Below are 88,953 nucleotides of genomic sequence, written 5' to 3'. Positions count from 1 at the left end.
GTGAGATCGCGGCCGCCAAGAACGGCGTCGGCATGACCGGCGTCGCACCCGGCGTGCAGGTCGCCGGTATCAAGGTGTCCAACCCGGACGGCTACGTCTACACCGAGGCCGTGGTCTGCGGCTTCGTCTGGGCGGCCGAGCACCACGTGGACGTCACCAACAACAGCTATTACACCGACCCGTGGAACTTCAGCTGCCTCGACGACGCCGACCAGAGGGCACTCGTCGATGCCACCATCCGGGCCTCGCGGTACGCGGAGCGCAAGGGCACGGTCAACGTCGCGGCCGCGGGCAACGAGAGTCGCGATCTGGACGCGGACTCCATCACCGACCACGCCTCCCCGAACGACGGCACTCCGGGTGACCGGGTGATCGACCCGCACAAGTGCTTCGACATACCGCCCCAGTTGCCCGGTGTGGTGACCGTGGCCGCGACCGGTGCCAAGGGCATCAAGTCGTCGTTCTCCAACTACGGCCTGAACGTCATCGACGTCGCCGCGCCCGGTGGCGACTCCACCGCCTACCAGCCTCCGGCCGCGCCGGCCACCAGCGGTCTGATCCTCGGCACGCTGCCCGGCGGCAAGTGGGGCTACGCGGCGGGCACGTCGATGGCCTCCCCGCACGTCGCGGGAGTGGCCGCCCTCATCAAGTCGACGCACCCGCACGCCACCCCCGGCCAGCTCAAGGCCCTGCTGTACGCCCAGGCCGACGCCACGCCGTGCACGGACCCGTACGACATCAACTCCGACGGCAAGATCGACGCCGTGTGCTTGGGGTCCAAGAACCACAACGGGTTCTACGGGGCGGGGATCGTGAACGCGTTGAAGGCCGTGACGAAGTACCTCCCCCAGCGCCATCCTCTGTTCGACGTGACGGAGGATCTCAACACCTAGGAGCTGAGCACCGTGGTCGATGCCCCGGAGTGGAGGTCGCCCTCCGGGGCGGACGAGAAGCGCGATGAGGCGTGGGCAGGCCAGCGCTGGGAATGCCGTCGATGGCGGGCATCGTGCCAGGCGCACCGCCAGACCGACACCACCGCCAGCTCACTGTGCTGCGGCGAGTCTACGTACCGCTTCCCTTCCCCGTTGGTGAAGTGCGCATGTGAGACCCCTGTCTCACGTGGCCCGGCAGCCGCGGTCACATCGGCGTGAGCCTGGACCGTGGCGCCGCCGCCGCTGTAACCGTTGATACCTGACCGGCCGCTCGGTCCGTCGGAACCCGCAGACGGTGTCAGAAGTCGTCCGCGCCGTTGCGGAGCTCGGGGGTCCAGTAGCCGGTGAGGGCCTTCGCCGGATCGACGGCGACGCCGCCGCTGCCGGGCGCGGTGACGGCGATGACCGTCGAATCGCCCTCAAGCATGACGGAGAACGCCGACACGGGCTCGTTGTCCTCGTCGACCCCGCCGTCCGACAGCTTCACCAGGGCGTAGGCCGGAGCTCCCGCCGAGAGCACGACCTGCGTGGCCGGCTTGCTCTTGGCGACGGCCGGCACGTCCTGCTTGTGGCTCTCCAGGAACTGGATGTGCGGAAATCCCGTCAGCCGACAGGAGTGGCGCGAGGTGTTCTTCGCCGTGAGGACGAGGTGGGTGTAGGGCGGACCGCCCTGCTTGGCGGCGGTGACGGTGATGTCCCGCGCGGCGCAGACCGGGGTGGAGGCGGTCACCTGCTTACCGGTCGAGCCGGTCGTCCCCGCGGAGCCGCCGTTGTCGGTGGAGCCCGCCGAGCCCTTCGATCCAGTCGAACCCGACGAGCCCGCCGAGTCGGTCGAGTCGGTCGAGTCGGTCGAGTCGGTCGATCCTGTCGGGTCGGACGTGCCGGCACCCTTACCGTCCGGCGCCTCCACACTCACCGAAGAGGTGGCCGTGGGCGCCGACTTGGTGTCCGCGTCGCTCTGGCAGGCGGTGAGGGACAGGACGAGGGCCGTGCCCGCGACAGCGAGCAGGGCGGAGCGGTGACGAAGCGTGTTCATGGAGAGTTCTTCCGTGAGTAGTACAGGGCCGCGGTCTGTGCCGCTCCCGGGCCCGCACAGGGTCCGTCCCCGGCGGATGCGTCCGCTGAGGGTTCGTCGCCTGACTTCGTATGCCTGGGGACGTGCCGCGCCTGCCTTGAGTTGACCATCTCCGGTCTCCGCGTCCCAGGCAGTTCTCCCGGCAGAAGTGTCGTCCGCCATACTTCTGCCGGGGGCTCGCATCCGGACGAGCCGGACGATCAGGGGACATCGACGGTGCACTGTGGCACGCCTTCCACGGGGGACTTCGGGCAGCGGCTGCGCCACCTGCGGGCACGTGCCGGACTGAGCCAGGAGGCTCTCTCTCACGCGGCCGGAGTGAGCATCAGAGCCCTGGCCGACATGGAACGCGGGCGTACCCGAGGGCCACAGCGCCGTACGGTTCAGGTTCTGGCCGAGGCACTGGGGCTGGACGACGACGAGGCGGCGAGCCTGGAGAGGTCCGCCGCCCTGGGCCGTCCGCGCCCCCGGACGGCCACCGGCCCGGCCGCCCCCACCACCTTGGCCCTGCCGCGCGACATCCAGGACTTCACCGCCCGCGTCCCGGCCCTCGCCCGGCTGCTGGACCTGGCGCAGGACACCGATCCGAGTCGGCCGGTGGTCACCGTCGTCGCCGGGCAGCCCGGACTGGGTAAGACCGCTTTCGCGGTGCACGCCGCGCATCGCCTCGCCCCGCACTTCCCGGACGGGCAGTTCGCCCTGGACCTGCACGGCATGGATCCCGAACCGACCACCCCCCGGGACGCGCTCGCCCGACTGCTGGGCGCGATGGGGACAGCCGACGCCGCGATTCCGGTCGGTACCGACGACCGTGCGGGCCTGTGGCGATCCATGGTCGGCGACCGACGCGTGCTCCTGCTGCTGGACAACGCCGCCGACGAGTCCCAGGTCAGTCCCCTGCTGCCCGGCACCGGCCCATCTCTGACCATCGTCACCAGCCGCCACTCCCTGGCGGGTCTGGAATCCGTCCACCGCAGCGATCTGGCCCTGCTACGGCGCGAGGAGGCGGTCGAACTCCTGACCCGCATCATCGGCCCGGAACGGGTCCAGGCTGAGGCACAGGCCGCACGCGACCTCGCCGACCTGTGCGGACATCTACCGTTGGCCGTCCGGATCGCCGGCCAACGGCTCCTCAGCCGCCCACACGAACGCCTGGGCAAGCTCGTCGCCCGCCTCGCCACCGAGGGCCGGCGGCTGGACGGCCTCCAGGCCGGGAGCCTGCAGGTGCGTGCCGCCTTCGCACTCTCGTACCGGCAACTGTCCCCGGAGTCCGGGACGTTTCTGCGCCGTGCCTCGCTGGCCGCCGGAGCGGACTTCAGCCCCGAGACCGGCGCGCTCCTGGCAGACCTGTCCTACGACGAGGCAGTCGCCTGCGCCGAGGAACTGACCGACGCCGGGCTGCTCCAGAGCGATGCCGCCACCGAGCGTTACCGCTTCCACGACCTGCTCAAGCTCTACGCGGCCGAACAGGTCACGGTCGAGGACGGCCCCGGGATCCGCGACGCCGCCCTCGACCGGGCCGCCCAATGGATGCTGCGCCGGGCCACCGCCGCCGCGCTGCACTTCGACGTCGAGCGCGACCGGACTGCCCCGCACGGCGACCCGGACCCGGACGGAGCGCCCACCGGCCGGGAGGAGGCGCGGGCCTGGCTGGAGGCCGAGCGAGCCCAGTGGCTCGCCGCGCTGCGCCGGGCCCACGACACCGGCCGCCACCGGCAGGTCCTGGACACGGCGGAAGCTATGCACTGGTTCTCCGACCTCAACCAGCACTGGGAGCAGTGGGTGGAGGTGTTCCAGCGCTCCGCCGACTCCGCCCGCTCGCTGGGCAGCAGCCGGGAGGAGGCGGTCCACCTCAACTACCTCGCCTGGGCCTACAACCTCTGCGTCCACGATCCCCACGCCGCCCTGACGACGGCCGACGCCGCGCTCGTAGCGGCCCGCGACTGCGGGGACGGGCTTCAGGAAGGCTGGGCACTCGGCTACGGCGCGGGCGCACTCCACCGGCTGGGCCGGACACAAGAGGCTCACGCGCGGCTGCGCGAGGCGGCCCGCTGCCTGGCCTCGCAGGACTCCCCGCAGGCCCGGCTGGCCGAGCTGACGATCCTCAACTCCCTCGGCAGCCTGCTCCGCCAGGCCGGCCAGGCGGCGGAAGCCCTGGACATCCACCGCCGTAGCGAGCAGATCTGCAACGCGGGGATCCCGGGCCGCCCGGACGAGCTGATCGCCTTGTACCACGCGGTCGCCCGGCAGCAGATCGGCAACGATCTGGCGGCCCTGGAACGCTGGAACGAGGCCGAACCGTCGCTCCGTCAGGCCCTCGCCACCTTCGAGACCGCGCAGATGCCGGCCTGGGCCGGACCGGCCCGGCTCGACCTGGGCCAGGTCCTCAGTGCTACGGGACACCCGGAGGCACAGGAGACATTGCTCGCCGCCCGCGACGCCCTCGCCGCGCTGAGAAACCCGCGACAGGCAGAGGCCGCCGCCGCGCTCGCTGCGCTCGACGAGGCCGCCGCCCCCATGTGAGGCCCGGCCGTTCCAGACTCTGGCGGTATGCGGCCGGAAGCGCGCGTGAGGGAGAGGTGTCCGGCGTCAACGCAGCCGGACCGGCAGGGTGAGCAGACCTCGGTGCCGTGGGTTGTCCTGCCATCCGGGGGCGCGGTCCGGGTCGGCCAGGCGCAGAGCTCCGCCCGGACCGCCGGTGGGCAGTCCGGCGTACCGGGCGAAAGCCTCGGTCGCGCCGTCATTGCTCAGCCGCGGGTCGGCGAGGGCCGCCCGGCAGGCCGCGTGCCCGGTGACGACCCAGCCGGCCAGAGGCACGGGACCGGGGAAGCAGACCTTGCGGACCTCGCCCGTCTCACGCCAGCGTCGATAGATCTCGTGCGGGTGGCAGGCGAAGGCCCCGTCCACCGTCTCGGTCCCGTCGGACGGCTCAGGCAGCGGCACGGCGCACCACCCTCGTCACCTGTACGTCCTCCACGCCGAGCAGCCCGACGAGGGGCACCTTGGCGGAGGTCTGGCCGGGGGCGACCCCCAGGCCCGATCCGCGGATGAGGTCCAGAAGCAGTTCGGCGAGCGGCATCACCATGTGCCGGCCCCAGCAGCGCTCGGAGGAGTGGCCGAAGGGGAGGTAGCCGGGAGCGGTGTCGGGGTCGAGGGTCTCCCAGCGCTCCGGGCGGAACTCGTCCGGATCCTCCCACAGCTTCGGGTCCCGGTGCGAGAGGAGAGGCAGCAGGAGGACGTCGTCGCCCGCCCCGATGCGCTCGTCGATGTCTGGGTATTCGGGGCAGGCGTTGCGCAGGATGTTCCAGGACGGCGGCAGCAGACGCATGGCCTCGTACAGGATGTGCCGGTTCGACGTCTCGGCGTCGAACGGCGAGCCGAGCCACAGCGCGTTCGCGACGAGGGTGGAGACCGTGAAGCACACGGGGGCCGCTGCGCGCCGGTACATGCCCATGGCGTAGCGGCGCGCGTGATAGCCGGTGGCGTCGGCCGTGAGACCCGCGATCGCGGTCAGTGGGGTGCCGCCCCGCCGGCCGACCCGCCCCGGGAGCGCGGCGCCCGCCGCAATCACCGTCCAGGTGAGTTTGGGGGTCAGTTCGAGGTTGCGGCTCATCAGGATCCGCAGTCGGTAAGGATCCTGGCCGAGGATCAGGTCACGCAGAAACAGATGTCCCCTGAGCGGCCAGACCCCGGACAGGTCGACGTCCTCGGGGCGGGGACGGGTCCTCTTCAGTGCCTCGCGCACATCGCCGCCGATGGTCCGCATCACCGAGGAGGCCTCGCTGCGTGGGATCGAACGCCCGTGCAGCGGCTTGAACGTGGGCCGTTCGGTCTCGGTGGCCCGGCGGGCGGCGAGGATCCGGTCGGCGACCTCGTGTCCGGCGACCCCTATGGTGTCGGGTTCGAGCCGGAAGACGTCCCGCCCGAGGTGGTCCCGGAACAGGGCGGCGAGTCGTGGATGGAACACCGTGGCGCGCATGGAAGTCTCCGGGAAGGCCGAGAGGGGCAGGCGGCGTCAGTCGGCGTCGTCCCCGCCTCGCGACGGGGACGACCACTCGGCCTAGTACCAGAAGTACCAAGCACTGGCCTTCAGGCTCTTCTGCGCGGACACCTTGTTGCGAATGGCGAAGAGAAGCTTCATCACTGCACCCCCTTTCCGGGTGGAGATGTCACGCACGTCCTCGTACGGAGGTCGTGCGCAGCCGGCTCGACAAGGCTGCGGCAGGGTGGTCAACGAATAATGAACGCCCAGGCCGGGCCGCCGGTCGTCGGGCCTTCGCCACGAGCGGCCGCGGCACCTGGACCAACAGGTCTGTTTTGCCCCGGCTGATGAGCGCAGCAGCACATCAAGGTCAGGCGCTGGTCGCCGCGGTGTAGCGGGCAGCGACGTCCGTCCAGTTGACCAGGTCCCACAGCTTGGTGACGTAGTCGGGGCGCACGTTCTTGTACTGCAGGTAGTAGGCGTGCTCCCAGGCATCGAAGACCAGCAGCGGAGTGGTGCCCTGGCCGACGTTGCCGTGGTGGTCGTAGACCTGCTCCACGATCAGCCGCTGCCCGACCGGCTCCCAGGCCAGCACGCCCCACCCGGAGCCCTGCACCGACGTGGTCGCCACGGTGAGCTGCTTCTTGAACGCCTCGAAGCCGCCCAGGTGTTCATCGATCGCGGTGGCCAGCTCGCCGTGGGGGCGGTCACCGCCGTCGGAGGACAGGTTCTGCCAGAAGATCGAGTGCAGAACGTGCCCGGACAGGTTGAACGCGAACGTCTTCTCCAGGCCTACGAGACCGGTCGGAGTGATCTGGTCCTTGTCGCGAGCCTCGGCGATCTGTTCCAGGGTGTCGTTGGCGCCCTTCACGTAGGCGGCGTGGTGCTTGGCGTGGTGCAGCTCCAGGATCTCCGGCGTGATGGCCGGAGCGAGAGCGGAGTAGTCGTACGGCAGATCAGGAAGCGTGTAGGCGCCCATCGGCACTGCTCTCCTTCGAGTAGGTGATCGCTCAAGAGCACCCTAAGCCTCTATTGCGAATAACTTGCAACAACTATGGCTATGCATCAGCATGGGAGCGCGGGGTCGGCCGTCAGCTTTCGGCGGGTGGGCGCTGAGCGCCATGTCCTTCCCGAGCGCTGATCGTCTCCTCGGCCGGCACCAGCCGGATCGGCCGGCCCCGCGCACCGATGACAGCGGCTCCCAGGGGGAACACGTAGTGCGTATCCGTTTGGCAGGCTTGAAGGACGTACCGGTGCTGGCGGCTCTGAACGAGCAGCTGATCGAGGATCAGGGCCACGAAAATCCGATGCGTGGCCAGCAACTCGCCGACCGGATGCACGGCTGGCTCGCCGGCGAATACACCGCGGCGCTCGGCACCGTGGACCACGCCCCCGCGTTCTACGCCCTGTGGCGCACTGACGAGGACGGCGGCATCCACCTGCGGCAGTTCTTCGTCGCCCGGGACTTCCGCCGACGCGGGCTGGGTCGCGCCGCGATCAAGACTCTGCGTGACGAGTACTGGCCGGCACGCCGAGTAGCACTTGACGTCCTCATCCACAATGAACGAGGCATCAGCTTCTGGCGCTCCCTGGGATTCGAGGATTACGCCATCGAGATGAGGCTGCCGAGCACCTCACTCCTCGAAGCCGACCCGAACTGACCACCGCCGCGCATCCTGTCAGCCACCCCGGGACGGTCCGGCCGGTGCGTCGGTGGGCGGCGAGCCCGAGTGAGGCACCGATCTGGCGTGAGCTGTTCGGCAGGCCTGAGGCGGTGCCGGTCTCGTGGGGCACGACGCCGGCGGTGGCGATGGAGACGACTGGCCCCGAGCAGAGCCCGAAGCCGACGTCGCAACGGGCATAGCCCACGTTCGTGGCTTCGCCTGGACCTCAGGCACGGCGGCGTCGATCCCCGGGCCCCTCTCCCCCGCGCGGCCCGGACCTCGGTCGGCCGGGGTACGGACTTCGAGCTCGGCGCGGAGCCGAGGTGCGGGCGGGGCGGTAGTGTTATTGATCTTCCCGAGCAACACAAATTGCGGTACGCGCACTCACTGAACGATCCACTGGACTGATTTTCCTACCTGCTGAGCATCAGCCATCCGTAAGTCCGCTCCACAGTCCAGCGCTTGGCTCGGCAGGGGGGGTGCACGTCGACCGCGGCCATCTGATCGAGACTGTCCGGGGTGGTGGCGTAGTTGAGCCGCCCACCTTTCAGGACGTCCAAGCCAGGCTGGAGGTTGTGAATGGTGTGCCGGGCCAAGGTAGGCCGACGCGCGGCCTTCTTCTGTTCCAGGATGCAGGGTCAGCCCGTCCGCCTGCCGCCACATCGTTCAGGCCGCCCGGGTGCGGTCCCGGGGCCCTGTTGCGCCTTCTGCTCGGATGCGTTCCGGGATTCACGCAGCCATGCCTGCTGTGCCCCACCACAAGAGCCGCGGCGGCACCCGCCATGCCGGCTGCCGCCGCCGCACTACCTGCGGGCGTGCTTGTCACCGTCCTCGAGCGCATCCGGGTCAAGCACCCGGAGTGCGGCCACCCGCACACTCGGCCGAACCACCTCGGCGGGGCCACGGCCTACTCTTTCAGGCCCACCGCCCCAACGGCGTGGCCCTGCTCCTGAGTGATGTTCGCGGAGCCGGAATCCGGGCGCCACTCCGCAGACCTGACCAGGCCCGGCTCGACCAGGCGCAGACCCTGGAGAAAGGTCCCGATGTGCTCGGGTGAGCGCAGGTGGTACGTATTGACCGACTGTAGGTTATACGCCTCGACGGCCGCCTTGAGCTCTTCACTGGTGGCCGTTCCGTCGCTCAACGCCACGTAGCTGCCCCGTGGCAGAGCATCGACCAACTCGGCCACGATGCGCTCGGGCTCCTCCTCGTCCGAGATCTGGCCCATGATGTTGAGCAGCATCAGACCGATGGGCTGGTCGAAGTCCAGCGTGTGCGCCGCCTGGGTGAGGATCTTCTGCGGGTCGCGCACATCGGCATCCAGGTAGGCGCACTTCCCGCCTGGAGTACTGGTCAACAACGCGTCGGCGTGGGCGAGGACAATAGGGTCGTTGTCCACATAGACGATCCTGCTTTCGGGCGCGATACCTTGGGCGACTTCGTGGGTGTTGTTGGCAGTGGGCAGTCCGGTACCGATGTCGAGAAACTGACGGATCCCAGCCTCGTGCGTCAGAAACCGCACTGCTCGTACCAGGAAGCCCCGTTGCAGGCGGGCGATGGCTGCGAACTCGGGAAATTTCTGGAGGATCAGGTCGCCGGCCTGGCTGTCCACCAGGTAGTTGTTCTTTCCGCCGAGCAGGTAGTCCCACACACGCGCCGAGTGGGGTCGATCGGTCTGCAGCCTGCTGTCCCAGTCGTCTCGGTCAGTCATGATCGAAGCATGACACACGACGGGCCTCAAGGGCTCAACTCCCTTGCGTTCATTGACTTTTACTCGCCTACACATCCCTTTTCCCGCGAGGCCGTTCGGGGCTCGTGGCCTCGCGGCGTCTCACCTATCAGCCCCGTACCCCGCAGACGGAGGGGTTCACATGGCCGCCACCACCGTCTTGGCCGACCTCGTCGACACCCCGCCCACTGCGCGCCAAGGAGACGGCCGCGCTGTACGGGCCCGTCGAGCTACCGCGGCAGCGCCGCGCCACCGGCCGTTGACGTACGAGGAGCGATCGGTCAGAGGCCCTAGCAGTGGGCCGCCGGGAGTGTGCCGTCATTGCCGACGATGACCACTTCCGCGCTGCCGTCGCCGTCCGCGAACGCGACCGTACACACCACCTGACGCACCGCGGTCGCCTCAAAGTGCCGCACCGCCAGGGGCAGGAGGACCGTCACATTGCTGGGGGTCGACTTTATGCCCATGGCCCCGTTCAGCTGGGGCAGCTCAGTATGGAGCCCGGCCGCGCGCTCGTTTGCCTGTGGGCCGGCGAACAGCATGGCGAGCACCTTCTGGCGGTCCACCGGCTCGACGCCTGCTGGAGCATACTGCTCCGACTTGACCGGTCGAACCACCGGAGTCAGGTGGCCCTGAGGGGAGAGGAAGAAGAGAAGCAATCGCTGCCCGGGGGCGGGGAAGACATTGACGGTGGCAGGTCCGCCGGCCTCGATGACATCGGTCTGCTGCACTCCGCAGCCGGTCAGCAGGCCGGCGGCGGTGACGCACGCGGCGGCACGGACCACGGCGGTACTCGGACGCTTCACCCGGTCGTCTCCCCTCCCGTGAGAGGTATTTCCACTGTGAAGACGGAGCCGCCCTGCGGGCCGTTCGCTGCCCGGACCGCGCCTCCGTGCAGTCGCACGTTCTCCAGCGTGATGGCGAGGCCGAGACCGCTGCCCGCCGAACGCGTGCGGGCCGAGTCCGCCTTGTAGAAGCGCTCGAAGATGTGCGGCAGCACGTCCGCAGGGATGCCGGGGCCGCTGTCCGCGACCTCGATGACAAGCCGGGCCGCCCCATCCACGCCGGCCGCCCGGCTCGTGCCGGGCGCGTGGTCACCGGACGTCTCGGTGCGCAGCCGTACGGAGACGGGCGCGCTTCCGTGCCGCAGCGCGTTGCCGACGAGGTTGGCGATGACGATGTCGAAGCGCCGAGGGTCCAACTGGGCACGGATGCCGTCGGGTAGGTCGGTGACGACCTGTGCGGGATCGGTCCAGTGACGGCTCGTCAGGGTCTTGCGGATGGTCTGTGCGACGTCGACCTCGTCGGAGTTCAGCTCGGCGGCCCGGGCGTCGAAGCGGGAAATCTCCATCAAGTCCTCGACGAGTACGGCCAGTTTACCCGTCTCTGCGCTGATCAGCCGGACGGCGGCGGCGGTGTCGGGAGCGAGCTGGGCGGCGTCCTCGTCCAGGACTTCCGTGACGGCGAGCATCCCGGCGAGCGGAGTGCGCAGTTCGTGGGAGACGTCGGAGGCGAAGCGGCGGGCGCGTGCCTCGGCCTCTCGGAGCTCACCGACAGTGCGTTCCAGCTCGACCGCGGACTCGTTGAACGTTTCGGCCAGGTCGGCGAGTTCGTCGCTGCCTTTGACCTGGATGCGGGTGTCAAGACGGCCGCTGCCCATGCTTCGCGCCGCCTTTCGCAGATCACGGACCGGGCGCAGCACACTGCCCGCCGACAGCAGCGCGGGGATCAGTGCCACCGCGAGGCCCGGGACAGCCCCGTCGCGGGCCGCGGTGACCATGGCCCGGACGTTGGCCGCCTCGTCGGTCAGCGGCATCACGGCGTACAACACCAGTCCGGTGGGCCGGGTGGCCTTCCCGTCGTGGAAAACGGTCGGAACGGCGATGGTCAGCCACGGGGCGCCGTCCCTGTCGACCCGCTGGAAACTACCGCGGGGCTTGGCGAGCGCGGCACGGCGCAGTTCGGGGGTGATCACGGTCGAAACGGGGCTGGCGCCGGAGGACACCCGGACCGATCCGTACTCGGCGAACACCACCCAGGGGTGTGGCTTGCCCTGCCGGGCGAGTTGAAGGAGCTGCTCCCGAAGGGACTTGGGCTCGACGGGCAGCGTCGTGCCCAGGTCCTGGACCCGGTCGCGGAACGAGGAGACGGCCGTGTCCTGGGCCTGTTGGAGGATCGTGGTGCGCGCCTTGCGGTAGGTGAGGGCCGCGGTGGTCCCGGCGCTGACGGCGGCGACCAGCAGAAAGGCAAGCACCAGTCGGGTACGCAGCCCGATGCGGGCTCTGCGGCGGCTCACCGCGAGCTCACAGCGGCCCGAAGCGGTAGCCGAAGCCCCGCAGGGTCTGGATGTAGCGGGGGCTGCCCGGCACGTCCTCGATCTTGTGGCGCAACCGCCGTACGCAGGCGTCGACCAGGCGCGCGTCGCCGTGGTAGCTGTGTTCCCAGACCTGCTCGAGCAGCTGTTGTCGGCTGAAGACCTGCTCCGGCGCGGCGGTCAGGTACAGCAGGAGCCTGAGTTCGGAAGGGGCGAGCACCAAGCGCTCCCCGGCCTTGGTGACACTCAGCCCCACACGGTCGATGGCGAGATCGCCGTGGAACTCCACGGCGGGGCGCCCGCCCGGCTCCTCGATGCGGCGCAGCACGGCCCGGATGCGGGCCTCGATCACCTCCGTGCGAGCGGGTTTGACGATGTAGTCGTCGGCCCCGGCCTCCAGCCCCACCACGACGTCGAAGTCGTCGCCGCGGGCGGTGAGCATGATGACCGGCAGTTGGCCTGCCTCGCGCACCTGGCGGCAGACCTGGACGCCGTTCATGCCGGGCAGCATGAGGTCGAGGAGCAGCAGATCGGGCCGGAATTCACCGATGACCGCCAACCCGGCCTCCCCGGTGGGGGCGGTGCGCACCTCGTGCCCGCGGCGGCGCAGGCCGAGCTCGATGCCTTCGCTGACGGAGGCATCGTCTTCTATGAGCAGGACGCGTGGCATATGCGGAGTATTCCATTTCACCAAATGGTGGGCACACCGGGTTGGTTGGGGTGCGGAAGGAGGTGACCATTGTCAGGCTCGGCGGCGGAGTGTGCGGAGCACTGCCCTGAGGGCGGCTTCCAGTTCTGTCAGGCGCAGGGGACGCACCAGCAGTGCGAAGGTCGCAAGGATGGTCGCCGCGCCCGCCGTCACCGCCTCGAACGGACCGGGACTGGACGCGTGAGCGGCTGCGAGGTGGCCGAGCGTGGCGGCCGGGACCGCGGCCAGCAGCAGCCGGCCCAACGCGTACGCGGACGGGGAGCGCCGCAGCGCGTGCCCGGAGCCCTTCGTCACCGAGAGCCTGCGGTCCAGTACATGGGCGGTGACCGCCCAGCCCGCGAAGAGTGCCACCGAGTACGCCCCGGCCATGCCGGTGACCGCCCAGCGTGCGGGCAGTAGCAGGCAAGCGGCCGCGGACAGACCCGCGTTGAGTCCGGCGATCACGAGGTTCAGCAGAAACGGTGTGCGGGTGTCGGACAGCGCGTAGAAGGCGCGAGAGAGGACGTACTGCCCGGAGAAGGCGATCAGTCCCGGCGCGAAGGCGGTGAGCGCTCCCGCCATGACGGTGATGTCGTCCGCGCCGGTCCCGCCGTACTGGAAGGCGACCGCCATGATCGGCCCGGAGAGCGCGAGAAGCGCGCAAGCGGCGGGCACGACGACGGCGGTGCTGCTGCGCAGGGCATACGAGACGTCCCGCCGCAAGGCCGCAGTGTCGCCGTCGGCCGCTGCCCTGCTCATCCGCGGCATCAGTGCGGTGACCAACGAGACGGTCACGATGCCGTGCGGCACGACCCACAGCAGATACGCGTTGCTGTACGCGCTGAACCCGGCCCCACCGTCGATCCCCTCGGCCGCCGCACGCTGCCCCGCCGCCGTCGCCAGCCAGGTCACCACCCAGTACGCGAGCTGGTTGGTGAACACGAGCAGCACCAACCAGCCGGCCGAGCGCAGCGGCCGCGACAGTCCACTGCCTCGCCAGTCGAACCTGGGCCGCCAGCTGAAGCGCGCCGCGCGCAGGGACGGCAGCAGTGCCAGCGCCTGGACGACGACCCCAGCCGTGGTGCCCCAGCCGAGCAGCGCGGTCTCACCGGGGGTGAGTGTGCCCCCGGTTCCGACCGTCGCCAGGTACAGACCGAAGACGGCGATGACGACCACGTTGTTGAGGACCGGGGTCCACATCATGGCGCCGAACCGGCCCCGTGCGTTCAACACCTGCCCGAGCAGGGTGAACAGACCGAGGAAGAAGATCTGCGGCAGGCAGTACCGCGCGAAAGCGACCGTCATCGCTGCCTGCGCGCCGGTGTAGTCGGTGTAGGCCGAGACGATCGCGGGCGCGGCGAACACCGCCCCGGCCGTGATCAGTAGCAGGGCCGCCATGCAGACGGTGAGCAACCGGTCCGTGTACGCGGCCCCGCCGTCCTCGTGTTCCTTGGCGGCCTTGACCAGCTCGGGCACGAAGACGGCGTTGAGGGCACCGCCCAGGAGCAGCGTGTAGACGATGTTGGGGACGGTGTTGCCGACCGCATAGCCGTCGGCGGTCAGCCCCACGCCGAGGGCGGCGGCGACCACGGCGGACCGTACGAATCCGGTGATGCGGGATACGAGGGACCCTGCGGCCATGGCCGCGCCGCTGCGCAGTACCGAGCCGGGCCGGTGGACCGGTTGCTCCGTCGTGGAGATGTCGGCGCTCTCGGGGGCAGCGGCCGCAGGTTGGGCTGCGGGGGCGCCGGAAGCGGCGGGCGTACCCGGGAAGTCTGGAACGGCCGGAGTCCTGGGGGCGCTCACCGGCGGGCCAGGTACATCTGGAAGGCGCGGTACAGCGTGTGGTTGGCGGTGCCGGCCAATGGTGTCTCCCATTCCCCCAGCGTCTCCACGACCTGACCCCCGGTGCCGAGTTTCCAGCGCAGCAGCCCGAACGAGCGGGCATCGGGGTCGAGTGTGGGCGGTACCCCACGCATGTCGTACACCTCCGCGCCCCGGGCGTGGGCGTCGAGCATCATCTGCCATTGCAGGGCGTTGGAAGGGCGGACCTCGCGCCGGTGGTCGGCGGAGGCCCCGGTCTGGTACCAAACCCTCCGACCCACCGTGATCATGGTGTGGGCGGCCAGTATCTCGCCCTGGTGGTGGGCGAGATAGAGCCGCATCCTGCCCGGCTCCTCGGCATTGAGGGCCGTGTACTGGCGCTCGTAGTACGCGAGTGAGCGGCCGAGCCTGAAGCCATCGCGCTCCTCGGTGATCCTCAGCAGCCGGTAGAACTCGGGAAGGTCGGCGGCCCCGCCCACCCTCACCTCCACGCCCGACTTGTGCGCCCGGCGGATGTTGCGCCGCCACTCCTGGTTGAGCCCGGACCACAGGTCGTCGGAGGTACGCCCGGCCAGCGGCACCCGGAAGACATAGCGGGGCTGTGCGTCCCCGTCCTCCCCGTCGCCGCCGCAGCGCACCCAGCCACGGGCCCGCAGTCGCTCGGCCACGGCGGCCCCCAAGGGATCGACCTCACAGGCGAGCACGTCGGTCAGGCGTCGCCCGAGGCCGGTCCCCGCCTTGAGCCTGGCGGCGTCCCACCGGCGGTAGTCGGGCGCGGGCCCGATGCGTACGGCGAACGCTCCCACGGCGCGCAGATGACGCAACAGCGGGTTGAGCCAGCCGTCGGGATCCGAGTCGGTCCAGTCGGCGACGGGCCCCTCGGGCAGATAGGCGAAGTACTTGCGGATACCGGGAAACCGACGCAGCAGCACCAGCGCCACTCCGCTCAGCTTCCCAGCTCCGGGGCCGACCTGCGGCCCCCAGCCGAGCAGCTGGGCCTGCCAGCCGTCCTTCACCACAGCCCAGGACGGGCACTGCAGAAAGCCGGGAGCCAGGGCTGAGCCTGTGCGGGATGCCAGGAACGCGCGGTACGCCTCGCCGGAGATGGGCCCCAGCCACGCATCCTGCCGACCACAGCTTGCTCTCGCGAGCAACGCTGACACTGCGCCTCCTCGGGTGCCGTTGTTGTCGAGTAAGGAACCGAGCCGTGAAGCACGGAACTCGAGGAAGATTCACAGGTGTCCGTGACCGTGCCACGCGACGAATGTGACCGGACCATGACCATTCCTGTGCAGCGGTTGTCACACCGTCGCGAGGCTTGGTGTCGGACGAGAGACGCTCCTTTGCCTCACGACACCCACAGCGCGGGGAGGATTCACGGCCCTCCATGACCGTCACGCGCGGCACATGTGACCGGACGATGACCGTTCCCCTGCAGTTGCTGTCACACGACCGACACGCCGATGTCGTGCGCTTTTCGCGACCTAGAGTCCCCCGCATCCCGACGTCATCCCCGACTTTCACGGAGGTATCCGTTGAGCCAGACACGTGTCGGACCGATACGCGTGGGCCCGGTGCGGGTTCGTGCCATCGCCGCTGCCACGGCGGCCGCCGTCCTGCTGACCGCCGCGCTCTCCGCCTGCTCCACCGACGGCTCGATGTCGGCCAAGGCGGACGCGAAAGCCGGCGGCGGAGACGCGGACAGCGGGGCGGCGACGGTCACCGTGACGCCCCACGGCGCGGGAGCGAAGGCCGGCGAGCCGGTCAAGGTCGCTACGAACCGCGGCACCCTCACCTCGGTCACCGTCACAGAGGCCCAGGGCGGCAGGCTCACCGGCACGCTGGCGCACGACGGCCGGACCTGGACCTCGGACCGCAACGCCGTGCCCGGCGCCACGTACACGGTCAAGGCGGCGACCCGTACAGAAGACGGCACGGTGGGTGAGGCGGACGAGTCCTTCACCACCGCCGCCGCCGACAAGGTCAACAAGGTGGACTGGCGGCCGAGTAGCGGCACCACGGTCGGCGTGGCCCAGCCGATCTCCCTGGTCTTCGACTCCCCGGTGCGGAACAAGGCCGCGGTCGAGAGGCAACTCAAGGTCACCACGTCGAACAACACAGAAGGCTCATGGGGATGGATGAAGGACTGGTCCGGCAAGGATCGGGTGGACTGGCGGCCCAAGGAGTACTGGCAGCCAGGCACCAAGGTGACCCTGGACGCCCGACTGAACGGCACCGACTCGGGTGCGGGCGGCGGCTGGTTCGTGCGTGACTACAAACTCGACCTCGTCATCGGCGCGCGGCAGGTCGTCAGGGTCGACCTCGACAGCAAGCAGCTCACCATGGAACGCGACGGCAAGACCGTGCGGACCTTTCGGATCTCCGGCGGCACTCCCGGCCCCGACACGGGCTCCTGGCGCGGCACAGAGGTGCTGATGGCGAAGGAGGGCACGATCCGGATGAAATCCGAGACCGTGGGCCTCGGCCACGCCTACGACGAGATGGTCGACTACTCGATGCGGCTGACCTGGTCGGGAACGTACGCACACGCCGCACCCTGGAACGCCGCCTACTTCGGCAGGGCCAACAAGAGCCACGGCTGCATCGGCATGAGCGACACCGACGCCAGATGGCTCTATGAACAGGCCCGGATCGGAGACCCGTTCGAGGTCAAGGGCGCGGAGACCAAGGGAGAGGTGGCCCTGAACAACGGCTTCGGCGACTGGAACGTCGACTGGGCCCAGTGGCGCACCAGGAGCGCTCTGCGGCCCAGCTGACGGTCATCCAGATCCACTCAGCACCGGGGGTGCCGCCCGGTCAGCGCCCACTGCCCCCACGACGCGAGCTTGGCTTCGCGCTCCTCGCACGAGGGCTCCGCCATGAGGTCGCGTGCGGCCGATGGTACGACGGCGGCGCAGGCTGGGGAATGGTACGACTTCTCGCTAAAGTGACGCTGGGCTCAGCACTGATAGCGAGGGGCGACCATCCATGGCGGACTCGGCCGGATTACATGTCAGCCCGGAATTTCCCGCGATGCTTGAGCGAATCGACGTGCTCGGCGGACTACTTGAGGCGAAACGCGGACACGGCCGAGGAACTCGGCAGACTCACCGAGGACACCGCACGGGCGTTGCTGGACGCTGGGGTCGTCCGGGCCGGAATGCCGGAGAACCTCGGCGGCTACGAGTTCTCCCCGCGCCAACTGATCGAGACGGCCGGGCCGTCCCGGTGGAGCGTGGGACGAGGGGAGCCGCGCCCCTGGACTCGTCGACCGTCGGATCGGTGAAGCCGTCGAGGACGAGGGTGCGCGGGGCGCCGTAGCTGCCGACGAGCAGGTCGGTCAGGTCCTGCGGGTTCAGGTCGCTGGGCAGGTACATGTAGCCGTCACCCGGGTCGAGTTGAGCCAGCAGGTCGTTGACGGTCGCTTGCGTGAGCTTCATGGCGGACAGTGAAGCTCACCGCACTGACAATGAATGTGAGAACGAATGCCGCCAGACATCAGGGCGGCCTCCACCGCCTCGCCAGGCGGACCCGCCTGCGACCATTCCCGCGGGCGCCGCTTCGAGGCAGCAGGCCCCCGTCAGCCCTCCCGGTCGCGGAGCGCCGCCCGCGCCGGGAGGGTGACGGCGAGCAGGGTGAGGCCCACCGCGGCCGCGGCGAAGGACCCGTACACGAGCGGGGGTACGTAAGGGTCCTCGCCGGTCAGACCGCGCATCATCGGGATCAGGGTGGCCGCGGCGATGGCCGTGCCAAGGACGATGCCGGCCACCGCCACCAGCAGGCCTTCCCAGCGCAGCATGTCCATCACCTGGCGCCTGGTGGCGCCGACGAGGCGGAGCATGCCGAGCTCGCGGCGACGGTCGAGGACGGTCATCACGAGGGTGTTGACGGCGGCGACGGCGGCGAAGCCGCCCAGGACTCCGGCCATCGTGTAGTTGGCCCAGGCGTTGAGCTCGCGGTCGGTGGTCTGCTCGAGGGCGTAGCCGGACGCGTCGGTGACCTTGCCCAGCGGGGCAAGGGCCTTGGCGTCTCCGCCACGCACCAGCAGCGTGCTGTCGAAACCCGAGGTGACATGGGCGGCCAGGGACGCGCGGTCCATGGTCACGGCCGCGAGGCCGAGCCCGCGGCCGTACACGGCGATGACCTCGGGGCTCGTCTTGGTGCCGTCCGGGAGGTACATCGGCAGCTTGTCACCGACCTTGACCTTCGCCGACGTGGCGAGCGTCTTGTCGATGGCGATACGGCCCTTGCCGATACGGTCCAGGCTGCCGCTGCGCACGTCGAGGTTCTGCACCTTCGCGAGTTGGGCGCCGGAGCCGGAGATGCCCTGGGTCGCCGAGCCCTGCAGCCACCTGTCGCCTCCGGAGCCGACGGGCACGAGTACCTGCGTGTCGAGCAGGCCCACGGCCGCGTCGACGCCGGGTGCACGGGCGGCCCGGTCGGCGGCGTCGGCAGGCAGCCCGGCGGGGTGCGTGACGACGTGGTCCGCGGTGACGCCGGCGCGCAGCTGCTTCGCGGCGACATGGCTCTCGCTCGTGTGCATGAAGGCGAGCGTCGAAGCGAAGGCCATGGCCAGCACGATCGGGGTGATCGCGGAGGCCAGTCGGCGAGCGTTCGTACGGGAGTTGGCGGCGGCGAGCGATGCCGCGGCGCCGCCGCCGCTCAGCGGGAGCCCGAACAGCGCCGCGCACGACCACGCCACCAGCGGGCCGAGCAGGCCGACGGCAAGCATGAACAGCATGACGACGCCGAGGGCGGCGTTGGCCGCGTCCTCCCCGGCCGAACGGGCGGCGAGGACGGTGAGGAATCCGCCGCCGACGAGGGCGCCCAGGCCCAGCACGGTACGGATCACGCCCGGCCGCAGCCGCTCCACCGACGCCTCGGTGAGCGCCTGCCCCGGCTTGATCTTCGCGGGCCGGCGCCCGGCCGCCCAACCGGCGGCGAGCGCGGTCAGCAGCCCGATGCCGACGGCGACGACGAGCGGGATCCAGGAGACGTGCAGGTCCACGGGCTCCGGGATGGCCCCGCGGTCCTTCAACTGCCCGAACCACCAGTGCGCGAGCCCGATCCCGGGTAGGCAACCGACCAGCCCGGCGAGCGGCGCGACGAGCAGCGCCTCGGCCGCGACCGCGCGGCGGATCTGCCGCGGAGTGGCGCCGACGGCCCGCAGCAGTGCGAACTCCTGGGCCCGCTGGGCGACGGACAGCGCGACCGTGCCGGACGCCGTGAAGATGGCGACCACGGCGGCGATCCCGCCGAAGGAGCCGCCGAGCCCGGTGAGCGTTTCCTTGGCGTATCCGAGCCCGCGGTCCTCGACGGCGCCGCGGTCGTCGCCGGTGTGCACCTTGGCGCCGGAGCCGGCGAGCGCCTTCTTCACATCGGCGGCGAGGGCGTCGGTGTCCGCACCGGCCCTCGCCAGTACCGCGATGGCGTCGGCCTTACCGGGATGCCCGGCGAGAGCGGGGGACTGCGCGTCGGCGAACCAGCCTGTGGCGCCCTTGGCCACGTCGACGGATCCGGCCTTCGCCAGCCCGGAGACACGGAAGTCGGCGCGTCCGGTGGCGGTTTCGAGCGCGACGGTGTCACCGACGCCGACCTTCGCGGCCCGTGCGACGGCGGCGTCGAGCACGACCTCGCCAGTACGGGGCGCGGCTCCGGAGGTGAGCGCGGCGCCGGTGAAAGCGTGCGATCCCCAGCCGTGGCCCGTCAGCGCGCTGTCGCCCTGGCGTACCGGGAACGTGAAGTCCGGCACTGCTGCCTTCGCGCCGGGCGCGCGGGCCGCCTTGCCGGCCAGCGCAACGTCCACGCGTGCTGTGTCCGGCAGCAGGTCCGCCGACTCGGAGCGGCTGTCGCCGCTGCCCGTGACGAGGCGGGCGTACTGGTCCGCCGCCGCGACGACCGGGGCCTTCGCGTACCGCTCCGCCGGCACCGACGCGCGGGCACCCGTCTCCAGGAGAATGCCACAGGCCGAGACGATCAGCGCCGCCATCATCAGCGCGACGAAGGTGCCGACGAACGACGCCGGTTTGAAGCGCACGGCCGCGCGGGCGAGGCCGTTGGGGGCGAAGATCCTCACGCGGCGGCCCTTGCCATGGCGCCCGTACGGGAGGTGAGGACGGCCATGCGCGCCGCGATCTGCTCCGCCGAGCCGCGGTCGAGGCCGCCGGCGAAGACACCGTCCGTAAGGAACAGTACGCGGTCGGCCCATGCGGCCGCGGTCGGGTCATGGGTGACCATGACGACGGTGGCGCCGAGGCTGTCCACCGCGTGCCGGAGCAGGCCGAGGATCTCGGCGGCGGTACCGGTGTCGAGGGCGCCGGTGGGCTCGTCGGCGAAGACCACGTCCGGGCTGGTGACCAGGGCGCGGGCGATGGCCACACGCTGCCGCTGGCCGCCGGAGAGCTCGCCGGGCCGGCGCTTCGCCTTGTCGGCGAGGCCGACCTGTGCGAGCATCGCGTCCGCCCTTCGGCGGTCCTGACGCTGCCCGGCGAGGCGCATCGGGAGCAGTACGTTCTGCTCCACGGTGAGGGAGGGCAGCAGGTTGAAGGCTTGGAAGACGAAGCCCAGGCGGCTGCGGCGTAACTCGGTGAGCTGGTTCTCACGCATGCCGGTGATCTCCGTACCGCCGAGGCGCACGGAGCCGGCCGATGGCCGGTCGAGACCGGCGGCGCACTGCAGGAACGTGGACTTGCCGGAGCCGGACGGGCCCATGACAGCGGTGAACGTGCCGCGCGGCAGGGCGAGATCGATGCCGGCGAGGGCGTGCACAGCGCTGGTGCCACGGCCGTACTGCCGTCGGACGCCGCGCAGTTCGACGGCGAGACCGGGTGTGCCCTGGGCCTCCGACCGGTCGTCCGTCTTCTGTTGTTTGCCGCCGCGCAGCCTCATGCCCGTCCTCTCCTGATCTTTCCGAGCCGATAACTCGAAGCTACGGATCACGGCCATTGCGGACTATGGCGGCTGCTGGCGGATCCGGGGTAGGGATAACCCCAGGGCGGGCGACGGGACATGAGGGTGCCGGGGCCCGGTGGGTGGGCGGAGCCCGTTCCGGTAGCCGTGTCGGCCCGTGGCTCGTACTCTGGGCGGGGCTGACGGGCTTTCTGGGGCCGAGTTGGCCATCGCACGCCTGCGCGCGGGTGGCCCAGTGCTGCCGGCGTGGGAGCCGCCCCCGCCCCCACTGCCGCCCGAAGGAGGGCGGCAATCCGACGCCAGCCCCTGTCAGCGAACTGGCAACACCGGCGCTGAAGACGGTCACGCATGGTGCTTCACGTGCGGCCGGGTCTGGGTATGCGCTGACGGGAAATCCGCATGCTTTGTTTCAGGTTGGACCACCATCGTTCGTGACATCGCCCGTCACAGCGATCTGCAGGGACTGGCCAAGCGTGAAGGGCTGCCCCTGATCTCGGTGGGCGATGTTGCCGCCTACCGGCATGCGTACGCCTCCACGCCGCAGCCTTCCTGAACCCTCCGGTGCCCCTGCGTCAGCCCGCCGCGGGGCTGACACAGGGCAAATGCGGTGCCAGTCAGAACAGGCCCTTGTTCACCAGATAAGTGACAATCTCCCTCCAAAGATCTTACTGAGGCACGCTCCTACAGGGTGCCGCCGGTGTTCCGAATCATCTGCTGAAGCACTTTCACTGTGGTGCCGTAGTCGGCGTCATCGATGCCTTGGTGAATGCGGGCTCGGATTGCCGGGGCGTGCTGCTTGAGACCGGCACGAGCCTCCTCGCCCGCTGCGGTGATCCACAGCCGTCCCTCGGCATCGAGGGTGAGCCATCCGCGCGCCAGCAGGACTTCGACCTCTGCCTTCAGGTCGTCTTCGGGCCTGATGTAAGAGCCCATGGCCGCCTGGAGTTCGGGGATAGTCATGCCGTGGCCGTCGGGTGAAATGTCGTCCTTCGACAGGTTGCGCAACAGCCAGTACTGGGGCTGGGTGAAACCAAGTTCGGCCTGCTGGGCTCGGGTGAACGAGATGAGGGCCTCGTAGGCGACACCGGTCCAGTACGCAGCCGGCTGAGCGGCAAGTTCGGCGTCGGAGGTGTGCTGGGTCGTCATGTGCGTGCCCCCTGGGAATGATCGCTGATACAAGAACCGTAGAATCTCAAGCAAGGTTGAGGTCAAGGTGGATATCAGCGTTGCCCTGTTGGCGGTTTCGGATACCCATGGAACGTCCGATCTCCCTTTCCCTCATCTCGGCTGGTGCTGGCCCGGGTTCGGGGCCCGCAGGAATGAGGGCTCGGAGGCATTGGCGGTGCTGGACGACGGCGCGTTCGGCGGCTTCGCCCAGGTTGTGCCACAGGTGTCACCGGTCCGCGACCTGGACCGCCTGCGGGGCGCCAGCTGCGGCGCCCTCTGCGAGGAAAGGCGCGCGGTCCCGGCAGACGACCTCGACACCCGGCCGCTGGGTGAGCCAGGCGGCCAGGCTCGATGCTTCCCGATCAGACAAGAGATCGATGGGACGGCGGGTTTCGACGTCCACCAGGACGGTGCCGTAGTGGCGGCCCTTGCGGGTGGCGTATTCATCGACACCGACCACCCGCGGCGCTGGCACCTCCGGCTCGGGCAACGAGTCGACCAGGCGCAAGACCGTACTCCGGACTGATGGACATGCCCGGTAGTCGTCGAGCACCCGTCGAACTGATGGACTGGGATTCAGGCCAGGCTGGTGATCGCGTCCCGGAAGGCATCCCTTTGGGACTCTCCAGCCGAGAGTGCCCGCGAAGACCTCAATGGTTGGAGATTCTGCCTTCCTGGACTCAGCCCCCCATGACCCGGCGCAGCGTTCAGTACTGCTCGGTCTCCATGAAACCGGTGCCCCCGTTGTCGTCCGCGTCGAAGGCAGCAGCGGTCGGGTCGAATCCGGGCGGGCTGTCCTTGAGTGCCAGGCCCAGGCCGGCCAGCTTCACCTTGACCTCGTCGATCGACTTCGCACCGAAGTTGCGGATGTCGAGCAGGTCGGCCTCGGAGCGCGCCAGGAGTTCACCCACCGAGTGGACGCCCTCACGCTTGAGGCAGTTGTAGGAGCGGACCGTGAGCTCCAGCTCCTCGATCGGCAGCGCGAGATCGGCGGCAAGGGCGGCGTCCGTCGGGGACGGGCCCATGTCGATGCCCTCGGCGTCGATGTTGAGCTCGCGAGCCAGACCGAACAGCTCCACCAGGGTCTTACCGGCGGACGCCATGGCGTCACGGGGACGCATGGCCTGCTTGGTCTCGACGTCGATGATCAGCTTGTCGAAGTCGGTGCGCTGCTCGACACGGGTCGCCTCGACCTTGTAGGTGACCTTGAGTACCGGGCTGTAGATGGAGTCGACCGGGATCCGGCCGATCTCCTGGCCCACCTGCTTGTTCTGCACGGCGGAGACGTAGCCGCGACCGCGCTCGACGGTCAGCTCCATCTCCAGCTTGCCCTTGCCGTTGAGCGTGGCGAGGACCAGGTCCGGGTTGTACACCTCGACACCGGCCGGGGGCGCGATGTCGGCGGCGGTGACCAGACCCGGACCCTGCTTGCGCAGGTACATCACGACCGGCTCGTCGTGCTCGGAGGAGACGACCAACTGCTTGATGTTGAGAATCAGGTCGGTGACGTCCTCCTTGACGCCCGGCACGGTGGTGAACTCGTGCAGAACACCGTCGACGCGGATGCTGGTGACAGCAGTGCCGGGGATCGACGACAGGAGGGTGCGACGGAGAGAGTTACCGAGGGTGTAGCCGAAGCCCGGCTCCAGCGGCTCGATCACGAAACGGGAGCGGAACTCGTCGACGACCTCTTCGGTCAGGGACGGACGCTGAGCAATCAGCACGGGGTATTGCCTCCAGTTTTTGGCGCCTGCTACGTGACGCCGTAGACACCACGAAGGGTACGGGCGGTTTGGTCTCACAGAAGGCCGAACCGCCCGACCCCGCCCGTCTACTGGCCGGTCAGCAGGTTTACTCTTGCCGAAGCGGAGGCCAACGATCAGCTACTCCTGCCCCTGGAAGTCGGCCACCAGCTCAGTTCGTAGGTGCATACTGGGGGCAATGACAAAGCCTGCTGCACCGAAGCGTCATCTGCCTACCAGCCCTTTCCAGGCCCCGGCCACGCCCGTTCCCAAGCACTTCGCCGTGGGCGACCAGGTCACACACGACGTGTACGGCCTCGGCAGGGTGATCGGCATCGAGGATGGAATCGCGGCGCTCGTGGATTTCGGCTCGACGCAAATGCGGATCTTGAGCCCGTACGCCAAGATGACCAAGCTGTAGGACCGCCGTGCCCGGTCAGGGCACGCCAGGCCCCTTCAGGGACCTGCGACGAAAGGGAGACTCTCATCGATCCGACATCACTGTTCTCCGCCCTGGAAGAGCAACCCCGCTGTGCCACTGCGGCATCGCCGCCTGCGACGACAAACCCCTTCCAGGCCCCGGACTTCGGGGAGGACGACACTCTCCTGCTCGAGGATGTACGGGGACCCGCCTCGGGCACGCGTGCCACGCCACCCAAGGCAGCTTAGTACTCCAGCCGCAGCTCGCGAGCTTGGTCGCCCGGTTGGCGCGCCTGGACGAACACCAGTTCCGCCGCTTCACCTCGTGGTCCCGTTGGGCGTCCCTCCCCCGCGCCGGGCAGCCGGCCTTGGGCTACAGCCAGCCTCGGCGGGCCGCCTGGATTCCCGCCTGGAAACGGTTGCTCGCGGACAGTTCGTCGAACAACCGACGGGTGCGGCGGCGCATGGTGCGGGTGGACAGACCCAGGCGGCGGGCGATCGCCGCGTCGGTCATTCCGCTGGCCAGTAGCGCGACCAGGGCGCGGTCCGCCTCGTCCGGGCCGTCAGGGTCCGGGGCGTCGGGGTCCGGGCCGCCTGCCGGGTGCGGCCCACCGGCCGTAGGCCGCCCACTGTGCACGAGGGGCAGCGCCCGATCCCAGTAGCACTCGAAGAGGTCGATCAGCGCGTCCAGCAGGGTCGACTCCCGAACGAGCAGGGCATGGGAGGTGTCCAGGTCCAGGCTGAGCGGCAGCAGCGCCACCTGGCGGTCGGCGATCGCCAGCTTCATCGGGAGGTCCGGCAGGACCCGGCTCTCCTCGCCGAACGCCGCCAGCCTCTCGATTTCCTCCAACGCGCCCGGAACCTCCAGTGCTTCCGGGGTGTAGATCCCCCGCCACCGCACCCCGCCGGCCAGGCTGGCCGGCTCGATCGGGTTGCTCTGCGCCAGCGCGTACGGCGGCCGGTCCAGTACGAGCATCTCCTCGTGGACCTGGTGCTGGAGCCGGACGAACCAGCGGCCCAGCGACTGGGGTCCCTCCAGCAGTTCCACAGCGCCGCCCCGGCCGTCCCCGCGTTGTACCGAGTGGAACAGCGACGACAGTTCCATCGCCGTGGTGCGCACCGCCTCCAACTGCGTGGTGCGGTGGCGTACCAGGGTCTCCACCGCCGCGTCCGGCTCGATGGCTGTGTAGCGCCGTCGCCGTCCGGACAGCCGGCTCACCAGTCCCTGGTGCCGCAACCGGGTGAGCGCGCGGTCCACCCGGTCGGTGGGGAAGCCCAACTCCCTGCCCAACTCAGCGGGAGTCGCGTCGCGATACCCGAGAAGCGTCCGGTAGACACCTTCGTCGAACCAGGGCACTCCGACAGCCCTCAGGCTGCCCCCATCGTCGGGTTCTTCCACGCCACCCTCCCGGACACCGGCGCGACCAAGTTTCAACGCCCGCCCCGACGCGGCTGGTTACGGCACCGGCCCGCGCGGCGGCCCGTCGACGGTCACGCACCTTCACTGGTCCCGGCGACAGGTGTGACCCCGGCAGAGCCGGGCTATCGGCGCTGCGTCGGGGTCACAAGCCCCCTTCTCCGCAGCTTCCTTGACTTGCCGAACGTGATCGTGGCCTATGAGTGCCAATGGCCGCAAGGGGACTTCCCCAGCGTTGCCGATCACACCGGTGGCTCGCTACGACTGGACCATGCGCCTCTCACGAAGACGAACTGCCGTTCTGACCATGGCCTTTGCCGTGGTCCTGAGCGGGCTTGCCACCGAAGGCATCCCACGAGCATCCGCCACCACCGAAAGCGCCACCGAGCGGGTCCTGGTACGACTCGACGGCGGCCCCGCCCTCCAGTCGGTGGACCGGGCACGGATCGACACCCGCGGTGAGGTCTCCGCCTCCGCGGTGCGAGAGGTACGGGAACGGCGTGCCGAACTGCGCACCGCTCAGAGCCGGTTCCTCACTGCCGTGCAGGATGCCGGGATCAAGGCCACCCCCCGGACCCGGCTCACGGGGCTGGTCAACGGCGTGGCTCTCACCGTGTCACCGGCCGACCGGAGCCGGCTGGCCGACCTGCCCAGGGTCTCCGCGGTACTCGACGACACCCGGATGCGGGCCAGCACCGACACCAGCGTCGACCTGATCGGCGCCTCGAAGGTCTGGCAGCGCAAGGACCCCAGCGGCACCGGAGCCCGTGGCACGGGCACCACCATCGCTGTGATCGACACCGGCGTCGACTACAGCCACCCCGACCTGGGCGGCGGCTTCGGCCCGGGCCACAAGGTGGTCGGCGGGCACGACTTCGTCAACGGGGATGACGATCCGACGGACGACAACGGCCACGGCACGCACGTCGCCGGCATCATCGCGGCCGACGGACAGCGACCGGACGGAGTGCTCGGTGTCGCCCCCGAGGCACAGCTCACCGCGTACAAAGTTCTGGACGCCGACGGCTCCGGCTACACCTCGGACATCATCGCCGGCCTGGAGGCGGCGGTGGACCCCGCCAATCCGCACCGTGCCGACGTGGTCAACATGAGCCTGGGCGGTCCGGGCGACGGCACCGACCCGCTGGGCCTGGCCGCAACTGCTGCCAGCAAGCTGGGTGTTGTGGTCGTCGCCGCAGCCGGGAACGAAGGCCCCGGTGCCGGCACCGTGGGCACCCCGGCCCTCGCCGACGGCGTGCTCTCGGTCGGTGCCTCCACCAGCGGGCTCACTCTGCCCACCGCCCACATGGTCACCCCGCGCCGGGAACTGCTCCAGACCTACCGCGCGCCGTACTCGGCCAACCCGCCCCAGAAGCCGGTGACCGGCGAGTTGGTCGACGTCGGTGACGGCACCGAGGAGGATTACGACCGGGTCGGCGATGTGACCGGCAAGGTTGTCGCCTACCGCGCGTATCTGCCGCCGATCCTCCAGTACGTCTCGTCACACATGCTGGAGCAGGCGCGGCTGGCCGAGGAGCGCGGCGCGATCGCCCTGCTCGGGTACACCGAGTCCAGCGGCGGCCCGGTGCTGGCTCCTCAGGGCGGCCAGGCGGGCAGCGGGGATCTGGACACCCGCGGCACCGTACGGGTCGACCTGGGTGCCCGGCAGTCCGGGGACAGCTTCCGGATGGACAAGATCGTGGTCCTGGGCGTGGCCGAGATGCAGTGGCCCGAGCTGAGCGCCGCCCTGGCCAAGGGAACGGTGAAGATATCCGTTTCCGGCCAGGATGTCACCGACCGAATAGCCTCGTTCAGTTCGCGCGGCCCGGGCCCCGACTTCCAGCTGGAGCCCGACCTGGTGGCGCCCGGGGTGGAGATCCGCTCCACTTGGCCGAAGGAGCAGTGGGAGCCCGGAAGTTACCGGCTCTCCGGCACCAGCATGGCGGCCCCGCACGCCGCTGCCTCCGCCGCCCTGCTGCGCCAACTGGACCCCGAGGCCTCCGCGGAGGAGATCCGTGCCCGGCTGATCGGCTCGGCCACCCCGGTCGAGGACACCCCGACGACCGCGCAGGGTGCCGGCCGGCTGGACGTCGCGAACGCCGCCGACGCCACCGTCACCGCCTCCCCGACCTCACTCTCGCTGGGTCTGGCGGACCTCTCCCATGACCGGGTCAGCCGCAGTGGCGAGGTCACCCTGCACAACACCTCCGACCGGTCGACGACGCTGCGGCTGAGCACCCGAGTGGCCGGGAAGGACGCGGGCGACGCCGGCGTCAGCCCGGCCCGGGTGACCATCCCGGCCGGCGGCACCCGATCCGTCACCGTGCGGGTCGCCGGCAACGTCGACACCAGCACCAACCGCGACCTCGCCGGCTGGCTGGTCGCCAACCCGGAGCGGACCGGCGAGCCAAGCGTGCGGGTGCCCTACCTGCTGGCGGTCCGGCCGCTGGTGGTGCAGACCACGCCTGATCCCAGTGATGGTGACTCCACCGCGTTCATCTTCAGCCCCACCCCCCTCGCCGGGCCCCCGACCGTGACCGTCACACCCCCGCAGGGCCGCCCTGTTGAGAGCGTGGCCAAGCACGACCACGGCAACTGGTACCGGGCACGGCTCGATGGCGACCGCGCGGGCACGTACACCGTCTCCGTTCGCGCCGAGGCCAAGAGCGGCGAGCGGCTGCGCGGCGGTTCCGCCTTCGAGGCGGTGCCGGAGGACAACCGGCCCGGCGGCCGGCGGTGGGAGCCCATCGGGCCCAACGGCGCCGCCGGCACCATCGCCACCACGGAGGCCGACCCGTCCACTGCGGTCCTGACGCAGTACGTCAACCGGGGCCCCTGGAAGACCGACGACGCCGGAGCGACCTGGCAGCAGCTCTCCCGGCTGCCGGTGGCGAACGGCACCGGCTCCGCACTCGTCGACACCCGGGATCCGAAAACCCTCTGGTACGCCGTCAACGCGCGCACCGGAAGCGGGGGCGTACTGAGCAGCGTGCTCGACTACACCTACCAGGGGCAGCTCCTCCGCAGCCGCGACGGCGGACGGAACTGGCAGCGCCTTGACGTTCCCGACACCCACCTCTACGCCCTGGTCAACGACCCCAGGTCCCGCGTACTCGCGCTGGTCACAGCGGACGCGGTGTTGCTCAGCCATGACGGCGGCGACACCTGGACCGAGCGGCCCAACCCGCTCGGCACGGAGGTCCTGGGCGCCGCGATCAGCGGTGACTCGCTCTACCTGGGCGGCTCCACCTCGGTGTGGAAGTTGCGCGGCGTGCTCGACAACCGCGAGGCACCGGCGGCGGAACGGGTGTACGACGCACCCGCCGGGGAACGCCTGCGTGCGCTGACCGCCGACGCGGACCTGGTCGCGGTGATCACCGAAGACCGGGTCGTGGGCTCCCGGGACGGCGGCGGTCGCTGGCAGGAGCTGCACCGGGTGGAGGACGGGAGATTCCAGTCGATCACCCTGAGCAGGGGCACCCTCGCCGTCTTCACCATCGGGGCCCAGCAGCACCTCAGCCGGGACCACGGCGCGTCCTGGACGGTGGTGAACAAGCCCATCAGCGGCTCGGTGATGTCCGGCCTCTCGCCCTGGACCGACGGCTCCCTGCTGTGGTCCGCTCCGGGAGCCGGGATGTTCACCACCGGCAAGGACGGCAGCGCCCCGCGGCGCGTGGGGGTCCAGGGGGTCAACGTCTACGACCTGGCCGTACTCGACACCGACCAGCCCCAACTGCTGGCCGGTACCGACTCCGACATCTACCGCACCGCCCTGCCGACCGGGCCGGTCACCCCACAGACCGCCGAGTGGGGACTGAGCGGGTCGGAGTCCTACTTCGGACGGAAGATCGGCCAGATCGCCGCCTCGCTGAAGAACCCGGACACGGTCTGGAAGATCCGCAAGGACGCCCTCTCCAGTTTCTACGTCTACCGCAGTGGCGACGCAGGAAAAACCTGGAAGGAGCGCGGCCGGACCAACGAGATACCGCTGAACATGGCGGTGGGCCCGGTCGACGACGACCGGGTGGCCGTCACCTTCTCGAGCCTCGCCGGCCCCGGGGTCTACCGGACCCTGGACGGCGGTGAGACCTGGAAGAAGCTCTACCACGACCGGACGTTCCGGGCGGTCGCCACCGACCCCCGCGACCCCGACCGGTTGTGGCTGGGCGCGGCGGACGGGCTGTACCGTTCAGACGATTTCGGTACCACCGTCACCAAGGTCGCCGACGGTGCGGTCAACGCCATCACCCTCTCGAAGGACGGGAAACGCCTCGTGATCGGCGGCTCCACGCTCCGGCTCAGCGACGACGGCGGCGCGCACTTCCGCACCGCGGACACCGGGCCGCTGCCACTCCAGGTCTCGGAGATCGCCCTCTCCCCGAAGGATCCGGACACGATCTACGCCGGCACCTCGTCGTTCAGCGCGAACGACCTGGTCAAGGGCGGTCGTGGAGTGCTGCGCAGCACCAACGGCGGGCGCAGTTGGACCAACGTCTCCGGTGGGCTCCAGAACCTGGACGTGATCTCGATGGCCATCAGCCCGGACGGTGACTGGCTCTACGCCGGCACCAGGATGGGAGGGGTGCACCGACTGCGGACCGGATGAGCAACCCAGGTTCCGTGATGCGGGCGCGCCGGTCACTGAGACCGTCGCGCCCGCACCACTGTGCGTCGGGAACGAGATCCGACGCAGCAGGGTCATCCCGCACCGCAGGCTGGGCCGCAGGCGCAGGGCGGGTGGTCGGTCTATGGCTGGCCGTGGGTGCGCCGCAGGCGCGTTGTGCTCTTACCGAGGCCCCGATGAGCTGTCTTCTCCTGTGGCCGCACCGAGCATCCGGGCACGCTGGTGCGAAGCACCTGGTCCGCCTCCCCGCTCGACATCCGGCCGGCCTCCTGTTCCTCACTTGCGCTGTGGGCGAGCTTGACGATGACGTCGACCAGCCAGTCAGGTGGGAGTTGATCATCAAACTCCCCGGTTTGCCGGCCACGCTGAATCACCAGTCCGATCCGGTCGGCAACAGCTGTGTGCCGGTCTTGGTCGACCTGCCGACTGACCGGCAGTGTGCTGATCTTCTGCAGCAGTACGGGGTAGCGGCGGGCCGCCTGTGTGCCTGCATCGAGCAGCCGTAGCAGAGCGTCAGCGGCCGGTCCGGCATGGAGGTCGGCGGCATCCATCGCGGCAACGACCTCCTCGGTGATCCGGTCGACGACCGCCGACAGCAACTGCTCCCGCGAGCGGAAGTGGGCGTAGACGGTCTGGCGGGTCACACCCGCGGCGGCGGCAATTGCTTCCATGCCGACGTCGGGCTAGGAACTCGACACCGCGGACGTACGTGCCGCGGTCGAAGAGGCAGGCTATGAGCTGCCCGTCGCGGCCGGGTAGCGCGAGGTCACCGTCCACACGCTGCATCCGATCAGCCGTGTCGAGTCAGCGGCCCCTGACCGAGTAAGCGCCACGTGACCAAATGACTCACTGCCACGACGTGGTCAGCCCTTGAAGGTGCCCTTGGTGCTCTCCTTCGCGCCCCGCACATTGCCCCGCGCTTCGAGTGCGGCACCCTTTGCTGCGAGGGTTTCTTGGTGCACCGCGTGGGCCACCTTTCGCAGGGTCTTCCCTGCAATCTGCTCTGCCTTTGCTTTGGCTTTTTCTCCGGTACTCATTTCAGTGCCTCCGTGCTCACTGGCCGAGTGCCCTTGAGTCAGGAGAGAAAACCCTGAGTAGGGGCACTCTCGTGCTCGCGGTTGCTGGGGTTGCCGCGACGAGCGACTGGGCGATGTCTGTCCGGGACGCCTGAGCGTTTACCTTTCGGCTGGTTCTCGTACTGCCGCGCGACACCCGCTGTCACTACCGTCCCCGCCGAACCAGTCAATGGGTCGAGAAGACCCTTACGTTCGGAGGTCCCGTGTCACCGTCCTCGTCTCCGGAACTGTCGCGCAGGCGCCTCATGGCCATCGGCGGGGGCGCACTCGGCACCGCCGCCGTCGCGTCCTTCCTGCCGCCGTCGCTACAGCAGGCACTCGCCGCGCAGGCCGAGAAAGGGGCGCCGCCGAGTGGCGGGCTCGCCGCCATCGAACACGTCGTGATCCTGATGCAGGAGAACCGGTCCTTCGACCACTACTTCGGCACCCTGCGGGGCGTGCGCGGCTTCGGCGACCGCAATGCGATCCGGCTGCCCAGCGGTAACAGCGTCTTCGAACAGCCGGGAGTGCTGCGCACCGTCATGCCGTTCCCGGTACGCGAGGCCGCCGAGACGCAGAAGAAGGACCTCCAGTACATCGGTGCCCTCGACCACTCCTGGTCCGGCGGCGCCAAGGCCTGGCACAACGGCTGGCACGACGGGTGGATCACCGCCAAGACCGCGGCCACCATGGCGTACTACACGCGGGAGGACATCCCGCTGCACTACGAGCTCGCCGACACGTTCACCGTGTGCGACGCCTATCACTCCTCCATCCACTCCTCGACCAGCCCTAACCGCAACCACCTCTGGAGCGGTAAGACCGGCTACGAGGCGAACGGCAACCGGGCCGTCGGCAACGACGCGTACGACGAGGGCATACACCCCGGCTACGACTGGGGCACGTACCCCGAGCGCCTGGAGAAGGCGGGCGTGAGCTGGCGGACCTACACCGAATGGGAGAACTTCACCGACAACCAGATCGAGTTCTTCACCACGTTCAAGGTCATCGCCAAGAAGGTACTCGCCGAAGCCGGAACCGGCCTGACCTACATGGAGGCCTTCTACGCCAAGGTGCGTGACGCCGGCAGCGAGGGCGAACGGGCCGAACTGCTCGCCGCTTTGGAGAAGGGCGTCGCGACGCTGAGCAAGAGCGAGCGGTCGCTGTTCGAGCGGGCGCTGCGGCGCGTGCCCACCGGCACGCTCGCCGAGACGTTCGCGAAGGACGTCGCCGCCGGGAAGCTGCCGCGGGTGTCCTACCTCGTGCCGTCCGCCGTCGACTCCGAGCATCCGTCGGTCTCCTCGCCGATCCACAGCGCGACCATCGTGTACAAGGTGCTCGACGCACTTGCCTCGCACCCCGAGGTGTGGAAGAAGACCGCCGTCTTTATCAACTACGACGAGAACGACGGGTTTTTCGACCACGTGCCTCCGCCGGTGCCGGGCACGAACAACACCGACGAGCGGTGGAAGGGCCAGCCCACCGGGCTCGGCGTGCGGGTGCCGATGCTCGTCGTCTCGCCGTGGACCGTCGGCGGGTACGTCTGCTCGGAGGTCTTCGATCACACCTCCGTGATCCAGTTCCTGGAGCAGTGGACCGGTGTACGCGAGCCCAACATCAGCGCCTGGCGCCGCCAGGTCACCGGCGATCTGACCGGCGCCTTCGACTTCCAGCACTCCGCACGGCAGCCCGAGGTGGAACAGCCCGGCGTCATACCGCAGTTCAGTGGCCGTTGGGCACCTCAGCCGCCCCTGAACCAGTCGATGCCCGAGCAGGAGAGCGGCACCCGGCCCGCGCGCCCGCTGCCCTACCAGCCCGACGCCCACGCGTTCGTGCGCGACGGAAAGCTGACGCTCAGCCTCGCCAACACCGGTCGCTCCAGTGTGCATTTCGCTCTCTACCCGTACGCGGGGGAATACGCGATACCCCAGCACTACGATGTCGTCAGCGACGCCGCCGTGACCGTGCCGGTACGCGACGGGGCGTACGACTTCGTGGTCACCGGGCCCAACGGGTTCCGGCGCGAGTTCCAGGGACGTACCGACTTCGGCTTCGACGTCACCACGACGGTGGACGCCCGTACGCGGCTGCTGCGGATCGGGCTGCACAACACCGGGAACACGACACGGACGCTCACCGTGGGCAGGCGCACGGTCGTCGTACGGCCCGGCAGGACCGTGACCGTGGTGCACGACACGAACGAGGCGCACGGCTGGTACGACATCGAGGTCACCTGCGACGGCTTCCGCAGGCGCCTCCTGGGGCACGTGGAGAACGGGCGGCCCAGCGTATCCGGGTGACCGGTACCGGCTGACGCGTCGGTGTCCCGCCCGCACCCGTCGGTGGACGCGGGCGGGCCGCCACGTCGGTCGACCATCGAACGGGTCGGGGCGAGCTCACGTACACCACCCAATGCCCGACCTCCGGACGGTCACGCGGCGCCGATCAGGCGCACATTGGCCGGATGCGTATGCCAAACGCCATGGATCAGCACGTCAGTTGTGGGAGTTGGCTGACGGCTTTCTGCCTGACTCGGTCGGTAAGGTCGACACATCCTCGCCTCAGGAATTCCGCATTCCACGGGCGAATCGTTTTTTCTACTACCTCCGCCTTCCCTGCCGACCCTCAAGGATCTTCCGTCTTCTTGCCGAAAGCCGAGCAAGTCGAAAACGCGTCACCCAGCCTCTCGGAAGTTTTCGGTCATTAATCCCAGGACGGACAGAGGAACCGTTTCGGCATATCTACGATCGTAGGCTATGACCGACGCTCCATGGGGCAACTCCGCCATTCGTACCCGCTGGCAGACCTGTCTCAGACTCGCCCGTGAACTCCCCCTCGTCGGCCCGACGGCAAGAACCTCAAGCTCGAATATCCGCACACCGTGATGGACACGGACTGCCTCGGGCCCACCCGTCACCCGCGCAAGAAGATCCTCGTCAAAGGCGCCGGCGTCACCGGCCCCGTCGACGGCCTGCCGCTCAAGGACGCCGGGCACGACGTCACCATCCTCGAAGGGGGTTACTCATGAGCGCGATCAACCCCACTGGCACGGTCGCCCGCTACCTCGCGCTCCGACTGGCCGAGTTGGGCATCACCCATCTGTTCGGCGTCCCCGGTAATCACCTCGGCCCGTTCCTCACCACCCTGCGGGCCGAAGGTGACATCGAGTGGGTCGGCACTCCCACCGAGGGCGGCGCGGGCCAGGCCGCCGACGCGTACGCCCGCATCCACGGCGTGGGCGCGGCGGCGGTGACGTACAGCGTGGGCGCGTTCAATCTGCTCAACGCCTGCGGCGGCGCATACGTCGAGCATGTCCCACTTGTCGCCGTGAACGCGTGCCCGCCGTACGAGCAGTGGCAGAACTTCCGCGCCGTCGGCCTGCTCACCTCACACCTGAGCCCCCGCGCGGAGAGCAACCTGGACGTCTACCGGCAGGTCACCGTGGACGCGCAGGTCATCTCCCACCCGGGCCTGGCGCCCGCCCAGATCGACGCCGCGCTCACCGCGTGCATTTCCGAGCGCAGGCCGGTCTACCTGGAGGTCATGGAAGACCTGTGGGACGAGCCCTGCCCCGACCCGGCGGAGCCGATCGTCCGCCGCGTACGGCCGTTCAGTGAGCGCAACCAGGCCATGCTGGAGGACGCCGTGCACGCGATCCTCACCCTGCTCGAGGAGCACCCCGGCCCGGACGGCAGGCCCCGCCCGATCGTGTGGGCCGGCGAGGAGATCGACCGGTACCGGCTCGGCGGGAAGCTCATCGACCTGGTGGAGGCCACCGGCGTACCGTTCTGCACGACCGTCGGCGCCAAGGCCGTCGTTGACGAGGACCTGCCGCAGTTCCACGGCGTCTACAACGGCAAGGCCAGCCACCCGGACGTGCACGCGATCTTCAAGGACTGGGCCACCTGCCGGATCGGGCTCGGGGCCTGGTCCACCTCAAAGAACCTCGACGGCGAGCAGAGCGTCGGCACCGACTGGGTGATGGCCGCGCACGGCGGTGTCAGCGTCGGCACCTCCTACTTTCCCGACGTCCAGCTCGCCCATCTGCTGCCCGCCCTCCAGGACGCGCTTGTGAAGGACTACGGCTGTGGGGGCCTGTCCGCCGACTACTACGCCGAGTCCTACAGCTACCAGGGAGCGCGGGACGACCGCCCAGCCGGCCTGGCGCAGTACCGCGCCTCACTGAGCGTCAACGGCGCGTGCTCCCGGCATGCCGAACGGCTCACGTACGACGGCATGTTCGACCGGATCAACCACTTCCTGGGCCAGGAGACCACGGAGAACTGGACGGTCCTCTCCGACGCCGCGTTCTCCCTCGTCAGCTCGATGAACCTGTCCCTGTCCGCGGGCGGCTTCCTGTCCCAGATCAGCTGGCTGTCCATCGGCTGGTCGGTCGGCGCGGCCACCGGCGCCGCGCTCGCCCCCGAACGCGAAGGCGCCCGCCCGATGGTGTTCGTCGGCGACGGCGCCTTCCAGGAGACCTGCCAGGAGATCTCCACCCACACTCGGCTCGGGCTGCGCTCGGTGGTGTTCGTCCTGGACAACGAGCACTTCTACGGCATCGAGCAGATGCTGGTGCGCCCGGCATACTACGCCGGACAGGATCCCGCCGAGCCGGACCCCTACAACGTCCTGCACCCATGGCACTACGACCGTCTCGCAGCCGTCTTCACCAGCAGGGACACCCCCGCGAGCGGCCTCAGCATCGCCCACCCCACGGAGCTGGACGACCTGCTGGCCCGCCTCACCGACCCGCACGACCCGGTCAACACCGGACCCCTCCTGGTCCGCGTCCGCCTGCAACGGCACGACTATCCGCGGGCAATGGCCCACAAGGTACCGAAATCCTCGTAGCCGAAATTCTCGAACTCCAAGGGGGCAAGAAATGGCTGATCTGAACGTACTGATCGCGTTCGACGCGGCCACGATCGTCGAGCAGAATCCCAACGCGTCGCGGAATCCCGACGCACCTACCTACGTCGATCAGAACCTGATCTACATGACGACGCGGCACGACCACATCGTCGGCACATCGGGCGCCGAACTGAACCTGCGGGCCGAGCCCGGGGACAGCATCCGGTGGCGGGAGACGACACTGTCGCTGGGCAGCGACTACAAGGCACTGCTGTACCGGTACGTGAGCAGCGACCGCGACCACACGCTCATCAGGACGCCGGAGATCGAGGTGGTCGACGGCGTCTATCCGCTGCCGAAGGAGGGGAGCGAGGGAAGTCCGGATTTCGTGACGCAGAAGTACGAGGACCACTACTGGCGCACAACGGTGAAAAGCACCGGCAAGGTCGTGTACCACTTCTACTTCCAGATCCTGGACCGGCACAGGCAGTTGAAGGGGTACTTCCAGTGGGACCCCTTCATCACCATCGAGGACTCCTGACGGCCCGGCCGTGACGGGCGGCGGCGGTCACCACGGCCGCCGCCCCTCGTGGTGCCCGCAGACCGCTCCTCTGTCGGACCTCACCGGCACCGTGGGGGTATCGCTCACCAGGCGGGGAAGCACACTGCAAAGAACACGAAGGCCTCCGGCCGCCCCTCGTACTGCGGGGCGGCCGGAGGCCTCAAGCTGGTGGCGAGGAAAGCGAAAAGGCTAGATTCAAGGAGTAGTTGAGAAGGAAGCCCCTTCATGGCCTCGCCACGGTCACGTTACCAGTCAGGCGGGGATCAGGTCGCGCAGATTTTCGGGGGTGACGATACGCGACTGCGGGTGCAGCCCGTCGGGCCTGTCCAGGCCGATGTAGGTGACGGGACCCGCCGGGACCGTCCTCCCGTCCCAAACGGTGACGGTCGACGCGCTGTCGGTCATCAGGTCGGTGAGATAGCGGACCGTGAGATGGTCGCGCTCGACGATGCCACGCAGCAGCGTCGCGACCGTCACCCGGTTGCCCTCGACCCGGTTGGACGCCGGAGCCCCCTTCAGGTAGAGATGCAGCCACTTGGCACGCCACCGGCCGTCGGACCCGCGCAGGAACGCCAGCGGCAGCGCGACTCGGCCAGGACCGCGCAGCTCCGACTTCATGCGCACCGTGCGCGGCTCGAACGGGCGTCCCTTCTGCTCGGTCTCGCGCAGCATGAACCCGAAGAACGACTCCTCGACCTCCTCGAAGCCCTCCCCGGAGAAGATGTTGACCTGCGGGACGATGCAGGTGCCCCGCACAGCGCCCAGTCGTAGGTTGATGAACTCCGAGGCCCCGTCGGGCGCGTCCGTGATGTCACCGGAGTGCTCGCCCTCCGCGATACGGAGGTTGGTGTACGACAGCCAGGAGACGGTCGCGTAGTCAGCGTTCAGCTGCAGCGCCGACAGGTCGTAGTCGGTGGTGCGCTCGCTCTGCTTCCAGTAGACGAAGAAGCGCAGCAGCTCCCCGTCGACCGGGGACATCGAGCCGCGCGGCAGCACACCGAGCCCGGACGCGGTCGCCTTGCCGCTGAGCGGCAGCGCCACGTCCAGGACGTCCGGGTCGATCAGCAGGTGGCCCGCGGCAGGCAGCCTGCGGCGCAACTCTGCGTCCAGGGCGGCGATCAGGCGCTTGCGCTCGGGCGCGGGCACCGGCGGGCGGGCGTCGTCGGTGACCCAGGCCCGGCCGAGGCGGTTGACGAACACGCGGCGCTCGCCGGTCTCCCGCGCACGGTTGTGCAGATGCTCACGCACCGAGAGCACGACCCGCCCGGAGACGTTGGGGACGACCTGCTCGGCGGCAGCCGCGACGGCCTCGCGCTCTTCCTGGGTGAGGGCGGCACGCAGCAGCCGGTCAAGGGAGCGGAACAGCTTGCCGGGCGCGGCCTTCAGCAGTTCGACCGCGCCAGTGATGTCGCCCATGGCGAGCAGCTCCTCCACCCGGGCGTCCAAGGAGCGCGCCGCCTTCTCACCGCGGGCGACGGCGAACACGTCAGCCGCATGCGGCCACTGCGGGTACTCATGCGGGTGCAGCCGCTCGCCGAGCCGTTTCCACATCTCGCGGTGCGCGTGCACGTCGGCGAGCTTGGCCGGCGCCGCGGCAACGACCGTGTCAAGGCCGGCCAGCAGCGCCCGGCGCACCGCACGGGGCAGCGTCCGCAGCCGTGTCGGCTCTTGCAGGGTCACGTCACCGCCCGCAAGCGCGCAGGCCAGCCGAAGCACATCGGTGACCGTGTCCAGCAGCAGGCCCACACCGGCCATCAGCCGGGCCTGGTTGACCACGGCCCGGTGCTCCCGCACCGGAATCTCCTCAGGCTGTGGTCCCTGCGCGCAGTGACCAGCAAGTTCCCGTAGATGCCGTAGGCCGTCCTCGCTCAGAGGCGTGCTGCTGCCTGCCAACGCCAGGTACACGGCGGTGAGTTCGTGGTCCAGGGCGCCGCCCAGGTGCAGGACCGTCACACGGTCGCCCGCCGCAGCGATCAGCTCGTCGTGGTGGGCGAGCATCTCGGCGTACGTGTGCCGGTAGTTGCCGTACGACGGGAGGGTAAGCAGGTTCACCACACCGGCGCTCAGCTGCTCGAGCGTACTCGCGCGCGTCCTGTCGTCTGCGAGCGCCTCGGCAATGCACCGCATCCAGAAGTCGAAGGTGTCCGGCACGTTGGCCGGAAAGTCGATGAAGTACACGTTGTGCCGGACGTGGTCGCCGACCATCTCACGGACGGTGCCCAGCGTCCGTACGGCGGTGTCGACGACCGTGTCTTCGGACAGCCCCGACAGATGCTCGAGCAGCTCCGCCGAGAGCTTGAAGCCCACGGACATCAACGCAGCATCGAACTGCAGCGCCGCGATATTCCCATCCCCGACGGGGCCCGTGGGGAAGGGGATACGGTGGGTGTGTCGGATGACCAGAGGGTCGAGTCGGTGGACCATTCCGGAATGGTCCCAAGACTGAGCGAGCGGCCGCACCCGGTTTTCACGAGGCACGGCGGGCTCAAGACGCCTTGACCTGGCTGCGGCATCGACCAGGTGGTCAAGGCCGGTGTTTCGGCGTGATCAGGCCTGCTGATCACCTTCTCCCTCAACCGGCCTGCGCTTCTACGGGTTGCCGCAGAATAGTCCTGAGCTTGGCGGGGTCAGTCCTGCGTGGGTCGCTGAGGTAGATCTCGTGGTGCAACCCCGTCTCCCGCAAGTTGTTGGCGGGGAGGTAGTCGTGGTGCAGCCTGGTCAGGATCGGTGTCTCGTCGTCGTAAGGGCCGATGTGGAGGACCTGGGCGCTGGTGCCCTCGCGCAGTGTCTCTGACCGGACGTCCGGGACGGCCGGAAGGCTCTTCTTGGTCATGGCGGTGTGCTTGGCGTCTTCGATCATGCCGTCAGTGATCCAGTCGGGGACGTTGATGAGCAGTCTCCATCGCCAGTTGTCCTTGAGCCTGGCCAGGAAGTCGTCCATGTCGTCCGCCCACCACAGTCCCTCGAGTGGGCCCACGACGAAGTCCTTCCCGAGGTCGCCTTTGCTCGCGAACTTGGCGGTATAGGCAACCGCGTAGAGCGCCTCGACCGCGTGGCGGTACGCGGCGGTGGTGTTCGGGTCACCGTGCCCGTCGATGGCGAGGAAACGGAGCTCGGGGATGTCGACGAGCTCCCAGTCAGTGTTCTTGGGCGAGTAGCACTTCTTGAGCTCGCGCTTGACGTCGTACTTGGTAGTCATGCCGAGGAACCTTCCGGTGAGTGATTGTCGTTTCGCGGCTGCTTGCCCCTCACCAGTCGTGCATGGTGCCGTCAGCGAGCCTGTTGTACGGCAGGTATGCCTGCTGGTACGGGTGGGCGGCGGCTGCCTCTTCGTCCAGCTCGACGCCGAGACCTGGCGTGTCGCCCGGGTGCAGCAGGCCGTCCTTGAAGGTCAGGGACTGCCGGAACACGGCGTTGGTGGCCTCGCTGTGGCCCATGTACTCCTGGATGCCGAAATTGTGGAGGGAGAGTCCCAGATGGGTCTGGGCGGCCAGGCCTACCGGGGAGATGTCGGTGGGGCCGTGGAAGCCCGACCTGATCTGGTATTCGGCTGCCGTGCCCATGATCTTGCGGAGCGGGGTGATGCCGCCGAAGTGGGTCGCGGAGGCCCGGACGTAGTCGATGAGCCGCTCGGTGAGCAGGGTCTGGAAGTCGGCGGCGTGGTTGAACACCTCGCCGACCGCCAGCGGTGTGGTGGTGTGGTGGCGGAGCAGCCGGAACGCCTCCTGGTGTTCGGCGGGCGTGCTGTCTTCCAGCCAGAACAGGTCATACGGCTCGAGGGCCTTGCCCAGCTTCGCGGCCTGGATCGGTGTCATCCGGTGGTGGCCGTCGTGCAGTAACGGCAGTTGGGGGCCGAATTCGTTGCGTACGGCCTCGAAGACCGTGGGCAGATGGCGCAGGTAAGCACGGGTGTCCCAGTCCTCCTCCGTCGGCCTGCGGCCGCGTCCGGCCGGTTCGTGATCGTAGCGCTCCCCGCTGGCCTGAGGCTGTGTGGCCACCCCGTACAGCGTCGTGATGCCAGGGATGGAGCTCTGGATACGGACGGCCTGGTGGCCCTCCTCCAGATGGCGGCGCACCGAGTCGAAGAGCTCGGGCAGATCGCGCCCGGAGGCGTGGCCGTATGTCACCAGGCCGGTGCGGGAGGCGCCGCCGAGGAGTTGGTAGACGGGCAGACCCGCGACCTTGCCCTTGATGTCCCACAGCGCCATGTCGACTGCCGCGATCGCCGCCATGGTGACCGGGCCGCGCCGCCAGTAGGCCCCGCGGTAGAGGAATTGCCAGGTGTCCTCGATGCGGTGCGGGTCGCGTCCGATGAGGAGCTGGGCCACGTGGTCCTTCAGGTAGCTGGCGACGGCCAGTTCCCGGCCGTTGAGTGTCGCGTCGCCGAGACCGGTGACGGCCTCGTCGGTGGTGATCTTGAGGGTGACGAAGTTGCGGGTGGGGCTGGTGACGATGACGTCGGCCGAGGTTATCTGCATGTCTACTTTCTTGGTTTCAGGGATCGGCGGAGTTGCCGCACGGTGGTCAGGACCGCCCGGTTCTCTCCCCAGGCGGGAGTGATCACGGACAGCAGCGCTGCGAGGCGCCGGGTTTCTCCGGGCAGTGAGCAGGCGTGGGCGAGGGCGGGTGCGGCGCTGTCCGGCAGTGCGGTCGGGTCGGGGGCTGAGAGCACGTGATCGGACCAGGCAGCCACGCAGCGCAGGGCGGGGCCCAGATCACGGCCGGCGGCTTGTTCAGCCTCGACGACGGGCAGGATGCGGGCCCGTAGTTTGGTGCTGCCTTCCATGGCGATCTGGGTGAGGTGGTGGGCGATGCGGGGGTTGTGAAAGCGCATCAGCAACTGCCGACGGTATTCGGGGACGGCGAGCCGTTGATCGGTCAGATGTCGGGCGGCGGCGTCCCAGAGGTTCTCCACCGCCGTCCGGCAGGCGGGGTCGCGGATCGCGTCCGCCACCGTGTCGTGGCCGCGGGCGAGTCCGGTGTAGGCAAGCAGTGAATGCGCCCCGTTCAGCAGCCACAGCTTTCGCCGCTCGTAGGGCTCCACATCGTCGACGAACACGGCACCGGCCCGTTCCCAGGACGGACGGCCGGACGGGAAGCGGCCACTGAGCACCCAGCTGTGGAACGGCTCGGCGACCACCGCCGCGGTGTCCCGTAGACCGAGCTGCGCCGACGCCAACCCGATGTCGGCCGCAGTGGTGCGTGGTGTGATGCGGTCCACCGAGGTGCTGACGAATCCGACGTGGGCGTCCAGCCACTCGACCAACTCGCCGTCGATCTCGGCGGCGAGCCGACGGACCACGCGCCGGGTCACCGTGCCATTGCCAGGCAGGTTGTCGCAGGAGATGACCGCGACGCCGCCGCCTCCCGTGCGACGGCGCGCGTCCAACATGTCGACCAGGCGTGCGACCGCGGTGACCAGCCGGTCGCCACCTCTGCGCAGCACCTGCAGATCCTGCTGCACCTGGGGCGCGGCCATATCCAGCTCACCCTGCGCGGTAAGCCAGTAGCCCGCCTCCGTGACGGTCAGCGTCACCACGGCCGTCTCCTGTGCCGTGCCGAGTGCACGCAACCGTGGCTGGTCCGCGCCGTCGTGGGCCGCCGCGATGGATCCGACCACCTCGACCAGGTCGCCGGTGCTGGAACGTTCGATCACCGAGTACAGGCCGTCCTGCGCGGCCAGCAGGCGCGCTGCGTCCGGCCGACGGCCGGTGAACGCCGCGATGCCCCATTGGCCTTCGGGGTCGGCCCGATGGGTGTACCAGGCTTGGTGTGCCCGGTGGAACGCGCCGAGCCCGAGGTGGATGATCCGCACCGGGGCCCGTGGGAGGGCCCCGGCCGTCGCCCGGTTGAGTCGTCGCATCAGCAGCACCTCTAGTCCTGCGGATACGTGATTCCGCCGCCGCCTTGCACCGAAGGGAAGATGAGCAGGTTCTGGTAATGGTGCATGGCGATGCCGGCGAAGTAGGTCTCGTCCGGGGCGTAGGCGGCGTAGACCTTGTCGAGTTCGGCTTCCATGTAGGTGCGGCCCTCCTGCCAGAAGGTGACGCTCTGCGGATCGCCGGTGCCGGTGAGGTCCTTGGTCTCGACGCCGATAACCACGGACTTCGGCTTGCGGATCTGCCGGGCGTACGCCACCTCGTGGGCGGCCCGGGCGATGATGCCGCCGGTGCCGTCGGCGTGGTCGACATAGTCCATCAGCGCGACGTAGTCGCTGAGGTCCTGCACGTGATCGCTGAGCGGGGCGGTCTTGCCGTGCCAGGTGACGGAGGTGCAGCAGGGTGTCGAGGAGTCGAACCAGCTCGGGATGGCCGGGCCGAACAACAGCGGCTGGCCGGAGGCGTCGCGCAGTTGCACGAGCTTCTCGAGCAGGTCGAGCCAGACGACCGGGATGTTGTTTGCCGGCTCCTTCCACTGGGTGAGGATGTACGGCTCGATGTCGACGTTCACGCCGTCGAAGCGGGCATCGGATGGGGCGGCCAAGTTGTAGTCGAGGACCTTGGTGAACTCGCGGATGGCGTAGTGCTGGTACTGGGGCAGGGTGCCCAGATACGGCGGGGTGGTACCGCCGGCGATGACCGCCTGGACGTGGTAGCCACGGCCGCGCGCCCAGCGGACGAAGGAGGCCACCTGGGGACGTGAGTCGCGCAGCATGTCCTTGCCCTGGTAGCGATCGACGCCGAGGTAGATGGTTCTGACGGGGTCGGAGCCGGGGAAGGTGGTGGTGTCGTCCATCATCCGGCCGAGCCGGTCGCGGGCAGCGGTGTCGAACACAGCCTGGTAGGAACTCTGCTCCCACACCCACATGGCGCGGTCCTGGTCGTAGGTGCGGGGCGGCGCGGGCTTGGCGCCGCCGAGCGAGACGTAGGTGGAGGTCGAGGTGCCGACGTGACCGAGGCGGTCGGTGGCGCGGGCCTCGATGCCGGCGAAACCGGGCGTGAGGGAGCGCACGTCGAGTCGGGCCGCATAGCCGTTCGGAGTGCCGGGGATGCGGCGTGCCTGCTGCCAGGTGCCGCCGTTGGTCCTCACCTCGACGCTGGACACTTTGTTCTTCGACGTCACTGCGAGGGAGGTCCTGAGGGTCGTGCCGGAGACCTTGTCGGACATTCCGGGGGAGGTGATCCGAACCTGAGGCGTCGCTGCCGCGGGGTTGTTGACATCCACGGAGATGAAGTTGGACCACTGCGTGTACAGCGTCTGGATGTTCTTGCCGTAGACGGCCAGTCCGAGCCGCCCGTCCTTGTCGCCGACGTCCACGGTCGCCGACCAGGTGCCGCTGTCGGCGTCGGTGGTGACCGCCACGCTCTGCTGGGCGTCGACGATCAGCTTCAGATCACGGGTCTCGGCGAAATGACCGCGCACGGTGAGCGTGCGTCCGTCGACCGTGGATCCGTCGCCCGGGGAGTCGATGGTGATCACCGGGGTGGTGGCGGCGTATCCGGTACCGGTCGGCGCCAGCCAGGCCACAGCAGAGCACAGCAAGGCCAGCCCCAGGCACCACAGTTGTCTGCTTCGTCGCACTTTGCTGCTCCTCATCTTGTGGAGGGAGTGCTGGTTTTGAAGCTGTTGGGGTTCGTTGCGCGGTATACGGTCGTGCCGGCCACCACCGTTTGCAGAACGCGGAATTCATCGTCGAGCAGCACCGCGTCTGCCCACTTGCCGAGCGTCAGCGTTCCACGGTCCGCCAGCCCGGCGATCCTCGCCGGGCTGGATGTCGCGAGCGCCAACACGTCCTCGTCACCGAACGGTGTGTGCCTGCGCGCCCAGCGGACGCAGTCCGCCAAGCAGGCCGCCGACCCTGCGAGCAGCCTGCTGCCGGTGAGGACGAGACCGCCGTCTTCGGTGACGGTGACCTGACCGCCGACTGCCGTTGTGTACTGGCCGGGTGGAGAGCCGGCGAGTGCCGCCGCATCACTGACCAGGAATGAGCCTTGCATGCCCTTGGCGCGGATCATCGACGTGAGGGTGTCGGCGGGGAGGTGGTGCCCGTCCGCGATGAAGCCCGCGGAGAGCCGGTCGTCGGCGAGCTGCGCCCAGATCGCATTGGGGTGGCGGGGCAGCAGCGGCTGGATGCCGTTGCCCAGGTGGGTGGACAGGGAGGCGCCGGCCGCTGCGGCCTGGTGGATCTGCTCGGGCTCGGCAGCGCTGTGCCCGATCGCGACCAGGATTCGGGCCCGTACCGCCGCTTCGATGTACGCGGCGGCTCCCGCTCGTTCCGGCGCCAGCGTCACCATCCGCAGCAGCCCGTCCGATGCCGCGATCCAGCGGGCCAGTTCGGCGGTGTCCGGATCCCTCAGGTGGGCAGCGTCGTGCGCCCCCCGTGCGCCGTCCAGCGCAGACAGATACGGCCCTTCGACGTGGATACCCGCGATCGAGTGGGCGAGGAGGGCGTCGGTGCGGACCGCTGCCGCGATGGTCTCCAGAGCATGCACGATCTTGTCGTCGCCGGCGGTGACGACCGTCGGGAAGAAGGTCGTTGTACCCGCCGCCCACAGTGAGCGGGCCAGTGCGTGCACCGTGTCGATGCTCAGGTCGTCGGCGTTGACGTCGTGGCCGTCGTAGCCGTTGACCTGGAGATCCACCAAGCCGGGGATCAGCAATGGGCCGGTGGCGCTGCTGGTGGATTCGCGGAATTCAAGGGACCGGACATGCCCGTCCCGGTCCGCATGCACGCGTGCGTCACGCCCGTCCGGCAGCCGTCCCTCCATCAGCCCTTGACCGCCCCCGCCGCCAGGCCGGAGCTCATCCGGGAGTTCACCGTCATGAACAGGGCGATCACCGGCACGGCAATCAGGGTGGAGCCGGCCATCACGCCGCCCCAGTCGGTAGCGGCGGTCTCGCTGCTGAAGCCGCGCAACCACAGGGGCAGAGTCGCGTGGTCGGTCTTGGTCATGACGACCAGTGCCAGGTTGTACTCGTTCCAGGTGTGCAGGAAGGAGAAGACCGACGAGGTGACGAGCCCGGGCCCCAGCAGCGGCAGGGTGATGCGGAAGAACGCGCCCACTCGGCTGCAGCCGTCCACCATGGCGGCCTCCTCCAGTTCCACGGGGATGCCGTCGATGAAGCCGCGCAGCAGCCACACCGTGAACGGCACGACCCCGCCAAGACACAGCAGCGACAAGCCGGCCACGGAGCTGAGCAGGTTCCAGTCGTCGAGCATCCGGAACTGCGAGATGAACAATGCCTCCGCCGGCAGCATCTGCACTACGACGACCAGCATGATCAGGGCGCTGCGGCCGCGGAACCGGAACCGGCTGGCGGCCACCGCCGCCAGGAACCCGAAGAGTACGGCCAGGACCACCACCACGCTGGTGACGGCGGCGCTCATCCGCATCGCCGACCAGAACTTCTCATCCTGCAGCACCCCGGTGAAGTGCTCGAAGGTGAGCGGGAACGGTACGAACTGTGGTGTGAGCTTGAACAGTTCCGACGTCGGCACCAGTGCGGTGTTGACCATCCAGTAGACCGGGAAGATCCACACGAGGGCGGCCAGGACCGCGATCGCGTTGAGCAGCGACCGGCTGCGGCGGCGCCGCGACCGTGCGCTCGCTGTCTGCTGCCCGCCCGACGGGGGTTGGGCGCTGGTCGTCGGCGGGTGGGCCGCGGTACGGGAAAAGGTGGACGTGCTCATCCGGCCGCCGCCTCCTTTTGCTGTTTGACCAGCGTGCTGATGTATTTCCAGGTCAGCAGCAGGGTGAGGATCAGTACCACCGTCGCCAGCGCGGAGGCCATGCCGTAGTCGCCCTGGCCGATGCCCAGTCGGTAGACGGCGGTGCCCAGCAGGTTGGTGTCCTCGGTGGATCCGCCGTTTTGCTGCAGCACGTAGACCTGGGTGAAGACCCGCAAGTCCCAGACGATCTGCAGGAGTCCAACGATCATGATGACGGGAAGGACCAGTGGGAACATGACGCTGCGGAAGCGGCGCCACGGGGAAGCACCGTCGAGCGACGCGGCCTCCATGACCTCCACCGGGATCTGACTGAGGCCGGCATAGCTCATGAAGGCCACCAAAGGCACACTCATCCAGATCACGATCAGCGCGGCCACCGTGAACAAGCCCATCGGGTCTGCCGTCCAGGCGTGTTGCTCCATCCCGGTGAACCCAAGGTGGGACAGCAGCCAATTGACAACACCGTAGCGGCTGTCGAACAGCCACTGCCACACCGTCATGGTGACCATGACCGGCATGGCCCAGACGAACAGCAGCGCGACCTGCAGTGTGAGGCGGGCCCACCGGCTCACCGCGGTCATCAGGACGGCCAGCGCCACCCCGGCCAGCATGGTCAGCCCCATGCAGACGAGGCAGAAGGCGATCGAGCGGACGAGCACCTTCAGCATCGCCGGGTCGCTGAGCACACTCTGGTAGTTGTGCAAGCCCACCCACTCGGGCGCCTGCCCGAACTGCTGCCGCAACCCGAACTTCTGGAAGGACATCACGAGTTGGCGGATCAGTGGATAGCCAAGGGCCACCACGACGGCCACGAACACCGGCGTCACGAGAAGGTAGGGCGTGAGCTGCGTGGTGCGGTGCCGACGGCGGGCGGACGGCGGAGGCGTGTGCCTCGGTTCGCTGGTCATTTCTTGTTGAGGACTTCCTCGATCTTCCGATCCGTGTCCTTGGCCAGCTTGTCGACGTCGCCGCCGCGGGCGAGCTGGGCCCAGAAGTCGGCCGGGATGTTGTTGCCCTGAACCACCGCCCAGTTCTCGGCGGCAGGGGTGAGCACGGAGGTGGCGGCGATCTGCTGCTGCAGTTGCCCGCTGGCCAGGCCCTTGGGGACGTCACTGGCGTACGAGGTGTTGCCGGGTATCCAGCCCTGAGCGGCGACCCTGGTCTGGAACTCCTTGCTGTAAATCAGCTTCAGAGCGTCCCGCGACAGCGACTTGACCTGTGACTTCGCAGAGATGCCAATGCTGGAGCCGCCGGAGAACGAGTGGCCCATCCCGCCCGCCTCGACCGGCGGGATCGCCATCACGGTGGTGTTCTTCTTCATCTTCGGCGAGATGTTCGGCTCCGCGAAGGTGCGGCCGGAGATGATCGCCACCTCGCCGTTGTTGTACGGCACCCAAGGGGCCGCGCCTTGCTCGGAGGAGTCCTGCGCACCCAGCGCGGCGGTCTTCCACAGCTCCTGCAGCATGGTGATGCCGGCCTTGGCCTGCGTGGTGGCAAGCGTGCCCTTCCAGGTGCCGTCGGAGTTCTGCTTGGCGTAGTTGGCGCCCTGCGAGAAGATCCACGCCTCCATGAAGTGGTTGTCGGCGGCCGGCAGGTAGATGCCCTGGAAGTTCCTGTGCTTGTCGGGGTTGGCGGCCTTGACCTTCTGGGCTGCCGTGACCAGCTCGCTCAGCGTCTTGGGCTCGGAGATGTTCGCCTTCTTGAACAGGTCCTTGCGGTAATAGATGACGCTTGCTCCGCCATAGAGCGGCAGCGCGTACTTCTTGCCGTCGGCGGTGCCGGCCTTGACGAAGCTGGGGATCAGCTTGTTGCCGCCCAGTTCCTGGTACATGGGGCTGAGGTCGGCGAAGGCGCCGACGCTGGCGAAGGTCGACGCCGAGGTGTTGCCGATCTCGACGACGTCCGGCGTCTCCTTCTCACTGGCCATCGCGGTCTGCAGCTTTGCGACGATGTCGTCCCACTGCTGAACCTCGATCTTGAGGGTGGAGCCGGGGTGCTCCTTCTCGAACTGGGTCTTCAGGTAGTCCTGCGCGGGCTGCGGGATCGAGTCCTTCATGAACCACACGCGCACGGTCCCTTTGTCCGGGCCGCCGGAGAGGGATTCGCCGCCATGGTCGGAGCTCGAGGAACAGCCGGCGGACAGCAGCCCGGCGGCCAGGGCCGCCGCGGTGAACTTGGCGATTCTTGCGTCCATTGCTCTTCTCCATCGATGAAAGGTGGTGCGGCGGGACGCACCCACTACAGGGAAGCGCTGACCTGCTCCAGGACGGTGATCGGTGCCAGCAGGGTGTCGGCTGCGAGCGGCGGCGTGCCGGTGTCGAGCATCCGCAGGAAGACCTTCAACCCCGGCTCCACGTAGTCGGCATCCAGTTCGATGTCGTGGCTGACCAATCCGTGCCGGCCGACGATCTGGGCGTGGAAGGGCACCCGGCCGACCTCGGTGGGGGTGACGAGTTGCAGCGTGACCAGCACACCGCCCGAGCGGTAACGAGCCACGACGGTGGCGCCCACCCGCTCGACGTGCACCTGTCCCGGCTCCCCCGGGGCCAGACGCTGAGCGAGGTCGGCTGCGTGGATGCCGTAGAAGAAGATGCCGCTGTGCTCGCTGTCCGGATCGGCGGGGCCGGTGACGGTGACCGCCTGGATCTCACCGATGCCGGTGGCCGCGGTCTCGAGGCGTTCGGCGTCGGGGACCCACCGGACCGCCGAGTACGAGGTCATCGGCGCGCCACTGCGCCCGGCCGCTTCGATGATCGCCTTCGCGTCCTCGGTGCTCGCGGCGAGCGGCTTGTCCACCCAGACCGGCTTGCCGGCCTGGAGGAACGGCACCGCCTCCGCCCGGTGCGCGGCGCCGTCGCGGTTGGTGACGATCAGGGCGTCGACGGAGTGGATCAGCTCGGCCGAGGTCGGCACCACCGGGAGGTCTCCTCCCATCGCGGCCAGTTCCCGGTTGCGCTCGTCGTGGTCGCCGACGAGGGCGACTACCTGGACACGCTGAGAGAGCCGCTTGACGTTGAGGTGGCGCAGGATCTCCTCGGCATGGCTGTTTTCGGTGCCGACGATGGCGATGCGCACAGCGTCGCTCATGACTCAGACCTCCTTGAGGTCGACGGGGCGGCCCTGGCGGGCGGATCGGTAGACGGCCAGGACGACCGCGAGCGAGCGGTGTCCCGCTGCGAGCGTCACGGCCGGCTCACGGCCGGTGCGGATCGCGGTGACAAAGTCCTCGTACTGGGCGAGGTGTGCGTTGTCGACGAGGCTCCAGCCGTCGCGGAGCGGTGCTTCAGGCCCCGGCTGGGCAGGGCCGTCGAGGTCCGCGGCCGAGTGGAAGTACTCCAACCGGTCGTCGGCCATCACGGCGGACCCTCGGTCGCCGTGGACGGAAAGCCGCACGGGCAGACCGGGGTAGGCGGCGGTGCTGGCCAGCAGCAGCCCCACGGCGCCGCTCTCGAAGCGGATGGTGGCCGCGGCCAGGTCCTCCACCTCGATGTCCTCGTGGGCGAGACAACCGGTCTGTGCACTGACCTGGACCGGGCGCCCGAGGATCCACAGCAGCAGGTCCAGGGCGTGTATGCCTTGGTTCATCAGCGCGCCGCCGCCGTCGACGGCCGCCGTGCCGCGCCAGTCACCGGAGTCGTAGTACGCCTGCGGACGGAAGAACGCCGACTCGGCGATCCCGGAGGTGATACGACCCAGCCGGCCGGCGTCCACGCAGTTCTTGATGAATGCCGCGGGCGGCTGGAAGCGACGCTGGCTGATCACGGAGACGGTGAGCCCGGAGTCGCGCTGCGCCTCGGTGATCCGGTTGGCCGCGGCGAGCGTGATGTCCACGGGCTTCTCGACGAGCACATGTTTGCCCGCCCTCAGGGCCTCGACGGCCGCGTCTGCGTGCCGGGCGCTCGGCAGGCAGACGGCGACCGCGTCTATGCGTTCGGCACCGTACGCGTCGGCGGCCCTGCTGTAGGGGCGTCCGCCGTGCTGCTCGGCCAAGGCCTTGGCTTTGTCGAGGTCCTGGTCGATGACCGCGGCGAGTTCGACGTTCTTGCCGCTTTCGCTGAGCATGCTGATCAAACGGGCGTGCACGGCGCCGATGACACCGGCGCCCACCAGGGCGAATCGCATTGCTGCTCCATCGCTTTCGGGCGGTTCCGGGGGGGGGTTCGCGCAGGTCAGGGAGTGGTGGGCCAAAAGGTCGGGGCGGTGTCCGCCGCCCATGGAACACTCATGCCGCCGGCGTCGGCGGACTGTTGGGCCAGCAGCGCCAACCGGGTGGCCAGCAGGCTGTGGTGGGTGGAGATATCGGGGTGTTGGCCTTGTGCGAGGGCGCGCAGCGGGAGTTCGGCGGGTCGGAAGCCGTCGGGAAGGGCTACGTCGTGGGTTTGGGCCTCTTCGGTGGTGACAACGAGGCGGCGCTGGGCCCACAGCAGTTCGGCGGTGCCGCGGGTGCCGATCAGCCGCATCCGGTAGTCGCCGTGCACCGTCGAGGCGGCCGGAGTCATCCAGCTGACCTCGGCCGTGACGAGCACCTCGGCGGAGGCGAGTGTCGCCACGCCGTACGGGGCGAAGTCCGAGGTGCCGGGCACCGTGCCGGCGACGTTGCCGCGCACAGTGCCCGCGGTGAGCCCGGTGAAGCACAGCGCGGCGTCGATGTCGTGGACGGCCAGGTCGGCCAGGATGCCGCCGTAGCGAGGTCGTTCGAAGAACCAGCCGGGCCGCGTCGGCCGGTTGAGCTTGTGCGGACCGGAGGACAGCACACCGGTGATGTCCCCGAGCTTGCCCGCTTGCACCAACTCCAAGACGGCGAGCGTCTCCGGGTAGTACCGCTTCTCCAGCATCAGCACGACGTGCCGTCCGCCGTGCTGCGCTGCGGCAGCGATCGCCTCAAGGTCCTCGAGCGTGGTGCACAGCGGCTTGTCCGCCAGCACATGGCAGCCGGCGCGGAGGGCGTCGACGACCACCCGGCCCCTGTCGCCGTAGATGCCGGCCGTGACGACAACGTCGGCCCGCACCGCATCGAGCATCCGGCGGTGATCAGTGAAGACCCGGGCGCCGTGCGGAGCGGCCCACTTCTCGGCCGTCTCGCGCGTCGGATCTGCGACGGCAACCAGCTGAAGCTCCTGGGTCCGGCCGATCTCGTCGAGCACGTAGTCGACATGAGGATGGGCTGCTCCCGCAACGGCAATCCGTGTCATGAGCGGAACACAAGCATGCAACCGGTTGCACGTCAATGGGATGCGCAGACGAAGTTACGCCCGCTGCCTGCTCGTCAGTCGGGGGCAGGTCCCGTGGTCGCACGGATCACCAAGTGAGTTGCGATGGTCAGGCGTTCCGGCTCGGGGGCACCGGCCTGCAACAGGCGAACCAGCAGATCTGCGGCCGCAGTACCGGCAGCGGCGGACGCGGCGGACACGCTGGTCATGGCAGGGGTGGTGAGGGCCGCCAGGGTGTCGTCGCAGCCCATGAGGCTGAAGTCGTCGGGGACGGCGATGCCGCGCAACTCCAGGCCGGCGAGCACCCCCTGGGACACCACGTCGTCGAATGCGACCGCAGCCGTCGCGCCGGACTCCACCAGGGCGGACACCGCGTCGCGGCCCGCGGTGTAGCTGGGCCGGCCCACCTCGATGATGGAAACAGTCATGCCCGCCTTGTCGGCGGCCTGCGTGATGGCCACCCGGCGCTGCTGGTCCGACCAGGAGTCGCGAGGGCCGGCGAGGTAGGAGATGTGCCGGTGCCCCAGCCGCTTCAGGTGCACGACGCCCTCGATCATCCCCCCGGACGAGTCGATGAGCACCCGGGGGATTCCCTCGATGTCCCGGTTCACCAGAACCACCGGGCGGGCAGCGGCCAACTCCCGCACCACCTCGGCCGAGAGCCGGGAGGAAGCCAGGATGAACCCCTCGACCTGCGGACTGAACCGGGCCGTGAGCTTGGCCTCCCGCGCGGCGGATTCGTCGGCGTCGCCGAGGAAGACGGCCAGATCCGCCTCCTCGGCCCGGGATTGAACCCTGCGCACCATGGGCGGGAAGAAGGGGTTCGCCACGTCGGGCACGACCATCGCAATGGTGCCGAACCGACCGGTCGACAGCGCCCGCGCCGCCTGGTTGCCGATGTAGCCGAGGCGTTCGGCAACCGCCCGCACATGGTCGACGGTTTCGCGGCTCAGCAGTTCGGGCCGGGTGAACGCGCGGGAGACCGTGGACCGCGAGACGTCGGCTGCGGTGGCGACGTCGCCGATGGTGACACCGGAGTAGGAGCGGGAGCGAGTCGACATGCGCCTACCTTACTGACAACGACCACTTGACGTGCAACCGGTTGCACACCACACTCCAGCCATGCCAGCAAACGACCTCGACGCCAGGCTGAGGGTGCTACCGAACCGGCAGGTGCTGGGCGAGACAGCAGCTCACGAGATAGCGCACCGGCTGCGCCAGACGCTGACCGACCAGGGCCATGCCCGCATGATCTTCGCTGCGGCGCCCAGCCAGTCCGAGACCCTGGCCGCCCTGATCCGGCAGCCGGGCATCGACTGGAGACAGGTCACGGCCTTCCACATGGACGAGTACCTCGATCTGCCGCCCGAGGCGCCCGAACGCTTCGGCAACTGGCTGCGGGAGGCACTGTTCGACAAACTCCCCTTCGCTGCCGTCCACTACATCGACACGACCACGCCCGACTCCCCCGAAGCATCCGCCGCCGGCTATGCGAAGCTCCTGCTGGAGCGGCCCATCGACATCGCCTGCCTGGGCATCGGCATGAACGGCCATCTGGCCTTCAACGACCCGCCGGTGGCGGACTTCAACGACCCCGAATCGGTCAAGCCGGTCCACCTGGACCATGCCTGCCGCGAGCAGCAGGTGGCCGACGGCTGCTTCGACACCCTGACCGAGGTCCCCACGTCCGCCATCACGGTCACGATCCCGACGCTGATGAACGCCGCCCATCTGTTCTGTATGGTCCCCGGCCGACTGAAGGCGGAGGCGGTGCGGGCGACGATCGAGGCCCCGCTGAGCACCGAGTGGCCCAGCACCATCCTGCGCACCCATCGGTCGTGCGCCATCTATGCCGATCCTCACTCGGCGGCGCTGCTCGACGGACGCACCCGGTCCTCCTGAGATGGTCCGGGTGCCGGGCAGGCAGCCGAACCATCAGTCCTCGCGTCCCTGCGGGCCGACGTCGCCGTACGAACGTCGACCCGCCCGGTGCCTTCCGCCGTAAGCGTCCTCGCCGCCATGTGCCTCCCTGCTGACGCCGGCAAGTTGCTCCGGCCCAAGGAAAAACGACGGAACGTTTTGGCTCGGTCCTGCCTCCTGGCGTACCGAAGCGGATCCTCAAGGAGACCCGCCGAAGGCGAGAGGCGTTTCCCATGACATCGAGCACAACCTCGGTCAAGGCAGCCGTCGACAGGCCACTTCCGAACGCCGAAGGTGCGAAGCACAGTTGGGTGGAGGTGCGCGGTGTTCGGCTGCATGTCGCCGAGTACGGGACCGGGTCGCCGGTCCTGCTGCTGCACGGTTTCCCGCAGCACTGGTACGCCTGGCACCGGGTCGCCGTCCTGTCGGGCGCGGAGCGACGGCTGATCTGCCCGGATCTGCGGGGCTTCGGCTGGTCGGAGCAGACCCGGCGAGGCTACGACATCGATGGCTTGTCCGACGACATGCTCGCACTGCTGGACGCACTCGGGCTTGATCGTGTGGATCTGGTCGGACACGACTGGGGTGCCCACGTCGGATTCCGACTGTGTCTGCGGGCACCGGAGCGGTTCCGTGGTTACCTGGCGCTCAACATGGCGCACCCGTGGGCCCGGCAACGGGCCATCCTCCCGAACCTGTGGCGGCAGTGGTACACCGCCTTCGTCGAGTATCCGGTGATCGGCCGAGCCGTGCTGCGCCGCTGGCCGGCGTTCTGCCGCTTCCTGCTGCGTCACCAGGTCGCCGACCGGTCGGTCTGGCAAGCCGACGAGCTCGCGGAGTTCAGCGCCGCGGCCCAGGCAAGCGCACATGCCGGGCAGGCCATGTTCTGGCAGTACGTGGTCCACGAGGTCCCGGCGCTGCTGCACGGCATGTGGCGAGGGCAGCGGCTGACCGTCCCGACCATGCTGCTGGGTGGTGAGCGGGACAACGTGATCCCTCCGTCCATGCTGGCCGGGGGCGAGAGCCACGCGGACGATCTCACCGTACGGATCGTGCCAGGCGTCGGTCACTTCCTGCCTCGGGAGAGCCCTCACATGGTCGCCGGGGCGATGAGGGAACTGTTCGCGACCGGTCGTTGAACGACTACGGGCGCAAGGCCACCCGTAGCGCGACCTTCCGGATGAAGGCCTGGCTGCGGCGGGACCCGAGAGCGTACGCCCGCTGAACCGGCCGCAGGGCGGCGGGACGCGCCGCGCCGAGCATGGCGAAGCGCGTGCCGTCGCCCTCAGGCACGGCGGCCATACCCCCCACCACGAGTCGCGACTGCATCAGACACCAGCCGGGAGCCAGCCGCACGTCGAAAGCGCTGCGGCAGCCCAACGGGCCCACCGCCAAGGCGCGCTTGCGATCAGCGTCACCGGGCGGGACGCGGAACTCACGCAACAGAGGCACAAGGTGGGGCAGCTCGCCCGTCAGATCCGAGGCGACCGCCCATACCTTGTCGTACGGCAGCTCCAGGCGCTCCTCCGCGTACAACGTGGTGTGCAGACCCGCAGCCAGCAGCCGCAGCCGGGTCACGGCATCAACGCTCATTGCCCCCACGCCTTCCGGAACACCGAACGGGCGCGGTGCAGCCGGGACTTGACCGTGCCCGGTGCGATACGCAGCATTTCGGCCGCACTTCGTTCATCAAGCCCCTCAAGCTCGCGCAGTACGAGCACGGCGCGATGATGCACAGGCATCCGCGCAAGCACGTCCCGTACCTGTGCCGACAACTGACCGTCACCGACGACGAGACCGCGCAGGCGGGCGATTCCGTCGGGATCGACGGCCCGCTCGACGGCGGTTCGCCGCGCCACCCGCACCGCCTCCCGCACGGTGACGGTGCGCACCCACCCGTAGAACGCCTGCGGATCGCGCAGTCCCCGCATTCCGACGAAGACCGCGGTCAACGCCTCCTGGACGGCATCCTCCCAATCCGACAGCGCGATCGGCCGGCACAACCGGGTCACATATGGCGTCACCCCGGTCAGCACCTCGTCCATCGCCAGCACATCGCCTGACCGCGCCGCCCGCACCAGCGCAGCCATGGCATCCCACGGCGGCTGAGGTTCTGCTGCCCGTCCGTCCATCATCACGGACACTACAGCCCCCAGTCGTAGTGGAGTTGGCGATTGCCGTGTGGACGAGCCAGGCGACAGCGCATTCGACCGGTGGTCTGCAGCGGCGGTATTCGTCCTGGCAGCCCCGGGGGCCTGCACATCCACAACGGGCCGGTCTTCGGCCGCATCCAGACAGGCTCGGCGCGGTCTACCAGATCGAGGGCGAGCCCGAGACCGTACTCAGGCCCGGCGACGTGTTCTACGAGCCCGAGGGCGTGCGCATCGCACGCTTCGACGCGCAGGAGGAGGACGTGACCTTCTTCGGGTACTTCCTGCTCGCCGACGGTGTGAACCCCGAGCTCGTCTTCCCTGAAGTCTGACCACAGCCGCCGGGAAGGCTCAGGAGCCTTCCGAAGCAGTCCGCGATCCTTTCGAGCTGTTGGCGCCGGGAGCGCAGGCGCAGGGCCCTGAGACCCGTGACGATGTGCCGAGCGCCAGCGGTGACGTACCGTCCCAAACGCTCGGGCACCTCGTCGGCCAAGCCGACTACGACTGCCTGGACCTTCTCCAACTCCTCCAGAGGCATGCCAGAGGTGGCCCGCGCCTCGTCGTCCAGGGCCCGAGGCGTATGCCGTGTCAATGGATCAAGTCCTATGTTCAGCAGCTATGGGGGAACGTGAACTTCCAGGGAAGACGGGCAGCACCGTCCTGCGCGCCAAGTGGCTCCGGGTAACTGCCGCACTGGGAACGGCCGCGCTGATCATCGCTGCCTGGGCCACGGTGAACGACAAGTGGCCCTGGAGCGGCCTGCCGGACCGCACGTGCTGGGGCTCCATCGACCGGTCGCTGCTGACGAGGGCCGCTCGGTCTGGCGACGAAGCCTGGGAGGTCACGGAGGACAAGGACGGTTGGGGCGACCCGGAATGCACGGTGCGGAAGGGCGACTGGCAGCTCAGCGCCACCGTGATGAAGACACCTCTGAAGTCGCGTCTGTGGTGGAACCTCGGCAGGTTCTCACTGCCCCATGCTCTGCCCGGGATGATCAAAGTGAACGGTGACCGCGTGGACGGCTGGCTCCATCTGCCGCAGTGCCGGAACAAGCTGGTGACCGTCATCGTGCCCGGCGCGAAAGCGGACCGGCGCGCTGCTGCGGACCTCGCCACCAGGACTCTGCTCGCCGTCGGAAATTCCCAGGTCGAGAAATGCGGCGGCAAGCCCTTTCCCGTGCCGGACAGTTTCGACTGGCCCGCGCTGAAGCCGGTACGTCTCTCTCGCGAAGAGTCGCCCTGCGGCGTGACAGACGCCAGGACTGTTCGGGGGTGGGCCCGCGGGGAGGTGTCCCAACTCGGTGCTTTCGGTGACGCTCCGGTCAGCAGGTGCTCGGTGCTTCAAGACGGCGAGGGCGAGCTCGACCTGGGACTCTTCTCGGCAGTTGTCCTGCGTGACAAAGCGACCCTGGACGCGTTCTCGCCGACCGGCGTGCGGGCCGAAGTGCTGGTGTCGCCCGGTGAGCCCCTGAAGCTGACGGATGAGGATCTCCGCTACGACCGCGACGCCGCCACTGCTCTGCTGTGCGCCGAGCGCCGCGGGAGCAGGTATGTGCACGTATTCGCCTCGGGCACGGATGCTCAGTACGCGGCGATCAAGCGCGCTGTTCTGAACAAGGTCGCCGCCACTATGGGTTGCCACTGACACGGCAGCCGCTCGCAGCGGATCCCCCAGGTCGGCAACTCAACTCCTTGTGGCGCTCTGACCGTCCACCAACGCGGCCACCAGGCGCGCCATAGTGGGCCGTGGATCAAGTGTGCCCGGCCGACCGGTCATCAGGAGGTGGTGGGCGGTGCCGACTATGGCGAGGGCCACGGAGCACGGATCGACGGTCTCCGCCACCCGGCCAAGCCCCCGCTCTGCCTTCAGATAGCCGGTGATGGCCTCCTGGATCGCGGTAAAGCCGGGCGCCCCGCGTTCCAGGGCCTCGCGAATGCGCAGCGTGGCGGCGGGACGGGTCACGGCGAGGCCCGATATGGCGGGGCCGCCGGAGTCGAACAGTGCGAGGGCGACGGCATCGAGGTTCCGCGCCACCGTGCCCTGCCCAGTGAGCCCCGACAGTGCCTGCGCCTTCGCCGCCGTCCGCGCGAACCGGTCAAGGCAGAGCTCGGCCACGAACTCATCGAACCCCGCGAAATGCGCATGCAGCAATCCCTTGGCGCAGCCCGCTTCAGTCGTGACGGACCGGCTGGTGAGTGCGCCGGGGCCGTCTCTTTCCACGACGCGCTCGGCTGCCGCGAACAGCCGCTCGCGTACGTCCGGTGTCGCCACTCCGCGCGGTGACATGGGGCCCTCTTCCACTTCGCCTACGTCGCCCTCAAGGCGCACAACACCCCGGATATTAGCGGTGATTGCGAGTTTGGGCATGCGCCCATACTGTTTGGGCACAGGCCCATTTCCCGTCAGTCGCCACAGGAGGCACCCGTGCCAGACATGGTCAACACCGAGCAGGCACAGGCATGGAACGGCCCCGAAGGCGTCCACTGGGCCCGCAACCAGGACCGCTGGAACGCCGTGAACGAAGGCTTCAACGAGCCGCTCCTCGACGCCGCCGGAGTCACCGAGGACCACCGGACCCTCGACCTCGGTTGCGGCTCCGGGCAGACGACGCGCCTCGCCGCGCTCCGGACACCTCGAGGGCGCGCACTGGGCCTCGACCTCTCCGGGCCGATGCTGGCCGAGGCCCGGGCGCGCGCGGAGCAGGAGGGCATCGCCAACGTCTCCTTCACGCAAGGCGACGCGCAGACACACCCCTTCGAGGTGGGCGCGTTCGACGCGGCGATCAGCCGCTACGGGGTGATGTTCTTCGCCGACCCTGTAGCGGCCTTCGACAACGTCCGCCAGGCGTTGCGACTCGGCGGGCGCCTGGCGTTCGTCTGCCCGGCAGACGCCACGCTCAACGACTGGGTGGCGGCGGTGGCATCACTGCGCGGCTTCCTTCCGGTCGGCGACTTCGGGCAGCCGGGGCTGCCCGGCATGTTCTCACTGGCCGCCCCGGACCGCATCCGTGACGTCCTCACCGCGGCTGGATTCACCGACATCACCATCAACCATGCGCAGGCGTACGGCGTATGGGGGCACGGAGCCGAAGACGCGGCGGACTTCCTGCTGAACACGGGCCCCGGTCGCCACCTGATGGAGCGGGCCGACGGGCCTGCCCAGGCCCGCGCCCGCCGCACCCTGACGGATCATCTGCGCGGCCACGAGGCGGCGGACGGGACGGTCCGGCTGCGCAGCACGTCGTGGCTGGTCACGGCGGACCGCCCGGACGACCCGTCGGACAAGTTCCAGTGATCTGAGTCCGAGGGCGGCCTCCAGGACGGCGAGCAGGGTGGTGCGGGTTCTGCCGACGGCAGAAGCTCTTGGTGTGATCGGGCCGTGCTGACTGAGTTCCGCCATGCAGCGCATGGAGATCCTGATCCTCGGCGGTACGGCTTGGCTGGGGCGTGAAGTCTCCCGTCAGGCCCTCGACCGCGGCCACCGGGTGACATGCCTGGCGCGTGGCGACAGCGGGCCCGTGGCAGAAGGGGCGCGCCTGGTGGCCGCGGACCGGCGCAACCCTGCCGCGTACGCGTCCCTGCCCGGCCGGGAATGGGATGCTGTGCTTGAGGTGTCCTGGCAACCCGGCTTCGTACGGAGAGCTGTTGCCGCCCTGGGTGCGCGGGCACATCACTGGGTCTATGTCTCCTCGGTCAGCGCGTACGCCTCCCATGGCGAGCCCGGCGCGGACGAGTCCGCCGCCCTGTTGCCCGCCACAGAGCAAGAAGGGGTCGAGCGTGAGTTGTACGGCGAGGCCAAGTCTGCCTGCGAAACGCTCGCCCGGACGGCTCTGGCCGATCGACTCCTGGTCGCACGTGCAGGACTTATCGGCGGGCCCGGTGACCACAGCGGCCGCTCCGGCTACTGGGTCGCCCGCGCCGCCCGTGCCCCAACACCAGCGGATCCAGGAGATCCTGCGCTGCCAGGTGAGGGAGCGGTCCAGACGATTAGAAGACCCGTCCCTGGTGATCACCGATCGAGCAGTTCACCACCGCCCTGGCCGAGGCCCGTCTGGCCGAACGGGCCGCCACCCGCAAGGTCATCGACGATCTCGTCCCTTCCGGCCATGAACCGGCCCTTGCGGAGAGCGCTACCGTCTACCAGCGCATCGTGACCGCGTTCAACGAGTACCCGCAGAAGGTGTTCCGCGTCCGCGATCTGCACGAACACCTTGGCCTGCCCACCTCCTCACCGAATTCGTGCAGCCGATCCCTTGGACCGATAATTCTCTTGATCTCAACCATGCTTGAGGTTGCATCATGGTCCACATGACCACGGAATCCAAGGCGTACGCCGCAGACATCGAAGCCGTCAAGCAGGTCGTTGCCACCGTCGAGCACTCCCAGCAGCACAAGGACCCCGATGAATTTCTCGCTCTCTTCCACCCCGAAGCGGTCTGGACGACAGCCCACGGCAAGGTTCTCATCGGACTCGACGCGATATCGGAGTTCACCCGAGAGGTGCTCCCTGCAGCCAACTGGGACGGCAAGGTCAGCTACGAGGTGGTCCACGTGCTCTTCATCCGCCCCGATGTCGCGGCGGTCAAGGTTCGTCAGCGCTACCTGAGCCCGGATGACGAGAGCGAGGGTGCCCCGCTGTATGTGATGACCAAGCAGGACGACGGCCGCTGGCTGCTGACCGCCTGCCAGAACACGGGGGTCGCCGCCGACTGATCGATTCGGACGGATTGACTGTGCGCACGCGGCGAGCACGTCCAACGTCAGTGTGCAAAGGCAGAGTTGGACACCCTCGCGATCGCACTCCCCGTGTCCGTCCTACGCTCGCTGACCGCCTACGATTCGCTGACTCCTTGGAATCGATCATTTAGGCACGAGCGGCGTCCGATTCGAGGAAGGCGAGCATGAGCGAGACCACCTGGTCGGGGAACTGGTCGTGGGGATAGTGCCCGGCGCCCTCGATCATCTCGAGGTGCCCGAGGCCGGACGGCAGGGCATCTACGATCGCCGAGCCCTCGGCGTGCGGGTCGGCCCAGTCGGGGTCGAGCGTGCCCATCACGACCAGGACCGGGCAGCGTACGTTGCCGAGCTGGGCGCCGGCGTCGGTCGGGGCGATGCGGCCCATGCTCTGCATGGCCTTCATCCGGCCCGGCTCGCGTAGCAGGGAGTCGATGCGGCTGAGCCGCTCGTTCCAGTCGGCCGGCTTCACGCCGGGGTAGGCCACGTCGAGGTACGAGCGCCAGAGCGGCACACTGCCGAGCATGCCCGAGCCGAGCAGCCGCAGCATGCCCTGCCGGAAGCGCTTCACTCGCAGGTCGCCGAGGCGGATCGACTGCTTGCGGGTGAACGGCGCCAACTCGACGACCGCGATGATCAGCGAGGGGTCCTGTGCCGCGGCGATGGTGGCGGCGCCGCCGGAGACCGAGTGGCCGACGAGCACGGCAGGGCCGCCCAGGTGGCGGATGACGGCGAGCAGGTCGCCGGCGATGGCGGTGCGGCTCCAGGCCGTCCACTCGACGCCGGACTCGCCGCAGCCGCGCAGATCGACCGCGGCAACCCGATAGCCCGCCGCCACCAGCTGCGGGATCACAGCACGGTATGCGGCGCGACTGTCGCCCATGCCGTGCGCGAGAACGACCAGCGGGCCGGAGCCCGCCACCTCGTAAGCGATCGTGCCACCGTCGACGACAAGGTACTCGGTCATGACATCCTCAGTTCTGGCTAACAGCGTTAGCTAGAAGCTAACGTCGTTAACCAGACCTGTCAACAACGAGCTCCCCGGCATGGCCAGGAGGAGGTATCCAGGCGTCCCGCCCCTCAGCTCACCGGCACAAGAGTCAGGTAGGCCATGCCCATGACGTCGCGATAACCGCGCAACCACATGCTTCGGTGGCGGTCGACGCGGTCGCGGGTCTCCTTCGCCAGGGGGTGATCGGGGTGGGCGGCGAGCCATTCCTCGACGTCGGACTGGTAGCCGGACTCGAAGTCCTCCCACTCGTCCCGGCTCGCGGTCTCGATCCAGGCGGGGCGGAAACCAGCGTCGATCGCGCGGTCGACGAGGCCGGCGAGGTCGTGGAACTCGGAGGACGAGGCTTCCGGCCACATGTCCGACAACTCACCCGCAGTGGGTGGACGTTGCCAGATTCCCTCGCCGAGAAGGACACGGCCGCCCGGGGCGACCAGGCGACGCAGAGCACGCAGGGCGGCAGTGGTGTGCTCGGGCGGCTCGGCGTCACTGAGGGCGTGGCTGGCGCCGAAGCAGAGCACGAGGTCAGCGGGGCCCTGGCCCGTGTCGACGGCGGACTCCTGGACGAAGCGGACGCGCTCGGCCAGCCCGCGGGCCTCGGCGTTGGCGCGCCCGCGGGCGAGGTCGTCCTCATTGAGATCGACGCCGACGCCGGTCGCGCCGGGCGTCGCCTCGAGGAGACGGAGCATGAACTCGCCCCAGCCACAGCCGATGTCGAGCACGGTGGTCGGGGCCGTCGGGACGGCTCGGTCGGTGAGCCGGCGCATCATCCTGGTGGCCCGGTCCTCGGAAAGGGGACCGTGGAAGGTGAGTCGGGTCAGCCGCGGCGGGGCGGTGGTGATGGTGTCATCCATGGAACCGAACAGTAGGGCTGCGCAGTTGTCGACGACACTGGATATCCGTCCCCTCAGCTGTCTTTGGAGAGAAGGGAATCGACCCAGCACCTGACCATGAAGACCTGCTGCGCGAAGCCAGGCAGCTGACCCCGGCTCTCTACGCCCTCGCCCGTGTCTTGCGGCTGCGCGGCGCAACCGAGGCCGATCTGCACCCCTTGCCCCATCGGACCTGGAAGTCCTGCGCTATGTGCTGGATTCACCCGGCGCGGGAACGAGCGCCCTCGCTCGCGAACTCGGGCTCCACACAAGCAACGTCAGCACCACCGTGCGCGGCCTGATCGCCCAGTAACTGATCCGCGCCGAGAACCCGATCCGCACGACCGCCGAGCCGTGCAACTGCACCCGACAGTCGACGCCGTCCATGGAATGGCACCGATCGAAGACGCCTGGGCGCAGTTCTTCGCCGATGCCCTCGCCACCCTGCCTGCCGGCCACCGTGCCGCTCTCGTCGACGCCATGCCCGCGCTGCACGCACTCGGCCTCACTCTGCGAAATCGGCGGAACGCCACCGCCGACTGACCGGTCATCTCAGAACCGGGTCGACGGAGGCCTCAGGTCGGCTCGGCGGTGAACTCCGCCTCGCCACCAAAAGCCTCGCGATCCGAGAACTCCCGTGCACCGTGATCGAGTTCACGCGGCCATATCCCGTCGGGGGAGCGCAGCAGGCGGACGAAGGCCCGCTCGGCCGGGGACAGCAGCCGGTGACGGCGCCGTACCAGCGAGACCGGGCGAGGTGTCCGTTCCGGTCGTACGGGCAGCACCGTCAGGGCCCGGGAGCGTTCGACGTCGTCCACGACCGCGTGCTCGGAGATCAGATCAGCGCGAGGCCGAGCCCCGCCGCCACGCACTGCTTGACCGCTTCCGGGCCCCACACATCCGATCGTGACGCCGTCTCCGCGAGGCCCCACTCGTCCAGGACCCGTTCCTGCTCGGTGCGGGTGTGTGAACCCGGCTCCCGCATCAGGAAGCGCTCGCCCGCCAGCAGGTGCGGCTCCAGCGGTCCCGCGTATGTGGCCAGCGGATGCCCGGCACGTGCCACCAGGACCAGCCGCTCCTCGAGGACCGGCTCCACCAGCAGCTGTGTGGTGGTCGGCCTGCCCGCCAGGAAGGTGTACGCGAAGGTCCGCTCCTCCTCCGCGGGGGCCGTCACACCGCCGAGGCGACGCGCCTGCCCGGCTGTGAACTCCAGTACAGCCTTCGCCCGTTGAACCTCACCAGCCGCTTCTTTCAGCAGCTTGCCCTGCTCACGGGTGATCGCGTACGCCAGCTCCTCGGAACGCCCTCCAGGATGCGCAGTGCCCTGGTGAGGAAGGCGGCCCGCTCGATCGGCCCGATGCCACGCCAGTGGTCGAGCGCCCTGTGAGCCTCCTCGACCGCCAGATCCACATCGACGCCCCCTGATTCCACGAACTCGCCCAGTACGTCGGAGAGGTCGGCCGGGTTCAGGTCGGCACGCCGCTGCCCGGACTGCGCCGCGACCCACTGCCCGCCGATGAAGTTCTCCGTCAGGTGTCCCGCCACCTCGAACCGCGTGTCTCCCGGTGCCACAGCCATACCCTGCTCCTTCGCAGCCGGTGGGATCGTCCCCGCCACCCTCGCCCGCGAACACCGCCGGAACAACGGGCGATCTACCAATGCCGGGTATAGGGGGTGGCTATGCCGGACGTCCCCGCAGCGCTATGCGTAGGTCCGCGCAAGTGCCGTCACGGTAGCGGCGATACGTGCGCGCAGCTCGGGCGGCTCCAACACCTCGATCGCGGTACCGAGGCGCAGGAACTCGTCGTGGGCACGGTCCACGGACTCGATGGGGACGGTGGTGACGATCCAACCATCCGGGTCCGTACGGCCGTTGACCTCCGCCGCTCGTGCCGCCGGGCCGGTCAGGCGGGTGCCCGGTGCGAGTCGGACGACCGCGTCACCTCGGTGCAGCCGCTCGTGGAAGTCTCTTTGGTACGCGGCCCAGAAGTCCCCCAGGTCGAAGTCGCCGGGGCGGGAGAACTCCTCTTCGTCGGTGACGAGTTCAAGGATTTGGTCAACACGGAAGGTGCGCGGGCCGGTTCCGGTTCCGGTTCCGGTTCCAGCAACGACGTACCAGCGGCCCGCCTTCAGTACGAGCCCGTACGGCTCCAGGCGCCGCTCGACATCCGTGGGTTCGCGCCAACGGCGGTACCGGACGTACAGGACACGGCTGTTCCACACCGCTTCGGCGACGGCCGACAGATACGGAACATCGTCGGCGTCCGCGTACCAGCCGGGGGCGTCCAGGTGGAAGCGACCACTGATGCGGTCGGCGTGGGCGCGCAGCTCGGCCGGGAGCGCGGCACGGACCTTGAGCTGGGCGGCGGCCAGCACCGGGCCGAGGCCGAGTTCGGCGGCCGGGCCGGGGGCACCGGACAGGAAGAGCGCCTCGGCCTCGCCCAGGGTCAGGCCGGTCAGGCGAGTGCGATAGCCGTCGAGCAGTCGGTAGCCGCCCGAGTGCCCTGCGTCGCCGTACAGCGGGACGCCGGCCGTGTGCAGCGCCTCGATGTCCCGGTAGACCGTGCGCACCGAGACCTCCAGTTCCTCGGCGAGCTGCGCGGCGGTCATCCGACCGCGGGTCTGCAGGAGCAGCAGGATGGAGACGAGTCGGCTGGACTTCACTGCCACAGGATGTCAGGGAAGCGGGCCTAGCGTCCTGTCATGGCCTTCATGGAGAAACTGCTCACCGTGCCACCGCCGATCGAGGTGGCGGGCCGGTGGATCAAGCGCTACCACGTCACCGCCGACCCGGCCGGTATCGCACCCGACGTGCAGAAGGCGGCGTACGCGATCCTGCCCGAGCTGCTGCCGGAGCCGGACGGCACACCGCCCGCGACGTTCGTCGTGCTGCACCGGGGAGGGGACGACGGCGCCTATCTGAACGCCTACAGCTGGGTGTGGGACAACGTTCTGCACTTCAGGGGCGCGGCGGCGGGCCAGCCGGCGCTCGACTGCCCGGACCGCGACCCGGCGCACTTCGTCCTCCCCGACCGGCCGTGGATCGGATGTGTCTGGGAGCTGCCGCCGATCCTGCACGAAAGGGACGCCTGGGTGCGGCACATACTGTCCCCTGAAGTCCCCGATCTCCAGGCTTACATGAGCGATTCCCTCCCCGAGGGCACGACAGGAGACCGTCGATGAGCAGCCCGCACGACTTCGATTTCTTCCACGGCGAGTGGCACGTCCTCCACCGCCGCCGCACCGACTACCTCGATCCGGACAGCGCCTGGGAGGAGTTCGGGGGCACGGCGCACTGCCGGCCGCTCTTCGACGGGGCCGCCAACATCGACGAGATCGACATGCCCTCCGGGCTCGACGGCCCGGGCTGCACGAGATCGCCGCCTGGATCAGGACGGTCGCGCTGCTGGCCGGGAGCAGCCTCATCGTCTTGAGGCTGGCACCGCCGGCGGCATCGCGGGCGGTGCCCTCAAGAGCCTGTCGGCCACCCCGGCCCCTGTCGCCCGAAGGGCCCAGCAGCAGTTGCATCACCCGTACGGCGGTGCTGACGGGCAGCTTGTTGACGCACTCAGAAGCCTAGGATCCGTCACCGGACAACGGGACGACGTCCGCCATTCCGGGGAGTGAGCGGACCCACCTCGGACCCACGGCACGACCGAAGGAGACGCGATGTCACACCGCGCCAGCCGACCTGCCGGCGGTGCCTCGCGGCGATCCTCGTATCCGGCATGACAGCATGCGCAGCCCTCGGTATCGCCATGGTGCAGGAGGTACTGGCCACTTTGTTCCTCATCTCTGGCCAAAGGTGAAATCCGGACCGTCCCTCAAGACCGAGATCACCGAGTGGCCATCAATACACCACTCCAGACTCCAACGGACGTGACCACGATACGGAGCGCTGACGCCATCAGCCCGGATCCCTACACAGAGCGGCATCGCCACAGATAAGACAGAATGAGACAATATTTGCAAAAATACCCGAAATTGAACGGAGTGGGTAATGGGGCGTCCCTGGCTGAACGTGCTGGCACAGGTGATGCCCGTTCCGCTCGGGTTGCTGGTCAGCGGTGCTCTGGTCTGGAGTGCCACCAACGCCGACTGGAGTGGGACCACCAGCAACAGCGGCAACGTGTGGGGCTCCGGCTCTGCGGGGCTGGCCAACGACAGCAGGGTGCCCATGTTCCGCATCGACAACATGCACCCCGGCGACAGAGGCTCCAACTGCATCAGGATCGTGTCGAACGCCGACTTCCCCACCGCACTCAAGCTGTACAGCAACTCACCGAACTGGCCCCAAAATTTCCAATCCTTCATCAACCTCACAATCGAGGTAGGCAGCGGCGGCACCTTCGGCGACTGCAAAGGCTTCAGTCCGCAGAAGACTGCGTTCGACGGCACCCTGGACCAGTTCGTCGCCCTGCACACCGACTTCCGCACCGGCGTGGGCCCCTGGACCCTGCCCGGCAAGCCACCAAACTCACTGAGCTTCCGCTTCGTGTGGAAGTTCAGCCGGAGCGCACCCAACACCTCGCAAAGCGTGACCACAAACGAGGTGACCTTCACCTGGGAAGCACGGGAACACAAGTGACTCTCCGAGGTGACCTGGCCGCCGGCGCGCCCCTCCGACCCACGGCCAAGAAGGGCGCCCCGCACCCGATCCGCGTGGTCACCACGGCAATCTCACGTACCGTGCTCAGCTCGATGGTCGGGCTGCTGTTGTGGGCGCAATTGCCCATGGTGGCGTTGGGCTGGACAGCGGGCGTGGTGCAGTCCGGCTCCATGCGTCCCGCCCTCATGCCGGGCGACGTCGTTCTCTACCAGCCACCACCGCGCAACCACACACCGGCGGTGGGCCAGATCGTGCTGGCCCAGGACCCCACCCGACCTGGCCATCTGCTCACCCATCGGGTTTACCACGTACTTCCCAACAACGACCTGATCACCAAAGGTGACGACAACTTCGCACCCGACTCCGTCCCGATCCGTCCCACGGCGCTCCAAGGCGTAGCGCGTTTGCGCGTGCCCTGGATCGGGCTGTCAGTCCAGCTCTGGCGCGCCAGGCAGCCCGTGCCCGAGGCGATCGTGCTGCTCGGACTTGCCATTCTGCTTACGCTTGCCGCTCTGCCACTGCACAGCCGCCAACCCAAGTAGCCCCGGCGGCTTGCCGAACAGAGCTCACTGGATGACAGTCTCCCCTTGGCCGACCCGATCCGCCGGCACGCGGGCCCTGTGTTAGCCGTTGTTAACGCCCTCTGAGCCGCGAGGTAGCCGATCCAGTTGTCCTGGGTCCGCACCGCGGACGCGCTTGCCCCCTCCCCCCGGCCCGCCGCTGCGGCGACCCCGCCGGAGCCGACGTGACCTGAGGAAACACCAAGTCGGTGGCCAGGTATACGAGTTCGGATCCGTATGTGCACCAGGCCCGGCAAGTGACCGCGTCCGCCGTTCCAGCGGACCGCGACAGGAAACGGAATTGATCCCACCCCTTGTCCCGCCGCCCTTCGGCACCGAAGAATGCGCACGGCAACCATCGGCTACAGACGTCACACCCGGCGTCGGCAAGGGGGCTCCACCCAATGTCACCTGAGGCACCGATGACACACACGACACGGCGCTCACCGAAGATCGGCAAGGCGCTCACCGGCGCGGCGTTCGCGCTCGCCCTGGTCGGCGCGGGCGCTGCACCCGCCATCGCCGGGACCGCGGGCGGGGACTCCGGCACCCGCGCGAGACCGAACGACGCGCCCGTCACGTTCGCCGGCACCGTCGCGCTCAGCAACTGTTCCGGCTCCGTCGTGCGCACCCCGCAGTCACAGCCCGACGACCCCGCCCTCGTGATGTCCAACGGGCACTGCATCGAAGGCGGCTTCCCGAAGGCCGGGCAGGTCATCGTGGACCGGCCGTCCACCCGCACGTTCAAGCTCCTCGACGAGGACGCCGGGGTGCTCGGCACACTCCAAGCCGACCAGATCTCGTACGCGACGATGACCGACACCGACGTCTCGCTGTACCGGACGACCACCACCTACGCCGAGATCGAGAGCAAGTACCACGTACGGCCACTGCTGCTCGACCCGCGCCACCCGCGCAAGAACACCGAGATCACCGTGGTGTCGGGGTACTGGAAGAAGCAGTACAAGTGCTCCGTCGACGGCTTCGTGGACCAGGTCAAGGAGTACTGGTGGACCTGGAAGGACTCGGTGCGCTACACGCCCGGGTGCGAGACCATCGGTGGTACCTCCGGCTCCCCGGTGATCGACGACCACACCGGACGCGTGATCGCCGTCAACAACACCCATAACGAGGACGGCGAGCAGTGCACGCTCAACAACCCCTGCGAGGTCGACCGCAAGGGGCTCATCACCGTCCGCTACAACGCGCGCTACGCGCAGGAGACCTACGGGATCGTGCCGTGCGTCGTCGACGGCAGCAAGCTCGACCTGAGCCGCAAGGGATGTGAACTCCCGGAGCCCCAGGCCTAGTCAGCAGAGGGCATACACCGCACGGACCGGCCCGCGAGCACGTCTGTGCGGTGGCCGTCCTCGATGACGAACCGCCCGTCGATCAGCACGTGCGGGATGTCCACCGGCAGGGTGCGCGGCGCCTCGAACGTCGAGCCCGCCGCCACCGTGTCCGGGTCGGAGAGCACCATGTCGGCGCGGTGGCCCTCGCGGACGAGCCCGCGGTCCGGCAGGCGCTTGATCGGCGCCTTCAGCGGGCGGCTGCTGCTCAGACCGTGAACCAGCGTTGGACGGCCGCCCGCAGGTCAGCCAGCTCAGCCGGGTCGGGGTGGGTTGTGCCGCAGGCCCAGGCCACGTAGCCGTCGGGGCGGATCAGCAGGCCGGTGAGGCCTGCCGGGCCGTGCTGCGCGATGACGAGGTCGATGACGTCCCGCGCGTCCGTCAGTGCTGTTGCCAGTGACTGGTCCTCGGTCAGGTCGATGAGCAACGGCCTGGCGTTCCTGGCGATTTCGGCGAGCCGAAGCTTCTCCGTCCCGGTGACCAGCTCCAGATCGGGTGCGAAGTAGCCGACTGCGGGGTGGGGGTCGGTGATGCCCATGTCGTAGCGCACGTCGGTGCCCGCGGTGAGGTCGGCGAGGTGCTGGACGACCTGCTTTTGGGCGAGCAGTTCCGTGAAGAGTTCACGCAGGGCGGTGGTATCGCTCCCCGGCGCGGTGAGCGCGGACTGTGCCTCGGCATTGAGCACCATGCGGCGGGCGGCCTGACGGCGCTCGGTGTCGTAGGTGTCGAGCAGGCCCGACGGGGCGGTGCCGCGCAGTGTCGCGGCGAGCTTCCAGCCGAGATTGACGGCGTCCTGCATGCCGAGGTTCAACCCGGGGCCACCGCCGGAGGTGTAGACGTGGGCGGCGTCGCCGACCAGGAAGACGCGGCGGTCGCGGAACCGGTCGGCGACCCGGGTGTTGCCGCCGTCCAGCCGCCGCAGCACGTGAGGCCCCTGTCCGTCGGGCGGGCCGAGCGGCAGGTCGACGCCGAGGACCCGGCGGATACTTGACTGCATTTCGGCCAGGGTCATCGGCTCGTTGGTGGCGGGCTGGTCCCACTCGGTGGTGCTGACCAGCGGTGGCTGGCCGGGGAAGGGCGCGTAGGTGAAGCCACCCTGGTCGGTGCGGTGGGGCAGGAAGGGCAGGACCGGCCCATGGCCGGGAATGGTGAGGGCGCCGTTGACCGGGTCGACCCAGTCGGCCGGGACGGTGGCGTGGGCGGTGCGGTTGGTGCGGCGATCGTAGCTGACGCCTGGGAAGGCGATCCCGGAGAGCTTGCGGATCACGCTGTGCGCGCCGTCCGCACCGACCACGTAGCGGGCGCGAAGCTGCTGGTCGCCGTCGGGGCCGGTGACGTCGAGGGTGACGCCGCCCTTGTCCTGGGTGACGGCGCTGACCCGGTGTCCACGCCGTAAGTCGACGCCGAGGGTATGGGCGCGCTCCTCCAGAACTTGGACGATGCGGTGCTGTGGGACAGCCAGGCCGAAGACCGGGCTGGCGTCCAGCAGGCCGAGGTCGAGGCCCATGGCCGCGAACATGAAGTAGGCGGAGTTCGGCCGCGGGGACTCCTGGCTGCCGCTGAGCGGCTCGTACAGGCCGCGGTGGTCGGCCAGACGCACCACTTGGCCCAGCAGGCCGTTGGCCTTGGGTTCAGTGCTGGGCTGGAGGAGCTGCTCCAGCACGATCGGACGGATGCCGGTCAGGCTCAGTTCACAAGCCAGCATGAGCCCGTTCGGGCCGCCTCCCACAATGATCACATCTGCTGTCACGGTCAGGTCTCCTTGGTACGAACGGGAAGGGGCGGCACCGGAAGCAAGTGGGTCGCTGCTCTTGCTACGGGACGGGCAGGCCAGCAGCGAGCTGCTCGAAGACCTGGGCCAGGACCGCGCCGAGCGGAGCGGTCTCGCCGGCACGCAGGCTGTGCTCGACCGCCACTGCGCTGCCGGCCGAGACCACGGCCGCGACCGTCTTCGGGTAGACGTCGCGTTCGGCGTCGGTGCCCGTGCGCCGCGCGACGGCCTTGGCCAGCTCCTGCTGGGCGGCTGCGTTGGCCTTGACGATCTCACCGGCCAGCGCGGGTTCGGCCAGCATCAGCCGCACCCCCTCGTGCCAACGCTCGTTCTGCGGCGCGGAGTCCTCCGGCGGTACGAACTGGCCAAGGACGGCGTGGAGCAGCGAGTCCCACAGCGGTTCTCCGGCCGGACGGGCGAGCAGGTCGTCTGCCACCCGGTGCATCCGCTCCAGGTGGCTGGCGGCGATCGCCTCGGCCTTGCCGGCGAAGTAGTTGCGGAAGGTGCGGACTGAGACGTTGGCCTCGGCGGCGATCTGCTCGATGGTCACGTCGGCCCAACCGTGCAGGACGCACAGCCGGATCGCCGCCTGACTCAGCGCGACCCGAGTCTGCCGCTTCTTGCGCTCGCGGAGTCCGGGCTGCCCGGTGGTGCGGGCCTCTTCTGCAGGTGCCATGCGAACACCATAGAGAAAATATTGCCGAAAATGCAAGATTGCCGAACTGGCAAGTTTTTGCGCTGCCGGGGCCGGGACCTCCAACGCCGTGACCCGACGAGGGCTCGCCCCGGGCTCAGCGCGCCGGGAAGCCGAAGGAGTAGCCCTGCTCCTTGAGCCAGGGGAGAATCCGGCGCAGGGCCTCGAGGGTCTGGGAGCGGTCACCGCCCGCGTCGTGGAAGAGGAGCGTTGGCCCGTTGGGCAGCTCCCGCTCGACGGTGGCGACGATGGCGTCCGTGCCCGGCCGCTCGAAGTCCTTGGAGTCCACGTTCCATCCCAACGGGCGCATGCCCCGAGAGGCGGCAAGCTTGCGGCTGTAAGGGGTGAAGGCCCCGCCGGGTGCCCGGTAGTACATCGGCCTGACACCCCCGGACGCCTCGGTGATCAGGCGTTCGGCGTCGAGTATCTGCTGCGACTGGTAGGCCTGGGACTTGGTGTCCATGGTGGTGTCGTGCGACACCGTGTGGTCGCACAGCCGATGCCCGGCCGCGACCACCTTCTTCACGAGGTCCGGGTGGGCCTGCGCCTGCGTCCCCACCATGCAGAACGTGGCTTTCACCCCGTACTCCCGCAGCACGTCGAGCACCTGAGGGGTCCACACAGGGTCGGGGCCGTCGTCAATGGTGATGTTGACGCCGTGCGCCCCCTTGTCCGAGGCGTGCGCGATGGTCACCGCCACAGGCTTGACGTCACTGCCCGGCGTGGCCGACGCGGCCGGCTTGGGCGACGAGCCGCCCACGGCACCGGCCTGCGCGGTCCACACCGAGGCACCGGCGGCCAGCACCGTCACCCCGAGCGCCGCCCCGACCACCTTGCCGTACCAGACCCGCCCGCCGCCGTGCCGTGCCATGTCCGCCCCACTTCCCCGCAGTTCCTCGCCGATCCTTGGTCGCCGTCCGACCACCTGGCAGGACGAGGGGCGGCGGCCACTGGATGCGTCCGTTACCGATCACGGACAATTCCGGGGGAATTCGCGGACAACTCGGCGCGCAGCGGGCCGGAACCGGGTCGTGTCCCCGGACCGGTCCGCGACAATCCGCGCATCCCGGGCACGTCCGCGTAGCCTGGGACCCGGAGCCGTAGGTCGTGACGGTGCGCCACATATTCCGCCCCGAGGACAGACCTTCGACCAACGGCTACAGCCACGCCGTGGCGGCTCGGGTGCGCTGATCGCGATCGCCGGCCAGGTTCCGGATATGGCTTTGGCCCAGCCAGCTCACTGCTTCAACACAGTGTGCGGGCATCCGGGTCGGGATCGAGGTTGACGCCTGGCCGTGCTCGCGGAGCCGTAGACCGCTCCACCAGCCGACGGAAGCCGCGCAGCCAGGCAGTTGGGGCGGCCGCGCGGCGAGATTCAGCGGCGGCCGCATGGACCACAGGTCACCGGTCACCATCACCCGGCGGCCAAACCCTTAGTGCCCACGCCCACTAAACGGACGGCTTCTGCGCGGTGCAGGCCCTTCGCTCTGCTTCCGGGGCAAGTGCCGGCAGATGTTCTTTGATCCCGCACCTGACGCTTTCGTGGTCGTTGCCCCACCAGGTCGTGACGGTCCCGCAGACCGTGCCACCCGTGCAGGTGAACCGTGGCGGCCTTGCGTTTGAGAGAGCGCGGAGGTTCCGAAACCCGCGACGGACACGGGCCGGGGTGAGCCGGGGAGGCTACTCAGCGCCGGACCGGGCGGACCGGGAGCGCTTCGACGCTGTTGCCGATGAAGCTGCGCTGGCGGGGCAGTTCGGCCTCGGGGACGGCGAGGTCGAGGTCCGGGAAGCGGGTGAAGAGCCGTTCCAGGGCGATCGTGGCCTCGAGGCGGGCGAGCGGCGCGCCCACGCAGTAGTGCACGCCCTGGCCGAAGGAGAGGTGACGGGCCGCGCCGGGACGGGTGACGTCGAAGCAGTCGGCGTCCGGGCCGTGGAAGGCTTCGTCACGCCCGGCGGCGGTGTAGCCGGCGAGGACCGGGGTGCCCTGCGGGATCACAGTGCCGCCGAGGGCCAGGTCACGGGTGGGGTAGCGGAAGGGGAACCAGCTGACCGGGCCGTCCCAGCGCAGCGTCTCGTCCACCACGTCCGACCAGGTGGCCTTGCCCTCCAGGACCAGCGCCAGCTGGTCACGGTGGGCGCACATTGCCCGTACGGCATTGCTGATCAGATTGAGAGTGGTCTCGTGGCCGGCCACCAGCATCAGGCGCATCATGCCGATGAGTTCGGCCTCGCTGAGCCGGTCGCCGCCGTCGTCGCGGACGGCTATCAGGGCGCTGGTCAGGTCATCGCCGGGGGCGGTCCGGCGGGCCGCCGCGATCGTGCCGAGCAGCTCGACGAGCTCGCGTACGGCGGCCATCACCTCCGCCGGGGTGATGTCGGTGGCGACGACCACCGTGTAGGTGAGGTCGTGCAGCCGGTCACGGTGCTCGGGGTCCACGCCGAGCAGTTCGCAGATGACGCTCATCGGGAGCGGGAGCGCGAAGTGGGTGCGCAGGTCCGCGATGCCGTCCGGGTCCGCGGCGGCGGCCCGGCAGAGGTCGTCGAGGAGGCCGGCGGTCAGCTCCTCGATACGCGGCCGAAGCCGCTCCACCTGGCGGGCGTTGAAGGCGTTGCCGACGAGGGAGCGCAGCCGGCGGTGGTCGGCGCCGTCGGCGGTGTGCATGCCCTGGGCGTTGGCGAAGACCCGCAGCGGCCAGTCCTCGGGGATCGTGCCGTCGTTCAGAGCCGGGCAGTGGCGGGCGTCCTTGGCCACGTCGGGGTGGGAGAGGAACTCCTTGAGCGCGTCGTGTCCCAGGACGACCGCTGCGGGCACCCCGCCGGGCAGGACGATGTCCGCAACGGGCCCCCGGGCCCGCAGGTCTGCGTTCACAGCGTGCGGGCAGCCGCCGACGGGGTCGACGACGTGGGCAGGCGTGGGAGCGGGGGTGTGGGAGGACAAGCCGGGACTCCTGACCGTATGAACGAATACCGGCCAACAGTGCGGTGTCAAAGGGCGGTTGCACAAGTCCGTTCCACCGACTGTTTCTGCCGGGTCACATGAGGCCCTTCGGACTACGTCCCTGACAGGCGTGGTCTGTAGGGCCCGGCCCTTTGGGTTCGGCCTCCGGGTAACCGCTGGTGAACTCACCATTCCGCCTACGAGGAAAAGAGTTGTCGGGCAGCGTGGTGCGGCTGATAGTCAGAGGCATGGACAACGAGATGATCGCCCCGGTCGACCGGATGCTTGCGGAACGCGCCTGCGAGCGAATCATCGTGGACTTCGTCCACCGTCTCGACCTCGGCGAGCCGAGCTCAGTGTCTGAGCTGTTCACGCCTGATGGCGTCTGGCACTGGCCCGACGGCGACCGCCGTATCGAGGGCCGTGAGGCCCTGCGTACCTACTTCGCCTCCCGCCCGGCGGACAGGCTCTCACGCCGTCTGATGACGAACATCCTTGTCACGGTGGAGTCCACGATGACGGCCCGCTCCATTTCGTATCTGACGACGTACCGGGTCGACGGCTATACCGGTGGGATGATCGAGCCCCGCCTCCCGACCCAACTGGGCCACTACGAGGACAGGTTCCGCAACGTCGACGGTATCTGGCTCCTCGCGACCCGCACCGTCTTCCTGCCCTTCGGCCGCGGCGCCGGTACGGAGCGACTCCCGACCGCCGACGCGCCCCGCGCATGAACGCGCTCCGCCAAGAGCCTCCTTCAGGATCGGATCCGCCCGCAGGACGCCGGCTACAACAAACGCCAGCGGGCCGCGAAACCCGGCAGCTTGTCAGGAGACCGTCGCCGGGGTGTCCCGCAGGGTGACGTTGGCGTGGCTCTCCTGGAAGCTCTGGTCTGAAACGAGGGTCAGCCGGGCCGTGGACTGGAACTCCGGCAGGGTTTTGGAGCCGCACGAGACCATCGTGGTCTTGAGCTTGGCGATGGTCAGGGCGAGCCCTTCGTTGAGGTCGCCTGCGTAGGGGACGTAACCGTCCACGCCTTCCTCGAAGACCAACCCCTGGCCTCCCTGGCCGTAGCGCTGCCAGTTGCGGGCCCGGTTCGAGCCCTCACCCCAGTACTCCTTCACGAAGCCGTCGCGAGTGGGCAGCTTCGCGCCGGCCGCCTGGTCGAAGCGTGCGAAGTAACGCCCCATCATGACGAAGTCGGCCCCCATCGCCAGCGCCAGGGCCACGTGGTAGTCGTGTACCAGCCCGCCATCGGAGCAGATCGGCACGTACTCGCCGGTGCGTTCGCGGAAGGCATCCCGGGCCGCCGCGACGTCCAGCACGGCGCTGGCCTGGCCGCGGCCGATGCCTTTCTGGTCCCGCGTGATGCAGATGGAGCCGCCGCCGACCCCGACCTTGACGAAGTCCGCCCCCGCCTCGGCGAGAAAGGTGAACGCTTCGCCGTCGACCACGTTGCCGCCACCGACCGGGACCTCCGGATATTGCTTCTTCACCCAGGTCAGAGCCTGCGCCTGCCAGTCGCTGTAGCCGTCGGACGAATCGAAGCACAGCGCGTCCACGCCCGCTTCCAGCAGGGCCGGGACACGCTCCTGATAGTCGTGGGTGTTGATACCCGCACCCACGCGCAGGCGCTTGGCAGCGTCAACGAGCTGGTTCGGGAAGCGCTTGTTGTCCGTGTAGTCGGAACGGAACACCAGATGCTGCAGGTGACCCTCGGTATCCAGTACCGGGAGGCAGTCCAGCCGTTCGTCCCACAGCCGCGCGTTGGCCTCGGAAAGCGTGATATCGAGCCCGGCATGGGCCAGATCGGCGATGGCGGTCATCCGCCCACTGACCGGTCCGTTGAGGTCATGGCGCTGAGGGTGGAAGTCCCGGGAGGTCACCAGGCCGAGCAGACGGCCACTGGCGGTCCCGTCGTGAGTGACCGCGACGGTGCTGTGACCGGTACGGCGCATGACGTCGACCAGAAGGCTCAGGCTGTCGTCGGGGCGGACGTTGGTGTCGCTGGTGACGAATCCGGCCTTGAAGTTCTTCACCTGGCGAACCGCTGCAGCCTGGTCATGGATCGGCTGGTTGTGGTGCAGGAAGCTGAGACCACCGTCGCGCGCGAGCGCGATCGCGAGATCGGGTGTGCTGACGGCCTGCATGATCGCCGACGTGAACGGGGACTGCAGCTCGATCGCCGGCACCTCTCCCGCGATGTGCCGCATCAAGGGCGTGCGCAGGTCAACTGTCGCAGCCGAGCAATCGGTCCGAGTCCGGTTGGGCAAGAGCAGAAACTCGTTGAACGTCCGTGAGAGCTCGGCGATGACCTGTGCCACTCGTTCCTCCTGACCCGGCGGTCGGGGCCCGACTGCCCCGCCGTGAGGATCGCCCCCGTATTCCAGGGCCCGGGCAGGCAGGGATCAGTACGGCAGCCGTGGAGGTGCCACCGACTGCGGCAGAGCCCTGACCGGCCCGTGGATCGAACGGGTGCGGTCGTGACCTGGCACCCTATCGAGTAACTCAGCCGCTGCACGAATCGTGATCCTCACCGGACGCCGCCACTGGTGGCTGCTTCAGGTCCTCGGCCCGGGCCGCGAGATACCCACTGCCTCAGTCGCCGAATCAAATTCCCTCATACCGGCACTCTTCGCAATTCCATGTGAACGAGGAAAGAGCATGATGGAGCGTGAACATGCCGCGGTTTGAGGCAGTTTGACGACCTACAGGTCCTCCAACAGGGCGTTATTGAAACGTCGCCTGCTTCACACAGCCCTGGTTAAACGGTGTCAATCATCACGTCCTCTTTGGCCTGGTTACCTAATCCACCCGGTTGGTACCGTGTTCTTCAATGCCCGATCAACATAGGAATGCCTACAGCGACATCGCATGCCTGTCGCAATCGGTAACCAACCAGTTAAGCGCACCCCGGAGAACGCGGGTGGGCCGGGGCGAGAGGACCAAGCAGCTTGTCCGCAAGAACGGAACGGAACGGAACGCATCCTCTCCCGTATCGCCATCTGCACGGCGCTACTTACCGCGGCTCCATTCGCCATGGTGAGCGGGGCCGCCGCACTGGACGCCACGACGAGCTCCTCAGTCGCGCCGCTGAAATCTGAGGCAGCTACCGCATCAGATGCAGCTTTCACCCCCAACCCTGGCCCGAACGACGCACTGTCGACGAGGCCCGCGGCTGGCCCGGAGAAGGCCATCCTGGCGGCGGCCAGTCGCCCGGTGCCGGGCGCTGGTCCCACGGCCGCGCCGTCGGAGAGGAAAGACACTGCCGGCTTCCAGCAGGTCATCTCACGAAAGGTCCGAGGCGAAGTCCGCCGGCTAAGGGCTGTCCCGTAATCCCTGGCGGGCGCGCGGCGTCAGCTACGGCACCTCGCCGCGTTGTTCACTTCCGCTCGGCCGGGGGCACCTCGCCGCGACGCAGTCCGTTCTCGGAGGTCATGCGGTGGTGCGGCCCATGGACGACGCGCGTCGGTCGCTGTCCCCTGACCCCGCCCTCCACTGCGACGTTTCCTCCCCCTCCCCTTCTCAGCGTTTTCTCCCGAGAGGTCCCACTGATGACGTCCACCATCACCGAACCCGCGTCCTCCGAGAGCCCCCACCGTGAACTCCGAGTCACGCGGCGCAGAGCGCTCCAGACCGCCGCGGGTGCCCTCGGCGCGCTTGCCGTCGGCTCCATCGCCAACGTTGCCGGCGCCACGGACGCGCGTGCCGCCGACTACGTCCTGCCAGAGGATTTCAACGGCGACATGTCCGACCTGAAGCACGTGGTGGTCCTGATGCAGGAAAACCGCTCCTTCGACCACTACCTCGGCCAACTGCCGGGCGCGCGAGGGCACAGCGACAAGCAGGTGCTGAAGTTCCAGGACGGCACCAACGTCTTCCAGCAGCGCGACGCCAACGGCAACATCGTGACGCCGGCCGTCTCAACCGCCACCTGGGGTGACAACCACAGCTTCTACGGCGCCAACGGCGGCCGCTGGAACACCTGGGTGAAGGACAAGGGCGATCACTGCATGTGGTACTACACACCCGACCACATGCCGTGGATGTACTCGCTCGCCTCCCAGTACACCGTCTGCGACATGAACTTCTGCTCGCTGCACGGGCCGACCATCCCGAACCGGTACTACCTGATGTCCGGCACGGCAGGCGGCGAGACCTCCAACGCCGGGCAGAACAACTACACCCGGACCTGGCGGACGGTGCCCGAGCAACTGGAGCAGGCCGGCATCAACTGGCGTGTCTACTCCGACAACAGCGGCAACGGTGTCGGCCGCAGCCTGCAGAGCGGCTTCGTCGGCGAGTACGGCTGCAACGTGACGAACAGCTTCCAGGCGTTCGACCCGCGGATCGCGAGCGAGGAGGACCTCGCGCCGGGCACCGGCAAGATCTGGAAGGCCAACTCCTTCGTCTACTCGGGCGCGACAACGCCCAACGACGACTCCGAGGAGAACCTCGACGCGGTGCTCAGGGACCTCATCGCGGCCTGCAAGCCGGGCGCCGAGCACCCGCTTCCGGAGGTCTCGTGGGTCGTTATGCCAGCGGCGTGGAGCGAGCACCCCAACTTCGACACCGTCCACGGCGAGCGCTACATGAACAAGGTGCTCCAGACGCTGCAGAGCAACCCGGACATCTGGAACCACACCCTGGTGATCATCACCTACGACGAGAACGACGGGAAGTTCGACCACGTGCTGCCGCCGCGCCCCGAGCCGGGCACGGCGGGCGAGTTCTCCGGCACCACCCCCTACGGCTTCGGCCCGCGGGTGCCGATGCTGTTGGTCTCGCCCTGGACGCGCGGCGGCCATGTCGCCTCGGAGGTGTTCGACCACACGTCAGTCGTCAGGTTCCTCGAGACCTGGGCCGAGCACCTGGGTAAGCCGTTCACCTGCCCGAACATCACCGACTGGCGCCGCTCGATCGCCGGTGACCTGACCAGCGCGCTCGACTTCGCCCATCCCCGGCCGGGCCCCGTGGAGATCGCCGATCCGGTCAACGGAACGCCGCCGTCGTTCCCGGAGGGCGGGATGAAGCCACGCGGCCTCTCCTTCCACCCGCACGCCACGCTCACCGAGGACCGCGCCGCCGGCACGGTGACCGCGTCGATGACGCTGGCCGGTGGTCCGGACGGCAAGGCCGTGAGCCTTCAGGTCTTCCCGGACAAGTACCTCGACTTCTCGAACACGCCGTTCACCGTCTCCGCCTCCAACCCGCGCCAGTACGCCTGGGACGCGAACGAGTCCGGCGGGAAGTACGCCTTCTCCGTCTACGGGCCGGACGGTTTCCTGCGATCCTTCGCCGGACAGGTCGTTCCCGTCGGCCGGACCAACGTCGCGATCCCGAGCGTGGACGCTGAACTCGTCACCGGCCCGGACGCCAAGGTACGGCTGACCCTGCGCAACGACGGCAGGCGGGCGATCCAATACACCCTGACAGCGAACGACTACGCCGGCGGGACTCGGCACTACAACGTGGCCGGCGGGAAGTCGATGGTCGTCAACTGGCCGACGAGGCAGGGCTATTACGACGTGGTGATCACCGACAGCGCCGGAACGGGCTGGATGCAGCGGTACGCCGGCCGAGTAGCGACGGTCTGAGGAACCGTTCGAGTGGCGGCCCTTGGTGGGCTGCCGACCTGCCCAGACTGCCGTACGTTGCCCGTTGGTACGCCGGACCTTGGCTGGAAGTTCCGGGGGGATCGCGTGACCGCGGGCGCACAAGGAGACCCTCCCGGCCGGTGGCGGACCGGCCGGGAGAGGTGGTTTCTGCTGTCCGGTGGCGCCGGACGGTTGTTTCGAGGTGCGCTGGGTGAATTCCAAGTGGGAGGAGATGTGCGGGGTGGTGTCAGCAACCGGGCGATGGCGGAGGGAGCCGCGAGCGACGGCGGTCGCCTATGTGAGTGGGCTGCCGACGGACGTGTCGCGCAAGGAAGTCCGGGGATCCGTCCGTGCCACTTCTCTGGCCACCTCGCGTGCGGTTCTGGCGAAGGCCCGCACCGCGCCGGTGGCGTGTCCGGTCCGCCACACCAGGCCGTAGCCGGTCGGCTCCGCGTCTGCGAAGGGTACGTAGGTGACACCGGGGCGGGCGTAGTACGTCTCCGTGTGCGCGGGCGCGAGCAGCGCGCCCTTGCTGCCGGCGACCAGTACCAACGCCTCCTGCATGTTGGTCATGCTGGGGCCGCGGGCGATGGGCTGACCGCTCGGTGTGTGTGCGGGGGCGTGGTGCTCGAGCCAGTAGTCGGGTACGTTGCCGACGATCGTGAGCAGTGGTACGTCGGCCAGGTCCTCCAGGGACACCGAGTCTCGGGCGGCGAGCGGATGGGCCGAGTGGATCGCGAGGATGCGCTCCTCTGCGAGCAGCGTCGGGCCCTTACCCAGATCCTCATCACGCACCGGGAGTTCTGCGATCTGGATGTCGAACTCTCCCTTGCGGAGCTGACCGTACGGATCGGCGAGGGGCACCTCACAGATCTCCACGGCGAGCCTGGGGTGGCTGACGCGCAGTGCCTCCGCCGTCTTCATGACGATCTCGCCGGTCAGCGGGTTCGAGAAGCCGACATGCAGAACGGTGTCGATGCCGCGCGCGGTGGTGGCGGCCCGCTCCAGGGCAGCCTCGTGTCGTACGCCCTGTTCCTGCCGGTCGGTGCCGACTGGACCTACCCGGCGATGTTTCCCAGCCTGCTCACCCTCGGTCTCGCCTTCTCCCTCGCCTACGGCCCGGCCCTCTCACCATCGTCGCCACCGAGGGCGTCAAGGAGGAGGAACAGGGCTTGGCCGGCGGACTGCTCTACACCTCCTTCCAGTTCGGCGCTGCGATCGGCCTTTCCACGGTCACCGCCGTCAATGTCTCAGCCACCGCATCAACGTCACCGGCCGCCCTGCTCGACGGCTACCAGGCGGCCCTGTGGGTCCCCCTCGCCGCGGCCCTGCTCGCCGCGTTGATCAGCGCCCTCGAGCTGCGCACCCAGCCGACGCCCACGGTGGCCGCGGCGGGCGAACCCGTCGGCCAAACCACCGGCGAACTTCCCGTCTCTCACTGATTCCTGCGTCGGCAAGGAGACCTCATGCTCACCACCAGAACGACTACGGGGGCAACTGAGCTCGGGCCGACCTGGACCGGGGGCTCAGCCCGGAGGGTGATCAGCAGGCCGTCGTGGGCACGGCCACGAGTCCGAGGAGGCTCACTCAGCGGGTTGGCGGAGTCGAGCGGGCGTAGCGGTACGCGAGCCGGCGGAGGTGGGTGACCAGTCCCCGCCGGGCAGGTCGCGCGGGGCGAAGCGCGGTCCGGTCGGGGTGCGGGGCTGGATCCGGTCGACCCTGAAGGTCCGCCAGTCCTCGCGCTCGACGTCCCACGCCACCAGGTACCAGCGCCGCCCCCAGTTCACCGCCCGGTGCGGCTCCACGACGCGCCGGGTGGAGGAGCCGCGACCACCCTCCGGGACGAGTGCCGTGACCTTCCACACACCACGAGTCGCACACGCCCTACGCACAACTCCCCCACACCCACGTATGGTTACTGCGGTTTGCGTGAACGTGCCTGTAAGCAGCCAGACTTGGGGGGGGTCAGGTGTCCGATCACCTGCGCACGATCAACCGTATCCGGAGTATCCGGAGTATCCGGAGCACCCGCCGTACCGCCGCCGCCTTCGCCGCCGTGCTCACCGCCACGCTGACAACCGCGGTGTCGACGACGGCTCACGCGGCTGAAACGACCGAGGTGCTCATACCCGCGCCCGACGCCTACCGGGACGGCCCCGAGACGGTGCTGGCGACCGGCGGCCAGGGCGTACTGCACCGCGAGGGCGGCGGTTACCTCTGGACGACGACGTACAACCGCAGCACCAGGCCTGTCCCGGCCCTTGACGGCGTACCGCAGGACGCCATCGTGCCCACCCATGACGAAAACAACCGTGTCAACTACCTCAAGCCGCGCGAGGACGGCGGCACGGACGTCGTACGCGTCGGCGTCGAGGATCCCAGATTCACCAGCACCATCAGCCTGCCGTCCGACTACCTCAACCCGCGTGTGGCCAACGGCTGGGTACTGGTCACCGTCGACCAGGGCGACGGAACGTACCAGTTGCGTGTGGCGCGCGGTGGGGACCCGGGCAGCGACCCCGTCGTCAAGCTACCCGCCGGCGCCACCACCGGCGCCGAGCCCGAACTGCTCGGCGCCTACTACAACCAGCTCGTCATCGGCTACCGCGCCGCCGACGGCACTCCGGGCTACGGCATCCTCACCGCGTACAACGGCACGGTCACCCCGCTGCCCGTGACCGGCGAGGCAAGCAGCTTCCGCATCACGCAGACCACCGTCAGCTGGTTCTCGCGCAGCGGGGAGCCGGGCGTGCGGGTCATGCCGCTGGGCAGCAAGGACGCCCCGCGTTTCGTGCCACTCACCACGCAGTCCCCCGACAGCAAGGTGACGTCCTTCGTGGTGGGCGACAACGTGCTCTGGTACGAGGGCGACGGCGACCCACTGCACCTGACGCCGTTCGGCGGGCCGGACAAGGAGCGGAACCTGCTGAGCGATGTCGAGCAGGTGTACCTGCGCAGCGAGGGCACAGGTTCGCTGGTCGCGCTCGGCAAGAACGCCGACGGCAAGCGCGCCGTGCACCTGTTCAGCATCGACGGCCTTGGCCTCGTCGACGACCTGTCCCTGCGTCAAGTGCCCCGGATCAAGACGGCGGACGGTGCGATCGACGCGCTGAGCCTGGACCGGGGCAAGCTGCGGTACGTCAGCTCCCTTGCCGGGACACCCACGTTGCACGGCAAGGACATCGGCACCGGGCTCGAGCCGGCCGACGGCCCGGCGCTCACCGACTTCCCGGGCCTGAAGGCCGGCCGCTTCGCCGACGGCACCGACGAGGGCCTGGCCCGGCTGGTCGCCGACCCGGACACGGGCAAGGACGTGCTGGTGACCGGCGACGACCCCAAGCACCCCACGGACAGCTTCCCGCTGCCGGCCGCGAACGGCCGGATCCTCGGCACGGCGCCGGAGTTCGTGCTGTACGAGGCGGGCGGAACGCAGTACGTCGTGGACACCGCCCGTGACCTCATCACCCGTGAACAGCCGACGCAAGCCGCTGTGTTGAACCAGAAGCGGCTGTTCAAGTCGGCGCCGAAGAAGCCCGGCATCGTGAACGTGGTCAACGCCCGCACCGGCTCCCTGACCGACACCATCGACTTCGGCACCGCCTGTGTCCCGAACGAACTGCAGAGCAGCGGCACCCTGCTGTACTGGAGTTGCGCTACGCAGAACACGGCGGGCGTACGCGACCTGGCGACCGGGCAGACCTTCCCCGCACCGGCGTCCGAGGTCCTGCTCGGCGACCACTTCCTGGCCCACCGCGAGGCATCCGGCGAGCTGCGCCTCACGGGTCTGCAGACGGACGGCTCCACGGCCGACCTGGGCACCGTCACCGGCCTGAAGCAGCCTGCGGACGGCGACGGGCGCGGCACCACCTGGACCCTTGACGCGGCCGCGGGCAAGCTCTCCTGGGTCGACGCGGACGACACCGTCCACGTCACCGCGCCGCAGCACAACGTCTCCGCGCTGAGTGTCGCCCGCACCGCCGCACCCGCCACGGCGTCCGGTGAGTGGGCCGCCGCATGGTGGCTCTCCAAGCCCGCGAAGTCCTGGCAGATGACGCTCACCAGTCGCGCGACCGGCGAGGTCGTCCGCACCTGGACCGGCAAGGACACCCGCAGCGCGGTACGGGTCAACTGGGACGGTGCGTCCGAGTCGGGCACCCCGGTGGCGACCGGCGGCTACACCTGGCGGCTGACCGCCACCCCGGCAGACGGCACGGGCGCAGACGTGACGGTTACGGGCGTCGTGAAAGTCACCGGCTGAGCACCACAGCACCTGACTCCGGTCCCTTCCTCGAGCCACCCCGGGGAAGGGACCGGAACCTTGTGCGGACTCCATTCGGGTGAACAACACCCCGTGCTGTGAGTCTCGACCAGTGCATGGCTGTTGACTGGCCGTGGACCTCGGGCTTACCAGGAGGATCGCCATGCTTGGCAGGGCCATGCTTGCCGCCACCGCGCTCGCTGCGACCGCGCTGACCGCTCCGGCAGCGCTTCCCGACGCGCATGCAATGCCACAGGGCACCCTGACACTGTCGAACATCGACAACGGGAAGGTTTTCGGCATCCCAACCCGCAGTCGGATCACAGTTCACCTCCGCGGCGCAAAGGCAAGCAGCGGTCAAAGGTGGGTGTGGTCTGAGCCCGACACCTCGAACCGCAATGCGCTGAAGCGGATTGACGCCCGCACCACGCCGGATGGCGACGCCATCGCCCATTTCACGGCCGTCGCTCCCGGGCGGAGCGACATCACCGCGGTCCAACGATGCCGACCCACAGCTCCGGGACAGCTCTGCCCGTTCATCGAGAAGTTGTTCAGGGTTACCATCAACCTCCACTGACTCGCCCTGCGCGGGCGCCGGGACCGCACCGACCACCTGCGGTCCGGCCGCGGTGCCTGCCCCAAGGCCGCTATGGGAGGGGCCGGTCAGGACCTGCCGCGGCCGGTGACGAAGTCGCGGGCCCTGTCGACCAGGCCGGCGCCCGGTGCGAGGAGCTTGTTCGCGGGCGGAGTGTCCGGGGCGGCGGGGTGCGGGCGGGTGGGGGCCATGGCCTTGGCCCGCCGGATCTTTTCGCCGAGATCGTCGAGCGTCTCGGATGAGCAGGCCTGACGCAGCAGCGGGAAGAGGTTGTTCTCCTCGTCCTCGACGTGGGTGGTCACCTCCTCCATGAGCTGCTGCAGCAGCGGTCTCATCTGGGGGTCGTCGGTCTTCGTCTTCTCCAGTTGCTTGAGGAGCTTCTCGACACGGCTGTGATCCTCGACCTCCTTGTCCGCCATCCGGTCGCCGCCCACGACATGCTCGCGAACCGCCGGGTACAGGTACTGCTCCTCGGCGACCGAGTGCCGAACCAGCTCGATGGTGACCTCGTCGACGAGATCACGCAGCTCCTGGCCTTGGCTGGTCGTGGTGCGGATCCTGCCGAAGATCTCTTCGACCTCCCGGTGGTCGGCCATCAATTCTTCGATCACATTGTCCTCTTGCCCCATCGTGCACCTGCCTCTCATGGTCCTGTCAGGGCCGGGTCCGGCCCACCCTGTAGACACTGAATCCCCCGTCGGCAGCCCATGCCGGGGTCGGCCTGACAGGGCTCACCCGATCGGCTGCCAGCCTGAGATCGCGCAGGCCTTCGAGGCATCCTGCGCAGTAGACCCCCTCGATCTGCTTCTTACAGGAACACTCGGCGATGACCAGTCCGCATCGGCGCCACGGACCGCAGGCAGCAGTGCCTGCTCGCCGCAGTCCATGGAGATCTTGTACTTGCCCGACTCGGCGACCGGCCGATCCCCGGTGTGTTCGCCTGCCTGGATCGAACGTTGGTCGCAGTCGTCGTCCGGGCCGTTCCTCAGCGGGGATACCGGGAGCCGGCCCGGAATCCCACCATCCGCCAGATCCTGACCTCGCGCATTAGTCCGGGCATCTCTCGCGCCATCAGCACCACTGCCAGGCCGCCCACGATCAGTGCCTGCGCGATCAGTACACGTTTCGCTGTGATCCGCACACGTCTCGCCATGTTCCGTGCTCCTTCGGTCGTCTCCAGTGCGCGCCCGGTGCGGGCGCGCATTCCTGGTCGATGTGTCAGCCCGGGGGAAGGCTCGGCATGATCTTCATGATCGCGTTGTGCTTCTTCCAGTGAATCCCGGTGGAACGCCGGGCGTCGGCGGTCCCGTCCCTGTGGTGTCCGGGCTGACGGTGGTAGGGGCCTCTGTTGCCCTGGTGCACTCCGGCCACGGTTCTCGACATGTCCGGTTTCGCCTGCGGTTTACCTACTCGGATTCGGCCCATGTCCTCTCCTCACGGTCCTGACGGACGGTTCCTACGGTCGTTCGGTCAACCCTCCGAAGAACTCCTCGATCGCGGGCCACACCCGGTCCCCGCCGGACAGGCCCCGCCACTCCCCCCGAACGACCGCTACCAGGCGGAAGCAGTCGTCAATCGGGACGATCCAGTGGTGCTTCGCGGCGTGGGTGGTGTTGACGAGCAGCGCCTCCACATCGGGTTCGAGGGTCGCGAGCGTCGGGCAGCCGGAGACGGCGTCACGCCAGGCCGACGGATCCGCCTCCCAGCGCGTGGCCCCGGCGGGGCTCGGGTAGTGCGCGCTCACGGTGCCGTCCGCGTGTGCCACGAAGAAGGCGAGCCCGACCGGTACACCGAGCGCCCGGGTCGCGACCGGAGGAAGCCGCACCCGCCGCGTCGGCACCAGCCGGTACCGCCCCTCCGCGGCTTCGTCCCTGACGAACAGCAGGGAGCAGGCCTGGCAGGCACACAGCACCGCCTCCCGTTCCGCCTCCAACAGGTGCCGGTGTCCGGGTGGCACCTCGGCACCGCACAGGTCGCACCGCTCCGTGTCCACACGTCGTTTCGCGGCGGAGCGGATGACGCGGGCCAGCGCGCCGGAGGTCATGCCCGCTCCCCGGCGGTGGCGGGGCGCAGAGTGAGAGCTTCCACCGGGACGAACGCGGGCTGCCGTCCGTCGTCCCCCGGCACCCGTTCGACGCCGGAGAGTTCGGGAGCCAGCGCGAGCACGGCCTCACGCACCGCCTCCTCGATACCGGCCGTGGAGGAACCGCACCCCTTGGCGGTCAGCCGCACCCGGGCCACTCCCCCTTCCACGCCCGTCAGTTCGATGTCCCCGCCGCGCGCCCGCACCGCCGGGCGGAGGCTCTCGACAGCGCGCGCGGCACGGCGCTCCGGTGATTCGGGGTGGATGTCGTGCAGCACCATCAGATGCCCGACAAGGTCGTCGTCGGCCATGAGCCCGGCCGGACCGGGGCCGACGAGGTCCAGTACCCGGGCCAGTGCCTCCCCGTAGACCTCGGTCAGGGTTTGCAACGCCTCGATCGCCGCTCCGGTCATCGGGCCCGGAGCGTCTTCGATCTGTTCGAGCAGCCGGTCGATGCGGGACAGTCGCTCCGCTACCGCCGCTTCGTCCAGCCGTGGGGTGTCAGCCACCTGCGGCTCCGAACATGGGCGAGTGCAGTTTGGTCAGCGTGTTGCCCTTGCCCAGATACATGTGCACACCACAGGGCAAACAGGGGTCGAAGCTGCGGACGGTGCGCATGATGTCGACGCCCTTGAAGTCGTCGGGGCCGTTCTCCTCGAAGATCGGCTGGCCCTGGACGGCGTCCTCGTACGGCCCCGGAGTGCCGTAGATGTCCCGGGGGCTCGCGTTCCAGGGAGTCGGCGGATACGGGTGGTAGTTCGCGATCTTCTTGTCCTTGATGACCAGGTGGTGCGAGAGGACACCGCGAACCGCTTCGTGGAATCCGCAGCCGATCGCTTCGTCCGGCACTTCGTAGTTCTCGAAGATCTTGGTGTCGCCCGCGCGGATGTGGGTCATCGCCCGCTCCAGGAAGTGGAAGGCCATGGCGGCGGCGTACGCGACGAAGTACGGCCGGGCCCGGTCGCGCTCGATCGTGTTGCTCCACTGGGGGACCTTCCACTCCAGTGTCATCTCCGGCAGTTCCTCGCTCTTGGGCAGCGTGATCCGCACGCTGTGGCCCGTGGCCTTCACATAGGGAGTGTCCACCAGTCCGTTGAGCGCCGTCGACCACAGCCGGGCCAGGGGGCCTCCGCCGGTGTCCAGCGCGAGGTGCCTGTCGCTGGACTTGTCGTACCAGCGGGGGCTCATCACCCAGCTGTACTTGTCGTCGAAGTTGCGCTTCTGCGGCACCGGGACCGTCGTCTGGTTCCAGGGGTGGTGCATGTCGACCGGGTTGCCCAGCGGGTCGTGCGTGACGAACGGCTCCTCGCCCACCCAGTCCTCGTAGTACGAGCTGCCCAGCAGGATTCTCATGCCCAGGTTGATGTCCACGAGGTCGTTGGTGAGGACCTTGCCGTCGACGATGATGCCGGGGGTGACGAACATGCTCCTGCCCCAGTCGCCCATCGACTCGTAGCGGTAGTCGACGACATCCGGGTCCTGCCAGGCGCCCCAGCAGCCCAGCAGGATACGGCGGCGCCCCACCTCCTCGTAGCCGGGAAGGGCCTCGTAGAAGAAGTCGAAGACGTCGTCGTTCATGCTCACGGACCGCTTGACGAAGTCGAGGACCCTCAGGAGCCGTGAGAGGTAGTCGGTGAACGTGGTCGGCTCCGGCATGGTGCCGACCCCGCCCGGATAGAGGGTCGAAGGGTGTACGTGACGCCCCTCCATCAGACAGAACATCTCCCGCGTGATCCGGCTGACCTTGAGCGCCTGCTTGTACATCTCGCCCTCGAACGGGTTGAAGGCGCGCATGATGTCGGCGATGGTCCGGTAGCCGTGGATGTGGCCGTTACGCGCCTCGGTGCGCTCCGCCTTGGCCAGCAGGCCCGGGTTGGTGGCCTTGACCATGGCCTCGCAGAAGTCGACGAAGACCAGGTTGTCCTGAAAGATGGTGTGATCGAAAAGGTATTCGGCGGCTTCGCCGAGGTTGGTGAT

Annotated in this window: 80 protein-coding genes and 6 pseudogenes (1 of these 86 running past the window's edge); 28 read left to right on the top strand and 58 right to left on the bottom strand. The window is 68.9% G+C overall.

The window, feature by feature from the left end:
* Positions 1-893: S8 family peptidase (locus ACWDEX_RS20730; RefSeq protein ID WP_450465108.1), on the top strand; the 893-nt coding region annotated here is incomplete at its 5' end.
* A 337-nt stretch (positions 894-1,230) separates the two neighbouring features.
* Here ACWDEX_RS20730 and ACWDEX_RS20725 read toward each other — a convergent pair.
* Positions 1,231-1,968, bottom strand: coding sequence for a DUF4232 domain-containing protein (locus ACWDEX_RS20725; protein WP_450465107.1), 738 nt, complete (start codon positions 1,966-1,968; stop codon positions 1,231-1,233).
* A gap of 255 nt (positions 1,969-2,223) precedes the next feature.
* On the opposite strand from ACWDEX_RS20725, the gene ACWDEX_RS20720 reads away from it, so the two are divergent.
* The gene (locus ACWDEX_RS20720) at positions 2,224-4,530 is read left to right on the top strand and encodes an ATP-binding protein (RefSeq protein WP_450465106.1); all 2,307 of its coding nucleotides are present in this window, start codon (positions 2,224-2,226) and stop codon (positions 4,528-4,530) included.
* Between the two features lie 66 nt (positions 4,531-4,596).
* Here ACWDEX_RS20720 and ACWDEX_RS20715 read toward each other — a convergent pair whose 3' ends face one another.
* The 4 genes from ACWDEX_RS20715 to ACWDEX_RS20700 form a co-directional block, all read right to left on the bottom strand.
* Positions 4,597-4,950, bottom strand: coding sequence for a hypothetical protein (locus tag ACWDEX_RS20715; RefSeq protein WP_450465104.1), 354 nt, complete (start codon positions 4,948-4,950; stop codon positions 4,597-4,599).
* On the bottom strand, positions 4,937-5,986 hold the full coding sequence (locus tag ACWDEX_RS20710) for a cytochrome P450 (RefSeq protein WP_450465103.1): 1,050 nt from the start codon (positions 5,984-5,986) through the stop codon (positions 4,937-4,939). The genes ACWDEX_RS20715 and ACWDEX_RS20710 overlap by 14 nt, the downstream gene beginning before the upstream one ends.
* Positions 5,987-6,067: 81 nt before the next feature.
* On the bottom strand, positions 6,068-6,148 hold the full coding sequence (locus ACWDEX_RS20705) for a tryptorubin family RiPP precursor (RefSeq protein ID WP_218161885.1): 81 nt from the start codon (positions 6,146-6,148) through the stop codon (positions 6,068-6,070).
* Between the two features lie 211 nt (positions 6,149-6,359).
* On the bottom strand, positions 6,360-6,968 hold the full coding sequence (locus tag ACWDEX_RS20700) for a superoxide dismutase (protein ID WP_450465102.1): 609 nt from the start codon (positions 6,966-6,968) through the stop codon (positions 6,360-6,362).
* Between the two features lie 274 nt (positions 6,969-7,242).
* Between ACWDEX_RS20700 and ACWDEX_RS20695 the strand changes: the two genes are divergently transcribed.
* A complete protein-coding gene (locus ACWDEX_RS20695) occupies positions 7,243-7,650 on the top strand; it encodes a GNAT family N-acetyltransferase (RefSeq protein WP_450465101.1) in 408 nt (135 codons plus the stop codon).
* A 910-nt stretch (positions 7,651-8,560) separates the two neighbouring features.
* Here ACWDEX_RS20695 and ACWDEX_RS20690 read toward each other — a convergent pair.
* From ACWDEX_RS20690 to ACWDEX_RS20665, 6 genes are all read right to left on the bottom strand, one after another.
* Positions 8,561-9,364: an SAM-dependent methyltransferase gene (locus tag ACWDEX_RS20690; protein ID WP_450465099.1), complete on the bottom strand. Its 804-nt coding sequence runs from the start codon at positions 9,362-9,364 to the stop codon at positions 8,561-8,563.
* A gap of 308 nt (positions 9,365-9,672) precedes the next feature.
* Positions 9,673-10,188, bottom strand: coding sequence for a hypothetical protein (locus ACWDEX_RS20685; RefSeq protein ID WP_450465098.1), 516 nt, complete (start codon positions 10,186-10,188; stop codon positions 9,673-9,675).
* Positions 10,185-11,678 (bottom strand): sensor histidine kinase, encoded by a 1,494-nt coding sequence (locus ACWDEX_RS20680; protein WP_450465097.1) that lies wholly within the window; start codon positions 11,676-11,678, stop codon positions 10,185-10,187. The genes ACWDEX_RS20685 and ACWDEX_RS20680 overlap by 4 nt, the downstream gene beginning before the upstream one ends.
* 7 nt (positions 11,679-11,685) lie before the next feature.
* Positions 11,686-12,366, bottom strand: a complete 681-nt coding sequence (locus ACWDEX_RS20675; RefSeq protein WP_450465096.1) for a response regulator — start codon at positions 12,364-12,366, stop codon at positions 11,686-11,688.
* A 72-nt stretch (positions 12,367-12,438) separates the two neighbouring features.
* Complete coding sequence (gene murJ, locus ACWDEX_RS20670; RefSeq protein ID WP_450465095.1) at positions 12,439-14,262, bottom strand: murein biosynthesis integral membrane protein MurJ; 1,824 nt, start codon at positions 14,260-14,262, stop codon at positions 12,439-12,441.
* On the bottom strand, positions 14,187-15,362 hold the full coding sequence (locus tag ACWDEX_RS20665) for a lipid II:glycine glycyltransferase FemX (protein ID WP_450465121.1): 1,176 nt from the start codon (positions 15,360-15,362) through the stop codon (positions 14,187-14,189). Before ACWDEX_RS20665 ends, murJ begins: the two co-directional genes overlap by 76 nt.
* 411 nt (positions 15,363-15,773) lie before the next feature.
* On the opposite strand from ACWDEX_RS20665, the gene ACWDEX_RS20660 reads away from it, so the two are divergent.
* Positions 15,774-16,985 (top strand): Ig-like domain-containing protein, encoded by a 1,212-nt coding sequence (locus ACWDEX_RS20660; RefSeq protein WP_450465120.1) that lies wholly within the window; start codon positions 15,774-15,776, stop codon positions 16,983-16,985.
* A 330-nt stretch (positions 16,986-17,315) separates the two neighbouring features.
* On the opposite strand, the gene ACWDEX_RS20655 is transcribed toward ACWDEX_RS20660, so the two are convergent.
* From ACWDEX_RS20655 to ACWDEX_RS20630, 6 genes and pseudogenes are all read right to left on the bottom strand, one after another.
* Complete coding sequence (locus tag ACWDEX_RS20655) at positions 17,316-17,648, bottom strand: hypothetical protein (protein ID WP_450465094.1); 333 nt, start codon at positions 17,646-17,648, stop codon at positions 17,316-17,318.
* Positions 17,649-17,788: 140 nt separating this feature from the next.
* The gene (locus ACWDEX_RS20650) at positions 17,789-20,278 is read right to left on the bottom strand and encodes an ABC transporter permease (protein WP_450465119.1); all 2,490 of its coding nucleotides are present in this window, start codon (positions 20,276-20,278) and stop codon (positions 17,789-17,791) included.
* 2 nt (positions 20,279-20,280) lie between these two features.
* Positions 20,281-21,096, bottom strand: coding sequence for an ABC transporter ATP-binding protein (locus tag ACWDEX_RS20645; RefSeq protein ID WP_450465092.1), 816 nt, complete (start codon positions 21,094-21,096; stop codon positions 20,281-20,283).
* 702 nt (positions 21,097-21,798) lie between these two features.
* The gene (locus ACWDEX_RS20640) at positions 21,799-22,263 is read right to left on the bottom strand and encodes a MarR family transcriptional regulator (RefSeq protein ID WP_450465091.1); all 465 of its coding nucleotides are present in this window, start codon (positions 22,261-22,263) and stop codon (positions 21,799-21,801) included.
* A gap of 136 nt (positions 22,264-22,399) precedes the next feature.
* Positions 22,400-22,834, bottom strand: a pseudogene (locus ACWDEX_RS20635) (ISL3 family transposase); the annotation flags it as partial.
* Positions 22,835-22,991: 157 nt separating this feature from the next.
* A complete protein-coding gene (locus ACWDEX_RS20630) occupies positions 22,992-24,008 on the bottom strand; it encodes a DNA-directed RNA polymerase subunit alpha (protein ID WP_450465089.1) in 1,017 nt (338 codons plus the stop codon).
* Between the two features lie 217 nt (positions 24,009-24,225).
* Between ACWDEX_RS20630 and ACWDEX_RS20625 the strand changes: the two genes are divergently transcribed.
* Positions 24,226-24,447 (top strand): hypothetical protein, encoded by a 222-nt coding sequence (locus ACWDEX_RS20625; protein ID WP_450465087.1) that lies wholly within the window; start codon positions 24,226-24,228, stop codon positions 24,445-24,447.
* A 372-nt stretch (positions 24,448-24,819) separates the two neighbouring features.
* Here the strand turns inward: ACWDEX_RS20625 and ACWDEX_RS20620 are convergent, their stop codons facing one another.
* On the bottom strand, positions 24,820-25,845 hold the full coding sequence (locus tag ACWDEX_RS20620) for a helix-turn-helix domain-containing protein (protein WP_450465085.1): 1,026 nt from the start codon (positions 25,843-25,845) through the stop codon (positions 24,820-24,822).
* Positions 25,846-26,170: 325 nt separating this feature from the next.
* Here ACWDEX_RS20620 and ACWDEX_RS20615 point away from each other — a divergent pair, with 325 nt between their 5' ends.
* Positions 26,171-30,469 (top strand): S8 family serine peptidase, encoded by a 4,299-nt coding sequence (locus ACWDEX_RS20615; RefSeq protein WP_450465083.1) that lies wholly within the window; start codon positions 26,171-26,173, stop codon positions 30,467-30,469.
* A 140-nt stretch (positions 30,470-30,609) separates the two neighbouring features.
* Here the strand turns inward: ACWDEX_RS20615 and ACWDEX_RS20610 are convergent, their stop codons facing one another.
* The gene (locus tag ACWDEX_RS20610; protein WP_450465082.1) at positions 30,610-31,158 is read right to left on the bottom strand and encodes a TetR/AcrR family transcriptional regulator; all 549 of its coding nucleotides are present in this window, start codon (positions 31,156-31,158) and stop codon (positions 30,610-30,612) included.
* A gap of 192 nt (positions 31,159-31,350) precedes the next feature.
* Positions 31,351-31,524, bottom strand: coding sequence for a hypothetical protein (locus ACWDEX_RS20605; protein WP_450465081.1), 174 nt, complete (start codon positions 31,522-31,524; stop codon positions 31,351-31,353).
* Between the two features lie 284 nt (positions 31,525-31,808).
* Here ACWDEX_RS20605 and ACWDEX_RS20600 point away from each other — a divergent pair, with 284 nt between their 5' ends.
* From ACWDEX_RS20600 to ACWDEX_RS20585, 4 genes are all read left to right on the top strand, one after another.
* Positions 31,809-33,842, top strand: coding sequence for a phosphocholine-specific phospholipase C (locus tag ACWDEX_RS20600; RefSeq protein ID WP_450465117.1), 2,034 nt, complete (start codon positions 31,809-31,811; stop codon positions 33,840-33,842).
* A gap of 584 nt (positions 33,843-34,426) precedes the next feature.
* Entirely contained in the window at positions 34,427-34,570 is a 144-nt protein-coding gene (locus ACWDEX_RS20595) for a hypothetical protein (RefSeq protein WP_450465080.1), read from the top strand.
* On the top strand, positions 34,567-36,396 hold the full coding sequence (locus ACWDEX_RS20590; RefSeq protein ID WP_450465079.1) for a thiamine pyrophosphate-binding protein: 1,830 nt from the start codon (positions 34,567-34,569) through the stop codon (positions 36,394-36,396). The genes ACWDEX_RS20595 and ACWDEX_RS20590 overlap by 4 nt, the downstream gene beginning before the upstream one ends.
* A gap of 31 nt (positions 36,397-36,427) precedes the next feature.
* On the top strand, positions 36,428-36,937 hold the full coding sequence (locus ACWDEX_RS20585; RefSeq protein WP_450465077.1) for an inclusion body family protein: 510 nt from the start codon (positions 36,428-36,430) through the stop codon (positions 36,935-36,937).
* Between the two features lie 273 nt (positions 36,938-37,210).
* Here the strand turns inward: ACWDEX_RS20585 and ACWDEX_RS20580 are convergent, their stop codons facing one another.
* The 13 genes from ACWDEX_RS20580 to ACWDEX_RS20520 all read right to left on the bottom strand — a co-directional run bounded on the left by ACWDEX_RS20580 (position 37,211) and on the right by ACWDEX_RS20520 (position 52,899).
* Positions 37,211-39,382: a hypothetical protein gene (locus ACWDEX_RS20580; protein ID WP_450465076.1), complete on the bottom strand. Its 2,172-nt coding sequence runs from the start codon at positions 39,380-39,382 to the stop codon at positions 37,211-37,213.
* 148 nt (positions 39,383-39,530) lie between these two features.
* Positions 39,531-40,157: a GyrI-like domain-containing protein gene (locus tag ACWDEX_RS20575; protein WP_450465074.1), complete on the bottom strand. Its 627-nt coding sequence runs from the start codon at positions 40,155-40,157 to the stop codon at positions 39,531-39,533.
* 49 nt (positions 40,158-40,206) lie between these two features.
* The gene (gene manD, locus ACWDEX_RS20570; RefSeq protein ID WP_450465073.1) at positions 40,207-41,436 is read right to left on the bottom strand and encodes a D-mannonate dehydratase ManD; all 1,230 of its coding nucleotides are present in this window, start codon (positions 41,434-41,436) and stop codon (positions 40,207-40,209) included.
* Positions 41,437-41,438: 2 nt separating this feature from the next.
* Complete coding sequence (locus ACWDEX_RS20565) at positions 41,439-42,821, bottom strand: mannitol dehydrogenase family protein (RefSeq protein WP_450465072.1); 1,383 nt, start codon at positions 42,819-42,821, stop codon at positions 41,439-41,441.
* 11 nt (positions 42,822-42,832) lie between these two features.
* Positions 42,833-44,479: a hypothetical protein gene (locus ACWDEX_RS20560; protein ID WP_450465071.1), complete on the bottom strand. Its 1,647-nt coding sequence runs from the start codon at positions 44,477-44,479 to the stop codon at positions 42,833-42,835.
* 11 nt (positions 44,480-44,490) lie between these two features.
* On the bottom strand, positions 44,491-45,666 hold the full coding sequence (locus ACWDEX_RS20555) for an N-acetylglucosamine-6-phosphate deacetylase (protein WP_450465070.1): 1,176 nt from the start codon (positions 45,664-45,666) through the stop codon (positions 44,491-44,493).
* Positions 45,666-46,589 (bottom strand): carbohydrate ABC transporter permease, encoded by a 924-nt coding sequence (locus ACWDEX_RS20550; RefSeq protein WP_450465069.1) that lies wholly within the window; start codon positions 46,587-46,589, stop codon positions 45,666-45,668. Before ACWDEX_RS20550 ends, ACWDEX_RS20555 begins: the two co-directional genes overlap by 1 nt.
* Positions 46,586-47,536 carry a carbohydrate ABC transporter permease gene (locus ACWDEX_RS20545; protein ID WP_450465068.1) on the bottom strand — a complete coding sequence of 317 codons (951 nt, stop codon included), beginning with the start codon at positions 47,534-47,536 and terminating at the stop codon, positions 46,586-46,588. The genes ACWDEX_RS20550 and ACWDEX_RS20545 overlap by 4 nt, the downstream gene beginning before the upstream one ends.
* On the bottom strand, positions 47,533-48,822 hold the full coding sequence (locus ACWDEX_RS20540) for an extracellular solute-binding protein (protein ID WP_450465066.1): 1,290 nt from the start codon (positions 48,820-48,822) through the stop codon (positions 47,533-47,535). Before ACWDEX_RS20540 ends, ACWDEX_RS20545 begins: the two co-directional genes overlap by 4 nt.
* Before the next feature lie 44 nt (positions 48,823-48,866).
* A complete protein-coding gene (locus ACWDEX_RS20535; RefSeq protein ID WP_450465065.1) occupies positions 48,867-49,715 on the bottom strand; it encodes a Gfo/Idh/MocA family protein in 849 nt (282 codons plus the stop codon).
* A gap of 3 nt (positions 49,716-49,718) precedes the next feature.
* On the bottom strand, positions 49,719-50,750 hold the full coding sequence (locus ACWDEX_RS20530; protein ID WP_450465064.1) for a Gfo/Idh/MocA family protein: 1,032 nt from the start codon (positions 50,748-50,750) through the stop codon (positions 49,719-49,721).
* A 47-nt stretch (positions 50,751-50,797) separates the two neighbouring features.
* Positions 50,798-51,820: a Gfo/Idh/MocA family protein gene (locus ACWDEX_RS20525; RefSeq protein ID WP_450465063.1), complete on the bottom strand. Its 1,023-nt coding sequence runs from the start codon at positions 51,818-51,820 to the stop codon at positions 50,798-50,800.
* A 74-nt stretch (positions 51,821-51,894) separates the two neighbouring features.
* On the bottom strand, positions 51,895-52,899 hold the full coding sequence (locus ACWDEX_RS20520; RefSeq protein WP_450465061.1) for a LacI family DNA-binding transcriptional regulator: 1,005 nt from the start codon (positions 52,897-52,899) through the stop codon (positions 51,895-51,897).
* 61 nt (positions 52,900-52,960) lie between these two features.
* Between ACWDEX_RS20520 and ACWDEX_RS20515 the strand changes: the two genes are divergently transcribed.
* Together ACWDEX_RS20515 and ACWDEX_RS20510 are read left to right on the top strand one after the other, a co-directional pair.
* Positions 52,961-53,740, top strand: coding sequence for a glucosamine-6-phosphate deaminase (locus ACWDEX_RS20515; RefSeq protein WP_450465060.1), 780 nt, complete (start codon positions 52,961-52,963; stop codon positions 53,738-53,740).
* Between the two features lie 251 nt (positions 53,741-53,991).
* Entirely contained in the window at positions 53,992-54,897 is a 906-nt protein-coding gene (locus tag ACWDEX_RS20510) for an alpha/beta fold hydrolase (RefSeq protein WP_450465059.1), read from the top strand.
* Between the two features lie 4 nt (positions 54,898-54,901).
* Here the strand turns inward: ACWDEX_RS20510 and ACWDEX_RS20505 are convergent, their stop codons facing one another.
* On the bottom strand, positions 54,902-55,351 hold the full coding sequence (locus tag ACWDEX_RS20505) for a hypothetical protein (protein ID WP_450465058.1): 450 nt from the start codon (positions 55,349-55,351) through the stop codon (positions 54,902-54,904).
* On the bottom strand, positions 55,348-55,848 hold the full coding sequence (locus ACWDEX_RS20500) for an RNA polymerase sigma factor (RefSeq protein ID WP_450465057.1): 501 nt from the start codon (positions 55,846-55,848) through the stop codon (positions 55,348-55,350). Before ACWDEX_RS20500 ends, ACWDEX_RS20505 begins: the two co-directional genes overlap by 4 nt.
* Before the next feature lie 77 nt (positions 55,849-55,925).
* Between ACWDEX_RS20500 and ACWDEX_RS20495 the strand changes: the two genes are divergently transcribed.
* Together ACWDEX_RS20495 and ACWDEX_RS20490 are read left to right on the top strand one after the other, a co-directional pair.
* The gene (locus ACWDEX_RS20495; RefSeq protein WP_450465056.1) at positions 55,926-56,240 is read left to right on the top strand and encodes a hypothetical protein; all 315 of its coding nucleotides are present in this window, start codon (positions 55,926-55,928) and stop codon (positions 56,238-56,240) included.
* Positions 56,241-56,526: 286 nt separating this feature from the next.
* Positions 56,527-57,552, top strand: coding sequence for a hypothetical protein (locus ACWDEX_RS20490; protein ID WP_450465055.1), 1,026 nt, complete (start codon positions 56,527-56,529; stop codon positions 57,550-57,552).
* A gap of 39 nt (positions 57,553-57,591) precedes the next feature.
* Here the strand turns inward: ACWDEX_RS20490 and ACWDEX_RS20485 are convergent, their stop codons facing one another.
* Positions 57,592-58,194, bottom strand: coding sequence for a TetR/AcrR family transcriptional regulator (locus ACWDEX_RS20485; protein WP_450465116.1), 603 nt, complete (start codon positions 58,192-58,194; stop codon positions 57,592-57,594).
* Positions 58,195-58,332: 138 nt separating this feature from the next.
* On the opposite strand from ACWDEX_RS20485, the gene ACWDEX_RS20480 reads away from it, so the two are divergent.
* Positions 58,333-59,202, top strand: coding sequence for a class I SAM-dependent methyltransferase (locus ACWDEX_RS20480; RefSeq protein ID WP_450465053.1), 870 nt, complete (start codon positions 58,333-58,335; stop codon positions 59,200-59,202).
* 112 nt (positions 59,203-59,314) lie between these two features.
* Positions 59,315-59,839, top strand: a pseudogene (locus ACWDEX_RS20475) (NAD-dependent epimerase/dehydratase family protein); the annotation flags it as partial.
* Positions 59,840-59,916: 77 nt separating this feature from the next.
* Here the strand turns inward: ACWDEX_RS20475 and ACWDEX_RS20470 are convergent.
* Positions 59,917-60,117 (bottom strand): hypothetical protein, encoded by a 201-nt coding sequence (locus tag ACWDEX_RS20470; protein ID WP_450465123.1) that lies wholly within the window; start codon positions 60,115-60,117, stop codon positions 59,917-59,919.
* A 98-nt stretch (positions 60,118-60,215) separates the two neighbouring features.
* On the opposite strand from ACWDEX_RS20470, the gene ACWDEX_RS20465 reads away from it, so the two are divergent.
* A complete protein-coding gene (locus ACWDEX_RS20465; protein ID WP_450465052.1) occupies positions 60,216-60,620 on the top strand; it encodes an SgcJ/EcaC family oxidoreductase in 405 nt (134 codons plus the stop codon).
* A 151-nt stretch (positions 60,621-60,771) separates the two neighbouring features.
* On the opposite strand, the gene ACWDEX_RS20460 is transcribed toward ACWDEX_RS20465, so the two are convergent.
* Both ACWDEX_RS20460 and ACWDEX_RS20455 read right to left on the bottom strand, forming a co-directional pair.
* Complete coding sequence (locus ACWDEX_RS20460; protein WP_450465051.1) at positions 60,772-61,608, bottom strand: alpha/beta fold hydrolase; 837 nt, start codon at positions 61,606-61,608, stop codon at positions 60,772-60,774.
* 113 nt (positions 61,609-61,721) lie between these two features.
* The gene (locus ACWDEX_RS20455; protein WP_450465049.1) at positions 61,722-62,504 is read right to left on the bottom strand and encodes an SAM-dependent methyltransferase; all 783 of its coding nucleotides are present in this window, start codon (positions 62,502-62,504) and stop codon (positions 61,722-61,724) included.
* A 408-nt stretch (positions 62,505-62,912) separates the two neighbouring features.
* On the opposite strand from ACWDEX_RS20455, the gene ACWDEX_RS20450 reads away from it, so the two are divergent.
* Positions 62,913-63,065 (top strand): hypothetical protein, encoded by a 153-nt coding sequence (locus ACWDEX_RS20450; RefSeq protein ID WP_450465047.1) that lies wholly within the window; start codon positions 62,913-62,915, stop codon positions 63,063-63,065.
* A gap of 32 nt (positions 63,066-63,097) precedes the next feature.
* Here the strand turns inward: ACWDEX_RS20450 and ACWDEX_RS20445 are convergent, their stop codons facing one another.
* The 5 genes and pseudogenes from ACWDEX_RS20445 to ACWDEX_RS20425 form a co-directional block, all read right to left on the bottom strand.
* The gene (locus ACWDEX_RS20445; protein ID WP_450465046.1) at positions 63,098-63,340 is read right to left on the bottom strand and encodes a hypothetical protein; all 243 of its coding nucleotides are present in this window, start codon (positions 63,338-63,340) and stop codon (positions 63,098-63,100) included.
* Between the two features lie 17 nt (positions 63,341-63,357).
* On the bottom strand, positions 63,358-63,696 hold the full coding sequence (locus ACWDEX_RS20440) for a LysR substrate-binding domain-containing protein (protein ID WP_450465115.1): 339 nt from the start codon (positions 63,694-63,696) through the stop codon (positions 63,358-63,360).
* 18 nt (positions 63,697-63,714) lie between these two features.
* A pseudogene (locus tag ACWDEX_RS20435) lies at positions 63,715-63,777 on the bottom strand (hypothetical protein); the annotation flags it as partial.
* Positions 63,774-64,100, bottom strand: coding sequence for an aldehyde dehydrogenase family protein (locus tag ACWDEX_RS20430; RefSeq protein ID WP_450465045.1), 327 nt, complete (start codon positions 64,098-64,100; stop codon positions 63,774-63,776). The gene ACWDEX_RS20430 and the pseudogene ACWDEX_RS20435, both read right to left, overlap by 4 nt.
* A gap of 123 nt (positions 64,101-64,223) precedes the next feature.
* On the bottom strand, positions 64,224-65,186 hold the full coding sequence (locus ACWDEX_RS20425; protein ID WP_450465044.1) for a helix-turn-helix transcriptional regulator: 963 nt from the start codon (positions 65,184-65,186) through the stop codon (positions 64,224-64,226).
* Between the two features lie 39 nt (positions 65,187-65,225).
* On the opposite strand from ACWDEX_RS20425, the gene ACWDEX_RS20420 reads away from it, so the two are divergent.
* From ACWDEX_RS20420 to ACWDEX_RS20400, 5 genes are all read left to right on the top strand, one after another.
* A complete protein-coding gene (locus ACWDEX_RS20420) occupies positions 65,226-65,705 on the top strand; it encodes a hypothetical protein (RefSeq protein ID WP_450465043.1) in 480 nt (159 codons plus the stop codon).
* Positions 65,702-65,956, top strand: a complete 255-nt coding sequence (locus ACWDEX_RS20415) for a hypothetical protein (protein WP_450465122.1) — start codon at positions 65,702-65,704, stop codon at positions 65,954-65,956. Before ACWDEX_RS20420 ends, ACWDEX_RS20415 begins: the two co-directional genes overlap by 4 nt.
* Positions 65,957-66,522: 566 nt before the next feature.
* Positions 66,523-67,110, top strand: coding sequence for a hypothetical protein (locus tag ACWDEX_RS20410; RefSeq protein ID WP_450465042.1), 588 nt, complete (start codon positions 66,523-66,525; stop codon positions 67,108-67,110).
* Complete coding sequence (locus tag ACWDEX_RS20405; protein WP_450465041.1) at positions 67,107-67,673, top strand: signal peptidase I; 567 nt, start codon at positions 67,107-67,109, stop codon at positions 67,671-67,673. Before ACWDEX_RS20410 ends, ACWDEX_RS20405 begins: the two co-directional genes overlap by 4 nt.
* Before the next feature lie 470 nt (positions 67,674-68,143).
* A complete protein-coding gene (locus ACWDEX_RS20400; RefSeq protein ID WP_450465113.1) occupies positions 68,144-69,001 on the top strand; it encodes a S1 family peptidase in 858 nt (285 codons plus the stop codon).
* Here ACWDEX_RS20400 and ACWDEX_RS20395 read toward each other — a convergent pair.
* From ACWDEX_RS20395 to ACWDEX_RS20375, 5 genes and pseudogenes are all read right to left on the bottom strand, one after another.
* A pseudogene (locus ACWDEX_RS20395) lies at positions 68,998-69,246 on the bottom strand (D-aminoacylase); the annotation flags it as partial. The gene ACWDEX_RS20400 and the pseudogene ACWDEX_RS20395 sit on opposite strands and share 4 nt — an antisense overlap.
* A 2-nt stretch (positions 69,247-69,248) precedes the next feature.
* Positions 69,249-70,790 (bottom strand): FAD-dependent monooxygenase, encoded by a 1,542-nt coding sequence (locus tag ACWDEX_RS20390; protein WP_450465040.1) that lies wholly within the window; start codon positions 70,788-70,790, stop codon positions 69,249-69,251.
* Positions 70,791-70,854: 64 nt separating this feature from the next.
* Entirely contained in the window at positions 70,855-71,487 is a 633-nt protein-coding gene (locus tag ACWDEX_RS20385) for an acyl-CoA-like ligand-binding transcription factor (protein ID WP_450465038.1), read from the bottom strand.
* Between the two features lie 115 nt (positions 71,488-71,602).
* Positions 71,603-72,376 (bottom strand): polysaccharide deacetylase family protein, encoded by a 774-nt coding sequence (locus ACWDEX_RS20380; protein WP_450465037.1) that lies wholly within the window; start codon positions 72,374-72,376, stop codon positions 71,603-71,605.
* Between the two features lie 813 nt (positions 72,377-73,189).
* Entirely contained in the window at positions 73,190-74,443 is a 1,254-nt protein-coding gene (locus ACWDEX_RS20375; protein WP_450465036.1) for a cytochrome P450 family protein, read from the bottom strand.
* A gap of 248 nt (positions 74,444-74,691) precedes the next feature.
* Here ACWDEX_RS20375 and ACWDEX_RS20370 point away from each other — a divergent pair, with 248 nt between their 5' ends.
* Positions 74,692-75,177 carry a nuclear transport factor 2 family protein gene (locus ACWDEX_RS20370; protein ID WP_450465035.1) on the top strand — a complete coding sequence of 162 codons (486 nt, stop codon included), beginning with the start codon at positions 74,692-74,694 and terminating at the stop codon, positions 75,175-75,177.
* A gap of 93 nt (positions 75,178-75,270) precedes the next feature.
* Here the strand turns inward: ACWDEX_RS20370 and ACWDEX_RS20365 are convergent, their stop codons facing one another.
* Positions 75,271-76,767 (bottom strand): IMP dehydrogenase, encoded by a 1,497-nt coding sequence (locus ACWDEX_RS20365; protein WP_450465034.1) that lies wholly within the window; start codon positions 76,765-76,767, stop codon positions 75,271-75,273.
* A gap of 1,230 nt (positions 76,768-77,997) precedes the next feature.
* Between ACWDEX_RS20365 and ACWDEX_RS20360 the strand changes: the two genes are divergently transcribed.
* Complete coding sequence (locus ACWDEX_RS20360; protein ID WP_450465033.1) at positions 77,998-80,040, top strand: alkaline phosphatase family protein; 2,043 nt, start codon at positions 77,998-78,000, stop codon at positions 80,038-80,040.
* Positions 80,041-80,334: 294 nt separating this feature from the next.
* On the opposite strand, the gene ACWDEX_RS20355 is transcribed toward ACWDEX_RS20360, so the two are convergent.
* Positions 80,335-80,964, bottom strand: a complete 630-nt coding sequence (locus tag ACWDEX_RS20355; RefSeq protein ID WP_450465031.1) for a LysR substrate-binding domain-containing protein — start codon at positions 80,962-80,964, stop codon at positions 80,335-80,337.
* Between the two features lie 69 nt (positions 80,965-81,033).
* Between ACWDEX_RS20355 and ACWDEX_RS20350 the strand changes: the two are divergent.
* A pseudogene (locus tag ACWDEX_RS20350) lies at positions 81,034-81,482 on the top strand (MFS transporter); the annotation flags it as partial.
* Between the two features lie 156 nt (positions 81,483-81,638).
* Here ACWDEX_RS20350 and ACWDEX_RS20345 read toward each other — a convergent pair.
* Positions 81,639-81,866, bottom strand: a pseudogene (locus ACWDEX_RS20345) (helix-turn-helix transcriptional regulator); the annotation flags it as partial.
* A gap of 143 nt (positions 81,867-82,009) precedes the next feature.
* On the opposite strand from ACWDEX_RS20345, the gene ACWDEX_RS20340 reads away from it, so the two are divergent.
* Complete coding sequence (locus ACWDEX_RS20340; RefSeq protein ID WP_450465030.1) at positions 82,010-84,298, top strand: FlgD immunoglobulin-like domain containing protein; 2,289 nt, start codon at positions 82,010-82,012, stop codon at positions 84,296-84,298.
* A gap of 178 nt (positions 84,299-84,476) precedes the next feature.
* Complete coding sequence (locus ACWDEX_RS20335; RefSeq protein ID WP_450465029.1) at positions 84,477-84,875, top strand: hypothetical protein; 399 nt, start codon at positions 84,477-84,479, stop codon at positions 84,873-84,875.
* An 86-nt stretch (positions 84,876-84,961) separates the two neighbouring features.
* Here the strand turns inward: ACWDEX_RS20335 and ACWDEX_RS20330 are convergent, their stop codons facing one another.
* From ACWDEX_RS20330 to ACWDEX_RS20305, 6 genes are all read right to left on the bottom strand, one after another.
* Positions 84,962-85,522 carry a hemerythrin domain-containing protein gene (locus ACWDEX_RS20330; RefSeq protein WP_450465028.1) on the bottom strand — a complete coding sequence of 187 codons (561 nt, stop codon included), beginning with the start codon at positions 85,520-85,522 and terminating at the stop codon, positions 84,962-84,964.
* A 356-nt stretch (positions 85,523-85,878) separates the two neighbouring features.
* On the bottom strand, positions 85,879-86,046 hold the full coding sequence (locus ACWDEX_RS20325) for a hypothetical protein (protein WP_450465026.1): 168 nt from the start codon (positions 86,044-86,046) through the stop codon (positions 85,879-85,881).
* A gap of 65 nt (positions 86,047-86,111) precedes the next feature.
* Entirely contained in the window at positions 86,112-86,318 is a 207-nt protein-coding gene (locus ACWDEX_RS20320; protein WP_450465025.1) for a hypothetical protein, read from the bottom strand.
* Positions 86,319-86,349: 31 nt separating this feature from the next.
* Positions 86,350-86,937, bottom strand: coding sequence for a DUF5947 family protein (locus ACWDEX_RS20315; RefSeq protein WP_450465024.1), 588 nt, complete (start codon positions 86,935-86,937; stop codon positions 86,350-86,352).
* A complete protein-coding gene (locus ACWDEX_RS20310) occupies positions 86,934-87,485 on the bottom strand; it encodes a NifU family protein (RefSeq protein WP_450465022.1) in 552 nt (183 codons plus the stop codon). The genes ACWDEX_RS20315 and ACWDEX_RS20310 overlap by 4 nt, the downstream gene beginning before the upstream one ends.
* On the bottom strand, positions 87,478-88,953 hold the 3' portion of the coding sequence (locus tag ACWDEX_RS20305) for a nickel-dependent hydrogenase large subunit (protein ID WP_450465021.1). 318 nt of this gene lie beyond the right edge of the window; 1,476 of the gene's 1,794 nt are visible here — the last part of the coding sequence; the start codon falls outside the window, past its right edge — the gene reads right to left on this strand; its stop codon occupies positions 87,478-87,480. The genes ACWDEX_RS20310 and ACWDEX_RS20305 overlap by 8 nt, the downstream gene beginning before the upstream one ends.

It is taken from the genome of Streptomyces sp. NPDC001020 (assembly GCF_053599115.1).
This window is presented reverse-complemented; position numbering and strand designations above follow the sequence as displayed.

What these genes read in the sequence shown, in the direction of transcription:
- ACWDEX_RS20725 (WP_450465107.1), bottom strand. Translation starts at nt 1,968, where the DNA reads ATGAACACGCTTCGTCACCGCTCCGCCCTGCTCGCTGTCGCGGGCACG.
- ACWDEX_RS20710 (WP_450465103.1), bottom strand. Translation starts at nt 5,986, where the DNA reads ATGCGCGCCACGGTGTTCCATCCACGACTCGCCGCCCTGTTCCGGGAC.
- ACWDEX_RS20705 (WP_218161885.1), bottom strand. Translation starts at nt 6,148, where the DNA reads ATGAAGCTTCTCTTCGCCATTCGCAACAAGGTGTCCGCGCAGAAGAGC.
- ACWDEX_RS20700 (WP_450465102.1), bottom strand. Translation starts at nt 6,968, where the DNA reads ATGGGCGCCTACACGCTTCCTGATCTGCCGTACGACTACTCCGCTCTC.
- ACWDEX_RS20690 (WP_450465099.1), bottom strand. Translation starts at nt 9,364, where the DNA reads ATGACTGACCGAGACGACTGGGACAGCAGGCTGCAGACCGATCGACCC.
- ACWDEX_RS20675 (WP_450465096.1), bottom strand. Translation starts at nt 12,366, where the DNA reads ATGCCACGCGTCCTGCTCATAGAAGACGATGCCTCCGTCAGCGAAGGC.
- murJ (WP_450465095.1), bottom strand. Translation starts at nt 14,262, where the DNA reads ATGGGAGACACCATTGGCCGGCACCGCCAACCACACGCTGTACCGCGC.
- ACWDEX_RS20655 (WP_450465094.1), bottom strand. Translation starts at nt 17,648, where the DNA reads ATGAAGCTCACGCAAGCGACCGTCAACGACCTGCTGGCTCAACTCGAC.
- ACWDEX_RS20645 (WP_450465092.1), bottom strand. Translation starts at nt 21,096, where the DNA reads ATGAGGCTGCGCGGCGGCAAACAACAGAAGACGGACGACCGGTCGGAG.
- ACWDEX_RS20640 (WP_450465091.1), bottom strand. Translation starts at nt 22,263, where the DNA reads ATGACGACCCAGCACACCTCCGACGCCGAACTTGCCGCTCAGCCGGCT.
- ACWDEX_RS20625 (WP_450465087.1), top strand. Translation starts at nt 24,226, where the DNA reads ATGACAAAGCCTGCTGCACCGAAGCGTCATCTGCCTACCAGCCCTTTC.
- ACWDEX_RS20615 (WP_450465083.1), top strand. Translation starts at nt 26,171, where the DNA reads ATGGCCTTTGCCGTGGTCCTGAGCGGGCTTGCCACCGAAGGCATCCCA.
- ACWDEX_RS20610 (WP_450465082.1), bottom strand. Translation starts at nt 31,158, where the DNA reads ATGGAAGCAATTGCCGCCGCCGCGGGTGTGACCCGCCAGACCGTCTAC.
- ACWDEX_RS20605 (WP_450465081.1), bottom strand. Translation starts at nt 31,524, where the DNA reads ATGAGTACCGGAGAAAAAGCCAAAGCAAAGGCAGAGCAGATTGCAGGG.
- ACWDEX_RS20600 (WP_450465117.1), top strand. Translation starts at nt 31,809, where the DNA reads ATGGCCATCGGCGGGGGCGCACTCGGCACCGCCGCCGTCGCGTCCTTC.
- ACWDEX_RS20595 (WP_450465080.1), top strand. Translation starts at nt 34,427, where the DNA reads ATGGACACGGACTGCCTCGGGCCCACCCGTCACCCGCGCAAGAAGATC.
- ACWDEX_RS20590 (WP_450465079.1), top strand. Translation starts at nt 34,567, where the DNA reads ATGAGCGCGATCAACCCCACTGGCACGGTCGCCCGCTACCTCGCGCTC.
- ACWDEX_RS20585 (WP_450465077.1), top strand. Translation starts at nt 36,428, where the DNA reads ATGGCTGATCTGAACGTACTGATCGCGTTCGACGCGGCCACGATCGTC.
- ACWDEX_RS20580 (WP_450465076.1), bottom strand. Translation starts at nt 39,382, where the DNA reads ATGGTCCACCGACTCGACCCTCTGGTCATCCGACACACCCACCGTATC.
- ACWDEX_RS20575 (WP_450465074.1), bottom strand. Translation starts at nt 40,157, where the DNA reads ATGACTACCAAGTACGACGTCAAGCGCGAGCTCAAGAAGTGCTACTCG.
- manD (WP_450465073.1), bottom strand. Translation starts at nt 41,436, where the DNA reads ATGCAGATAACCTCGGCCGACGTCATCGTCACCAGCCCCACCCGCAAC.
- ACWDEX_RS20565 (WP_450465072.1), bottom strand. Translation starts at nt 42,821, where the DNA reads ATGCGACGACTCAACCGGGCGACGGCCGGGGCCCTCCCACGGGCCCCG.
- ACWDEX_RS20555 (WP_450465070.1), bottom strand. Translation starts at nt 45,666, where the DNA reads ATGGAGGGACGGCTGCCGGACGGGCGTGACGCACGCGTGCATGCGGAC.
- ACWDEX_RS20550 (WP_450465069.1), bottom strand. Translation starts at nt 46,589, where the DNA reads ATGAGCACGTCCACCTTTTCCCGTACCGCGGCCCACCCGCCGACGACC.
- ACWDEX_RS20545 (WP_450465068.1), bottom strand. Translation starts at nt 47,536, where the DNA reads ATGACCAGCGAACCGAGGCACACGCCTCCGCCGTCCGCCCGCCGTCGG.
- ACWDEX_RS20540 (WP_450465066.1), bottom strand. Translation starts at nt 48,822, where the DNA reads ATGGACGCAAGAATCGCCAAGTTCACCGCGGCGGCCCTGGCCGCCGGG.
- ACWDEX_RS20535 (WP_450465065.1), bottom strand. Translation starts at nt 49,715, where the DNA reads ATGAGCGACGCTGTGCGCATCGCCATCGTCGGCACCGAAAACAGCCAT.
- ACWDEX_RS20530 (WP_450465064.1), bottom strand. Translation starts at nt 50,750, where the DNA reads ATGCGATTCGCCCTGGTGGGCGCCGGTGTCATCGGCGCCGTGCACGCC.
- ACWDEX_RS20525 (WP_450465063.1), bottom strand. Translation starts at nt 51,820, where the DNA reads ATGACACGGATTGCCGTTGCGGGAGCAGCCCATCCTCATGTCGACTAC.
- ACWDEX_RS20520 (WP_450465061.1), bottom strand. Translation starts at nt 52,899, where the DNA reads ATGTCGACTCGCTCCCGCTCCTACTCCGGTGTCACCATCGGCGACGTC.
- ACWDEX_RS20515 (WP_450465060.1), top strand. Translation starts at nt 52,961, where the DNA reads ATGCCAGCAAACGACCTCGACGCCAGGCTGAGGGTGCTACCGAACCGG.
- ACWDEX_RS20510 (WP_450465059.1), top strand. Translation starts at nt 53,992, where the DNA reads ATGACATCGAGCACAACCTCGGTCAAGGCAGCCGTCGACAGGCCACTT.
- ACWDEX_RS20505 (WP_450465058.1), bottom strand. Translation starts at nt 55,351, where the DNA reads ATGAGCGTTGATGCCGTGACCCGGCTGCGGCTGCTGGCTGCGGGTCTG.
- ACWDEX_RS20500 (WP_450465057.1), bottom strand. Translation starts at nt 55,848, where the DNA reads ATGGCTGCGCTGGTGCGGGCGGCGCGGTCAGGCGATGTGCTGGCGATG.
- ACWDEX_RS20490 (WP_450465055.1), top strand. Translation starts at nt 56,527, where the DNA reads ATGGGGGAACGTGAACTTCCAGGGAAGACGGGCAGCACCGTCCTGCGC.
- ACWDEX_RS20485 (WP_450465116.1), bottom strand. Translation starts at nt 58,194, where the DNA reads ATGTCACCGCGCGGAGTGGCGACACCGGACGTACGCGAGCGGCTGTTC.
- ACWDEX_RS20465 (WP_450465052.1), top strand. Translation starts at nt 60,216, where the DNA reads ATGACCACGGAATCCAAGGCGTACGCCGCAGACATCGAAGCCGTCAAG.
- ACWDEX_RS20460 (WP_450465051.1), bottom strand. Translation starts at nt 61,608, where the DNA reads ATGACCGAGTACCTTGTCGTCGACGGTGGCACGATCGCTTACGAGGTG.
- ACWDEX_RS20455 (WP_450465049.1), bottom strand. Translation starts at nt 62,504, where the DNA reads ATGGATGACACCATCACCACCGCCCCGCCGCGGCTGACCCGACTCACC.
- ACWDEX_RS20450 (WP_450465047.1), top strand. Translation starts at nt 62,913, where the DNA reads ATGGCACCGATCGAAGACGCCTGGGCGCAGTTCTTCGCCGATGCCCTC.
- ACWDEX_RS20430 (WP_450465045.1), bottom strand. Translation starts at nt 64,100, where the DNA reads ATGGCTGTGGCACCGGGAGACACGCGGTTCGAGGTGGCGGGACACCTG.
- ACWDEX_RS20420 (WP_450465043.1), top strand. Translation starts at nt 65,226, where the DNA reads ATGGCCTTCATGGAGAAACTGCTCACCGTGCCACCGCCGATCGAGGTG.
- ACWDEX_RS20415 (WP_450465122.1), top strand. Translation starts at nt 65,702, where the DNA reads ATGAGCAGCCCGCACGACTTCGATTTCTTCCACGGCGAGTGGCACGTC.
- ACWDEX_RS20410 (WP_450465042.1), top strand. Translation starts at nt 66,523, where the DNA reads ATGGGGCGTCCCTGGCTGAACGTGCTGGCACAGGTGATGCCCGTTCCG.
- ACWDEX_RS20385 (WP_450465038.1), bottom strand. Translation starts at nt 71,487, where the DNA reads ATGGCACCTGCAGAAGAGGCCCGCACCACCGGGCAGCCCGGACTCCGC.
- ACWDEX_RS20380 (WP_450465037.1), bottom strand. Translation starts at nt 72,376, where the DNA reads ATGGCACGGCACGGCGGCGGGCGGGTCTGGTACGGCAAGGTGGTCGGG.
- ACWDEX_RS20370 (WP_450465035.1), top strand. Translation starts at nt 74,692, where the DNA reads ATGGACAACGAGATGATCGCCCCGGTCGACCGGATGCTTGCGGAACGC.
- ACWDEX_RS20360 (WP_450465033.1), top strand. Translation starts at nt 77,998, where the DNA reads ATGACGTCCACCATCACCGAACCCGCGTCCTCCGAGAGCCCCCACCGT.
- ACWDEX_RS20355 (WP_450465031.1), bottom strand. Translation starts at nt 80,964, where the DNA reads ATGAAGACGGCGGAGGCACTGCGCGTCAGCCACCCCAGGCTCGCCGTG.
- ACWDEX_RS20335 (WP_450465029.1), top strand. Translation starts at nt 84,477, where the DNA reads ATGCTTGCCGCCACCGCGCTCGCTGCGACCGCGCTGACCGCTCCGGCA.
- ACWDEX_RS20330 (WP_450465028.1), bottom strand. Translation starts at nt 85,522, where the DNA reads ATGGGGCAAGAGGACAATGTGATCGAAGAATTGATGGCCGACCACCGG.
- ACWDEX_RS20325 (WP_450465026.1), bottom strand. Translation starts at nt 86,046, where the DNA reads ATGGCGAGACGTGTGCGGATCACAGCGAAACGTGTACTGATCGCGCAG.
- ACWDEX_RS20320 (WP_450465025.1), bottom strand. Translation starts at nt 86,318, where the DNA reads ATGGGCCGAATCCGAGTAGGTAAACCGCAGGCGAAACCGGACATGTCG.
- ACWDEX_RS20315 (WP_450465024.1), bottom strand. Translation starts at nt 86,937, where the DNA reads ATGACCTCCGGCGCGCTGGCCCGCGTCATCCGCTCCGCCGCGAAACGA.